This window comes from Streptomyces sp. NBC_01216 (assembly GCF_035994945.1).
GTDB lineage: Bacteria > Actinomycetota > Actinomycetes > Streptomycetales > Streptomycetaceae > Streptomyces.
Window position 1 is genome coordinate 1,664,694 of sequence record NZ_CP108677.1, and the last position, 115,343, is coordinate 1,780,036.

Below are 115,343 nucleotides of genomic sequence, written 5' to 3' on the forward strand. Positions count from 1 at the left end.
TCCCCGCTCTCCTCCCCGAAAGAAACTCGGCACGTGACACGCGCCCACGCGCTCACCCTCCCAGCTGAAGGCCCTCGGCTGCCTCCTCCACCATGCCCAGACCCAGCCGGCTCACGCGGAGCGCGAACGGCTCTCCCGCGACCGTGAGCCCTGACAGACGCACCGCGCCCAGGGGAGCCGACCCCAGCGGCTTCAGGGCGATGGTTCCTCCCGGGGCGTCCGGCCGGACGCCGGCGAGTGCCGTCAGCAGCTGGACCGCCGCAGCCGCCGCCACGGCGGCGGGACGGCAGGCGGCCGGGTGCGGCACCGGGACCCCTCCGCCCGTGCGCTGCTCCCCCGCGTACATCTCCGGGAGCCGGTAGCCGAACGACTCGGCAGCGTCGAGCAGCCCGCGCGTGAGGAACTGTGCTCCCCTCTCGTGCCCCGCCGCGGCGAGCCCGGCGACGGCGACCGCCGTCTCGTGGACCCGCACAGCACCGGCGCGGTGCCCGAAGGGGTTGTATCCGGGTTCGGCGGCACCGAGGCTCCGCAGGCCCCATCCGGAGTCCAGCGCCGGCGAGCCGAGCAACCGTGCCAGCTGGTCGGTTCCGGCCGCGTCCAGGAGGCCGGGCGCGTACCGGCCTCCGCCCAGGAGGCCGGTGTCGAGGAGATGGGCCGCCCAGCCTCCGAGCAGGTGCCGGGGCGCCCCGTCCGGTGTCCGGGCCACGACGGGCCGGCCACCGGAGGGATCGTCGAGCCAGAACCGCTCACGGAACCGGGCGCGCTGAGTGTGGGCGAAGGCGAGGAGCTCCTCTCCTCCCGGGCGGCCGCAGGCGTCGAGCAGGTCGGCGCCGAGGACGGCTGCCCGGTGGGCGTGGGCCTGCGTCTCGGCCCTCCAGGGGCCGGCGGGGCACGGGTCCGGGACCATGGCGCCCGGCCCGCCGGCGGCACGGAGCCAGCGCAGACAACGTTCGGCGCTGGGGAGCAGCTCCGCGAGGTCCTGCTCCGGAAGGCCCCAGCGCCTCGCCTCCGCCAGCACCGTCGGGAAGGCGAGGGTGGCCTCGATGCCGGTGCAGCGAGGCGGGAGGTGAGGTCCCGCGTCTCTGAGCGGGCCGGGAATGCGCCCCGTATCGGGTCCCGGCCCGTCGAGCTGGGTGCGGGCCAGCGCGCGGAGGGTGCTGACGGCCAGCCGGGTACCGAGAGGCAGGGTCATGCGCGCGGCCCAGAGGGTCTCGGCGCCGGCCGGGCCGCAGCGCCAGGGCACCCCGGCGGCGAGATGGACGTCGGCGGACCGTACGGCATCACGCCGGAGCAGGGCACGCAGATCGTCGAGGGCGACGCGCAGCAGCTCCCCGACCCGTGGGTCGTCGCCCTCGGCCCGCGCCTCGGCGAGGACCTGGCCTCCGGGACGGGACGTGACGGACGTCCCGGTGCCGACGGGCCGTGACGTCCGGGCGCCTCCCCTGACCCGGAGTTCGATGGTGCGACTCTCGCCGGGCGCCAACTCGATCTCCCAGCGCAGCAGTCCGGCCGCGGCCAGCGCGTCCATGGGCGGCGGTGCGGCGGTGACGGCCGCGTACCTTCCGTCGTCGGTGGTCCAGCGCATCCCGGTGCCGTGGACGCTCGCCGCGAGCTCGGTCCCGGGCATGCCCGCCGCCACCGCCCCCAGATCCGCGAGATCCGTCGCCAGGGCCACTTCCACGGGGAAGCGCACCGGGCGGGCCGCCGAGCTGCGCAGGACGATCCGTTCGGTTCCGTCGGCCGTGCGAGAGCGCTCGACGGTGAGACCGGGGTCGGGCCCGGCGTCCGCGGCGGTGCGCAGGACGCCGAGGAACACGGCGCGGTCAGCGGCGGCCGTCCGGCCCTGGAGCGGGAGGGGCTCCCGGCCCGCGATCCGCAGGACGCAACGTGACAGGAGACGTCTTCCGGCGACGTAGACGCCTTCGAGGCCGTGGCCGGTGAGCTGCCCGTGTTCGGCGCAGACGGTGAGCGCGGGCAGGGCGACGCAGAGGAGCGCGTGGTGCACGGCGGGCAGGTCTCCCGCCCGCGGCGCGCCCGCGGCGCCCGGAGCGAGCGGGGGCCCGGGGACGGGGCCGGAGGCCGGGGCGGTGCTGAGGGCCATGGGTGGTGTTCCGCGCTCTCTGTGCGATCCGGACGGCCGGTGGGCCGTCGGCGGCACGGGCCGTACGGCTCCGCCACAGAACTGAACGCCGGCACGGGCGGCCGGGTCACGGGCGTCACCGCCCGCTCCTCGTCCCGCGTTGCCCACCGCGGCGGGTACCGGTACCCCGGAGGGGCCCGGACGGAGTACCCGGACGGCTGCAGGCGTTCGGTCCGGTCTTGTTCGCCGCCCCCGGCCGCGCGGCCCGCCGCGCCGCCCGCCGACGTGCCGCCCGGTCCTCCGCGCTGCCGGGAGGCTCGGTCGTGGTGGGGGCTTCGGCCGGTTCCGATGTGTCCGGCTCCTCCCGGGTCCGACGCTCACCGCGCAGGCAGCGCCGGAGCGACTCGGGGTCGAGTCCCTCGTTGCATGCCTGGTGCAGCAGGCGTGCGAAGAGGTACGCGGGGTCGGCTTCGAGCGCGAGGCCGAGGGCGACGCGGGCGGTCGGCTCGTCCCCGGTGGACCAGGCCGCCCAGCCGGCCAGGGCCAGTGGCGCGGCGGCGTGCTCCTCGAACGGGGTGACGCAGCGGCGGGCCAACGCGCGCCACAGACGGAGCGCGGCGGCGCCCTCACGGCCCTCCATCCATTCCGCGGCCCGGTCCCGGGTGTCCCGGTCCTGGAGGCCGAGGATCAGGGCGGCCGCCTCGTCGGCGGTCAGCAGCCGGTCGTCCACCGCGTCGGCCTGTGCTGTTCCTGTCCGGCCCCGGACCGCTTGGGACGCCGAGTCTCGCGGTGCCGGTGCTTCCGTGGCCGGGTCGCTCGCAGGTGGGGCGTCGAAGCGCCGCATCACCTCCGCGGCCAGCGTCAGTGTCGCTTCCCTGACCTCCAGCCGGCCCTGTCCGGCGGGATCGTCGAGGATCTTGGGCACGAGCACGGTGGCGGCGGCGTCCAAGGCCGTGCGCTGCCGTGCGCCGTCCGGTGCGTCGCACGGCCGGAACCTCGCCCGCATCTCCCGCAGGGTGCCGCGTACCTGGATCCCGGCGTAGGCGGCGGCCGCCGCCATCACCGAGGTGCCGGTGAGCGCGAGGGGAGTTCCGTCCTCGGGGCAGCAGCGCGGGTCGGGACAGCAGTAGGAGAAGTACAGGCCGTCGGAGATGCACAGGGCCTCGTAGACCGGGATGTCGAGGGCACCGCACACGGTGCGGAGGCGCTGCGCGAAGGGGCGCAGGCGTTCCGTCACCCGACGGCCCGTCTCGCCGGGAGCGGGGTCCTGGCAGAGGAAGACGACGATGCCGTCCGGCCGGGCGCCGCCGCTGAGGGCGCTTCCCTCGACCAGGCTCACGGCGAGGTGCTCCGCCGTGGCGGGCCATTCCTCCGGCGAGTCCGGGATGCCCAGCCTGACCCGGCCGCCGAAACGGCCCTGCTCGCCGTGGAGCGCGACGAGCACCACGGAGTCGCTGGGGTGGAATCCCAGCATGAAGGGCAGGGCGTCGGCCAGTTCGGCGGGTCCGCGCAGGGTGATCTGATGCGTTTGGGGCGTTACACGGGAATCATGCCGGTTCGTGTTCATGGTCACGACGGTCTCGCGGACACCTCCGCGTGCGAAACCCCTGTGGATAACTCCCGCGCCGGTTGTCCACAGATTCGCGGCCCGTTCGCCGAATGTCCGAGGCATCGGGTTGCATGGAGACATGACCCACGCAGAACGACCCGAAGACCGCGCCACCCTCCGCGCCACCGCCGATGCCGTACTCGCCCGCCTCGTCGGCGACGCCACGGGCAAGGCGAGACTGCGGGAGGACCAGTGGCGCGCCATCGAGGCGCTCGTCGCGGAGAAGCGGCGGGCGCTGGTCGTTCAGCGGACCGGGTGGGGCAAGTCCGCCGTGTACTTCGTGGCGACCTCGCTGCTGCGCGAGAGGGGCAGCGGTCCGACGGTGATCGTGTCCCCGCTGCTCGCGTTGATGCGCAACCAGGTGGAGGCGGCGGCCCGGGCGGGCATCCGCGCCCGCACCATCAACTCGTCCAACACGGAGGAGTGGGAGACGGTCCAGCAGGAGGTGTCCGCGGGCGAGGTGGACGTACTGCTGGTCAGCCCCGAGCGGCTCAACAATCCGGACTTCCGCGACCAGGTGCTCCCCCGGCTCGCCGCCGCCACGGGCCTGCTGGTGGTGGACGAGGCGCACTGCATCTCCGACTGGGGTCACGACTTCCGGCCGGACTACCGGCGTCTGCGCACGATGCTGGCCGAGCTCCCGGCCGGGGTGCCGGTGCTCGCCACCACGGCGACGGCCAACGCCCGGGTGACCGCGGACGTGGCCGAGCAGCTCGGGACGGGTGCCGGGTCGGACGCGCTGGTGCTGCGCGGTCCGCTGGACCGGGAGAGCCTCAGCCTCGGCGTCGTGCGTCTGCCGGACGCCGCCCACCGGCTCGCCTGGCTGGCGGACCACCTCGGGGAGCTCCCTGGGTCCGGCATCGTCTACACCCTGACGGTCGCTGCGGCCGAGGAGGTGACGGCCTATCTGCGGCAGTGCGGGCACACCGTGTCGTCGTACACGGGACGCACCGAGAACGCCGAACGCCAGCAGGCCGAGGAGGACCTGCTGGCGAACCGGGTGAAGGCGCTGGTGGCGACCTCCGCCCTGGGGATGGGCTTCGACAAGCCGGACCTCGGCTTCGTCGTCCACCTCGGCTCGCCCTCCTCGCCCATCGCGTACTACCAGCAGGTGGGCCGCGCCGGCCGTGGCGTGGAGCACGCCGAGGTGCTGCTGCTGCCGGGCAAGGAGGACGAGGCGATCTGGCAGTACTTCGCCTCGGTCGCCTTCCCGCCGGAGGAGCAGGTGCGCCGCACCCTGGACGTGCTGGCCCACGCGGACCGACCGCTGTCCCTGCCCGCCCTCGAGCCTCTGGTCGAACTGCGCCGCACGCGGCTGGAGACGATGCTCAAGGTGCTGGACGTGGACGGTGCGGTGCACCGGGTGAAGGGCGGCTGGACGAGTACGGGCCGGCCCTGGAGCTATGACACGGAACGCTACGCGTGGGTGGCCCGTCAGCGTTCGGCCGAACAGCAGGCCATGCGGGAGTACGCGGCGACCACCGGTTGCCGGATGGAGTTCCTACGGCGTCGGCTCGACGACGAGGCGGCGGCCCCGTGCGGCCGCTGCGACAACTGCGCGGGGTCCCGCTTCGACCCCAAGGTGACCGACACCGCGCTCGACGCCGCCAAGGGCGAGCTCGGACGCCCCGGGGTGGACGTGGAGCCCCGCAAGATGTGGCCGACCGGACTCGCCGCGGTCGGCGTCGATCTGAAGGGCCGTATCCCCGCGACCGAACAGTCCTACGGCGGAAGGGCGCTGGGAAGACTTTCGGACATCGGCTGGGGTAACCGGCTGCGTCCGATGCTGTCGGAACAGTCGGCGGACGGCCCGGTTCCGGACGATGTCGTGCAGGCGGTGGTCCATGTGCTCGCCGACTGGGCCAGAGGTCCGGGGGGTTGGGCCTCCGGGGAGCCGGACGCACCGGCACGGCCGGCCGGAGTGGTCACGGTCGCCTCGCGCAGCAGACCACGGCTCGTGGGCTCGCTCGGCAGCCGGATCGCCGAGGTCGGGCGGATGCCACTGCTCGGTTCGGTGGAGTACGCGCCGGAGGCGGAGGAGTTGCGGATCTCCCGGACGAACAGCGCCCAGCGGGTGGTCGGACTCCACCGGGCGCTCACGGTCCCGCCGGAGCTGGCGGAGCGGCTGGCCTCCGCGGACGGTCCCGTCCTGCTCGTCGACGACCTGTCGGACAGCGGTTGGACACTGGCTGTGACGGCTCGTCTGCTGCGCCGGGCAGGGGCGGATGGCGTGTTCCCGATGGTGCTCGCCGTCCAGGGGTGAAACAGGGAGTGAACAATGGGCAACTGGGCAGGGATATGAGAGTCATACCGGCGTATTCCAGTCAGCGGCCTCAATTGCTCGTTGCCGCCCGTGCACAGGCCGAGCAAGAATTGGGCATCGCCCCGCACGGCCCGTACGCGGTCCCGAAGGACCGTGCCGTGGTGCGCCCTCATTCGACCCTGCCCGCCCTGCGGGCGCGTTTCCGAAGGGAGGACCGTGACCTTCGGATTCGCTCCGTCCGCAGCCACCTCGATCAGTTCGTCGTCCGGGTCCGCCAGCCACCTCGCTCGGATGCTGGAACCGGCCGAGTGGACCGCGGCAGGAATCCCGCTACTGCGCAATCCGCGTGAGGTCGTCAGCGGTCTGCACAGCCGCCACCGACCGACGCCCTCGACCGCGATCGTCGCCGTCCTCGACCCCGAGGAACGCCTCACGGCCAGCGCGTCGTTCGTCCGTCGCGCCGTGCCGGCGGACGGCTGGGAGTTCCGCAACGCGCTCCTCGCCCATCTGCGCCGGGTCATCCCGCACGACCTCCGCAGGCGCTCCCCGGTACGGACCGCGGTCCTGCTCTACTGCCGCGATGGTGACGAGCGCTGGACCCAGGAGGACGGCGCCTGGATGTGGGGACTGCGTGACGCGTGCACCCTCCACGGACTGCGCTGCGGTGCGTACATCACGCTGACCCGCGGCGGCTGGCAGGTCCTGGGCGAGGGCCGGGGCGGTCGGCAGCCAGGCGCCGACTCCCGTCCCGTCCCTCTCGGAGAGGCGACCTCCGAGCTGGGTGCGCTCACCCCGCGGACGGCCGGTGGCGCCGCCGAACCTCTGCGCCGCGCCGCGGCACGCTGAGACCTTTCACGCAGCGGACCGGTCGGCACGGCCCGGCCGCCCTCCAGGGGCGGCCGGGTCAGGACCGCGTACGGCGTGGCGGCTCAGACACGCACGTCGAGCACGGCGTTGATGCGCTGCGGGTCGCCGCAGACGATGAGCAGCGAGGTGGCGCGTCCCGCCGCGAGGGGCAGGAAACCGGCGGTGGCCTCGTCGGCTCCGCCGTTGACGGCCACGACCACCACGGGCCGGGCGGCCACCTGTCCCACCGCGGCGGCGTCCGCGAAGAAGACGTCGTCGTGGGCGTCCTGCTGCGCCCAGTAGGCGGCTTCTCCGAAGGACAGCTCATGTGCTGCCCAGGGGTGTTGCTCGCCGGTGGTGAGCAGCAGGATCTCGCCCGGTGCGCGACCGGACTCCAGGAGGAGGTCCACGGCCTCTTCGGCCGCGTCGAGCGCACCTTCGAAGGAAGCGGGGATCAGCTGGATCTGCGGGCCGGACGGCTGCTCGGAACGTTTCTCCGGGCCGGACGGTGTCGACTGGCCGGCACCGGGGTGCTGGCGCTGTACCGGCGGACCGGGCCTGGCCGGTCCGGGGACGGGACGTCCGGGCCGCGGTGCGGTCGCGGAACGCGGTCCGGGTACGGGACGGGGACTCGGCACGGGGCGACCGGCGGCCGTAGCGGCGCGGGGACCCTGGGCACTCTCGTGAATCTGAGGCTCCTCGGGGATGAGAGGCATGGGTGGATGTCTATCAAACGCCGGTGCGATGCGATCCGGCGGGTTGGTGCAAATCGTGCGACCCGGCTGCCGAGGCGGACTCCGCCGGGTGGTTCAGAAATCGAAGCCGAGTTGGCCCCCGTATTCCCTTGCGACCGCCTCGGCGGAGACACGGACCTTCTTGAGGTGCCGCCACCGGGGCAGTGCGTCGAGGTACGACCAGGAGAGGCGGTGATACCGGGTGGGTCCCCGCTCCTCCAGAGCCGCCTTGTGCACCGGCGAAGGGTAGCCCGCGTTGGCCCCGAAGGCGTAGGCGGAGCATTCCGCCTCGGCCTCCAGTCCGGCCATCAACGCGTCGCGCCGCACCTTGGCGAGGACGGACGCCGCGGCGACGGCGACACAGGACTGATCGCCCTTGATCACCGTACGGACCTTCCAGGGGCTTCCCAGGTAGTCGTGCTTGCCGTCGAGGATCACCGCGTCCGGACGCACCGGCAGGCCCTCCAGCGCGCGCACCGCGGCCAGCCGCAGCGCCGCGGTCATGCCGAGCGCGTCGATCTCCTCGGGCGAGGCGTCCCCGAGTGCGTAGGCGGTGACCCACTTCTCGAGCTCCTCGGCCAGGGCGGTACGACGTCTGGGCGTGATCAGTTTGGAGTCCGTGAGCCCCGCGGGGGGCCGACGCAGTCCGGTGACGGCCGCGCACACCGTGACGGGTCCGGCCCACGCGCCGCGACCGACCTCGTCGACCCCGGCGACGATCCTGGCGCCGGTGGTGGCTCGGAGCGACCGCTCGACGGTGTGGGTGGGTGGTTCGTACGGCATGGCGCCAGCAAGGGTACGCCGAGGGGCCCCGCCAGCGATACCCGGATTCCCCCTCCGATGCCGGGCGAACCCCTCACGAGCGCCGTACGCGGCCCGCGCGGGTGGCCGCCGTGCTCACCAGCGGCACCGCGGCATCGTCGATCACGGCAACGATCTCGATCTCCACCCTTCGCTGCCGCACATTCTCGAACGGTGCGTCATCAGCGCCGAAATGACGTCGAGTACAGCCGAGTCCACAGGTCACCGGTGCGACGGCCCCACACTCGGCCGCTCCAGAGACACCGCTCCACAACGCTCCGGAAGCACCGGACGGAGGGCTCGGTCACTCCGCTGAAGCCCAGCTCCTGAAGCAGTCGGCGGCCAGTCGGCAGCCTCGCTGTCGCATTCGTGAACGACCACGCGGGGCGAAGCACAGCCCGGAGCCCTTCGCGTCCCGAACCCGTCTGCACAGCTCGCAGAGGTCGTCGCGCAGCGGACGGGCGGTGGGCCGGCCTGGCCCTCCTGGTAGCGGCCCGGGGTACGGCGATGGCACGGCGAACCACCGGACCGCGGACCCGCTCCTCTCATCACGAGGAGTGGGAGCGGGGAAGTCCGCCGGGTGGCCACCTGGCGGACGCGGCCCCCTCCGGGTCCTCGACGGAGCGGGGGCGCGGGCCCCCGGCGAGGAGGCCCGTCAGGAAGCGCCGAACGGGTCGTCCTGCCCAGAGGGCAGGAAGTCCTCCCGTGGGACCGCTCCGACGCAGGTGCCGGGATTCGGGTCGATCCCTCGAGCGGCCAGGATCGCGCGGGCCCTGGCCTCCGACCGGCTCGTGGCGTACCGATGGCCGTCGTCCTCACGGAGCCGGGCCTCGATCTCCTTGAGGGCGCAGGAGCGCTGCGGCTCGGGCAACTCGTCCAAGGCGGGGACCGCGTCGGCCGAGAGCCCCTGGAGGTACCGTAGATCGATCTTGCCAAGACGGTCGTAGCGTTCCACGTTGCGCTCGGCGACCAGCGCGTCCGGCGAGACCAGCCCGAAGACCAGGACGGCCAGCGCGGCGCTGACAGCCAGGGCGCGTGACAGGAGACGTGCCCCGAACACTCCCGCGACCATGATCAGCAGGAGCACCAGGCCCAGCCACATCTCCATCGCGGCGACCGACACGCGCAGCCGGGTCAGGCCGTACGCGTCGACGTAGAGGTCCATCCTGCGCAGGGCGGACGCGACGACGACGAGGGTCGGCACACAGAACGTTCCGAGCACGGCACGGACGAGGCTGACGTCACGCCTGCCGGAGTGGGGCGCCCAGCGCAGGGCGAAGGCGATCACGACGAGGGTGAGCAGAGTAGCCGTGAGGAGCTGCCAGAAGCCCTGCCGCGCGTACTGGGCGTAGGTCAGCCCGGTTTCGCTGAGGACCTTGTCGTACCCGCCGAAGAGCGCGGCGAGCTGGACCGCGTTGAAGGCCGCGAAGAGCAGGTTCATGACGAGCAGAGGAAGGGCCCATTCCAGCCTCCCACGTGCCCGTCCGGGCGCGATGACCGTGCGGTCCCAGCGCAGCGGGGCGGCGGCGGTACGGGCGACCGCGACGGCGCCGCCGATGCCGAGCAGGAAGAACGACAGCCTCCAGGGTGCCTGGACCGGCGAGGCGTCCGGGATCATGGAGCCGAGCAGGTCCGCGAAGGCCGCGTCGGCTCCGGCGAACAGGGCGCCGAAGACGACCAGCAGGACGAGCGCCACACCGGTCGTCCGCAGAACCGGTCCCCATCGGCCGCGGGAGGCCCCGGCCCGGTCCCGCACGCCGCGCCAGACCCAGGACGTTCCGGCACCGAGGGAGTCGACCAGACCGACGGGCCCGAACAGGATGCTCGGCCAGCCCCCGCCTCCGTGAAGGGCGAACGAGGTCAGGACGAGAGCGGAGACGAGGGCGAGGAAGGTCGGCCGGCCGGCGTCGTTCAGGGCGGGTACGGCGAGGAGCGCCAGTCCGCCGACGGCCCAGACGAGCGTCCAGGGGCGAAGCCGGCGTCCCGACGCACGCGCGGCGAACGAGGCGGCGAGGATCGCGGGCACGGCCACGATCAGCACGTTCGGTCCGGGGCCCTCGTCGAGGAGCAGCGCGCTGAGGAGGCCGGTGGCCAGGACGCCCCAGAGGGTCGAGGCCGTCACCGGGGAAGGATCGGCGGGGCGCAGGGCTGCGAACCGGCCGAGACTCGGAGGTGGAGGCGTCCGCGGCGGCTGCGCAACCGCCCCTCCGGGGCCGTGCGCTACGGGTCCACCGGAAGGGGTGGCACCCGCCCGCTGGCGCGGAGGCCCGGCCTGTCCGACGGACGTGGCCACCGGGACCGTACCGGGTGCCGGACCCGCGCCGGTCTCCGACGCCTTGGCGGACCTGGCGCCGGTTTCCCGACCCGCCCCCGACGTGGGGGCCGGAACGTCCGCCGGCCCCGGCCCGTGCTCCCGCGCATGGCCCTGTTCCGGTACCGGTGTGGTCCCGGCAGGACCGCGGTCCTCCGGCGGCGGTGGTGCTGCGGACGGTGTGTCGGACACGGGGCCCCCTCCCGGCCCGGTCCCGGCAGGACCATGGCGACGGAAGGCTGCGGTCCGGGCGTCTCGTCGGCGCGCCTCTCATGATCAGCGCTACGAAGTGGCCGACTCCAAACGCCGGTCCGGCTCCCTGGCCGGGGCCGGACGGCGCTGTGGCGGGACCGTGACACTGCGCCCCGATCGAACACGGCACTCGCGAGTCGAGTCGTCCCGAAAGGCCCGGACGGTTCAGGAAGAGGTACCGGCCAAAAGCCAGTCCGGGAGGGCCTCGGTCTGTTCCGACCAGGTGGCGGGAGGTGCGCCGATGCCCGCGGCGGCGGCGACCACACCGCCCGCGATCGCACACGTGGTGTCCACGTCGCCGCCCACCTGCACGGTCGTCCAGAAGACCCGCTCGAAGTCGTCGAGCCCGCGCGCGGCCGACCACAGTGCGAACGGCACGGTGTCGTGCGCGCTCGTGCGCCGGCCGCTGCCCAGGACGGCGGCCACCGTGCCCGCGTCCCCGTAGTCGAGCATGTCACGCGCGCGGCGCAGGCCCGCGCCGACGGCGCTGCGGGGCACCAGGGCGATCACTCCGTCGAGCAGCTCCGTGGGGCTCGGCGGACCGGCCGGGTTCGCGGCCAGCGCCGCCGCGGCGGCCACGGCCATGGCCCCGACGACGGCCTCGCGGTGCTGATGGGTGGTGTAGGCGGAGATCTCGGCCTGGTGCGTCGCCTGCTCCGGGTCGTCCGCGTACCAGGCGCCGAGCGGGGCGATACGCATGGCCGCGCCGTTGCCCCACGAGCCCTGGCCGTTGAACAGGGCCGCGGCCAGCTCGCGCCAGTCGCCGCCCTCCCGGATGAGGCGGAGCATCCGGTTCACCGCGGGGCCGTAGCCCCGGTCGAAGTCGTGTCGCTCGGCGAACGACTGAGCGAGCGCGTCCTGGTCGATCCGGTCGTGCCGTGCCAGCACGGCCAGGACGGAACAGGCCATCTCGGTGTCGTCGGTCCACTGCCAGGGACCGCCCGGCAGCTCGCGTCGTTTGAGCAGCGGATAGTTGACGGGGACGAAGAACTGGGAGCCCAGGGCGTCCCCCACGGCCAGTCCACGGAGGCTGGCGAGGGCGCGGTCGAAGCGCCGGTCGGGAGAGGAGTCAGCGGTCATCGCCCTGCCACTCTATCCGGTGTGGCCGTACGGTTCCGGGGCACGCCAGCGTTCGAACTGCCGGTCAAGCCGATATCGGCCGTCCTCGCCGAGCAGCAGTGTCCTCGTCTCGCCGTTGCCCGGATTGGACAGGGACTCGAAGTCGGCCACCGTCCAGTGGAACCACCGCATGCAGAACAGCCGCATCGTCAGCCCGTGCGTGACCAGCAGCACGTTCGGCGGGTGGTCGGGGGCCTCGAAGCTCCGGTAGAGGCTCTCCAGGAACGCGCCGACCCGGTCGTACACGTCGGCGCCCGACTCGCCCTGGGCGAAGCGGTAGAAGAAGTGCCCGTAAGCGTCCCGGTACGCCTTCTGGAGCCTGACGTCGTCCCGGTCCTGCCAGTTTCCCCAGTCCTGCTCCCGCAGCCTCGGTTCCTCCCTCACCCGCACGTGCTCCGGGTCGAGGCGGAAGGCGCGGAAGGTGTCATGGGTGCGGCGGTACGGCGAGACGTAGGCGCTGACGCCCTCCCCGCCGAAGAGGTCCCGCAGCCGCCGTCCCGTCTCCTCCGCCTGCCGCCATCCGGTCTCGGTCAGTCTGAGCGCGTGGTCGGGCTCCCGTTCGTACACCGTGTCATCGGCGTTGCCTTCCGATTCTCCGTGCCGAACGAGAACGATGCGCCGCGGTCGTGCCATGCGTCGACCCTAGGCTGCGCGGTGCCGATCCGCCCGGATCGGAGCGCCGCGGGTGTGGACGTGCCCTGGGCGCGAACGCGCGCGGCTCGCCCGGGCCTGCCACGCGGGGGCGCGGCCGGCCGGGGCCGACGTTCCCCGCCGCCCGCGCACACCACGCGCACCGTCCCCCGCCCGCACCTCCCACCGGCTCGGAACCACACGCGCCGCCCGCCGTCACGCCCCGTAGCCCGGTACCACCCCCGAGCCCCGTGGGCCGTCGCGCACCGTCCCGCCGAGAGCCGGTCGTCCGCCCCGGCGGTTTCCGGCATGGGCGCACCGTCCCGGAGGGTCACACCGTCCAGGACGGTTCGAGCTGCACCACGTCCCCGCTCAACGACGCCACGTCGGCGTCCGTCTGGGCCCGGAGCCCCAGCCTCTCGATGCGCTCCACCCGGTACTTGCCGTGCTCGGCGGCGGACCGCCACATCGACAGCACCAGGAACTCATGGCCCGGGGCCTCACCGAACACCCCGCGTAGCATCCCGGGAGACCCGGCCATCGCCGGGTTCCACACCTTCTCCTGCATCAGCGCGAAGTGCTCGGCGCGCTCCTCGTGGACCCGGCAGTGCGCGACCCGTGCCACGTCGGCGTCAGTGAACCTCGGTTCGAAGCCGGTCTTCACGTCGAAGCGGTAGTCGAAGAGCCTGGCCTGGGCGTTCTTGAAGGTGCCCGCCTGCGACGCGGCGAGCCGGTCGTGCGACCGCGCCATGAAGGAGTCGTAGAAGGCACGACTCTCCCAGAAGGCGAACACATGGGCGACTCCGGGCCGCGCGCGGCTCCACCCGCCGCCCTGTCCCCGGAATCCCGGCTCACCCAGCAGCCCCGCCCATTTCCGCTGTCCCCGCTCGAACCCCCGACGGTCCACCACGGTGCAGCGAATCCACTTGACCAGCACCGCGCCATCGTACGGGGCCGGGGCGGGCCGCCGTCAGACTACGGCGGAGTGCACGCGGACGAGACCGGCCGCCTCTTCGGCGTCCACCTCGATGCCGAAGACGTCGGAGAGCGTCCGCACCAACTCCGCCGGGCCCACCTTCCGTTCGTCACCGGACCCGTCCGTCCGCACCACGGTGAGCAGATTCCGGACCAGTGACCGGCGGACTCCCGTTCCGGGACGCTGCGCCACCACCTTGCCGACGAACGGCGACCGCGGGTGACCGGAGCTGTAGTGGTTCATCACGGTGAAGTCAGGAGGATAGAGGGTCTGCGGCGCGAAGGCGTAGAGATCCGTCCAGCCTTCGGGGCGCAGCGCGCGCAGCACGTGGATGCCCTCGTCCTCGACGCCGATCGCGAAGGTCCACCCGCCCTGTTCGGCCCTGGCGCCGTCGCGCAGCGGGATCGGTTCGAGCAGACCCTGCTGTCCGAATCCGGTGTCCACGAGCCACGGCTCGCCGTCCACCGTCACGACCAGGATCGCGTGGGTCACGGGCAGCAGCGCGATGCCTCGCGTGCGGTTGCGGGCGCCCCGTCCGGTGACCGGGAATCCGATCCGTTCCAGGACGGCGGCGAAGAGGGAGTTCTGCTCGTAGCAGTAGCCGCCCCGGCGGCGGTCGACGAGCTTGGCCTGCAGGCTCCTCACATCGAGCGGTACCTCCCGCCCGAGGGCCACATCGAGGTTCTCGAAGGGGATCGCCGCCACGTGGGCCCGGTGCAGCGCGCGCAACACGTCGGCCGTCGGGCCGAGGTCCCCTTCGTAGTCGATCCGCTCCAGATAGGCGTCGAGGTCCAGCTCGTCACCGCTCCACATATGGTCCCCCCTCAAGTCCGTTCGATCAGCACCTTATTCGTCGTGACCGTGCTGCACACCAACCGGCCTTTCGACCTGCGGGGGCGGGCAGCGAGCTGTTCGTCCATCCCTTGGTGTCGCTCTACTTCGCCTTCGAGCTCCAGGGCCTCGCCCGGCGTTGCCTGTATCCCGACCCTGTCGAGGGCACCCGCCCGGGGCGGCGGGTCGGCGGCGCCGTCGCGGAGGTCCGGGACGAGGTCGCACGACAGCGTCCGCCGCGGCGACACCCGCACTGAGCACGCATGGCACCATGAGCAAGCTGCCCAGGACCAAGGGCAGTTGACTGGACGGCGGCACACGCGTCGCACACGAGAGAGGGGATTCACGGTGAGCGGTCTCAACAAGGGGGTCGGCAAGGTCGAGGTGACGCTCAAGTGGGACCCCAGCCCGATCGGCGCTCCGCCGCATGACCTGGACCTCGTCGCCGGGGTCTACACGGCGGATGACCCGCACGGAGCGCCGGACTACCTGGTCCACTTCGACAGCCGTTCGCCCGACGGCACGATCACCCTGACGCGGGACAGCCGTACGGGACAGGGCTTCGGCTACGACGAGGCGATGGTCCTGGAGCTGGAGCGGCTCGCACCTCGCTACGTGCGCGTGGTGGTGGGGGTGGCCATACAGCAGGGCGACGGGCGCCTGACGTTCGGGGAGGTGGCCCATACCGGGGTCCGGGTACGCGAGGGGTACACGGAACTGGCGGCACACGGCTTCGACGACGTGCCCGGCGCGACGGCGGCCACCGTCATGGAGTTCACCCGCAACGGGGCGGACGGCTGGTCGTACCGTTCGATCCGGCGCGGCTTCGACGCGGACCCGCGGACCTTCGCGACGGTGATGGGCTCCCGCCCCGCCTGAGCACGAAGCCGGGAGGGGCCGCCGGGTTCGGCGGCCCCTCCCTTTCGACGAGCACGCTTCGGGTTCGGCTACGTCGGGTGTCGCGTCCGACGCAATTCCGCCCGGTATCAGCTGCAGCCGCTGGTGGAGCCGCAGCCCTCGCAGATATAGCAGGAGCCCGCGCGCTGCATCTTCGTGCCGCAGGAGAAGCAGAGCGGCGCGTCCGCGCTGATGCCCAGCTGCATCTCGACGAGTTCCGCCGAGGTGTGCGCCTGCTTCGCCGCCGGGATCTCGGCGACCTGGGAGACGGCCTTCAGGGGCTCCGTCTGGCGGGGGGCGGACTGGGCCAGACCCTCGACATCCAGGTCGACGTCCTCGACGCTCTGCTCGTACGAGCCCGTCTCCAGGTGACGCTGACGCTCCTCGGCGGAGTGGATGCCGAGCGCGGAGCGGGTCTCGAAGGGGAGGAAGTCCAGCGCCAGGCGGCGGAAGATGTAGTCGACGATCGACTGCGCCATCCGCACGTCCGGGTCGTCCGTCATGCCGGCCGGCTCGAAGCGCATGTTGGTGAACTTCGAGACGTAGGTCTCCAGCGGGACGCCGTACTGGAGGCCCACCGAGACGGCGATGGAGAAGGCGTCCATCATGCCCGCGAGGGTCGAGCCCTGCTTCGACATCTTCAGGAAGACCTCGCCGAGACCGTCGTCCGGGTAGGAGTTGGCGGTCATGTAGCCCTCGGCGCCGCCGACCGTGAAGGAGGTGGTGATCCCCGGGCGGCCCTTGGGCAGGCGCTTGCGGACCGGGCGGTACTCCACGACCTTCTCGACGGCCTCGCGGATCGTCGCCTCGGTCTTCGCGGTGACCTCGGTCTTCTCCTCCTCCTTCTTCTTGGCGGAGAGAGGCTGGCCGACCTTGCAGTTGTCGCGGTAGATCGCGAGCGCCTTGACGCCCATCTTCCACGCCTCGAAGTAGACCTCCTCGACGTCCTCGACCGTGGCCGACTCCGGCAGGTTCACGGTCTTGGAGAGGGCGCCGGAGATCCAGGGCTGGATCGCGGCCATCATGCGCACGTGGCCCATCGCGGAGATGGAACGCTCGCCCATGGCGCAGTCGAAGACCTCGTAGTGCTCGGTCTTCAGGCCCGGGGCGTCGATCACGTTGCCGTGCTCGGCGATGTGGGCGACGATCGCCTCGATCTGCTCCTCCTGGTAGCCCAGGCGGCGCAGGGCCTGCGGGACGGTGCCGTTGACGATCTGCATCGAGCCGCCGCCGACCAGCTTCTTGAACTTGACCAGGGCCAGGTCGGGCTCGAGGCCGGTGGTGTCGCAGGACATCGCCAGACCGATGGTGCCGGTCGGGGCGATGACCGACGCCTGGGCGTTGCGGAAGCCGTTCTTCGCGCCGAGACGGATCACGTCCTGCCATGCCTCCGTGGCGGCGGCCCAGACCGGCGAGTCGAGGTCGTCCATGCGGACGGCCACGGTGTTGGCGTCGGCGTGCTGCTTCATGACGCGCTGGTGCGGCTCGGCGTTGCGGGCGTAGCCGTCGTACGGGCCGACGACCGCGGCGAGCTCGGCGGAACGCCGGTAGGAGGTTCCGGTCATCAGCGAGGTGATGGCGCCGGCGAGCGCACGGCCGCCGTCGGAGTCGTACGCGTGGCCCGTCGCCATCAGCAGGGCGCCGAGGTTGGCGTAGCCGATGCCGAGCTGGCGGAAGGCGCGGGTGTTCTCACCGATCTTCTGGGTGGGGAAGTCGGCGAAGCAGATGGAGATGTCCATCGCGGTGATGACGAGCTCGACGACCTTGGAGAAGCGCTCGGACTCGAACGACTGGCTGCCCTTGCCGTCGTCCTTGAGGAACTTCATCAGGTTCAGCGACGCGAGGTTGCAGGACGTGTTGTCCAGGTGCATGTACTCGCTGCAGGGGTTCGAGCCGTTGATCCGGCCGGACTCCGGGCAGGTGTGCCAGCGGTTGATCGTGTCGTCGTACTGGATGCCCGGGTCCGCGCAGGCCCAGGCGGCCTCGGCCATCTTGCGGAACAGCGACCTGGCCTCGACCTCCTCGATGACCTCGCCGGTCATGCGGGAGGTGAGGCCGAACTTCCCGGCGGACTCGACGGCCTTCATGAAGGTGTCGTTCACACGGACGGAGTTGTTGGCGTTCTGGTACTGGACGGACGTGATGTCGTCGCCGCCCAGGTCCATGTCGAAGCCCGCGTCGCGCAGGGCGCGGATCTTCTCCTCCTCCTTGACCTTGGTCTCGATGAAGTCCTCGATGTCGGGGTGGTCGACGTCGAGGATGACCATCTTGGCCGCCCGGCGGGTCGCGCCGCCCGACTTGATCGTCCCGGCGGAGGCGTCGGCACCGCGCATGAAGGAGACCGGGCCGGAGGCGTTGCCGCCGGAGGAGAGAAGCTCCTTGGAGGAGCGGATCCGGGAGAGGTTCAGACCGGCGCCGGAGCCGCCCTTGAAGATCATGCCCTCTTCCTTGTACCAGTCGAGGATCGACTCCATGGAGTCGTCGACGGACAGGATGAAGCAGGCGGAGACCTGCTGGGGCTGCGGCGTGCCGACGTTGAACCACACCGGGGAGTTGAAGCTGAAGATCTGGTGCAGGAGGGCGTAGGCCAGCTCGTGCTCGAAGATCTCGGCGTCGGCGGGCGAGGCGAAGTAGCCGTGCTCCTCGCCGGCCTTGGTGTACGTCTTCACGATCCGGTCGATCAGCTGCTTCAGGCCGGTCTCGCGCTGCGGGGTGCCGACGGCCCCGCGGAAGTACTTGCTGGTGACGATGTTGACCGCGTTCACCGACCAGAAGTCGGGGAACTCGACGCCACGCTGCTCGAAGTTGACCGAGCCGTCGCGCCAGTTGGTCATGACGACGTCACGACGCTCCCAGACCACCTCGTCGTACGGATGCACTCCGGGGGTGGTGTGGATGCGCTCGATGCGCAGGCCCTTGGCCGTCTTGGTCCCCTTGGCGCGGGAACCTCGTGCCGGACCGCTCGCCGTCTCTGTCATGCCGCCTCCCATATACGGGCAAAACACCCTTTGGCGCCCCGTTACTCCCGGGGCACCATCTTCTGTACTGCTGTTGGTACTGCTGCCACGAACGCCGCACAGGTCGCCCGGGGCACGTCTTGGGGTGGCCGCGGGGCGGCCGGTCCGCCGGGGCGCGTGCGGGCCCCGGCGCCGCCGGTCAGTCGGCGGCAGCGGCGGGAACGGGGACCGCGGGGGTCGCACCGCTCCCGCGGTTGTCGGCGGGAGGCCGCTCGCGGAGTTCCGCGATGGCGGCCTCGAAGTCTTCGAGGCTGTCGAACGCCTTGTACACGGACGCGAAGCGCAGGTAGGCGACGAGGTCGAGTTCCTGCAGCGGACCGAGGATGGCCAGGCCCACGTCGTGAGTGGTCAGCTCGGCGCTCCCGGTGGCGCGCACCGCCTCCTCGACCCGCTGGCCGAGCTGGGCGAGGGCGTCCTCGGTGACCGGCCTCCCCTGGCACGCCTTGCGGACGCCGGAGATGACCTTGGTACGACTGAAGGGTTCCGTCACGCCGGACCGCTTGACGACCATCAGGGACGCGGTCTCCACCGTCGTGAAACGGCGGGAGCAGTCGGGGCACTGACGACGGCGGCGGATCGACGTCCCGTCGTCGGTGGTGCGACTGTCGACGACACGGCTGTCGGGGTGCCTGCAGAAGGGGCAGTGCATGGTGTTCCGACCCTCCCTCACTGCACGACCGAATAGCCTCGCCAGGTCCGTCAAGACCCTTCGAAGCGACCACCAGCATAGGCGATGCGAACAGCGCCGGCCGACCGGGTACCACTAGTCCTGGGTGGTGGATGCAATCCAACCACTAGATCTTGGGTCAGGCCGCATTCTCGGCACCTCGCGCGTGTCGCCGCCCGCACCGCACGGAGCGGGGTGCGGGCGACCGGCCACGAGGGCACGGGAAGGGCGCGGCTCCGCCGATCCGACCCCCTCCGCTGCCACACTGACAGGACACCCTGGACCGACACCTCCGAGCCGCGGCCGGTACGTTCGCCCCCCATCCCGGCACCGCCCCCGAGGCCCACCCATACACCCACTCGGTCGCACAGGTAGGGCAATCTGCGATTTTTCACTCGAACGTGTGTTTGGCGCAACCTTTCGAAAGCCACTACCGTTGTGCCAGCGAGGGAGACCATTCGAGAGGGGCCGCCGACGTGACCACCACCGCAGACAGTGCCACCATCACTGCCCAGGACCGCTCCCAGGGCCGACTCGAGCCGGTGCATGCCATGAACGAGACAGTCATGAACACGGACGGGGAGCCCGGCCGACCCGCGCGCTCACTGCCCGGCCGACCTCCGGGCATCAGGGCGGACAGCTCCGGTCTCACCGACCGGCAACGCCGGGTCATCGAGGTCATCCGGGACTCGGTCCAGCGGCGCGGCTACCCGCCGTCGATGCGTGAGATCGGCCAGGCGGTGGGCCTCTCCAGCACCTCCTCGGTCGCCCACCAGCTGATGGCCCTGGAGCGCAAGGGGTTCCTGCGTCGCGACCCGCATCGCCCCCGGGCGTACGAGGTCCGGGGCTCGGACCAGCCCAGCAACCAGCCGGCGGACACCACGGGCAAGCCCGCGGCCTCCTACGTACCCCTGGTGGGCCGGATCGCCGCAGGCGGCCCGATCCTCGCGGAGGAGTCCGTCGAGGACGTCTTCCCGCTGCCCCGGCAGCTGGTCGGCGACGGCGAGCTGTTCGTGCTGAAGGTGGTCGGCGACTCGATGATCGAGGCCGCGATCTGCGACGGCGACTGGGTCACCGTGCGCCGTCAGCCCGTGGCGGAGAACGGGGACATCGTGGCGGCCATGCTCGACGGCGAAGCCACGGTGAAGCGTTTCAAGCGCGAGGACGGCCATGTCTGGCTGCTCCCCCACAACGCCGCCTACCAGCCGATCCCCGGCGACGAGGCCACCATCCTCGGCAAGGTCGTGGCGGTCCTCCGACGGGTGTGACTTCACCTCGTCGACCCTGACGGCCCCGGGACCCACTGCGCCGGTCCCGGGGCCCCGCCGTCTCTACGGAAGGGCCCCGGAAGGGCATCGACCGCGCGGGCTACACCCCGGCCGCCGTGGAGGCGGCGTCGATGGCCGCCAGGGACTTGCGCACCTGGTTACGGTCCGTGGTGTACCAGAAGTCGGGCAGCGAAGCCTTCAGATAGCTGCCGTAGCGGGCCGTGGCCAGGCGCGGATCGAGCACCGCGACCACCCCGCGGTCCCCCGTCGCCCGCACGAGCCGTCCCGCTCCCTGTGCCATCAGGAGGGCAGCGTGCGTCGCGGCGACAGCCATGAAGCCGTTGCCTCCGGCGTCCTCGACCGCCTTCTGGCGTGCGCTCATCAACGGGTCGTCCGGACGCGGGAAGGGAATCTTGTCCATCACGACCAGCTGGCAGCTGGCGCCCGGAACATCCACGCCCTGCCAGAGCGACAGCGTGCCGAAGAGACAGGTCCGCGAGTCGGCCGAGAAGTTCTTGATCAGCTCGCCCAGCGTGTCCTCGCCCTGGAGCAGGATCGGGTACTCCGGGATGCGGGAGCGCAGCTCCTCGGCGGCCAGCTGAGCCGCGCGCATGGACGAGAACAGACCCAGCGTGCGACCGCCGGCCGCCTGCATCAGCTCGGTCAGCTCGTCCAGCATGTCGGCGCGGTCGCCGTCGCGGGCGGGCCGGGACAGGTGCTTCGCGACATAGAGGATGCCCTGCTTCGGATAGTCGAACGGCGAGCCGACGTCGATGCCCTTCCAGACCGGCAGGTCGTCGCCCACGGTGCCCTCCGGGGCGAGCCCCAGCGAGGCACCCACGCCGTTGAAGTCGCCCCCGAGCTTGAGAGTGGCGGAGGTCAGCACGACGGACCGGTCGGCGAAGAGCTTCTCCCGCAGCAGCCCGGAGACGGAGAGCGGGGCCACCCTCACCGAGGCGCCGAAGCGGTCGTGGCGCTCGTACCAGACGACGTCGTACTCCGAGCCGTTGCTGATGCGCTCGGCGACGCCGTGGACCGACTCGACCGAGGCCATGGCCTGCTTACGGACGGCGTCCTCGTCCTGGACGGAGCGGTCCCGGGTCGAGCCGAGCGCGGAGATGACCTGACGGGCCGCGTCACGCAGCGCCATCAGGGCGTACCCCAGGTCCTCCGGGACCTCCTCCAGGCGGCCCGGCAGGGCCAGCTCCATCACCCGCTCGAAGCCCTCGGCGGCCGTCTGCAGCTGGTCCGCGACCTTCTCGTCGACGAGCTTCGCCGCACGACGCACGGCCCGGTTGACCTGGCCCGGGGTGAGCTCGCCGGTGGCGACACCGGTGGCCCGCGAGACCAGCTCGTGGGCCTCGTCGACGATCAGGACCTCGTGCGAGGGCAGCACGGGGGCACCCTCGATCGCGTCGATGGCGAGCAGCGCGTGGTTGGTGACGACGACGTCGGCCAGTTTGGCCCGCTCCCGGGCCGCCTCGGCGAAGCACTCCGCACCGTAGGCGCACTTGGTCGCGCCGAGGCACTCGCGGGAGGAGACGGAGACCTGGGCCCAGGCACGGTCCGAGACACCCGGTGTCAGATCGTCCCGGTCCCCCGTCTCCGTGTCGTCCGACCAGTCCCGCAGCCGCAGCAGGTCCTGCCCGAGCTTGCTCGTCGGGGCGGCGGCCTCGAACGGGTCGAAGAGGCCGTCCTCCTCGTCCTGGGGGACACCCTCGTGCAGGCGGTGCCGGCAGAGGTAGTTCGACCGGCCCTTGAGCATGGCGAACTCCGGACGGCGGCGCAGCTGTGGATGGAGGGCGTTGACGGTCCGCGGGAGGTCGCGCTCCACCAGCTGCCGCTGGAGCGCCAGGGTGGCCGTGGCCACCACGACGCGCTCTCCGTGGGCCAGCGCCGGGACCAGATAGCCGAGGGACTTTCCGGTGCCGGTGCCCGCCTGGACCAGAAGGTGCGCGTTGTCGTCGATGGCCTCGGCGACGGCTTCGGCCATGGTGACCTGGCCGGGGCGCTCCATGCCTCCGACGGCGGACACGGCGGCATGGAGGAGCTCGGGGAGGGATGGCTTCGTCATAGCGCGTCCAGCCTACGGGGCGGCACCGACAGCCGGATCACGCGAGCGCTCATGCCAGGGGGTTCGGGACGGTGCCGTGGACGGCCGCGTGGGGGCGCTCGGCCCGGTCACGGTAGCCGTCCAGGTGCAGTCGGTTGCGGTTGAGGCAGAGACGCTCGATCCGCGGGGTGAGTAGATCGAACAGCTCGAACCGTTCCTTCAGCTCGGGGAACCGGGCCTGGTACCGCAGGATCTCGGCACGGACCATGGCCCAGAAGTCCGTTTCGGAGACGTCGAGTTGCTCCTCGCACAGGGGCGCGAGGTAGCGGAGGACACCGACGAAGAGCCCCGAATGGATGAACTGGGTGAGGAAGTCCGGCGGCTCCGTGAGCAGCACGGCGCGGACGTCGTCCGGCATCGCGTCGTGTTCGGGGAGGGGATGGGCGCTGATGTTCACGTCGTCGACGAAGTCCTTGATCGCCAGGCGTACCGGCACGTCCCGTTCGTCGTGGACGACGATGGCGTTCTCGCCGTGGGGGGAGAAGACGGTGCCGTACCGGTAGAGGAAGTGCAGCAGCGGCGGCAGCAGCGCGGCGAAGAGGTGGCGGAGCCAGACGGCGGGGGCGAGCCGGGAGCGGTGGACGAGTTCGGCGACGAACGCCCGGCCGTGGGGATCGGTGTGCAGCAGCGAGGCGAGTGTGCGGGCGCGCTCGCCTGGCGGCAGCCTCAGCGGCTCGCGCCAGATCGCGCCGAGGAGTTCCTTGTACTGGTACGGGACCTCGGGCAGACGGTCGTAGAGGGGGTGCGCGACGGTCACGGAGGCGACCTCGCCGAGGAGGATCACCGCGCATTCGTCCCGCAGGAAGGGGTCGCCGTCGCGCAGGCCGTGGACCCAGGCGGTGACGGCGGGGGCGGCCAGTGTCCGTTCGGTGGGGAGGCCGCGCCAGACGAGGGTGTTGAGCACGGACAGCGGCAGCTTGACCGTGTGGCGGTCGGGCCGGGAGGTGTTGAGGAAGGTGCGGATGGACTGCTGCGGCAGACGCAGGTCGTCGTCGACCGGAAGCGGGACGATGGCCCCGGCGGCGACGGCGGGGGCGTAGAGCGGGAGCAGGACCTCGTCCCACTGCCAGGGATGGACGGGCAGCAGGAGGTAGCCGTCGGGGTCGAGGCCCCGGTCCCGGAGCACGGTCCGGAAGGTCTCCCGGATCCCCGGGTCGAGTTCGCCCGCGTAGAGCAGCTCCGGCGTGTGGAGGCCGGGTACCCCGCGGAAGGCGGCCAGGTCGGTGCTGACCGCGATCCACGGCAGGCGGGTGGCGCGACGGGCCTCGGGGGCCCAGCGGGAGGCGTCGGTCGCGGAGAAGCCGATCCGCCCCTTGTTGAGGACGAGCCAGGGGTGGCCGGTCTGGTGGCCTTCGAGTTCGGCGTATCCGAGGTCGGCGAGCCGCTCGGCGGTCAGCGCGTCGTGGGCGAGGCGGGTGTCGGCGACGAGGGTCGTGGTGAGCTCGCGGATCAGGTGGCCGAGAGTGGGGCCGTCGAGGCCGAGCAGGCGTCGGGCCCGGACCAGGAAGTCGAGCGGATCGGTCAGCGGCCGCCCGTCGAGGGTGGTCGAGCCGGGTGGGACGCGCCAGCTGCCGTAGGCGCCCCGGGTGGCGGTGAAGCCGAGTACCGACCCGTCGTCCAGGCGCAGGAGGTACCGTCCGGGTCCGCCGGGGGGCTCGGTGCCGTGACCGGGGACGTCGGCGGGTACCGGCCGGACGATCTCCTCGTAGGCGAACTCGGCGACGGTCTTGGCGAGCAGCCGGGAGGCCGCCGAGGTCCAGGCGGCCCGGTCGAGGCCGGGCGGCGCGAGCAGGGCGGAGTCACGGGGGGCAGCGGAGTCATGGGTGGCAGGGGACGACGGCACGGGGACTCCTCGGGGTCGAAACCGCTGTGGGTCGGGCGGTGGACGTCGGACGGAGGGTGTTCACAGGACGTGTCGCAGGGCGCGGTCGCGGACCATGAGGGCGGCCCGCTTGTCGGGGAGGGAGACTTCCGCGGAGAGGCGGAATCCGGCACTCAGGAAGGCGGAGACGGACGGGGTGTTGCGCAGGTCGGGTTCGGCGACGACCCGGGTGCACCGGGGCCGGTGGTCGAGGACGAGGTCGGCGACCGCGCGCAGCAGGGCGGTGCCGACGCCGCGGCCTCGGTCGGCGACGCCGCCGAGGAGGAGGTGGACACCGGTGTCGTGGGGACGTGCCGGGTAGTGGCGGGCGAGCGGGTCGAGGTCGGCGCGGTAGATCTCGAAGTAGCTCATGGGCACGGAGTCGAGCACCCCGAGACAGGGGACGCTGCGGCCGTCGCCGTCGAGCTGGGGGCGGAGGTGGGCGGCGGTCACGGCCTCCGGACCCGCAAGCTCCCAGAAGGCGGCGACGGCGGGGTCGTTCATCCAGCGGGCGACGAGTGCCAGGTCCCGTTCGGGGAGCACCGGGACGAGCCGGAAGGCACCGAAGGGGGTGGCGGCCGGCGCCCAGCCGGCGACGCCGTCGAGGAGGTCGCCGGTCGGGCCCGCGGTGGGGTCGCCGGCCGTGAGCAGGGCGACGAGTTCGTCGGGAAGGCGCAGGTCCAGGGTGTCGTCCCCGGCGGGGTCGGGCGGCCCGCCGGGGGTGGCCGGGGGCCGGGCGGCGGTGTCCGCCTGGGTGCTCGCATCGGCGGGAGGCACGGTGGTGGTCCCCTCTCGGCGGTCGGGTCGGTGGGAGCGGGCGCGCGCGTTCAGGAGCGGAGGGGGTTGGTGATGGTGACGTAGACGGACTGGGTGTCGACGGGGCCGACAAGCTCGTCGAGGCCGTGTACGCGGGTCAGGAGGTTGGCCTTGCAGCGCAGCGTCGCGGCTTCGAGCAGGCGGTGCGGGAGAGGGGAGCCGAGAGCGGTGGCGGAGCCGAGGAACTGCCGGAAGCCGGCGAGCAGGATGCGCTCGTCGGCGAGGCCCTGGGCGCCGAAGGCGCCGATCAGGCCCAGGACGTTGTTGATGCCCAGGTAGTAGGCGAAGCGCTCGTCGGTGACCCGGTCGGAGACGAAGGTGTCGCTGACGCCCCCGATGCCGGGGAGACGCTTCTCCAGCTCTTCGCGGCGGGACTCCCGGAAGTAGTAGCCCTGGTTGTCCCGGTACCGGCCTCCGATGGGCCAGCCCTCCGGGGAGAGGAGCACCAGGGTGTTCTGCTGGTGGGCCTCCAGGGCGACGCCGGCGGTGCCGTCGAGCCAGAGGACGGGACGGACGACCTGGTCGAGATAGCGGAGGAACCACTCGGCGGAGACGGCCGCGGTGGGCCGGCCGGTGCGGGCGGCGAGCCGGGTGACGAGGTCGGCGAGGCGGGAACGCATCCGGGTCGCGCCGGGCCAGGGGCGCGGGGCCGTGAGGGCCGCGACGCAGACGGCGTCGTCCGCGGCGCCGAAGGGGTTGTGACGGATCATGACGTCGAGTCCTGGGACCGGGGCGCCGTCCTGGGTGTCGACCGCGAGCCAGGCGGGGTCTCGGACGATGTCGAAGCCTGGGTGGGCCGCCTGCCACTGGTCGACGAGGCCGGTGCGGAGCAGCCGGTGCACCTCCACGCCACGGTGGAGTTCCTTGCGGAGGTTCTCGCGGCGGGAGTTGGTGATGCGGACGCCGAGGGAGAGCTTGAGCATGGCGCGGGAGCCCGGCCGGTGCACGGTACGGACCGAGGAGGTGGGGTGCCAGGGGGCTCCGTGGGCCCCCAGGTCGTGGAGGAGTCCGGCGTCGAGGAGGGAGGCGACGGCCGGGCGGTGGAGCAGTTCACGGGCCTGCCAGGGGTGGAGGGGCAGGGGCACGGTGCCCGGGGGGATCGCGAGGCCCTCGGCGAGGCCGGTGGAGAGTTGTTCGGCGGAGACGGGACGCCCCTGTTCGGTCCAGGCGGAGTCGGTGACCAGGACGGCGCGGTCGACGGCGGCCCAGTGCAGGGGGAAGGAGCCGTGGAGCTCGGGCGAGTAGCGGTGGGTCTCCGTCTCGGAGAGCCCCTCGCGGCTCTTCGGGGTGGGGTGGAGGGGATGTCCGAGGAGCAGGGACTGTTCGGCGGTGAGGAAGAGGTCGGACTCGGGGCCGGGGTTCGGCCGGCGGCGCCGTGCGGTGATGAACTCGGCCGTGCGGAGAACGGAGTCGGCGACGCGGCCCACGAGTTCGGTTCCCTCGGAGCGTCCGGTCTCGCGGCCGAGGAGGGCGGCGACCGTGACGGCGTCGACCGGCGGGGCGGTGGCGGGGAGACCTTCGAGCGCGGGGGCGCCGAAGCGGTGCCATCCGGTGAGCGACCAGTGGATGACGGGGACCTGGAGGGCGGTGCCACTGGCGTCGAGGGGGACGCGCAGGGTGGCGGAGGCGGGGGCGGGCAGGTTCCTCTCGCGTACCCAGCAGCGCAGCAGGTTCTCGGTGGCGGCGAGGTCGGCGGCGCGGCGCGGGTCGGGGTCGTCGAGGTGGTCCTCGGGCGCCCCGGAGGAGGGGGCGGCGTGACCCGCGGGGGCCGCCGGACCGGGTGTGGGCAGGGGGTCGTACGGGCCGGTGTGCTGACGGGGGACGACGGCCTGTTCGACGGCGAGGGGCCCGTGCGGGGCGTCGGTGCCGGATGCTTCGGGTGCGGGGGTCGCGTTCACGGGGATTTCCTTGTGAGGGTGTCCGGGTTCGGTCCGGGATCAGTGGGACGGTCCGGTGTCGTTCCGGTGGTGCGCGGCCCGAGGGCGTACGGGCCGGAGCGGGGCGGGACAGGCCGGGCGGTGGGCGCGCTCGGCGGCGGCCAGGGCGTCGGCGAAGCGGTCGAGTACCGCTTCGGCCTGCTCGTCGGTGAGGGTGAGCGGCGGGAGGAGTCGTACGACGGCGGAGTGGCGTCCGCCCAGCTCGACGATGAGTCCGCGGTCGAGGCACTGCTGCCGGAGGGACGCGGCGAGCACGGGGTCGGCCGGCGGGGTGGGGGCGTGGGGGGCCTCGCCCGAGGGGTCCACCAGCTCGACCCCGATCATCAGTCCCCGGCCGCGCACGTCACCGACGGACGGGTGGGCGGCGGACAGTCCCCGGAGGCGGCCGAGCATGCGTGTGCCGAGGGCGGCGGCGCGGTCGGCGAGGCGGTTCTCCCGGACGTACGCGAGGGTGGCGGCTCCGGCGGCCATGGCGAGCTGGTTGCCGCGGAAGGTCCCGGCGTGGGCTCCGGGTTCCCAGACGTCGAGCTCGGCCCGGTAGACGATGACGGCCAGCGGGAGGGACCCGCCGATGGCCTTGGAGAGGACCATGACGTCGGGGACCACGCCGCTGTGGTCGACACCCCAGAAGGCGCCGGTGCGGCCGACGCCCGTCTGGACCTCGTCGGCGATGAGCGGGATGGCACGGGCCGCGGTGATCTGCCGCATGCGGCGCATCCAGTCGTCGGGCGCGGGAATGACACCGCCCTCCCCCTGCACCGGTTCGAGGATCATCCCGGCGGGAGTGGGCACTCCGCTCTTGGGGTCGTCGAGGAGGCTCTCGGTCCAGCGGGCGGCGAGTTCGGCCCCGCGGTCCCCGCCGACCCCGAACGGGCAGCGGTAGTCGCGCGGATAGGGCAGCCGGGCCACCCGGACGTCGGCGGCTCCTCCCGAGGCGTCGAGGGCCCCGGACGTCATCCCGTGGTAGGCGCCGGTGAAGGCGAGCAGGCCGCCGCGGCCGGTGGCGGTGCGCACGAGGGTGAGGGCGGCCTCGACCGCGTCGGTGCCCGCGGGGCCGCAGAACTGGACACGCGCGTCCCGCGCGAGTTCGGCCGGCAGCGTGGCGAACAGCTCGGTGGTGAAGCGGTCCTTGACCGGCGTGGCGAGGTCCAGGACGTGGAGCGGAGCTCCGGAGTCGAGGACCTTCTTGACGGCTTCCAGGACCACCGGGTGGTTGTGTCCCAGGGCCAGCGTCCCCGCGCCGGAGAGGCAGTCGAGGTAGCGGCGGCCGTCGGCGCCCTCGATGGTCAGTCCCCGTGCCCGGACGGGGACGATCGGCAGGGATCGCGCGTAGGTGCGCGCCGCCGACTCGCGGAGTGCCTGGCGGCGCAGGATGCCCTCGTGCGCGCTCCCCCCGAGTGGAACCCACCCCTCCTCGTCCGCCCCGGTGTCCCCCGCTGTCACCGGAACTGGTTCGGTCACGGCCACGGCTCGCTGTCCTCCCGCTGTAACGGTTGCGTTGCACATCGGCACGCCGCTCGACCCCGTGTGCGACGGCCTTGAACGCTGCTCATGTGTCCCCCGTACGTACCAACGACGGAGGGCGCCGGGGATCACGGGCGATCCGAAGATCCTTCGAGTGGCCTGCGTCACTCGGCCCCGGGGTCCCCGCCCGCACGGGAACCGACGACCTGGCGCATACCGTCCCCACGGGCACCGGCATAGTGGGGGCCGCACTTCGGGCGCCGGTCACGGCGCCTCCACCGTTCACCCATGCACAAGTTGACGTAGTTCCAGGGGGATCACGAGATGCGATCGATTCGTCCGCTGCTGGCCGCGGCAGCCGCCGTAACGGCGTTGACGCTGACGACGACGGCCTGCGGCCCGACCGAGGACAGCGCCGGGGACAAGCCGAGCGCGCCCGCGGTCCCGTCCGCCGGCGACGGGATCACGATTCCGGACGATCTGAAGGACCGGCTCAAGGAGCACGGGATCGATCTGGACAAGTGGCGGAACGGCGACTGGAAGAACTGGAACCGCGAACAGTGGCTGCGCGAGGCGAAGGACTTCGTCAACCCGATCATCGAGGACCTCTGGGACCCGGACCGGATGCGGGACGCCGAGCGTCCCGACGAGCCGGTGGAGGAGGCGGACATCTCGGGTGACGCGGGTGTCACCGACCGGACCCCGGCGCCGGTGCGGGCGAAGGGTGTGCGGGCTCCCTACCACTCCGCCGTCCCGGAGGCCGGGAAGGTCTTCTTCGACGGTCCGAAGGGGTCGATGGTCTGCTCGGCCACGGTCGTGAAGGACCCGGCCCACCCGGGACGTTCCAACATGGTCTGGACGGCGGGCCATTGCGTGCACGCCGGCAAGAAGGGCGGCTGGTACCGCAACATCGCCTTCGTCCCCTCGTACAACGACAGCGGGAAGCCGACCCCGGAGCTCGAGAACGCCACGCGGGACCAGGTCGCGCCGTACGGCGTCTGGTGGGGCGACTGGGTGCAGACCTCCGACCAGTGGATCGCGGAGGGCGCGTCGACCGGTGGCCAGGGAGCTCCGTACGACTTCGCGGTGATCCACGTGACACCCGAGAAGGGCGGCTCGGGCAAGTCGCTGGAGGAGACGGTCGGTTCGGCGCTCCCGGTGGAGTTCGACGCCCCGGCGATCCCGAAGATCGCGAGTCTGACGGCGACCGGCTACCCGGCGGGTGCGCCGTTCGACGGGCAGAGGATGTACCAGTGCCAGGACGCGCCGGGCCGTCTTTCGGTGAAGGCCGCACAGCCCACGATGTACCGCATCGGCTGCACCATGACGGGCGGTTCGTCCGGCGGCGGCTGGGTGGCCGCGGGCCGGGACGGCAAGCCGGCGCTGGTGTCCAACACCTCCATCGGCCCGGTGACGGCCGGCTGGCTGGCGGGTCCGCGGCTCGGCCCCGAGGCCAGGGGTGTGTACGACGCGGTCAGCGAGAAGTACGCGGGGCGGTAGTCCGCGTCCCGGTGTGGTGGCGGGTCCGCGGGTCCCGCCACCACACCGGCCGGCATCCGGCGCGCGCATGACACTCCGACGCGTTCGGGGGCGCGAAGGACATCCCTGGAGGGAGAACGGCCCATGCGTTCCGTACGACTTCTGCCGGCGGTAGCCGGCCTCGCCCTGGCGCTCACGCTGGCCCTGGCGGGCTGTGGCCCGGCCGGAACCTCCGCGGGCGGCCTGCCGGCCGCCGGGGCGACCGCCTCCGGCCCCGGCACCGACGGCGGAGCCGCACGCCCCGGCGACCTCGCGGACCGGCTGAGAAAGCGCGGCGCCGAGCTCGACGGGTGGCAGGACGGCGACTGGAGGAACTGGGACCGCGGCCGGTGGCTGCGCGAAGCGGAGGACTTCGTCAACCCGGTGATCGAGGGGCTGTGGGACCCGGACCGCATGCGGTCGGCGCGCAGCCCGGACCTGGGGATGGCCGCCGACGGTGCCGCGGGCAGCGACCCGGTGCCGCGGCCGGTGCCGGCCCAGCCTGAGCAGACGCCGTACCACCGCAACGCGGCGCCGGTCGGCAAGCTCTTCTTCGACTCACCCCAGGGCCACATGGTCTGCTCGGGCACGGTCGTGCGGGACCCGCGCCGGCCCGGCCGGTCCGACCTGGTGTGGACAGCGGGCCACTGCGTGCACGCCGGCGCGCGAGGAGGCTGGTACCGCAACATCACCTTCGTGCCGGCCTACAACGACCTCGGCAGGTCGGCGTCCGGGCTGCGCGACGCCGAGCCGCGCGAGGTGGCGCCCTACGGACAGTTCTGGGCCGACTGGTCCGTGACCTCGGGCGAGTGGATCGAGCGCGGTGGTACGAACACGTCCTGGCCCTACGACTACGCCGTGCTGCACGTGAAGCCCGCGCGGGACGGGAGGTCGCTGGAGGAGACCGTGGGCGCCGCCCTGGCGGTCGACTTCTCGGCGCCGACGGCCGCGGAGGCCGGTACGACGGGCGCCTGGGGCTACCCCGCGGCCTCGCCGTACGACGGCCTGATCATGCACAAGTGCCTGGACCGGCCGACCCGGCTGACCGCGGCCCCGGCCACGCCGCCCATGTACCGCATCGGCTGCACGATGACCGGCGGCGCCTCCGGAGGCGGCTGGTTCCGGGTGCTGCCGGACGGCAGCACCGCACTGGTGTCGAACACCTCGATCGGTCCGGCCGGCGGAAGCGGCTGGCTCGCGGGCCCCTTGCTCGGCCGGGGCGCCCAGGCGGTGCGTGACGTGGTCAGCGAGAGGTTCGCCCGCTGAGCGGGGCGGGCACACGCGGGGCCCGCCCCCGCCGTCCGGTCCTGGGCTCCGGCGACGGGGGCGGGCCTGGTGCGTGCCCGCGGGACCGCTCCGACGGCCGTCAGTGCGCGGCCGGGACGAACGGCGTCAGGAACGCCGCCAGCTCCTCGTGCACCCGCGCCTTGACCAGGGTGCCCTCCGGCGTGTGCTCCTCGGAGAGCATCTCGCCCTCCGCGTGCACCCGCGAGACGAGCCCGCCCTCGGTGTAGGGCACGAGCGCCTCGATCTCGACCCGGGGCCGCGGGAGTTCGGCGTCGATGAGCGCGCGCAGCTCCTCGATGCCCTCGCCCGTGCGGGCGGAGACCGCGATGGCGTGCCGCTCGGCGCGCATGAGCCGCTGGAGGACCAGCGGATCGGCCGCGTCCGCCTTGTTGACGACCACGACCTCCGGCACGTTCACCGCGCCGACGTCGCGGAACACCTCGCGGACGGCGGCGAGCTGCTCCTCCGGGACCGGGTGTGAGCCGTCCACCACGTGCAGGATCAGGTCGGAGTCGCCGACCTCCTCCATGGTGGAGCGGAACGCCTCGACCAGGTGGTGCGGCAGGTGGCGAACGAACCCGACGGTGTCGGCCAGGGTGTAGACCCGGCCGGTGGGCGTCTCGGCCCGGCGGACGGTCGGGTCGAGGGTGGCGAACAGCGCGTTCTCCACCAGCACGCCCGCCCCGGTCAGCCGGTTGAGCAGCGAGGACTTGCCGGCGTTGGTGTATCCGGCGATGGCGACCGAGGGAACCTTGTGACGGCGTCGCTCCTGCCGCTTGATGTCGCGGCCGGTCTTCATCTCCGCGATCTCCCGGCGCATCTTCGCCATCTTCTCGCGGATCCGGCGCCGGTCGGTCTCGATCTTGGTCTCACCCGGACCGCGCGTGGCCATGCCACCGCCGCCGCCACCGCCCATCTGACGGGAGAGCGACTGGCCCCAGCCGCGCAGCCGCGGCAGCATGTACTGCATCTGCGCCAGGGCGACCTGTGCCTTGCCCTCGCGCGACTTGGCGTGCTGGGCGAAGATGTCGAGGATCAGGGCGGTCCGGTCGACCACCTTGACCTTGACGACGTCTTCGAGGGCGATGAGCTGACCGGGGCCGAGTTCGCCGTCGCAGACGACGGTGTCGGCACCGGACTCGAGCACGATGTCCCGCAGCTCCCGGGCCTTGCCCGAGCCGATGAAGGTGGCCGGGTCCGGCTTGTCACGGCGCTGGATGACGCCGTCGAGGACCAGGGCTCCCGCCGTCTCGGCGAGGGCGGCGAGCTCCGCGAGGGAGTTCTCCGCGTCCTGGACGGTCCCCGAGGTCCATACGCCGACCAGCACCACACGCTCCAGGCGCAGCTGCCGGTACTCGACCTCGGTGACGTCCTCGAGTTCGGTGGAGAGACCCGCCACGCGCCGCAGCGCCGCGCGCTCGGAGCGGTCGAACTGATCGCCGTCCCGCTCTCCGTCGATCTCGTGGCTCCAGGCGACGTCCTCTTCCATCAGGGCGTCGGCCCGGAGGCTCTCGGTGCGGCTCGTCTCGGCGAAGCTCTGCTCGTCCTGGGAAGGGGAGGAAGAGGAGGTCATTGGATCCTTAACGTCGATGGAAGGTCGTTACGTCGATCACAACGCGTGACGGTCCCGGAAGATTCCCCGGTCCGGGCGCGTCGGCGACCCGATGATGGTGACACGCGCGGTGGGCGGCCGTCACCCCGGTTTGACGGCGGCGGCGGCCTCCGGGGCGCGGCTGCTCCAGTCCGGGTGGCCGGGCATCGCGGGGGTCTTCCCCGCGTACAGCCAGCCTTCGAAGAAGGCGCCGAGGTCGCGCCCCGCGATCTCGGAGGCCAGCGCCGTGAAGTCGGCGGTCGTGGCGGTCCCGTCCCGGTGCCGGGTCACCCAGCGCCGCTCCAGCCGCTGGAAGGCATCCTTCCCGATCTCCTGGCGCAGGGCGTAGAGGACGAGCGCGCTCCCGTCGTAGACCACCGGCCGGAAGAGACTGATCTTCTTCCCGGGGGCGGGCGGCACGGGGGCCGCGGGCGGTCCGCCGGCGGCGCGCCACCGGTCGGAGGCCGCGTAGGCGGCCTTCATGCGGCGCTCCAGTGGCTGCCTCGCCGTCTCCTCCGCGTAGAGCGCCTCGTACCAGCTGGCATGTCCTTCGTTGAGCCACAGGTCGGACCAGGTCCGCGGGGTGACGCTGTCGCCGAACCAGTGGTGGGCGAGTTCGTGGACCATGACCGACTCGACGTACCACCGGGGGAAGCCGGGCTCCGTGAAGAGCCTCCGTTCGAAGAGGGACAGGGTCTGGGTCTCGAGTTCGAAGCCGGTGTCCGCGTCGGCGACGAGCACTCCGTAGGTCTCGAAGGGGTACGGGCCGACCTGGCGTTCCATCCATTCCAGGTGGTCGGGCGTCCGCTTCAGCCAGGGCTCCAGGAGTTCCCGGTCGGCGGTCGGCACCACGTCGCGTACGGGCAGTCCGTGCGGACCGGCCCGGTGGACGACACTGCTGCGGCCGATGGAGACCTGGGCGAGCTCGGTGGCCATGGGATGGGCCGTGCGGTAGGTCCAGGTGGTGGTGGCGCCGTGCTCGGTCCGGCCCGCCGGCAGCCCGTTGGCGACGGCCGTCAGGTCGCTGGGGGCGGTGATCCGGAAGGTGAAGTACGCCTTGTCCGCCGGGTGGTCGTTGGACGGGAAGACACGGTGGGCGGCGTCGGCCTGGTTGGCCATGGCGAGGCCGTCCGCGGTGCGGATCCAGCCGGCGTTGTCGGCGGGCCCGACGGGGTCGCTGGTGTGCGAGACGGAGATCGTCAGCGCGTCGCCGGCTCCGGCCGGCCGGGCCGGGGTGATCACCAGGTCCTCCCCGCTGCCGGTGAAGCCGGCGGGTTCGCCGTCGACGGTGACGGAGGAGACCGTGCCGTGGGCGAAGTCCAGGTTGACGCGTTCCAGGTCCGCCGTGGCGAGGGCCTCGATGCGGGTGACGCCCCGCAGTGGTTCGTTGTTCGATCCCGGATAGGTGAGGTCGATGTCGTAGGCGAGAACGTCGTAGCCCGGGTTCCCGAGGTGCGGGAAGAGCGGGTCGCCGATGCCGAGGGGCGGCGGCGCGGGGAGGGCCGCGGCGAGCAGTCCGGCCGAGACGGCGAGGACGGCGGCGGAACGCGGCCACCGCGCGCGCGGGGGGCGAAGTCGGAGTGTGAGCGGCATGGGCTACGGCTACCAGGACGTCCGGTGCCGCCCCGGACGGCGCGCGCGCGGGCCACCCGAAGGAGTCAGCCCGCCGGGTGACGCCACTCCTCCGCGTCCCGTCAACGGCCGGGCCGTGTCGCACCGGGTGGACGGCGGGGTGGGGGTCGCGCGGCCGTCGCGGTTCAGTCCGCCTGGGAGGCGGGGTGCCGGGCCCGGGCCACGTCGTACACGCCGGGCACGTCGCGCATGGCTCGCATCAAGGTGGGAAGCCCCGCGGCGTCGGGGAGTTGGAGAGTGTAGGTGTGCCGGACCCGCTGCTCGCTGGGGGGTTCGACGGTCGCGGCGACCACGGCGACGCCCGCGCAGGCGATGGCCTCGGTGAGGTCGGCGAGCAGTCCGGGCCGTCCGAAGGACTCGGCGACGAGAGTGACCCGGCATTCGGCGGTGTCGCCCCAGTGGACGGTGACGGGTTCCCTGCCCAGGCTTCGCATCGCCCCGGCGGAGGCGCAGCCGGTGCGGTGGACGGTGACGGTGCCCCCGCGGACCAGGAAGCCGGTGATCTCGTCGGGGGGTACGGGGGTGCAGCAGCCCGCGGGGCGCACCGTGGTGGCGGGGGCGCCGGGAAGGTCGGCCAGCAGGCGGGTGCCGGAGCGCCGGTCGGCGGTGACGGGGGCCGGGGGCCGGGGCGCGGCGGCGGGGGTCCTGGCGTCCTCCGGATGCGCCTGGAACCAGGCGGTGATCGCGATCCGGGCCGCCGGGGTCCGGGCGTGTTCCAGCCACTGCGGGGAGGGACCGGAGGCGGTGTCCTGGGCCAGCAGCAGCTGGACGGTGTCCCCGTCGGCGAGCACGGTGCCGAGGGTGGCCAGACGGCCGTTGACGCGGGCGCCGAGGCAGGCGTGGGCGGCCTCGCCGTACTGGGCGTAGGCGGCGTCGACGCAACTGGCCCCGGCGGGCAGACCGAGGGTGCGGCCGTCGGGGCGGAAGACGGTGATCTCCCGGTCCTCGGCGAGGTCGGCGCGCAGGGAGGTCCAGAAGGTGTCGGGGTCCGGCGTGGCCTCCTGCCAGTCCAGCAGCCGGGAGAGCCAGCCGGGGCGGGTGGGGTCGGCACGCTCCCCGTCCTCGGTGGCCTCGGTGGCCTCGGTGGCGGGCTCGCCGGACGGCGGGGGCGTGTAGGGGTTGCCGAGGGCGACGACGCCGGCTTCGGCGACCGTGTGCATCCGGTGCGTGCGGATCAGGACTTCGGCGACCGCGCCGTCGGGAGCCGCGACGGCGGTGTGCAGCGACTGGTACAGGTTGAACTTGGGGGCCGCGATGAAGTCCTTGAACTCGGAGATCACCGGGGTGAAGCAGGTGTGGAGCTCGCCGAGGACGCCGTAGCAGTCGGCGTCCTCGTGTACCAGGACGAGGAGCCGTCCGAAGTCGCTGCCGCGCAGTTCTCCGCGCTTGAGCCGGACGCGGTGGACGGAGACGAAGTGGCGGGGCCGGATGAGGACCTCGGCGTCGATGTCCGCTTCGCGCAGGACGGCCGAGACGCTCTCCGCGACGGCCGCGAGCGCGTCGCCCGCGCTGGTGTTCTCCGCGATGAGGGCGCGGGTCCTCTCGTACTCCTCGGGGTGGAGGATGGCGAAGACGAGGTCCTCGAGTTCGGTCTTGAGCGCCTGGACGCCGAGGCGTTCGGCGAGCGGGATGAGGACGTCGCGGGTCACCTTGGCGATGCGGACCTGCTTCTCGGGGCGCATCACGCCGAGGGTGCGCATGTTGTGCAGCCGGTCGGCGAGTTTGATCGACATGACGCGGACGTCGTTGCCGGTGGAGACGAGCATCTTGCGGAAGGTCTCGGGCTCGGCGGCTGCCCCGTAGTCGACCTTCTCCAGTTTCGTCACGCCGTCGACGAGGTAGGCGACCTCGTGGCCGAACTGGTCGCGGACCTGATCGAGCGTCACGTCCGTGTCCTCGACGGTGTCGTGGAGCAGCGCGGCGGTCAAGGTGGTGGTCTCGGCGCCGAGTTCGGCGAGGATGAGGGTGACCGCCAGCGGGTGGGTGATGTAGGGCTCGCCGCTCTTGCGGAACTGGCCGCGGTGGGAGAGTTCGGCGAGGACGTAGGCCCGGCGCAACACGGCCAGGTCGGCCTCGGGGTGGTGGGTGCGGTGCGCTTCGGCGACGTGCCCGATGGCGTCGGGCAGCCGGTCCCGCGCGGTGGAACCGAGCAGAGCGGCGCGGCCCAGCCTGCGGAGGTCGATCCTCGGGCGGGCGCGCCTGCGGCTGGGCGCTTCGGGGCCGTCGGCCTCCGCCGCGCTCACGGGGTTGGCGGCCTCTGCACTCATGGGGGCACCTCCGGCAACGTCGACCGGCGGTGGGCGGGCAAGGCGTGCCTGTCGGGCCGGTACTCGATGCTACCGAGCCCACCACGCGCGGAAGTCCCGCTCTCGCCCAGCGTGAAACGGATCACCCATTCGAGCGACGAATGAGTCGTTGACTGTTTCGAATTCGGCCGATCGACGCCCGGTGGACCGCCGGGACGGAGGGGCCGGTGGCGGGCCCGTGCCACCCGCCGGGCCCGGAGTGGGAGGGCTCGGGCGACCGGATCACCGGGGAGCCGGACGGCTCACGCGGCGCGCGGGGCCGCCACTCGGCACGGCGCGGGAGAACCGGACGGCGCGCGGGCGCCGGGAACAGCGCGCGGCACGAAGGCGGAGACCGGACGCGGGGGTCAGGGGGTCGTGTCGCCGACGAGCCAGGACGGGTCGATCGCGCCCTCGGCGACGATGACGGCCGGTCCGGTCATCTCGATCCCGCCGTCGGGGTGCTCGGTGATGACCAGGGTGCCGCCGAGGACGTCGACGGTGTACGTGACGGGCGTCCCGCTGCGCGCGGGGTCCACGCCGTCCCGTCGCGCGGTGGCCACGGCGACGGCGCAGGCGCCCGTACCGCAGGAGCGCGTCTCCGCGGCGCCGCGCTCGTGGACGCGCATGGCCACGTGACGGGGCCCGCGGTCGGCGACGAACTCGATGTTCACGCCGTCCGGGTAGACCGCACCCGGGCTGAAGGCGGGTGCGTCGTTCAGGGTGCCTGCGTGGCCGAGGTCCTCGACGAAGGCGACGGCATGCGGATTGCCCATGTTCACGTTGCGGGCGGGCCAGCTGCGGCCGTCGACGGTGACGGTGACGCCGTTCTCGGGCAGCAGCGCGCGGCCCATGGAGACCGTGACCGAGCCGTCCTTGGCCAGGTGGACCTTCTTGACCCCGCCCCGGGTGGCGACGGCGACCTCGCCGGCGGTGACGTGCCCGGCGTGCTCCAGGTAGCGGGCGAAGACACGGACGCCGTTGCCGCACATCTCGGCGACGGACCCGTCGGCGTTGCGGTAGTCCATGAACCACTCGGCTTCGTCGGCCATCGCGCGCGCCTCCGGGTGGGCGGCGCTGCGGACCACGTGCAGTAGCCCGTCGCCACCGATGCCGGCCCGCCGGTCGCACAGCCGGGCGACGACCGCGGCGGGCAGCTCGACGGTGTTGTCGGCGTCGGGGACGATCACGAAGTCGTTCTCGGTCCCGTGGCCTTTGAGGAAGGCGAGGGGCGCGTTCGGCGTGCTGGTCACGGGATCAACTCTACGGGTCGGGGGCCGCCGCGGAGGCCGGGGGTCCGGCCTCCGCGGCGGGCGGACCGGGACGGCGGCGGGGCGCGGGGCTCCCGCGGACGGGGACGGCCGGGAGGTGGTGCCGGGCGAGGGGGAGAGCGCCGAGGTCAGCGCAGTCGGGCCACGCGCCAGACCGCGAGGGCCACCAGGAGCGCGCTGACGCAGACGTACAGGGCGAACACGCGCCAGTTCGGGCGGTCGCCCGAGCCCCGGGCCGGGAGGCCGGGCCAGGTGTGGCCGACCCGGCGGGCCGCCATCATGCCCCAGCCCGCCGCGCAGGAGCTGATCAGGAGACCGAGCATGGCGACGACGGCACCGCCGTCACCCGAACCGAAGGCGAGCGGGAAGGCGAACATCAGGGAGCCGACGGCGGCGAGCCCCACGATGGGGGCGAGCTGCCAGATCCTCAGCCGACGCTGGGGGCGCAGCTCCACCTCGACCTCGCCGGGGTCGACCTCGATGGCCGAGCCCTGGGCGTCGTCGGGGCCGTCCGGCGTCAGACCGGGCGCCTCGCCCGTGACCTCGCCCCGGACGGCGCCCTGCTGTTCTGTGTCGCGAGGGCCGGCCTCCATCGCCACGCGCCCTCCCACTCGGACTCCACACTTGGTCGATCGATGCTCGATGATGGCACGCTCCCACCCCCGGAACTGACGGGCATGACGTCCCGATGCCATCACGTGATCAGGCTGTAACCGCTCGTTCGACCAACGCCAGCGCCGCCCCCGGGAGTTCCCGGCCGTGCTCGACGGCTCCACTGAGCCACTTCACCCGCGGGTCGCGCCGGAACCACGAGTCCTGACGGCGCGCGAAGCGCTTGGTGGCGCGAACGGTCTCGGAGCGCGCCTCGGCCTCCGTGCACTCCCCCGCGAGCGCCGCGAGCACCTGCTGGTACCCGAGCGCGCGGGCCGCCGTGCGCCCCTCGCGCAAGCCTCGTGTCTCCAGTGCGCGCACCTCGTCGACGAGGCCGGCCTCCCACATCCGGTCGACGCGGGTGGTGATCCGTTCGTCGAGCTCGGGGCGCGCCACGTCCACCCCGATCTGCACCGTGTCGTAGACCGGGTCCGGCCCGGGAAGGTTGGCGGTGAAGGGCCTGCCGGTGATCTCGATGACCTCAAGGGCCCGGACGACCCGCCGGCCGTTGCTGGGCAGGATCGCGCGCGCCGCTTCGGGGTCGGCCGTGGCCAGCCGGGCGTGCAGGGCTCCGGAGCCGCGCTCCTCCAGCTCGGCTTCCAGTCGCGCCCGTACGACCGGGTCGGTGCCGGGGAACTCCAGGGCGTCGATGGCGCCCCGCACGTACAGGCCCGATCCGCCGACCAGGACGGGGGTGCGGCCGGCAGCGAGCAGCCGGTCGATCTCGGCCCTCGCCAGACGCTGGTACTCGGCGACGCTGGCGGCCTCCGTGACGTCCCAGATGTCCAGGAGGTGGTGCGGAACGCCGCCGCGTTCCTCGATCGTCAGCTTCGCGGTACCGATGTCCATCCCCCGGTAGAGCTGCATCGAGTCGGCGTTGACGACCTCGCCGTCGAGCTGTCGGGCGAGGAAGACACCCAGATCGGACTTTCCGGCCGCTGTGGGACCGACGACGGCGATGACCCGCGGAGCGGGAGCTGCACTTCTCACCGCCCCAGTCTCGCAAACCTCGGGACGGGTCCCCGAACGAGCGACGTGACGGCCCCGTTCCTGAGGTCGTTGCCTGTTGCGAGGTTCCGCCCGCCGGTGTCACGGACCGGCTGCACCGGGTGGCGCGCCGGAGCGCCCCGGACGCCGCGGGGCTTCTCCCGCGCGAGTAGACTATGGAGTGAAAATGGGCGTTTTCGCATTGTTTCGCCGCAAGAACAAGGAAGCTGCCGAGGCGTCAACGACCGGAACGTCGGTCGTCACCCTGACGGAGGAAGGGGCGGAGGAGGCCGGGAAGCGGGACGACGCCGCGGTCCGCACGGGCACTTCCGAGGCTCCCGGGTCCGGGCCGTCGGAGGAGGAGACGGAGGCGGGGACGCCGGCTGGGGGCGGTGGCCCGGAGGGCCCCGCGGCCGTCGGAGCCGGGCCGGGCGACGAGGAGGTCATGGGTGGCCTGGGCGCGGAGAGGGCCGACGCCGTGGAGATTCCGAAGCAGCAGTCCGCCGAGAAGGCCGCGGACAACGAGGCGGGTGAAGGCGCCCTGAAGTAGCGAAGCGGCTCCGATCGCACGACACCGCGAACGGACTCACCGGAGGGAAGGTGGCCCATGGGTCTCCTGGATTCACTGAAGGCCAGGCTCGCCCCTGCCAAGGACAAGGTCTCCGACCTCGCGCAGCAACACGGGGACAAGATCGACCACGGACTGGGCAAGGCGGCGAAGCTGGTCGACGAGAAGACCAAGGGCAAGTACAGCGACAAGATCGAATCGGGTACCGGCAAGGCCAGGGACGCCCTGGACCGGATCGCCCACAAGCAGGACGGCACCGAGGGCGAGGACCCGCAGCCGCCGGCCGCCTGATGCCCGGCGTGTCCTGACCACCCGCCGGACGGCGGACGGCCGCGCGGCGCACAGCTCCGCGGGCCGTCCGCCGTCCGGCGTTCCGGGCCCGCTCACGCCCCGTCCTCGCCGCCTACGACCAGGCGGCGACGAAGTAGCCGACGCCGTAGGGGGCGTCCTCGTACAGCAGGCGGCCGTCCAGTCCGGCCCCCTCCGCGGCCCCCGCGAGGACCTGCCAGGGGGCACGGCCGGCGGCCTTCAGCTCCCGCGCGAGGTGTGCGTCGAGGGCGAGCAGTCCGGCCACGTCCGCGGCGCCGAGCGCCCGGGCCGCCTCGGCGTCGAAGCCCGCGGCCCGGTCGTCCAGATAGCCGGGGGCCTTGAGGGTGCGGCAGGCGCTGCCGTCCCCCATGACGAGCAGGGCGACCCGCTGCGCGGCGGCTGCCCGTTCGCGGCCGGCCGCCGTACAGCGGGCCGGCTCCGCGTGCTCGGCGACCCCGAGGCCCTCGACGGGGGCGTCCGCCCAGCCGGCACGCTCCAGCAGCCAGGCGGCGACGGCGAGCGAGGCGGGCAGCGGCCGGTTCCCGGGCCCGTCGCCGAGCCGTACGGAGAGGTCGACGCCGAAGCCGCCGAAGGAGCCCTCGGAACCCGCCGGAAAGACGCCGCGGGCGCCCTCCGGGGCCGGGCCGACGACGTGGAGACGATCGGGCCGGGACGCGGCCAGCAGCCCCAGGGCGTCGGCGCAGGCCGTGCGGGCCGCGTCGAGCTCGGGCGCGGCCCCCATGGCGATGTCGGGCACGAGCAGCGGCGGGCAGGGGCATACGGCGGCGGCGACAAGCATGATCCGCAGCCTACTGCCGCCTGGTCCGCCGGGAGAGCGCGGCGCCGTGGGGCACACCGGGGACGGCGGGAGGCGGGACGACGGCACGCGTCCGGGCGGCGCGTGGCGCTCCGCACCGCCCCGCGTCCACTCGGGTCCGGGTCAGTGGCTTCCGCAGCCCGGCGCCGCCGCCTCCGGAAGAGGTTCCGGCACGCCGATCTTCGGGAGGCCGAGCAGGACACCGGCCGGCTTCGCGGCGGCCTCCCGTGTCCGCTTCTCCCAGGCGTCGCCGGAGCGGGTGCGGCGCACCGACGTCGTCCGGCCCTCGGCGAGCAGGTGGTGTGGGGCCGCGTAGGTGATCTCGACGGTCACCACGTCGCCGGGGCGGACCTCCGACTCGGGCTTGGTGAAGTGGACGAGGCGGTTGTCGGGGGCCCGGCCGGACAGGCGATGGGTGGCCCCGTCCTTGCGGCCCTCGCCCTCGGCGACCATGACCTCCAGCGTGCGGCCGACCTGCTTCTTGTTCTCCTCCCAGGAGATCTCCTCCTGGAGGGCGACGAGGCGCATGTAGCGCTCCTGTACGACCTCCTTGGGGATCTGTCCCTCCATCTCGGCCGCGGGGGTTCCGGGACGCTTGGAGTACTGGAAGGTGAAGGCGTTGGCGAACCGCGCCTCGCGGACGGTGTGCATCGTCTGTTCGAAGTCCTCCTCGGTCTCGCCGGGGAAGCCCACGATGATGTCGGTGGAGATGGCCGCGTGCGGGATGGCCGCGCGCACCTTCTCGATGATCCCGAGGAAACGCTCCTGCCGGTAGGAGCGGCGCATCGCCCGCAGGACGGCGTCGGAACCGGACTGCAGCGGCATGTGCAACTGCGGCATGACGTTGCGGGTCTCGGCCATGGCCGCGATCACGTCGTCGGTGAAGTCGCGGGGGTGCGGGGAGGTGAAGCGGACGCGCTCCAGGCCCTCGATCTCGCCACAGGCCCGCAGCAGCTTGGAGAACGCCTCTCGGTCGCCCAGGTCCGAGCCGTAGGCGTTGACGTTCTGGCCGAGCAGGGTGATCTCGGAGACGCCCTCGGCGACCAGGGCCTCGATCTCGGCGAGGATGTCGCCGGGGCGGCGGTCCTCCTCCTTGCCGCGCAGCGCCGGGACGATGCAGAAGGTGCAGGTGTTGTTGCAGCCGACGGAGATGGACACCCAGGCCGCGTAGGCGGACTCGCGCCGCGTGGGGAGCGTGGAGGGGAACGCCTCCAGCGACTCGGCGATCTCGATCTGCGCCTCTTCCTGGACGCGGGCCCGCTCCAGGAGGACCGGCAGCTTTCCGATGTTGTGCGTGCCGAAGACGACGTCGACCCAGGGGGCCTTCTTGACGATCGTCTCGCGGTCCTTCTGGGCGAGACAGCCGCCGACGGCGATCTGCATGCCGGGGCGGGTGGTCTTCATCGGGGCGAGCCTGCCGAGGTTGCCGTAGAGCTTGTTGTCGGCGTTCTCGCGCACCGCGCAGGTGTTGAAGACGACGACGTCGGCGTCCCCGTCGGAGCCCTCGGGGGCCCGGACGTAGCCGGCGTCCTCCAGCAGACCGGAGAGCCGCTCGGAGTCGTGGACGTTCATCTGACACCCGTAGGTGCGGATCTCGTAACTCTTGGTTCCTGGAACGTTCACTGCCGGGCTCCGGTCGCTGCTGTGGGTCATGGGACAAGGGTAGGGGCTTCCGGGAGGCGGCGGTCCCGGGGTACGACGGCCGCGGCGAGCGCCTCAGAGCCCGTCGGGTGGCCCCTGACCGGGCGAAAGGTCACCCGACAGGCTCTCGCGCCAGGTCGGACAGCAAGAGCTCCAGCTCCCTCTCCTCCTCGACGCGTACGCCGAGTTCCTCGACGGCCGCCGCGAGCGCGGGTTCCCACGGGGTCTCCGTCGGGGTGCCGACGAGTGGTGACGGAGGGAGTGCGGCGTTGCGGGTTGCGGCCGCGCGGTAGTCCGCGGCCGTGTAGCGCCAGGGCCGCCACGGGACGCGGCGGTGGAGGACTCCGGCGATCCGGAGCCCGCCCCAGTCGAAGTCGCCGTGGTAGTGCAGGGTCGCTCCGTGTTCGTGCAGTGCGTGGAGCAGCGTGACGGCGGCGGCGGAGGGTTGGCCCTGGAGACAGACCAGGGGCGGGCAGGCGGGGCCGAGGGTGTCGGCGGCCGCCGCGAGGACGGTCGGGTTCTCGCAGATCCACACGGCCGCGGAGGTGACGGATGGTGGCCTGCGAGTGAGCTGGCGAAGGGTGAGCACGAACGGTTCGCCTTCCGCGGCCATCCGGTCCAGGGCCGGGGTGCCGCGCAGGTTCAGGGTCAGGACGGTCGAGGACAGCTCGTCCCGGAGCAGTCCGGCCGAGGCCCACGCCTCGCGCCGCCACGCGGCACCCTGGCCGTCGGGGAAGCCGGTCAGGGCCCGGACCCCGGACAGGGTGAGCGTGGCGAGGGGGGCTCCGTCGTCCAGGGCATGGGCTGAGCCGAGGACCTGGGCGGCGAAAGCCGGCAGCGAGACGGCAGGATCGGCGGGAAGGGAGCGCAGAGCGGCGCACACCCCGGCCAGCAGGGTGCGCGTGGTCTCGGGGGTGCGGCCGAGGCGCCGCGCCAGGCCGTCGGCGCGTACCCGGGCGGCCCAGTCCGCCAGCGGATTGAGCTCGGTGGCCAGCTCTCCGAGAGGGGCGTGTGCCCACTCCCACGCGGACTCCTCCTCGTGCCGGGACCGGGCGAGCGGAGTGACGGGGCCGGTGAGCGCTTCGACGGCGGCGGCCAGGCCGCCGGGGCTGGCGCCCGAGCGGCGCAGTACGGCGTCGACCGCGTCGAGCCGTACCGTCAGGGACCCGCCGCCGCCGGGGGGTCGGGCGAGAAGTCGTTCGGCCGCCGCCCGCTGGGCCGGGGTGGGTTCGCCCAGAGACACGGACCCGGTCAGGGGCCGCCCGGCCACCAGTCGTCGTCGTGCTCGCTCGACGAGCCAAAAAAGGTCCGGTGTGCCGAGCAGCCGCGCGAGCCGCGGGCTGTCGACCGCTTGGACACCGGGTTCGGGCCCGTGGGTCAGTTCCACAGCGGCTCGGGCTCCACCTGGCCGGTCGTGTCCTGGGGCGCGTGGCGAACGGGGTCCTCGCGGCGCCGCCGTCGCGTGCCGTCCCACTCCCAGCGGGTGACGAGAACCGCGGCCACCTCGTCGATCCTGGAGAGCTGGGCGATGGCGATGCCGGGCACCTGCGGGTAGCAGGCCCACTCCCGTTCGCTGGTCATGACCACATCGAGGTCGAAGGCGCTCAGCAGGCCGAGGCACTTGGCGCGGGAGTCGTCGTCCACGCCGGCGAACGCCTCGTCGAGGGTGACCAGGCGAGGCGCGTGCGGGCTGCCCGCGCTGGCGTAGTGCGAGGAGGCGGCGGCGAACAGGGGCACGGAGACCGCGAGGACGCGCTCGCCGCCGGAGGCGGGGCCGGTCGCGGGCACCCAGCGCCCATGCTGGTGGCGCTCCACGCCGAACTCGTGCCAGGAGCGGTAGTCGAGCGCGGCCGTGAGGTGCTCGAGCCGGCTGCCGGCGCCGTCGTCGGACTGCTGGCGGGCGATCTGCGCCTGGAGGAACTCGCCGACCGCCGCGCGGTCCTCCGGAGTCCAGGCGTCCGCGGACTGGCGCAGCCGCTCGCGGGCCCGGGCCAGTCCGGACGGGGCCTTGCGCGAGGCCCGCCACACCAGCCGGAGCCTCATGCCGGTGGAGGTGGGACGGTTCTCCAGTTCGGCGTTCATGTCCCGCACCTGTCGTTCGGCGGCGCCGATGAGTTCCTGAAGGGTGCCGGCGACCTCGGTGATCAGGTGGGTTTCGAGGATCTCGCGTTCGTGCGCGGACAGGATGCGGGTGAGCTCGCCGACCTCCGCGGCCAGCGCGTCGGCCAGTTCGGGCACGGCACGCTCGCGTCCCTGGTAGACGATGTCGACGACCACGCCGTCATCGACCATGCGGGCGGACGCGCTGTGCCCGTGCCGGGACAAGGTGTCCTGCAGGGTCTTGAGTTCCTCGCTGAGCCGACGCTGGACGCGTTCCCAGGCGGCGTCCGTGTCGTCGACGGCGGACAGGCCGGAGTCGATGGCTCGGGCGAAGGCGATGGCCGGGGTCGCGGCCCAGGGGCCGTCGTCCGAGGCGGGGAGGGTGAGTTCGGGCAGCGCGACCGCGACCAGGCCGGTGGCCGTGAACCGCTGGAGCGCGGCGATGGCTTCCGCACGTGTGCCGACGGCCTCGGCGAGGTCCTTCTCCAGCTGCTCGATCCGCCCCTCGGCCCGGCTCGCCTCCCGGTCCGCCTGGGCATGACGCTGCCGGGCGTTCTTCTGGCCGGTCTCACAGATCCGCTGTGCTTCGGCGGTCTCGGCGAGACGCCGCTGGAGTTCGGCGACGGCGGCGCCGACGGTGGAGCGCAGGGTCCGGTGCCGCTCGTCGGCCGCCGCCGCCTCACGCGCCGCCTCTTCGGCGCGCTGGGCGAGGTCGACGACCCGCTGCTCCGCCCCGGCCGCCTCCGCGCGTTCGTCCGCCACCTGCCGAGCGGCCTGGTCTTGTTCGAGCAGCGCGGGCCACAGGGCGGCCAGCGCGGTGACGAGGGAGCCGAGGGCCCGGCGCACGGCGGCGAGTCCGGCCCGTTCGGCGGGCAGCCCCAGGTCGGCCGCGGCCTCGGCGAGTTCGGCTGCGGCCCGCTCGGCGAGCCCCGATGCCTCGGCGACCTCGGCGGCGCGCCCTTCGTGCCGGGCACGGTTCTTGCGGACGGTCTCGACGGCGGCGCTCACGAGCGCGTGCGTCCGGGTGAGCGACGACTCGTCGGGGACGTCGGCGAACTCGGCGTCGAGCGTGCGCCGGCGGGCCGCGATCGTTTCGGAGCGAGTGGCGAGTGTCTCCGACTCCTCTCGCAGGGCGGCGAGTTCGATGCCGAGCTCGGCGACACGGGCCCGGCGCGCCGCCTCCCGCGCCCCCTCACCGATGTACGTGGCGGCGGGCTTGGCCCACGCACCGGTGAGCGCGCCGGCCCGGAAGCGCCCGTCGGGTGTCACCCATGTCGCGGCCTCTCCGCCGCCGTCGAGGCCGATGGCGGCGAGCAGTCGGGTCACCGTCGCCTCGTCCACGGCGGCGGCCCGCCGATCGCCGTGGTCCACGGCCGGGCGCAGCGCGTCCGTCAGCGAGGAGCCGCTCACCGGTCCGTTGGACGGGGAACACAGGACGTCGTGCCCGTCCACCGCGAGCGCGGAGCCGTCGGGCAGCACCCACGCGTCGAGGAGGCCGGATGCCTCGAGCGCCGCTTCGAGCCCGGCACGGTCCGTCTCGGGCAGTTCCTCACGGAAGTCGACCAGGCGCCAGAACGGGGCGCCCGGCCATGTTTCGCGCAGGCCGGGGGTGCGTGTCGCCGGAGGCCGGGGCTCGCGTCCGGTGCCGGTTTCCAGCGCGGCGAGCTCCCGGCGGGCTTCGTCGGTGCGCGCCGCCAGCTCCGTGGTCCGGCGGGCGGCTTCGGCCGCCTGGTCGGCGAGGTCGGCCGAGCGGGCGGTGTGCGCCCGGGTGGCGTGCACCCGGGCCGGATAGGGGCCGTCGAGGTGACGGGTCCACTCCTGGAGTTCGTCCAGGAGGCCGGTCTCGTCGGCGAAGGCCAGCTCCTTCCAGGCGCGGGCGCGCTCGCGCACGTCGTCCAGGAGGGCCCGGCCTGCCCGCGCCGCGTTCTCCTCCGCCTCGGCGTGCGTCTCGGCGGCCAGCGCGAGGTCGGTCTCCGCCTCGTCGAGACGGCCCGACGCCCGACGGTGCGCGTCGGCGGCCCGCTCGGACGCTTCGAGGCGGCCCTCGATGTGGTCGAGCGCCCGCTGGGCGCGGTCCGTGGCCTCCTCGACGGCGCGGCGCGATCCGGGCTCGGGCACCAGGGTGTTCGGCGGCAGGGCGACGTGCGCGGCGGCTGCCTGCTCCCGCGCGTGGGCGTGGGTCTCCTCGACCCGGCCCCGGGCGGCACGCAGCCGGTCGTCCGCGGTGCCGAGCCGCCCGAGCGCCTTGGTGTGGAGGGCGTCCGCCTGCTCCCGGTCCTCCCGAGCCCGGTCCACCGCCTGCGCCGTTCGCGTCACGGCCTGGGCGGCGTGTTCCAGCTCCCGGGCGTCGCGCATCTCGGGTGCCTCGCGCAGCGCCTTCTCCTGGGCCCGCAGACGGCCACCGGTCTCGGCCAGCGAGCTGATCTCCTCTTCGGCCGCCGCCCGTTTCTCCTCGGCGCGGGACCGGCGCTCCTGGTCCTCGGCCAGGTCCCGTTGCACGCGCTCGTAGCGGGAGTGCTCGGCGCGCGGAAGCCGGGCACGACGGCGCGTGGCGATCCGGGCGTACCGCCGGTAGTGCTCCAGGAAGGCGGAGGCGGCCCGCTCGGCGGCGGACGCGGCGGCCAGCTCGTCCTTCTCCTCGTCCAGGGACCGGAACGCCTCGGCGACGTCGGCGATGACGGCCTGGTCCATGGGCGGCAGCGCCTCGGTCAGGGCGCGGGAGAGGGCGGCTTCGTTGGGCCGTTTGGACAACTGGGGCTGGCGCAGCTGGATGAGCAGGTCGACCAGGGCGGCGTACCGCTGCTCGCCGAGGCCGAAGAGTGCTTCGTCGACCGCTCTGCGGTAGACCTTGGCCTGGTCGTACACCATGCCGTGCCCGGCGACGGCCTCGGCGAGCCGGTCCCGGGACAGGGCCGTGCCGGTGGCGTCGAGCAGCCGGAAGGTCTCCTGCGTGCCTTCGGTGGACCCGTGGTCGACACGCTGGCGGGTGACGGCGTACCAGTGGCGGGCGATACCCCGCCCGCTCACCGCCTTGAGCCCGCACAGCAGCGTACGGAAGTGCCGCTCGCCGGTCGTGTCGTCCAGCCTGCCGAACTCGATCCAGGTGTAGCCGAGGCGTTCGGAGTGCGGGTGCTCGCCCCCGAGGAGCAGGTTCCACTCCATCCGCTTGCCCGGGTCACCGTCGGGTTCGACGCGGCGCGGGCTGAGGTCGCCGTCGAGCAGGAACGGCAGGGTCAGGGCGAGCACCTTGGACTTGCCGGTGCCGTTGTTGCCGCGCAGCAGCAGACGTCCGTCCCGGAAGTGGAACTCCTCCACGTCGTAGTGGAACAGATCGACGAGCCCGACGCGCAGGGGCTGCCAACGGGAACGCCGCGGTTCGGGAAGGCGGGTCACGAGGTGGCCTTTCGCTGCGGAGGCATGGGGGCGGAGCCGGTTTCGCGGATGACGGCCTCGCCGACCGCGTAGCGGGCGAGGGCTGGACGGGACGCGATCCCCTGGGCCTTGCGGGACGCCAGGCCCAGGGCCGTGAGCCGGGAGACGGCCTGGTCGGCGAGGTCGGCCTCCATACCCGGCTCCCGGGCGGACTTCGCCCAGAAGCCGCCGTGCTCGGCGGCCAGTTCACGGACCCGGAGTGCGAGGGTGTCGAGGGTCACCGGGCCGGCTGCCGAAGCCAGGTACTCGGCGAGCAGCAGGGTGATGTGGCCGTGGGTGCCCTGCTCGGGCATGCGGAGGTCGGTGAGGTCGTCGTCGGGGTCGACCATGGCGATGCCCTCGGCCCGTACTTCGGCGACGAGCCCGGTCAGCTCGGTGATCCGGGCGGTGAGGAAGCCTCGTTGCCGGGTGAGGTAGCCGAGTTCGGCGTCCGTGAGCTCGTCGTAGTACACCACCGGGTCGTCGAGCAGCCGACGGGTCAGTGAGCGGCGCAGGGCACGGAAACGCAGTTCGTCGCTGTCCAGCGCGGTCTCGGCGACGAGTTCGGAGAGGCGGTCGTCGAGGGAGGCGGCCTGGATGGTGGAGGGGCCGCGGCGGGAGGCCAGGAGGCCGGCCAGCACGCGGCGTTCGACGTCGTAGAGGACGTCTCCCGCCCCGCTGACGAACGCCTCCTCCTCACCTGCCACCCGGCGCAGTACGCCGAGGTCGAGCAGGAGCCGTACGACGGCGGCGAGGTCGAGGCGTTCGTCGCGACGCTCCAGGGCGAACTCGATTCCCGTCGAGGCGAGTCGGGGATCGGCGGCGTCGAGGACGATCTGGTCGGCGAGGCGTCCGAGGGCGATCTGGGCCTCACCGCGTTCGAGGGCGGCGAGCGCGAGGCAGAGCAGCACGTAGCGGCGCCGGGTGAAGGGGGCGCCACCGCGACCCACGTCGCGCGCCGGGTGTGTGGGGTCGGAGAGTACGCCGGGAACCTTGCGCAGTCGTGCCGTCTCGGCGTCCGTCTGGAGCGACCAGCCGGTGTTGCGGTCGAACCACGCGCGGAGTTCGGGCGCGTGCCGGCGGACGAGGCGGAACGCGTCCGCGTGTCGGCCGCGAGCGAGGAGCAGAGGGTGTCTGAGCAGGGCGCGCGCCGCCTTGCGCAGGTCGGCGGCGTGCTGGCCGTCCAGTACCTCGGCGAGGGGGGTGGTCATCGGCCGGAGGCTCCGTCCGTCAGGGCGTCGTCGTCGGTCAGGTCGACGATCTCGATGAGGTGGTCCGGGCCGGTGAAGACTCCGCCGAGCGTACGGACCTCCGCCGGGGTGCCGTCGGCGAGCGCGGTGAGCCGGATCTCCAGGGAGCCGTCGCCGCTGGTGGCCACGGTGTGCCGCATCCCTGGGCGCCATGTGGCCAGCGCGTCACCGAGCAGGTGGAGGAACAGGCGGAAGGAGGTCGGTTCGAGCTCGCCGAGCTCGGACAGGCGCGTGACACCGTGGGTGACGAGCCGGACGCGAGCGGCGGCCGTCTCCGCGGCCTCCTTGGCGGCTGCCTCGGCCAGAGCGCGCCGCCTCGCCTCGCGGTCCTCGACCTTGCGGGGCTTGCCGCGCCGCTCGTAGCTCCCGGTGCGGCGCAGTTGAGGGCTGATCCTCAACGGCTCCGCGCCCGCCCAGGGTGTGGCGGCCGGGACGTGCTTCGCGGCCCGCGCTGCGAGGGTGTCGGCGTCGACGGTGAGGTGCCGGGCCGGGTAGAGGCCGAAGGCCGTCCGCCACAGCCGGTGCCGGGCGTCGTCGTCGGGCGCCTCGGCGAACCAGCGGGCCAGGGTCCGGAAGTCCGCCGACCGGTCGGAGCGCCCGGCCCGGCGCTCGTGCAACGCCCGTACGACCGCCAGAAGCTGCGGAATCGCGCCCAGGGCGCGGCCTCGCAGGAGCCGGGCCTGCGACTCGCGCCCGTCCCTGCTGACGAACCACGCGCCGAGCCCCTCCCAGCGCGCGGCCCATCGCTCGTACACCTCCCGCTCGGCGTCGGCGGACTCCTCCGGTGAGGCGTCGGCGGCCTCACGTCGGGCGGCGGCCCTCAGCAGCGGATCCAGCCGGCCGCCGTCCTCCAGGTCCAGGATCAGCCGGGCGATCCGGCCGCCGAGCGTGATCAGGTCCTGGATGAACCGTTCCAGATACTGGATGAGCCGGTCCTTGTACGCGAGGAAGACCTCCTCCTCGACGTCGTGCAGGTCGATGGTCCGCTGGAGCGACCCCATGAAGGCGCGCGCGTTGTCGGCGAGCGCGGCGAAACGGCTGGCCAGCGTGTCGAGGGCCAGGTGTGCCTTGGCCGGGTCGGGCTCCTCCTCCGCGGCCAGGACGAGGAGGGCGCGCAGCTGGGTGACGATGTCGTGCAGCGCGACGGCCTGCAGCGCGCCACGCCGCCCGAGCGCCTCGTCGTAGGCGGACAGCGCCGCCTCGGCGGCCTCTCCTTCGCGCGTGAGCTGGTAGATGAACCGCTTCCGGTAGAAGTCCTCGACTGCCGTGACCCGTGCGGTGTCCGGATCGGCGCGCAGGTTGCCCCAGCCGACGAGCCTGTCGAGCGCGGCGGCGACCGCCTCCGGTTCGGCGGGGCGGATGTCCGCCGGCAGGGCGGCCTGCACCTCCTCGGGGCGCAGATGGACCGCGAACCGTTCCTTGGCGACGAGGAACGCACGCATCACCTGCCGGTAGAGCGGGGTGTTCGGCACAGTGAGGTGGGCGAAGGGGCCGAATCGGTCCGGCTCGGCAGCCGGACCGGGCGAGGTGGTAGCGGTCATCGCCGCCCATTGTCCCCCACCCGGGGCAGTGACCGGCGGGGACGAACGCACCTGTCCGATTCCCGCGTGAGTGACCGGATCAGTACGGTTCGGGTCGCCCGTCTCCGCCGGGCCGCCGCGCGGTGAGCCCGGCCTCCCGCCGACGACAGCCCACCCGGACTCCGGGGGTCCGCGGCCCGGGGTGGCGTGCCGTGTTCCGGCGTTCGTGGGCCCGGTCGTCCCGGGGCGGCCGGCGGGAACGGCGGCGGCGTCAAGCGCCCGCGGTGGCCGTCGCCGGTCTGTCGGCGCCGTCGCGGAGCAGCCCGGTGAGGCGCTCCAGCGTGACGTCGTCGCCGAACCCGCCCGCCTTGATCAGTGTGGGGACCGGTCGCGGACCGAGCAGGACGCCTCGGGCGATCCCGGGCTCGGGCTCGTCGAACAACTCGATACCGGTGGCGCCGAGGGCTTCGAGGACCGTGACCGCGGTCTCGCCGCCGGTCACCAGCAGCCCGTCGCCCAGCCCCTCCGCCGTCAGCCCGGCCGCGACGGAGGCCAGGTCGCGGGTGAGCGCCTGGGCGTCTCCGGCGTCGCGCCGCGCGTCGGGGGTGTGGACGACCAGGACCGGCGCGTCCGCCCGGCGCAGGGCGTCGACGGCGGCGCCGGGGCCGCGGGCCGGGGCGACCTCGGCCGCGGCCACGTCCCCACGGGTACGGAGCCGGTCGAGCTGACGGCGGGTCGCGGGGTGGGCGCTCCCGACGACCACCAGGGGGCGCCGGACGGCGGGCAGGACCGGGGACGGGGTGGAGGCGTGCGGGGGGCGAGGGTGGCGGCGGGCCAGCGCGGCGGCGAGACCGGGGGAACCGACCCAGAGCACCTCCCGCGGCCGGTCCACCGCGTGGACCAGCCGGTCCAGGTCGTCGTCCGTGGCCGCCGGGTACACGAAGATCCCTCCCCCGCTCAACGGTTCCGCCCATCGGGCGCCCTGCTCCGGGGCCAGTACCTCGGCCTCCGGAAGCAGCCGTGCGAGGTCCGAGGTCACGACCGGATGCGCGGGGTCACGGGCGAACTCGCTCTCGTGCACCGGGACCCCCCGTACGTACTGGACACCGCCGACCGTGATCCGGCCCTCGGCCGGGAAGGCGGGCGCGATGACGACGGTGTGCCGCCCCGATCCCGCGCGGGCGGCACGGATCTCCGCCGCGACGTGTCCCCGGAGCGTGGAGTCGACCGTCTTGATCAGTAGTTCGGCCTCGCGGTACGCGCGGGCGGCACGTTCCGTCCTGGCCGCGGCGCGGGCCTCGCCGAGGAGGCGGCTGCCGAGGTCGGCGGCGATCACACCGCCGCCGAGGCGGGGGGCGGACGCGGTGTCGTCGCCGGGTCCGCGCAGCAGTACGCCGGCCCGGTGCCCGGCCCGGCGGAACGGCGCCGCGCCGTCGCCGGCGCTGGTGAGGTCGTCCGCGAGCACGACGATGTCCGTCACGGCGTCGGTCGGGTCGTCCCTCATGCGTGCGCCTCTCTGATGGGCCGGCCTCCTGACGAGCCGGCCTGTGATCGCCTCCCACCCTGGCGTCCGCACCCGCTCCCGGACAAACGGTGCCGTCCCGCCGCGCGTGTACGGGGTACCGATCCGGCCCACCGCCGACGCCGTGGCGCCTTTTCCCTCCGTTCCCTCGGTACGGGCGGGGGCCGTCCGCACGTGGCCCCCCGACCGGAGGCCCCGCGCCGGGTGGACGCGGCGGGAGGCGCGGGCCGGCCCGGCCGTCGGTCCGGGCCTGGCCATCCCGGGGACTGAGCTGGCAGGATCGCGCCATGTTCGCCTCGCTCTCCCGTCCCGCCCGCCGCCGCGCCCTCCAGGTCTCGGGGGCGCTCCTGGTGGTGTGCGGAGTGCTGTTCTGGTGGCTGGTTCCTTTCGGCACCTCGGCACCGAGCGGAAACATCACGTTCAGCACGGGCGTGCGGTCAGGCGTCTACCAGCGCTACGCGGCACTGCTCCAGCAGGCGCTCGCCCGGGATCTGCCGGACGTCTCGATAGCCCTGGAGGACAGCGAGGGGTCCCAGCAGAACCTGGCACGGGTGTCCTCGGGTGAGGCGGACGTCACGGTGGCCACGGCGGACGCGGTGGCGCAGTACCTGAGGGACCGGAAGCCGGGGTTCGAGCGCTTGCGCGGCTGTGCCCGGCTCTACGACGACTACGTGCATCTGGTGGTCCCCAAGGGCTCCGCCGTGCAGTCGGTGTCCGATCTGCGCGGGCTGCGGGTCGGGGTCGGGCAGCAGGGGTCCGGGGTGCGGCTGATCGCGGAGCGGGTCCTCGCCGCGGGCGGTCTGCTCGACCGCGACATCAAGCCGGTCTTCGCGGGCCTCGACACGATGCCGGACCTGCTGGCAGAGGACCGGCTGGACGCCTTCTTCTGGTCCGGCGGTCTGCCCACCCAGGCCGTGCAGGCGCTGTCGGAGCGTCTTCCCGTGCGGCTCGTCTCGCTGGACGAGTCAGTGATGGACAACCTGCACGATGTGGGCGAGTCGAACCGGCACTACCGTTCCGCGCTGATCCCGGCCGACGCCTACAGCAAGGCACAGGACGGGCAGTCGGTGGAGACGCTGGCCGTGGCGAACCTCCTCGTGACCACGGACGACGCCGATCCGGCCCTGGTCGAGGGCTTCACCCGTACGGTGATCGGCAGCCGGGACTGGATCGGCAGCCAGGTGCACCCGGCCCAGCTGGTGGACCTGCGCACGGCGATCTACACGGACCCGCTGCCGCTCCATGAGGGCGCCCGGCGCTACTACCGGTCCGTGAAGCCGTGACGCTCCGGAGAGCGCGCGCCACCGAGGCCCCGAAGGGTTCCCTCCGGCGGGTGCCTCAGCTCTCCTGGGGCACGGTCCTCGGCACGGTGACCGTCACGCGCAGCCCGTGCGGCTCGTTCGGCGCGAAGCCGATCGCCCCGCCGCCCGCCGCCAGCAGGGTCCGGCAGATGGAGAGGCCGAGGCCGGAACCGCTGATGTTCTGGTGACGGTTGCTGCGCCAGAAGCGGTCTCCGACCCGGTCGAGCTCGTCCAGGTTGAGGCCCGGTCCGCCGTCCGCGACTACGACCGTGCACGTCTCGCCGCCGAGTTCGACCGTGACGTCGACCTCGTCGCCGGCCGGGGTGAACTTGAGCGCGTTGTCGATCACCGCGTCGAGAACGCTGGAGAAGGCGACCGGGTCCACCCAGGCGGCGGCGGCCCGGGGCTCGCCGCCGAGCCGTACGCCCTTCTCGCTCGCGAGCGGGCGCCATGCCTCGATCCGCTCGGACAGCATGGCGCCGATGTCGGTGAGCCGGAGGTCGGCGGCGGCGTGTTCGGCGAGCGCCAGGTCCAGCAGGTCGTCGAGGACCTGCGCGAACCTCTTGCCCTCGGTGCGTACGGAGGCGATCTCCTCGTTGCCCTCGGGGAGTTCGAGCGCGAGGAGTTCGATGCGCAGCAGGAGCGCGGAGAGCGGATTGCGCAACTGGTGGGAGGCGTCGGCGACGAACGCTCGCTGTTGCTCCAGAACGTCCTCGACGTGGTCGGCCATCTCGTTGAAGGAGTGGGCCAGGCGGCGTAGTTCGGGCGGTCCGCCGGCCGCGGCGACGCGTGACTTCATACGGCCGGTGGCGATGTCGTGGGTGACGGCGTCCAGAACGCGCACCGGGCGCAGCACCCAGCCGGTGAGCCGGAAGGCGGCGCCGAAGGCGACCAGCATCGCGGCGGACTCGCCCGCCGCGATGATCAGCCAGCCGCGCAGGATCCGCGAACGCAGTTGTCCGGTGGGCGAGTCGGTGACCACGACGGCGACGACGTCGCCGTCCCGTACCACCGGTGAGGCGATCACGAGACGGGCGTCGTCCTGCCACGGCCAGACCTGTGGCGGGTCGTGGCTGCGGCGGCCGAGCAGCGCCTCCTGGAAGGCGCGGCGCCCCTCCCCCTCGTAGGGGACGACCCAGTCCTCGGGCGCGGCGACCATGGACCGGTTGTTGCGGTAGAAGATGCCGGTGCGGATGCCGTATACGTCGTGGTAGCTGACCAGTTCGCCGCCGAGGGTGGTCCGGCGCTCGTCGATTCCGGGGTCGCGATCACCGACGAACTGGGCGAGCGCGGCGAAACGCGCCGCGTCGTCGAGCCGGTCGACGACGACGCGCTGCTGCTCGGAGGCGGCGAGGCTGGCGGCGAGCGGGAAGCCGAGGGCGAGGAGGACGCCGGCCATCAGGACGATGAGCAGCGGAAGCAGTCGGGTGCGCACGAAGGGTCCGGAGGGAGGTCAGGCGGCCGAGGCGACGAGGCGGTAGCCGACGCCCCGTACGGTCTCGATCAGCGCGGGCGTCCGCAGCTTGGAACGCAGCGAGGCGACGTGCACCTCCAGGGTGCGGCCGGTCCCCTCCCAACTGGTGCGCCAGACCTCGCTGATGATCTGCTCACGGCGAAAGACGACACCGGGCCGCTGGGCGAGCAGCGCCAGCAGGTCGAACTCCTTGCGCGTCAGCTGGACGGGGGCGCCGTCGACGCTGACGCGCCGGGTGGCGAGCTCGACGGTGACGGCGCCGAGCCGCAGAGGGACCTCTTCCGCGGCGGCGGTGGCCTCCTCGCCGTTCGTGGTGCGCCGGCTGACGGCGTGGATGCGGGCGAGCAGTTCACCGGTGTCGTAGGGCTTGACGACGTAGTCGTCGGCACCGAGGTTGAGCCCGTGTATGCGGGAGCGCACGTCGGCGCGCGCGGTCACCATGATCACCGGGGTGGCGGTGAGCTGCCGTATGCGTCCGCAGACCTGGTATCCGTCCTGGTCGGGCAGGCCCAGGTCGAGGAGGACCACTCCGTAGGAGGGACGGTCGCCGTGCGCGGCGGGCAGGACGGCCTGGAGCGCTTCCTCGCCGCTGCGGGCGTGGGTGACCGTGAACCCGTGCCTCGCCAGTACGGCGGACAGGGCCGCGGCGACATGATCGTCGTCCTCGACGAGCAGCAGTCTCATGACCCTCCTCCGTGACTGGGTGATCCGGTGATCCCCGGATGGCTGCCTGTGTACCAGCGGGGTACCAGGGCATGAACGCCGATCGGTGGTGTCGCAGTCAAGAGCGCCCCCGGCGCGCGCCGGTTTCCGTTACGGACCCGGTACTCCGAGGGCCGCCCGCTTCACCCAGTGTGTCCGTTCGCAGCCGGATCGTTATGCTCAATTTCCGCTCAGATGTGATGACGCTCGTCGTGACCCGTGCCTAGTGTCCTCCCCAACCGAGGAGGACGGAGCTAGAAGCCGATGAGCGGAGTGTCAGTGACCAAGGGCTCGGAAGACGCCATACCGGCGGCGGGCGACCTGGTCGTGCTGTCCGACGTGAACAAGCACTTCGGCGCGCTGCATGTGCTCCAGGACATCGACCTGACCATCGCCCGTGGCGAGGTCGTCGTCGTCATCGGGCCCTCGGGGTCCGGGAAGTCCACGTTGTGCCGCACCATCAACCGTCTGGAGACGATCGACTCCGGCACCATCACCATCGACGACCGCCCGCTGCCCCAGGAGGGCAGGGAACTGGCACGGCTGCGCGCCGATGTCGGCATGGTCTTCCAGTCCTTCAACCTCTTCGCGCACAAGACCGTGCTGGAGAACGTCATGCTGGGCCAGGTCAAGGTCCGCAGGACGGAGAAGAAGGCCGCCGAGGCCCGGGCGCGCACCCTGCTCGACCGGGTGGGTGTCGGCACCCAGGCGGACAAGTACCCCGCGCAGCTCTCGGGTGGACAGCAGCAACGCGTCGCCATCGCGAGGGCGTTGGCGATGGAGCCGAAGGTCATGCTCTTCGACGAGCCGACCTCGGCACTCGACCCCGAGATGATCAACGAGGTCCTCGAGGTCATGCAGCAGTTGGCGCGCGACGGGATGACGATGGTCGTGGTCACCCACGAGATGGGCTTCGCCCGCTCCGCAGCCAACCGGGTGGTGTTCATGGCCGACGGCAGGATCGTCGAACAGGCCACGCCCGACGAGTTCTTCAGCAACCCGCGCAGCGACCGGGCCAAGGACTTCCTGTCGAAGATCCTGCACCACTGACGGTGCCGTCCCGCACCTTTTCCCCGCCGATCGACAACCCACGACTCAAGGGATGTTCCGCATGAAGCTCCGCAAGACCGCGGCCGTGGCCGTCGCCGTACTCGCACTGACCGCGACCGCGTGCGGCGGCAAGGAGGGTTCCGCCGGCGACAAGCCCGCCGTGAACCCCGGCGACAAGAGCGCGCCCCAGCTCCCCACGTACACCGTCGCCACCGATGTGACCCTGGAGTCGTCGGTCTTCAAGGAGGCGCAGAAGCGCGGCAAGCTGATCATCGGTTCCAAGGCCGACCAGCCCTACCTCGGTTTCGAGGACCAGGCGACCAAGGAGCGGTCGGGCTTCGACATCGAGATCGCCAAGATGATCGCTGCCGAGCTCGGGTTCAGCGCGGACAAGATCGAGTGGAAGACCGTCGACTCCAAGCTCCGCGAGACGGCGATCTCCACCGGCCAGGTGGACTACTACGTCGGTACGTACACGATCAACGACAAGCGCAAGGCGCTCGTCGGCTTCGCCGGTCCGTACTACAAGGCCGGTGCCGACCTCCTGGTCCGCAAGGACGAGACCGCCATCACGGGCCCCGACACCCTCAAGGGCAAGAAGGTCTGCTCCATCACGGGCTCCACCCCGCTCCAGGAGATCAAGAAGCCGGAGTACGGCGCCGAGACCGTCGAGCTCGGCAAGTACTCGGACTGCGTGCAGCAACTCGTCACCAAGCAGGTCGACGCCGTCACCACCGACGACTCGATCCTCAAGGGCTACGCCGCCGCCAACGCCGGCAAGCTGAAGGTCGTCGGCAAGCCGTTCACCGACGAGCCGTACGGCATCGGTATGAACAAGGACGACAAGGCTCTGCGCGACAAGATCAACGACATCCTTGACGCGCGTGTCAAGGACGGCACGTACAAGAAGATCTACGAGGCCACCCTGGGCCTCTCGGGCTCGGCGTACACCGAGCCGCCGATGATCGACCGCTACTGATCCCGGGTGAGCCGAGCGCCCCGTGCCATGGCGCGGGGCGCCGCTCGACCTGCCCGCACGCCTTGCCCGTAAGCCTTGGCACGCCTCGCTCGTAGGCCGCCGACCGCCGACGCGGAGACCTCATGAACGTACTGCTCGACCATTTCCCAGAGTTCCGCGACGGCTTCATAGGAACCGTGTCGATCACCGCCGTCAGCTCGGTCATCGCGCTGCTCCTCGGCGTCGTCGTCGCCGGATTCCGGGTCTCGCCCGTGCCGCCGCTGCGCTGGTTCGGCACCCTCTGGGTGACGATGCTGCGCAACACGCCCCTGACGCTGCTCTTCCTCATCTCGTTCTTCGTGGTTCCGGAGATCCTCTTCCCCGGGATGAGCCCGTTCGTGCTCGCCTCGCTCGCGCTCGGCTTCTACACCTCGGCGTTCGTCTGCGAGGCCGTCCGGTCCGGCATCAGCACCGTGCCGCTCGGGCAGGCGGAGGCCGCCCGTTCGCTGGGCATGACCTTCTCGCAGACACTGCGGATGATCGTCCTGCCGCAGGCGACGCGGACCGTCCTGCCGCCGCTGAGCTCGATCTTCATCGCGCTCACCAAGAACTCGGCCATCGCCGGCGCCTTCAGCGTCACCGAACTCTTCGGCTGGCAGACGCTGATGAGCGAGGAGGGGTACGCCATCGCCCCGATCTTCGTCTGGGTGGCCGCCGCGTACCTGGTCATCACCTTCACCATCAGCGGGATCTTCCGTCTCCTTGAGCGCCGTATGGAGGTCGCCCGATGAGTGCCAGCGTTCTCTACGACTCGCCCGGTCCCAAGGCCCGGGTCCGCAACCGCGGCCTCGCCGTGCTGGGCACCGTCGCCATCGTCGCGCTGATCACCGTCAGCGTCGTCCGGCTGAACGAGAAGGGGCACCTCGCCCCCGAGATGTGGGACATCTTCAACTACGCGGGCATCCGGCAGAACATCGCCGACGCGGTGCTCGCCACCCTGAAGGCATTCGGCCTCGCCGCGGTCGGCTCGCTCGTCCTCGGCGTACTGCTGGCCGTGGCCCGGCTCTCCGACCACGCTCCGGTCCGCCTGCTGGCCACCGGCTTCATCGAGGTCTTCCGCTCCATCCCGCTGCTGATCACGATCTACGCCGTGTGGGTCGGATTCCTGACCGACTACTCGATGTGGGCACTGGCCCTGGGCCTGTCCATCTACAACGGCTGCGTCCAGGCCGAGGTGCTGCGCGCCGGCGTGAACGCGGTACCCAAGGGGCAGCGGGAGGCGGCGTACGCCCTGGGGATGAGCAAGACCCAGGTGATGACGACCGTCCTGATGCCGCAGGCGATCCGGGCGATGCTGCCGACGATCATCAGCCAGTTGGTGGTCACCCTCAAGGACACCTCGCTCGGCTTCGTGATCCTCTACCCCGAGCTGCTCCAGACGGCCCGCCTGATCGCGTCCAACACCCAGGTCAACGGCCAGTACCCGTACGTCTCCACCATCGTGGTCATCGGCACCATCTACATCGCGATGTGCCTGGCCCTCTCCTCGCTCGCCACCTGGATCGAGAAGCGGGGCCGCCGGGCGAAGACCGGGATCGCCGTCGCCGAGGCCGGGCCCACGACGCTCACCCCGGGCGGCGAGCAGGCCCTGCCGGTGCCGGGAGCGCCCGACGACGGCACGGCCGACGGGCCCGGCGGCAAGAAGATCTGACACCATGTGACATCATCCGGGGGCAGTGGCGGTCGCCGCTGCCCCTGTCACTTGACGCACGCACCCGCAGTGGGTTGCATACGTTCTGTGACCATGCACCGGGCTCGCGCCACACTTCGCTGTTGCCGCATGACCGAACGGCCTTCAGGAGCCACGCCGTGGACCCGGTGATCATTGTCGGCGCGGGGCCCGTGGGCCTCGCGCTCGCCCTTGCCCTGGCCGCCCAAGGCGTGCCCAGCGTCGTGCTCGACGAAGGCTCCGGCAAGGAGGAACCCCGCCCGGCCCGGTCCGTGGTGCTGCGCGAGGACATGGCGGCCTGGGCGGAACGCCTCGGCTGCGCCACCCTGCGTGACGAAGGGGTCCGCTGGGTCGGCTGGCGCTCACTGCGCCGCAAGCAGCAGACGAGGCGCCTCGAGCTGAGCCAGGTTCCGCACGGGGACGACGAGACGAGCCCGTCCGCCCCGCTGCACATCCCGCAGCACGCCCTCGCCCGCGGTCTGCGCGCCGCGATCGCCGGCCAGGGGCTCGTCCAGCTCGTCACGGAGGCCCGGCTCGACACGATCGAACAGGACGCGGACGGGATCACCGCACACACCCGGGGCCCCGGAGCGACCTGGTGGCGTGGCAGCCACCTCGTCGGCTGCGACGGCGCCCGCTCCACCGTGCGCAAGTTGCTCGGCGTCCGCTTCCCGGGACGCACGGCGGTGGAGCGACACGCGGTCGCCGCGGTGCGCACCGAACTCCCTTGGCCAGGGCAGGCCCTGTTGCACCGTCAGCCCCCGTGGCGGGGAAGCGACGAGATCGCGGCCCGTCCACTGCCCGACGGCGTCTGGCGGATCGACTGGCTGCTGCCGCCGCGCGGCGAGCTCGTCACCCCCGACGCGCTCGTCAGCCGCATCCGCGACACCCTGGCCGGCTGGTGCGAGGGCACGACACCTCCGTACGAACTGATCGACACCGGCGTCCACACGCTGCACCACCGGCTCGCCCGGCGCTGGCGGGTGGGCCGCGTCTTCCTGGCGGGCGACGCCGCGCACCTGCTCGGCGCGGTCGGCACCCAGGGGCTCGACGAGGGGCTGAGGGACGCGGACAACCTGGCCTGGAAACTCGCGTACGCCTGGCACCACGGGGGCTCCGAGACCCTGCTCGACAGCTACCAGAGCGAGCGGAGGACCGCCGTCGCCTCCCGGCTGCGGGCCGCCGACCAGTCGCTGCCCGTCCTGCGCGGCGGGGGCGGTCTGCGCACGTACATCCCCGGCGGCACCCGTGGCCACGACACCCTGCTCACCGAAGGCCACCTGGGGCGCGGGCCGTTGGGCGCACCCCCGGAGTACCCGCACTCCCCCCTCGCCGCCACGGACCCCGGCGTTCGGACACCTGTGGCCACCCGGCCGGGCGCGCCGGTCCGGGACGTCCCCGTCACGGCACCGGACGGCGCGACGGTACGGCTCCGGGACCGCCTCGGACGGGGCTTGTTCCTGGTGGTGCTGGTCGCGCCCGGAACCGGAGTGTGGGACCGACGGCACTGGAAGAGCGCGGGCCTGATGCCCCGGCTCGTCGAGACGGTGCGTGCGTTGCCGGCGCGGGCGGAGGTCCTGGTGACCGAGGCATACCCGGGCGCGGCGGCGCACGCGGTACTGCTGGTGCGTCCGGACGGTCACCTGGTCGCCGCCTTCTCCGGGGTCCGGCCCGAGGAGCTGTACGCGGCGACGGACGCTTCCCGGGGCGGCTCGACGCCCCGGGAAGCGGGGAAGGCCCCGGGTGACACGGCACCGCCGAAGAGCGAGGAGGTGCCGAGGCCGGCGTCCGAACCGGCCCCCTCCTCGACGGCCAACGGCACCGGGTGAGGGGCGAGGTGGTCCCCGGCAACGGGTGAGGGGCGGCCGGAGACGGCGGGCGGAGCCTCAGAGCCTGTCGGTCGAAGGCCACCCGACAGGCTCTCAGCCGCGCCGGCTGAGGTACGCCTCCAGCTCGGCGGCCCCGGCCAGCATCGCCCGCCCGCGGGCGGAGAGCCGCCCCCGCCAGTCCCGTAGTGCGGCCTCCAGCGGCGCCAGCCCTCCGGCGGTCCGCACCTGGTCGACCAGGGGGGCGATCTGCTCCAGCAGATGGCCGCCTCGCCTCAGCTGGTGGATCAGCCGGGCGTCCCGCACGTCGGCCTCACCGTAGACGCGGTACCCGGTCGACGGATCGCGGCGGGGGCGGAGCAGCCCGGCGCGTTCCCATGCCCGCAGCGTCGCGGGCCGGACGCCGAGTCTTCCCGCCAGCGGCCCGATAAACGTGTCACCGGCCCCGGACCCCGCGCCCGCTCCCTTTCCCGCCGGGACATCCGCGCCTGATACGCCCGGTGCGGCGTCCGGGAGCGGCGGCTCCAGGTCGCGAAGGGCGTTCTCGACGGCCCGGAGCGTCCGGCGGTCGTCGAGGAGCTGGGCGTGGCCGGCGTCGATGAGCCGAAACGCCTCGTCGACCGCTCCCTCGTTGACCGCCCGCATGATCGACGTGGCGGCCGGGTGGCCGTGGCCGGGGAGCAGGGCGACGAACGCGCGCAGGGCCGCGGCGTGCAGCGGCGTGTAGGTGCGGTAGCCGTGGGGCGTGCGACCGGCGGCCGGAAGGACGCCGGCCTCCTCGTAGTTCCTGACCGCCTGCGTGGACAACCCGTGCTCACGCGCCAGATCGACCGGCCTCAGCCGCTCATCGCTTTGAAGGTTTCGCCCCATCATCCCGTCCACACCAAGAGAGATTCCGGAAAAGTCTCCACCGAAAGTTCAACGATAGCGTGGAAGGCATGGATATCGACATCACGGGCACCACCCATGCCCTCGGGGTGGACGCCGTCAGGGGACTGCTCCCCTCCCTGCCTCGGCTGCTCGCCCTGGGCGAGCCCACCCACGGCGAGGACGCGCTGCTCGACCTGCGCAACGGCCTCTTCCGGCAGCTCGTCGAGGAGGAGGGCTACCGCACGATCGCGATCGAGAGCGACTGCCTGAGGGCCCTGGTCGTGGACGCGCACGTCACCTCGGGCACGGGCACCCTCGACGAGGTCATGGAACGAGGAATCAGCCACGGGTGGGGCGCGTCCGCGGCCAACCGCGAGCTGGTGCAGTGGATGCGCGCCCACAACGACGGCCGGCCCTCCGCCGAGCGGCTCCGATTCGCCGGCATCGACGGCCCCCTGGAGATCACCGGCGCCGAGAGCCCCCGGCAGGCACTCGTCGCCCTGCACGCCTATCTCTCGGCCTGGGTGGACGACCCGGGCCTGCTCCCGTGTACCGCGGAGCGGCTCGAGGCCCTGCTCGGCCCCGACGACCGGTGGACCGATCCCGGTGCGATGAGGGACCCGGTCCGGTCCGTGGGCCGTTCCGCCGAGGCCGGGCGGCTGAGGCTCCTCGCGGACGACCTGGTGGCGCTGCTCGACGAGCGGACGCCCCATCTGATCGCCGCGACCTCGCGGGACGCCTGGGACCGTGCCCGCCTGTACGGGCGGACCGCCGCCGGTCTGCTGCGATATCACCACTGGATGGCCGACACCTCACCGGCCCGCATGACCCGGCTGGTGGCCGTACGGGACCGGATGATGGCCCACAATCTCCTCGCCGTCGCCGCTCGGGGCCCCGCGCTGGTACACGCCCACAACTCACATCTCCAGCGGCGGAAGAGCACGGTACGGATGGGCGGGGCGCCGCTGGAGTGGTGGGGCGCCGGTGCGCTGGTGAGTGCCCGGCTCGGTACGGAGTACGGCTTCGTGTCCACGGCCCTCGGGACGATCCGGCACCAGGGAGTCGGCGCACCGCCGCCGGACAGCGTCGAAGGGCTTCTGTACGCGCTCCCGGAGGACCGCTGTGTCGTCGATGCCTCGCGGCTGGCCGACGCCCTGGGCGACACGCTGCCCGCTCCGCGTGTCTCCCCCTGGTTCGGCTACGCCCCTCTCGACCCGGCCCACCTGGCGGACAGCGACGCCATGGTGTTCGTCAAGGACGTCGCCCGGAGCTGACGGGGTGACCGGCGGTGTTCGCCGAGGCTCGGGTGTGGCTCCGGCGGTCGCAGCGGGGTGGCAACGGCCTTCTCTCCATGCCTCCTCCCCATGCCTTCTGACCGGGGCCGTCTCTTCGGGCCATCCGCTCGAAGCCGGGGAGAGGCGGTCGGTTCCGTCGAGCCGTCAGAAGGGCTCGTCCAGTCCCTCGGTGTCCTCGCCCTCCTCCTCCAGCGCCTGCCGGACGACCCGCAGGGCCAGGCCCTCGGGATATCCCTTGCGCGCGAGCATGCCCGCGAGGCGCCGCAGCCGACGGTCGCGCTCCAGGCCGCGGGTGGCACGGAGCTTGCGGTCGACGAGCTCGCGGGCCGTGGTCTCCTCCTGCGCGGAATCGAGCTGTCCCACGGCCTGCTGGATCAACGAGGGGTCCACGCCCTTCGTCCGCAGTTCACGGGCGAGCGCACGCCGGGCGAGGCCACGGCCGTGGTGCCGCGATTCCACCCAGGCGCCCGCGAAGGCGGCGTCGTCGATCAGCCCCACGTCCTCGAAACGGGAGAGGACCTCCTCGGCGACCTCGTCGGGGATCTCCCGCTTGCGCAGGGCGTCGGCGAGCTGTTTGCGGGTGCGGGGGGTTCCGGTGAGCAGGCGCAGACAGATCGCCCGCGCCCGCTCAGCCGGATCTTGGGGCGACAGCTCCTTCTCGGCCCTCGACGAGTCGGGGCTGTCGCCCGGCCATTCGGTACGCCGGGTCACCGTGTCAGCTCTTGGCCGCCGGAGCCTTGGCCGCCTTGGTGGCCTTGGCCGCCGGAGCGGATACGGGCTTGGCCGCCTCCTCCGTGGCCGCCGCCGCTCCCGCGGCGTCCGCGCCCGCCTCGGCCGTCTCCGGCCGGACTCCGACGCCCAGCTTCTCCTTGATCTTCTTCTCGATCTCGTTGGCGAGGTCCGGGTTGTCCTTCAGGAAGTTGCGGGCGTTCTCCTTGCCCTGTCCCAGCTGATCGCCCTCGTACGTGTACCAGGCGCCGGCCTTGCGGACGAAGCCGTGCTCGACTCCCATGTCGATCAGTCCGCCCTCGCGGCTGATGCCCTGGCCGTAGAGGATGTCGAACTCGGCCTGCTTGAAGGGCGGCGCGACCTTGTTCTTGACGACCTTGACGCGGGTGCGGTTGCCGACCGCGTCCGTGCCGTCCTTGAGGGTTTCGATGCGGCGAATGTCCAGGCGCACCGAGGCGTAGAACTTCAGCGCGCGGCCACCCGTCGTGGTCTCCGGCGAGCCGAACATGACGCCGATCTTCTCGCGGAGCTGGTTGATGAAGATCGCGGTGGTCTTGGACTGGTTGAGCGCGCTGGTGATCTTCCGCAGGGCCTGACTCATCAGACGGGCCTGGAGACCCACGTGCGAGTCGCCCATCTCGCCCTCGATCTCCGCACGCGGGACGAGCGCGGCGACGGAGTCGATGACGATGAGGTCGAGCGCGCCGGAGCGGACCAGCATGTCGACGATCTCGAGGGCCTGCTCGCCGTTGTCCGGCTGGGAGAGGATCAGGTTGTCGATGTCGACGCCGAGCTTCTTGGCGTACTCGGGGTCGAGGGCGTGCTCGGCGTCCACGAAGGCGACCTGGCCGCCGGCCTTCTGGGCGTTGGCGACGGCGTGCAGGGTCAGGGTCGTCTTACCGGAGGACTCCGGTCCGTAGATCTCCACGACGCGTCCGCGGGGCAGACCACCGACGCCGAGGGCGACGTCCAGGGCGGTCGAGCCGGTGGAGATCACCTCGATCGGCTCCTGGGTCCGGTCGCCCATGCGCATCACGGCACCCTTGCCGAATTGCCGTTCAATCTGTGCGAGCGCGGCGTCGAGCGCCTTCTCGCGGTCGGTTCCTGCCATGGGTTCCACCCGGTTTGCTTGAGTCGATCGCTTCATGTGAAAGACGCTAACCCCTGCCACTGACAATGGGCCGCGGCGTCTCTCCGACCTGTGGACAACTCGGCCACAACCCCGTGATTCCGAGGGCCGGACTTCCATAAGAATGGATGTTCGATTTTAGTGTCAAGCGCACCACGCCGACCCCGGACGAGGCACGGTGACCGAGCGTTCCGCCCGGCCACCGAACGTCGTGGCCGGGCGCGGCGAGCGCGGCCGGGGAGCGGGGACGTGGTTCGCCGCCGCTCGGCCCCGGCGGTTCCCTGGACCGCCGCCGGTCAGATGCCGTCTCTCGGAGAGCCGAGGCGCCGTGACCGTTCCGCCGGCTCTCCGGCGGCGGACTGCGGCGACCGCGTCGCGGGAGCGGGCTCCGGGGCGCCCCGGGGGTCCGCGGGGCCGACGTCGTCCACGGAGCCGGGGGACCCCGTCTGGCCCTGCTCCCTCTTGTTCTGGAGCGCCTTCTGCAGCCGGGCCACGACCGCCTCCCCGTAGCGCCGGTGACCATGGACGCGGGGATCGTCCGTCACCGCGTACCGCTTCACGTAGGCGCCGAGGAACGCCTGCAGGGTGGCCACGGCCGGGATCGCGATCAGCGCCCCGACCGCCCCGAGCAGCGCCGTGCCCGCGATCACCGAACCGAAGGCCACCGCGGGATGGATGTCCACGGTCCTGGACGTCAGCTTCGGCTGGAGCATGTAGTTCTCGAACTGCTGGTAGACCACGACGAAGACCAGCACCCACAGCGCGTACCAGGGGTTCACGGTGAACGCGATGAGCATCGGGAGCGCACCCGCCAGATAGGTGCCGATGGTGGGGATGAACTGCGAGACCAGCCCGACCCACACCGCGAGCGCGGGCGCGTACGGCACGCCCAGGACCTCCAGGAGCACGAAGTGGGCGATGCCGGAGATCAGGGCCATCAGACCACGCGAGTAGAGGTAGCCGCCCGTCTTGTCGACGGCGATCTCCCAGGCGCGCAGTACCTCCGTCTGACGGGCCGGCGGCAGGACCGAGCACAGCGCGCGGCGCAGCCGGGGCCCGTCGGCCGCGAAGTAGAACGAGAAAAGGAAGATCGTCAGCAGCTTGAACAGGCCGCCGAGGACGGTGGCGGAGACGTCCAGGACGCCGGTCGCGCTGTTCTGGACGTACTTCCGCAGCCAGTCGGAGCGCAACAGGCTGTCCTGGACCTCGACGCGGGAGAGCTCCGTGTGGAAGGTCTGGTTGATCCAGTTGATCAGGGAGTCGAGGTACTGGGGGAAGTTCTCGACCATGTCGACGATCTGGCCCGCGAGCATCGAGCCGAGCAGCACGACGAACCCGACACCCACGACGATCACGGTGAGGAAGACGAGGAAGGTGGCCGGGCCGCGGCGCATGCCGCGCGCGGCCATACGCCCCACCGCCGGCTCCATCGCGAGGGCGAGGAAGAAGGCGAGCAGGACGTTGACGAGCAGCCCGACGAGCTGGTGGAAGGCCCAGCTGCCCAGTTGGAAGCAGGCGACGAGCGTCAGGGCGAGCACCAGGGCACGGGGCAGCCAGCGGGGCATCCGTTCCCCCCTGACGCCCCCGGCCTCACCGGGGACGACGGCGGAATCGGGCGCGTGCCCGGAGACCTCGGGGACCTCGGGGACCTCGGGGACCTCGGGGACCTCGGCGGGGGTGTCGGGCTCGGGGGCCACGGCGGTCGCGGCCGGGCCGGGGGCGGCGGTCGCCGTGACGGCAGCGGCCGTGGAGGTCGCCCCGCGGGCCGTCCGCCCGCCCGTCGCCTCGGTCCGGCCGCTCCCCGTCACGCGCGGGGGCATCGGCTCACGGGTGCTGTCGTCGTTCTCGTCGGTCGGTGCCACCCCGCCAGTCTCCCGCACCGCGCGAGGGTTCCGTTCCGCCCCGCCGCCCGTCGGCGGACCCGGGGCGCCGACACCGCGCGGGCGGGTCTCAGCGTTTCTCCGCGGGGACGCCGACGGCCGAGCAGACCGCCCGCCACACGTCCTTCGCCTCCCATCCGGCGTCCAGGGCCTCGTGGACCGTCCGGCCGCCCAGTTCGGACATCACGTGGTCCCGTGCGAAGGACTCGGCGTAGGACCCACCGAAGTGGTCCGCCATCCGCTCCCAGAAAATCGTCAACCGCATGCCCCCAGTATCGCGCTCCCAAGAGTGCAGCCCGGCCCGTACCCCTTGTCATACGCTCTGGGCGGCCTACGGTCGGAGCATGGCTGGAACTCCTCTCGCGGCCCCACTCCCGGCTCCGCCCACGACCCCCCTCGCACGCGCCGAGCACTTCGTCTGGCTCACGGCCCGTGTCCTCGAACAACGCAGGTTCGCCTATCACTTCCTGCGTGGTGACGCGGAACCGGTCGAGACGGCCCTGGCCGCTTACCTGAACGAGGACGGCGGCTACGGGCACGCCCTCGAACCGGATCTGCGCGGCCCGGTCAGCCAGCCCTTGCACACCGGCGCCGCCCTGCGGGTCCTGGACGCCATCGGGCGCTGCGGCGGGATGCGCGTGGAACGGATCTGCCGCTATCTCACCGAGGTCTCCACGCACGAGGGCGCGCTGCCCGCGGTGACTCCCTCCCAGCGCGGCTACCCGTCCGCGCCCTTCGTCCCCGTCGTCGACGACCCGCCCGGCTCGCTGCTGGCCACCGGGCCGGTGGTCGGTCTGCTCCACCGCAACCAGGTCTGGCACGCCTGGCTGTTCCGTGCCACGGAGTTCTGCTGGGCCGCGGTCGAGGCGCTGGAGACCTCGCACCCGTACGAGGTCCAGGCCGCGGTCGCCTTCCTGGACGGCGTCCCGGACCGCTCGCGCGCCCAGGTGCTGGGCGACCGGCTGGGCCGGATGGTCCGTGAGCAGAAGCTCGCGGTGCTGGACCCGGACCGGCTCGACGACTTCCCGGTGTCCCCCGGGTACGCGCCCGGCGAGCACCATTTCCCCTACGACTACGCCCGGGTACCGGACTCACTGGCGCGCCGCTGGTTCACGGACGAGGAGATGGGACGCTCGCTCGACCGTCTCGCCGCGGCGCAGCGGGAGGACGGCGGCTGGCCGGTCGCATGGCGGCAGTGGGCTCCGGGCACCTCCCTGGAGGCGCGGCCGATCGTCACGATCGAGGCGCTGCGGACCCTGCGCGCGCACGGGCGTCGGATCGGCTGACCCGTACCCGCCGACGGCCGTGAGCGGGGAGAGCCGTGGCGCGCGCCCGTCCCGGTCAGCCGCCGAGAGCGCGGACGCCCGCCGTCACCAGCACCGCCGCGGCCACCACGAGCAGGAAGGGCGCGCGCAGGACCAGTGCCACGGCCGCCGCCGCGAGTCCGGCGGCTCGGGCGTCCAGGGCCGGCAGGCCGCCGGCGCTGAAGGTCTGCTGGGCGGTGAGCGCGGCCAGCAGGGCGACGGGCAACAGGCCCGCGAGTCGCTGGACCAGGGGCCGTTCCAGGGTGCCCGCGGGGACCAACAGTCCGAGGAGCTTGACCAGGTAGCACCCGACAGCGGTGAGGCCGATCGCGATCCAGACGTTCATCGGGCGTCCTCCTTGTACTCGCCTGCCCCGCCGGCGCCACTGCTCCCACCGGCCTCGTCGGCCGCGCGGGCGGCGGCCCGGCGCCCCTGGACCCAGAGCACGGCGGGCGCGGCGAGTGCCGCCGCGAGGACCGGGACCCCCGCCGGCAGCACCGGCGACAGCCCGAGACCGAGGAGGACCGCGAGACCCGCGGTGGCGCGTTCGGTGGCGGTGCGGAGCATGGGCGCCAGCAGGGCGAGGAAGGTGGCCGGGCCGGCCGCGTCCAGCCCCCAGTCGCTGGTGTCGCCGATGGCCTCGGCACCCAGCGCACCGAGCAGGGTGGTCAGGTTCCACAGCACGTACAGGGTGAGTCCGGTGACGGTGAAACCGATCCGCGCGGCGCGCCGGCCGGGCTGTGCCAGCGCCACCGCCGTCGTCTCGTCGATCACCCAGTGCGCGGCGAAGGGCCTGACCGCGCGAGGCAGCGCGAGCAACTGGGACAGGCGAAGCCCGTAGAAGGCGTTGCGGGTTCCCAGGAAGAAGGCACCGGCCGCCGCCGTGAACGGATTGCCCCCCGACGCCAGCGCCCCGATCAGCGCGAACTGCGAGGCACCGGTGAAGACGAGGAGGCTGAGCGCGCAGGTCTGCAGCAGGCTCAGGCCGGACCCCGCCGAGGTCACCCCGAAGGCGAAGCCGGAGAGCCCGACGGCGACCCCGACGCCCAGGGCGTCGCGCACGACCGCCGAGTCCGCCTTGGCCGGGACTCCGGGTACCGCTCTCTCCGCCGCCGTGTCGGCGGCGGGCCGTATGACCGGAGGTGCTGTCTGTTCTGCCACTCCGGGAACGCTACCGGCCCCGGTCCCCGGTGGTCTTGTACGTTCTTGCGCGCTGGTAGGCGCCCGGCGGGACGCCGACACTGCGGACGAAGTGCCGGTTGAGGTGCGGCTGGTCGGTGAACCCGACGGCCACGGCCGCCTCGGCGGGGGGCGTCCCCGCGTCCAGGAGCCTCCGCGCGCGCCGGACCCGCGCGTCGGTCAGCCAGGTGTGGGGCGGCATCCCGTAGGCGTCCCGGAAGGCCCGCAGCAGCGCGAAGGGGCTGGTGCCGAGATGGTCGGCGAGGCGCTCCAGGGTCGGTGGGTCGGTCATCCGCGCCTCGAGGAGGGCGCGGGCGCGCTCCGCGTTGCGGGCTCCGGCCGAGCGCGGCGCCGGCGGGGAGCCGATCCGGCCGCCGTGACTGCGCAGCATCCGCGCCGTGACCAGCCGCAGCAGGCTGTCGGCGGCGAGCGCGTTGCCCTCCTCGGCCGCCCGGTGCACGCCGAGGACGAGCCGCGCGGCCTGCGGATCGTCCACGACGGGCTCGGTGAAGCCGACGGAACCGCGCAGGGCGAGGGTGTCGGCGGCGATGGACCGGATCAGTCCGGCGTCGGGGTAGATCGTGCGGTACGTCCATCCCTCGGGTACGCCCGCGTGTCCGGTGTGCGAGGTGTCCGGGTTGACGAGGGCGATCTGGCCGGGCCCCGCGTGGACGAGTTCGTCCCGGTGGTGGAATGCCTCGACCCCCGCGGTGATCGCGGCGAAGACGAAGGTCTCGTGGGTGTGCCGGGCGAAGGTCTTCCGGACGTAGCGGGCGTGCAGCAGATCGACCCCGGGCAGCTCGGGATACTGCCAGTACCGTGCCCGCTCGCCGCTCGCCATGTCCCCATTCTCCGCCCGCCCGCCGGGCCGGGGCCGGTCCGGGCGATTGTCAGTGGCGAGGTGCACGATGGGGGACATGGTCACGCCCGCGCTCGATTCCTTCTCCCCCGCGACCCGCGGCTGGTTCACCGGGGCCTTCACCGCGCCCACGGCGGCGCAGGAGGGCGCCTGGCGGGCGATCGGTGAGGGCTCGGACGTACTCGTCGTGGCCCCGACCGGTTCCGGGAAGACCCTCGCCGCGTTCCTGGCCTCCCTGGACCGGCTCGCCTCGACGCCGCCGCCCGCCGAACCGAGGAAGCGCTGCCGGGTGCTCTACGTCTCGCCTCTCAAGGCCCTCGCGGTGGACGTCGAGCGCAATCTACGCTCCCCGCTGACGGGCATCCGCCAGGAGTCCGTCCGGCTCGGGCGGCCCGAGCCCGACATCCGGGTCGGCATCCGTTCCGGGGACACCCCGCCCGCCGAGCGCCGGGCTCTGGCCACCCGGCCGCCGGACATTCTGATCACCACCCCCGAGTCCCTGTTCCTGATGCTGACCTCAGCCGCGCGCGAGGCGCTGTCCGGCATCGAGACGGTGATCCTGGACGAGGTCCACGCGGTCGCCGGGACGAAGCGCGGCGCGCACCTCGCCCTGTCCCTGGAGCGGCTCGACGAACTGCTGCCGCGCCCCGCCCGCCGGATCGGCCTGTCGGCGACGGTCCGTCCGGTGGACGAGGTGGCGCGCTACCTCTCCCCGCGGCGCCGGGTGGAGATCGTCCAGCCGCCCTCGGGGAAGGAGTTCGACCTGTCGGTGGTGGTCCCGGTCGAGGACATGGGCGAGCTGAGCGGCTCACCGGCGACCGAGGGCCGGGAAGGCGGCGACCGGCCGTCGATCTGGCCCCAGGTCGAGGAACGCATCGCCGACCTCGTCCAGGCGCACCGCTCCACGATCGTGTTCGCGAACTCTCGCCGTCTCGCCGAGCGCCTGTGCAACCGCCTCAACGAGATCGCGTACGAGCGGGCCACCGGTGAAGTGATGCCCGAGGGCTCGCCGCCCGCCGAGATCATGGCCCAGTCCGGGGCAGCTCTGGGCGCCCCCTCGCTGCTCGCCCGCGCGCACCACGGCTCGGTGTCCAAAGAGCAGCGTTCCCAGGTCGAGGAGGACCTCAAGGCGGGCCGCCTGCCGGCCGTGGTCGCCACCTCCAGCCTGGAGCTGGGCATCGACATGGGCGCGGTGGACCTGGTCGTCCAGGTGGAGTCGCCGCCCTCCGTCGCCTCCGGGCTCCAGCGGGTGGGCCGCGCAGGACACCAGGTAGGCGCCGTGTCCACGGGCGTGGTCTTCCCCAAGTACCGCGGCGACCTGGTGCAGGCGGCCGTGGTCACCGAACGGATGCGGGCCGGTGCCATCGAGTCGATGCGTGTTCCGGCCAATCCGCTGGACGTGCTCGCGCAACAGCTCGTCGCGATGGTCGCCCTGGACAGCTGGCAGGTGGACGACCTGCTGGCCACCGTGCGGCGGGCGGCGCCCTTCGCCTCGCTGCCCGAGTCGGCGTTCACCGCCGTGCTGGACATGCTCGCCGGCCGCTACCCCTCGGACGCCTTCGCCGAGCTGCGCCCACGGGTCGTCTGGGACCGGGTCACCGGGACGGTCACCGGCCGTCCCGGGGCGCAGCGGCTCGCCGTCACCTCCGGCGGCACGATCCCCGACCGGGGCCTGTTCGGTGTCTTCCTGGTGGGCGCGGACCCGAAGAAGGGCGGCGGCCGGGTCGGGGAGCTCGACGAGGAGATGGTGTACGAGTCGCGGGTCGGCGACGTCTTCACGCTGGGCACGACCAGCTGGCGCATCGAGGACATCACCCGGGACCGGGTCCTGGTCTCGCCCGCCCCCGGGGTGCCGGGACGGCTGCCGTTCTGGAAGGGCGACCAGCTGGGGAGACCGCTGGAACTGGGCCGTGCGGTGGGCGCGTTCCTTCGGGAGGTCGGCTCGCTCGCTCCGGAGGACGCGCGCTCGCGGCTGGCCGCCGCGGGCCTGGACGCCTGGGCCTGTGACAACGTCCTGGCCTACGTGGACGAGCAGCGGCGGGCGTGCGGTCACGTGCCGGACGACCGGACGATCCTGGTCGAGCGCTTCCGGGACGAGCTCGGCGACTGGCGGATCGTCATCCACTCACCCTTCGGAGCGCAGGTGCACGCGCCGTGGGCGCTGGCGCTCGGGGCCCGGCTCGCCGAGCGGTACGGCATGGACGCCCAGGTCATGCACGCGGACGACGGCATCGTGCTGCGGCTGCCGGACGCTGATCTGATGGGCCTGGACCTCCTCGACGACGACCCGGCGGGCCCGGACCGGCACCCGGACACGTCGTTCGACAGCGAGCAGGCTCCGATCGGCGCGGCGGACGCTCTCTTCGACAAGGAGGAGATCGGGCCGCTCGTCACCGACCAGGTCGGCGGTTCGGCGCTCTTCGCGTCACGCTTCCGCGAGTGCGCGGCGCGCGCCCTGCTGCTGCCCAAGCGCAACCCGGGCAAGCGGACCCCGCTCTGGCAGCAGCGCCAGCGTGCGGCGCAACTGCTCCAGGTGGCGAGCGAGTTCGGGTCGTTCCCGATCGTCCTCGAGGCGGTCCGCGAGTGCCTCCAGGACGTCTTCGACGTTCCCGGACTCACCGAGCTGATGGGGGACATCGAGTCCCGCCGGGTCCGGCTCGTCGAGGTGACCACCCCCGAGCCGTCCCCGTTCGCCCGCTCCCTGCTCTTCGGGTACGTCGCCCAGTTCCTCTACGAGGGCGATTCGCCGCTCGCCGAACGGCGGGCCGCCGCGCTCTCCCTGGACTCGCGTCTCCTGGCCGAGCTGCTCGGCCAGGCGGAGCTGCGCGAGCTGCTCGACGGCGACGTCCTCGCGGAGCTGGAGCGTGAGCTGCGGTGGCTCACCGAGGATCGCCGGATCAAGGACGTGGAGGGCGTGGCGGACCTGTTGCGCGTCCTCGGTCCGCTGACCGACGCCGAGCTGGCCGCGCGTGGGGCCGAGCCCGGCTGGGGGCAGCAGCTCGAGCGGGCTCGGCGGGCCATCCGGGTCCGGGTCGCGGGGGCGGAGCACTGGGCGGCGATCGAGGACGCGGGACGGCTGCGGGACGCGCTGGGGACGGCGCTGCCCGTGGGTGTACCCGAGGCGTTCACCGAGCCGGTCAAGGACCCGCTGGGTGATCTGCTCGCCCGGCACGCGCGTACGCACGGGCCGTTCACCTCCGCCACGGCCGCCGCCCGCTTCGGCCTGGGCGCGGCCGTGACGGATGGTGCGCTGCAGCGCCTCGCCGCGGCCGGGAAGGTGGTCCAGGGCGAGTTCCACCCCTCCGGGATCGGCCAGGAGTGGTGCGACGCGGGTGTCCTGCGCAGACTGCGGCGCCGGTCCCTGGCCGCGCTCCGGCACGAACTGGAGCCGGTGGCGCCCGCCGCGCTCGCCACCTTCCTGCCCCAGTGGCAGCACGTCGGCGGCCACGGTCTGCGCGGCATCGACGGACTGGCGCGCGCGGTCGAGCAGTTGCAGGGTGCTCCGGTACCTGCCTCCGCGCTGGAGAAGCTGATCCTGCCGTCCCGGGTCGGGGGGTACTCCCCCGGGCTGCTCGACGAGCTGACGACGACCGGCGAGGTCCTGTGGGCGGGGGCCGGCGCGCTGCCCGGCAAGGACGGCTGGCTCTCCCTCTACCTGGCCGACGCGGCGCCGTTGCTCCTTCCGCCGCCGCACCCGCTGGAGCTCACGGCACTGCACGAATCGGTGCTCACGGCGCTGACCGGCGGCTACGGGCTGTTCTTCCGCCAGATCGCCGACCAGGTGCGCGCCACGACGCACCCGGACGCGACCGATTCCGGGCTCGCCGACGCCGTCTGGGACCTGGCCTGGTCGGGGCGGCTCACCAACGACACCCTGGCGCCGCTCCGTTCGCTGCTCGGCTCGGGCCGCACGGCGGGGTCCACCGCTCACCGTGCCAAGCGCACCGTGCCGCGCGGCCGTTACGGATCGCTCGGGGCCGCGGCCCGTCCCGCCTCGCGGACCGGGCCGCCCACGGTCAGTGGCCGCTGGTCCCTGCTGCCGGCGCGGGAGCCGGAGCCGACCCACCGGGCCCACGCGCTCGCCCGGACACTGCTGGACCGTCACGGCGTGGTCACCCGGGGCGCGGTGGCCGCCGAGGGCGTCGAGGGCGGATTCTCGGCGACGTACCGAATCCTGTCGGCCTTCGAGGACAGCGGGCAGGCTCGCCGCGGCTACGTGGTGGAGGGGCTGGGAGCGGCGCAGTTCGCCATGGACGGCGCCGTCGACCGGCTGCGGGCCGCGGCGACGGCACGCGACCGAGGCGCCGAGGCGGGCGCCGGGCCGCGCGCGGTGGTGCTGGCCGCGGCGGACCCGGCCAACGCGTACGGGGCGGCGCTGCCCTGGCCGGAGCCGCCGACCGGGGCAGGCCACAAGCCGGGCCGCAAAGCGGGCTCCCTGGTGGTACTGGTGGACGGTGAGCCGGCGCTCTATCTGGAACGGGGCGGGAGGACGGTCCTGTCCTGGCCCACCGATCCCGACGCGCCGGCACTGCACGCGGCCGCCGAAGCACTGGCCGGTGCGGCCCTGGCCGGCACGCTGGGCACGATCACGGTGGAGAGGATCAACGGCGGCGCGGCACTCACCTCGCCGCTCGCCGGCGCCCTGGAGGCCGCCGGGTTCCATGCCACTCCGCGGGGACTCCGCCTGCGTCCCTGAACGGCCGGGCCGGTCGGACAGCGGGGGCCGCGCGCCTGTGGGCGACGCGGTCGCGGCCCCGGGGACGGGCCGTGCGCTCCTCTGGTCGAGAGCGGTCCGGTGGGCGTGGTCGAGCCGCTGACGGCAGACTTTCCGGTGCAGAACACCGCCGCTGCGCGGCTCCGGGGCGAGGACACGTTTCCCCGGCCGAAGCCAGGGATACCCGCGCAAGATCAAGGATGGAGCCATGCCCGAAGGAGACACCGTGTGGCGGACAGCGCGCCTCCTGGACTCCGCGCTGGCCGGGCGCGTGCTCACCCGGTGCGATCTGCGGGTGCCGCGATGCGCCACCGCCGATCTCGCCGGACGGACGGTCCTCGACGTCACCCCGCACGGCAAGCACCTGCTCACCCGTGTCGAAGGCGGTCTGACCCTGCACTCCCATCTGCGGATGGAGGGGGCGTGGCGGGTGTACGCCACAGGTGAACGCCCGCGCGGGGGACCGTCTCATCAGATCCGGGCGATCCTCGGCAACACGGAGCGGACGGCAGTCGGATACCGCCTCCCGGTCCTCGAGCTGCTGCGCACCGTGGACGAGGCTGAGGTGGTGGGCCACCTCGGCCCGGACCTCCTCGGTCCGGACTGGGACCCTCGGGAAGCCGTCCGCAGGCTCCGCGTCGCCCCGGAACGCCCCCTGGGCGAGGCCCTCCTCGATCAGCGGAATCTGGCCGGGATCGGCAACGTCTACAAGGCGGAGCTGGCCTTCCTGGCCGGTGTGACGCCATGGCTGCCCTTCGGCGAGCTCCCTCCGGGCGTGCCGGAACGTCTGGTGGCGACCGCGCACCGCCTGCTGGAGGCGAACAAGGACCGTCCCGACCGCAGGACCACGACGGCCGCCGGCCGGGAGCGGCTCCATGTCTACGGCCGCGCCCACCGTCCCTGTCCGCGCTGCGGGACCCCGGTGCGCGGGACCGGACCGCGGGACGTGTCGGACCGGGTCGACTACTGGTGCCCGGGCTGCCAGAAGGGCCCGACCCCATTCCATGACTGATGTTCCGTCGGATTCGGTCGTATGGTCCCGGCCGCGCGGCAGTCGACGGAGGCGGCCATGGCGCGGAACTCCCCCCTGAGCCGGGTCGGTGAACCGGAGGACGCCGCCCACGCGGTCCTCCACCTCGCCTCCGACGCCTCGTCGTTCACGACGGGTCAGATCCTCCGTCCGAACGGCGGGGTCGCGATGCCGTGGTGAACCGCGCGCCCGACGTGGCCCCCTCACTCCGCTCACCCCGGCCGCCCGCGGCGGCGGACGCCGTCACGTGCACCGGCAGCAGACTCAGCCCCCAGCCACCGGCCGCGACCGCTCCCTCGACCAGTCCGGACTGAGCCGGAACCAGCGCCAGTCGCAGCACCGCCCACCACCACAGCCCGCCGGCCAGCAGTGCGCCCGCCACCCGGACGTGCGTCACCGCGGGAACCCGTAGCCGTACCATGGCCGCCTCCTGCGGTCGACGCTAGACCGGCCCCGTCACCCGGCGGGAGGGCGCACGGGAGGCAGACCCGGCGCACGGACCGCACGGCGGGGGCACCGCGACCTCCGCCCGTGCGGTCCTCGACGCGGTGTTCGTGTCCGTGAGCGGCGTGAGCGCGGTCGCGGAGAGCCGAACGGTGTCACGGCCGTCGCGGGGCGGCTCACCAGGGTGGGGGCAGCCCTCAGGCGCTCTCCGCCTGGAACATCCAGGCGTGCTTCTCGAGGTCGGCCGTGAGGCCGATCAGGATGTCCTGGGTGACCGGGTCCGGCGCGTCCGTGGCCTCGATCCGCTCGCGCATCCGCGCGATGACGGCTCCGAGGGCGTCCACCAGGATCTTCACGGCCTCGGCGTCCTTGATCCAGCCCGCGGGAACGTCGCCGATGGCGCTGCCCGAGGCCACGGAGGCGGCTCGGCCGTCCGGGTTGACCCCGACCGCCGAGGCGCGCTCGGCCACCACGTCGGAGTGCTGGCGCGCGGTGGCGACGACCTCGTCGAGCTGGAGGTGGACGGAGCGGAAACGTGGTCCGACCACGTTCCAGTGCACCTGCTTGGCGACGAGCGAGAGATCGACCAGATCGACGAGTGCTCCCTGCAGAGCGTTGCCGACCGTCTTCAGCTCGGTCTCGGACAGCGAACTCTTCACGACGGACATGCGTGTCCTCCCACTGGTTGACCGTTTTCTCACCATGACACGCCTCACCCGGAGCGGGCATCTCAAACGCCTCCGCCGCACACACCCGAAAGGGGTCCGGGAACGACGGAAGCCCCGGTCGGCGCCCTGCTGGGCACCGGCCGGGGCTTTCGCCCACTTCGGTTCAGGCGGCGACGACGTCCACCGCTTCCGCGGGCGCCTTGATGGTCACCCGCTCGGTGGGCACGCCTGACACCGACGTCACCGACACCGAATTGAGCATGGGGCGTACCGGTGCGGGCACCGGTTCGCTCGCCGCCGCAGACTGGGCCAGTTCGGCCAGCGACAGTTCGTCGCTCACTTCGCGCATGAGCTCGGACATCCGTACGTCAAGCGCGTCGCAGATCGCGGAGAGCAGCTCGGAGGAAGCCTCCTTCTGCCCCCGCTCCACCTCGGAGAGATAGCCGAGCGATACTCGGGCGGACGAGGAGACTTCGCGCAGAGTACGGCCCTGGCGCTGGCGCTGCCGACGCAGCACGTCACCCAACAGGCGACGGAGCAGAATCATCGGTGGCTCCCTCCTCGGACCGCGTAGCCGCATCCTTCACGCACCACCGTACCGCCTCGCGCGGCGGCCGTGCGGGGAGCGATGTCGTGTTCACTCAGGGCTGCAAACATCAATTCCCCCCGTGGTGTTCCGTATCCTGTGCCCGCGCATTCGCCGAGAGTTCGTCGTGGAGCAGGGTCAGCGCACCCCTCACGCTCTCTCTACGGATTTCCGCGCGGTCGCCGTTCAACCGCAATGCGACCACTTTCCCGGCGCCGGCCGGACCCTCGACCGCCACGAACACCGTGCCGACGGGCCGGCCGTCCTGGGGCCCGGGTCCGGCGACTCCGGTCGTCGAGACGCCCCAGTCGGCGCCGAGACGGTGGCGCACACCCGTCGCCATCTGCGAGGCGACCTCGGGGTCAACCGCCCCGCGCTCGGCCAGAAGGGTCCCGTCCACGCCCAGCAGAGCCCGCTTGAGGGCCGTGGCGTACGCCGTGACGGACCCGAGGAAACTCCGCGAGGCTCCAGGCACGGAGGTGAGTTCCGCGGCCACCAGACCGCCCGTGAGGGACTCCGCGACGGCCAGCGTGTGACCGCGTTCCGCGAGCAGCTCCAGTACCCGGGCGGCGTCCGTCATCGGGCCGGCCCCGCCGCGGTCCGCGTCTCGGCGGTCCGGGCCGCGCGCTCCTCGGCCAGGCCACGGCGCCTGAGCACCACCGCCTGACGCACGTAGTCCAGACCGGTGACGACCGTCAGCACCACGGCCACCGCCATCACCCAGAAGCGCAGGGTGGCGAGTGGACCGGTCAGCACGAGGACGTACATCCCGACCGCCGTGCCCTGCGCCAGCGTCTTCAGCTTCCCGCCGCGGCTGGCCGGAATGACCCCGTGCCGGATCACCCAGAACCGCATCAGGGTGATGCCCAGCTCCCGTGCCAGGATCACGACCGTGACCCACCAGGGCAGGTCTCCCAGCGAGGAGAGGCAGATCAGTCCGGCCGCCATGATCGCCTTGTCGGCGATCGGGTCGGCGATCTTCCCGAAGTCCGTGACCAGGTCGTACGCCCGTGCCAGATGGCCGTCGAAGACGTCCGTGATCATGGCGACGGCGAACGCGGCCCACGCCCAGGCACGCCAGACCGGATCGTGCCCGCCGTCCTGGAGCAGCAGCACCACGAAGCCGGGTACGAGCACCAGCCGCATCATGGTGAGGATGTTGGCGATGTTCCAGAGGCTGGCCTGGTTCACGGCCGCGGCGCCCAGCTTGCCACCGGGCGCCGGCCTGCCGGTCCCGCCCGTCGCGGATGCCGGGACTCCGGTCATCTGCCCGCCTCCTCGAAAAGACACTCGGCCACCAGGTCGACGCCTTCCGTGTCCACGACCTTCGCCCTGACCATACGGCCGGGGGTGAGCCCGCGGAGCATGGCCGCGTCCCCGGTGATGATCACCTGGCCGTCCGTCTCGGGCGCCTGGTGCGCGGCGCGGCCGATCGCTCCGCCGTCCTCCTCAAGGGAGTCCGCCGACTCGACCAGTACCTCCAGGGTCTCTCCGATCCGCTCCTCCGCGCGCTGGGCCGTGAGCTCCTCGGCGAGCCGGGAGAGATGGGCGAGGCGCTCGTCCACCACTTCCTGGTCGAGCTTGTGCTCGTACGAGGCGGCCTCGGTGCCGTCCTCGTCGGAGTAGCCGAAGACGCCGACGGCGTCGAGGCGGGCGTGCGTGACGAAGCGTTCCAGCTCGGCGAAGTCGGCCTCGGTCTCCCCGGGGAAGCCGACGATGAAGTTCGAGCGGGCACCGGCGGTCGGGGCCTTGGAGCGGATGGTCTCCAGCAGTTCCAGGAAGCGGTCGGTGTCGCCGAAGCGGCGCATGGCCCGCAGGACGTCCGGGGCGCTGTGCTGGAAGGACAGGTCGAAGTAGGGGGCGACCTTCTCGGTCGAGGTCAGCACGTCGATCAGGCCAGGCCGCATCTCGGCGGGCTGGAGGTAGCTGACCCGGACCCGCTCGATCCCGTCGACGGCGGCCAGCTCGGGCAGCAGGGTCTCCAGCAGACGGATGTCGCCGAGGTCCTTGCCGTAGGAGGTGTTGTTCTCGGAGACCAGCATGACCTCCTTCACCCCCTGCTCGGCGAGCCAGCGCGTCTCGCCGAGCACGTCCGAGGGGCGGCGTGAGACGAAGGAGCCGCGGAAGGACGGGATGGCGCAGAAGGAGCAGCGCCGGTCGCAGCCGGAAGCGAGCTTCACCGAGGCGACGGGGCTGGAGTCCAGGCGGCGGCGCAGCGGGGCGCGCGGGCCGGAGGCCGGCGCCAGGCCGTCGGGGAGGTCGGTCGGGACGTTCTGCGGGGCCTCGACGGCGCCGTGGCCGGGCAGGGCCACGTCGGCGGCGGCCTGTTGCCGCTCGACGGGGGACAGCGGCAGCAGCTTGCGCCGGTCGCGAGGGGTGTGAGCCTCGACACTGCCTCCGCCGAGGATGGTCCTGAGGCGGTCGGAGATGTCGGCGTAGTCGTCGAAGCCGAGCACGCCGTCGGCCTCGGGAAGGGCTTCGGCCAGTTCCTTGCCGTAGCGCTCGGCCATGCAGCCGACGGCCACGACGGCCTGGGTCTTGCCGTGATCCTTCAGATCATTCGCTTCGAGGAGGGCGTCGACGGAGTCCTTCTTGGCGGCTTCGACGAACCCACAGGTGTTGACGACGGCGACGTCCGCGTCCGAGGCGTCCTCGACGAGCTCCCAGCCGTCCGCTGCCAAGCGGCCTGCGAGCTCCTCCGAGTCCACCTCGTTACGGGCGCAGCCAAGAGTGACAAGGGCGACGGTACGGCGTTCGGGCATGGACTCAAGACTACTTCGTCCCGGCCGTGTCCCCGCCGCGCAGGGTTCACCCGCGCGACGCGTGCCTCTCGTGTCACCCGGCCTCGGGGTCTCCCTTGGTGTACGAGAGCCGCTCGACCTGCCCGGACTCGAAGGAGTCCTCGACCTTCCTGCCGTTCACGAACAGCTCGATCGGTCCGGCGTTGCCGAGGATCAGGTCGATGCGCTCGTCGTCCTGGAAGGTCTTGGACTCACCCGGCAGGAGCAGCCCGTCGAAGAGCAGCTTGCCGTCGTGGGCCTTGGCCGAGATCCAGCTCTTGTCGTCGGTGGCGGTGAGCTTGACCGTGACCTTGTCCTTCGGGACCGCCGCGATGGCGCTCTCGGAGGGCACCGGCTTGGGGTCGGCCGGCTTGGTCGGGGTCGGCTTGGGGCTGGTGGTCTTCTTCTCCGGGGCGGGGCCCTCCGCGACCGCGCCGGTGGTCCGACCGTCGTTCCCGCTGAACATCGTGAAGCCCGCGAAGCCGACGACGGCGACGATCGCGGCGACCATGGCGGCGGTCCAGTTGGGGCGGCGGGGTTCGGGGCGGATGCGTTCCGCCTCGAAGAGCGGCGCGGCGGGCGTGGGCGCGGGCCGGCCGCCGTGCTCGGCGTCGTACTGCTGGATCAGGGCCGCGGGATCGAGTCCGACGGCACGGGCGAGCGTGCGGATGTGGCCGCGGGCGTAGACGTCGCCGCCGCAGCGCGAGAAGTCGTCTTCCTCGATCGCGTGCACGATCGGGATCCTGACCCGCGTGGAAGCACTGACCTCGTCGACGGTGAGACCTGCGGCGATCCGGGCCTGCTGGAGAGCGCGACCGATCGAATCCCGGTCTTCTGCCGGGAAGTTCCGGTCGTCTTCGGGGGAGTTGCCGATGGACACGAGAGCGCCTTTCGAGCGTGTAACCACCTGCTGGAGGTTCAGTCTATGGGTGGTGCGAAAGGGTGGGGCAACCGGGCGGGCACATTTGTACGCCATGAGGCTGGGACATCGTCCCGTCCCTTCCTCCAACTTGACGTATGCCCAGGGGAAACGGTTGCCCGCCGTTCCCTTACGAGTGAGTCTCGGCCAGGTCTCGAAACGGCCCGGCCCCCGGCGCCGGCCGGGGCGGGCACGGGCGGGCGTTCCGGCCACCCGTGCGGCCCCGGGGCCCGGGCCCCGGGTGCGCTACTCCCCCGGCCCGGCCGCCTCCCCGCGGATGACGGCCAGCACCCCGTCGAGCTCGTCCGCCTTGACCAGCACGTCCCGTGCCTTGGAGCCCTCGCTGGGCCCCACGATGTTGCGCGACTCCATCAGGTCCATCAGGCGCCCGGCCTTGGCGAAGCCGACGCGCAGCTTGCGCTGGAGCATCGAGGTGGAGCCGAACTGGGTCGAGACCACGAGTTCGGCCGCCTGACAGAGCAGGTCGAGGTCGTCGCCGATGTCCTCGTCGATCTCCTTCTTCTGCTTGGTGCCGGCGGTGACGTCGTCCCGGAAGACCGGGGCCATCTGGTCCTTGCAGTGCTGGACCACGGCCGCGACCTCGGCCTCGGTCACGAAGGCGCCCTGCATACGGGTCGGCTTGTTCGCTCCCATGGGGAGGAACAAACCGTCGCCCTTCCCGATGAGCTTCTCCGCGCCGGGCTGGTCGAGGATGACCCGGCTGTCGGCGAGCGAGGAGGTCGCGAAGGCGAGCCGGGAGGGCACGTTGGCCTTGATGAGACCGGTGACGACGTCGACCGAGGGCCGCTGGGTGGCGAGCACCAGATGGATGCCGGCGGCGCGGGCGAGCTGGGTGATCCGTACGATCGCGTCCTCGACGTCGCGGGGCGCGACCATCATCAGGTCGGCCAGCTCGTCCACGATGACCAGCAGGTACGGGTAGGGCTGCAGCTCGCGCTCGCTGCCCTCGGGCAGCTTGACCTTGCCGGCCCGGATGGCCTCGTTGAAGTCGTCGATGTGCCGGAAGCCGAAGGCCGCCAGGTCGTCGTAGCGCAGGTCCATCTCGCGCACGACCCACTGGAGGGCCTCGGCCGCCCGCTTGGGATTGGTGATGATCGGCGTGATCAGGTGCGGGATGCCCTCGTAGGCGGTGAGCTCGACGCGCTTGGGGTCGACCAGCACCATCCGGACGTCCTCGGGCGTCGCTCTTATCATGACCGACGTGATCAGGCAGTTGATGCAGGAGGACTTTCCGGAGCCCGTGGCGCCGGCGACCAGGATGTGCGGCATCTTCGCCAGGTTGGCCATCACATAGCCGCCCTCGACGTCCTTGCCGAGCGCGACCAGCATCGGATGGTCGTCGCCCGCCGCGTCGGCGAGGCGCAGCACGTCGCCCAGGTTGACCATCTCGCGGTCGCTGTTGGGGATCTCGATGCCGACCGCGGACTTCCCGGGGATCGGCGAGATGATCCGGACGTCCGGGCTGGCCACGGCGTAGGCGATGTTCTTGGTCAGCGCCGTGATCTTCTCGACCTTCACGGCGGGGCCGAGTTCGACCTCGTACCGGGTGACCGTCGGGCCGCGGGTGAAACCGGTGACGGCAGCGTCCACCTTGAACTCGTTGAAGACCTTGGACAGCGAGTCGACGACGGCGTCGTTGGCCGCGCTGCGGGTCTTGCCCGGGCCGCCGCGCTGGAGCAGGTCGAGCGTGGGCAGTCCGTAGGTGATGTCGCCGGAGAGCTGGAGCTGCTCGGCGCGTGCCGGCAGTTCGGTCGGTTCCGGCGCGGGCTTGGTCAGGTCCGGCACGGCCCCGGTGGCGCGGCCGGGACGCGCGCCGCGGGCGGTCGGCACCGGGGCGGCGGACTGCTTCTCCGCCGTCTCCTGGGCGGCGGAGACCGCGGCGGCGCGGTCGGCGGAGACGTCCCGGGTCAGGTCGGCGACCAGCGGCGAGGGAGGCATGCCGTTGAGGACGGCGCCGTCGAGGGCAGCCGCGGCGGCGGCGGCGACGTCCACGGCGTCCATCGGCCGGTCGAGGCGGGCCTGGCCTGCGGAGCCGCGCGGGCGCCTGCGACGGGTGAGCGCCTCTTCCTCGGCCTGGTCGGCGTCGTACACCCGCGACGCGGCCGACGGGCCGCCGCGCCGGGGTCGTGCGGGCCGGTCTCCCGCGCGCCACGCTCCGCCGTCCTCCTCGTCGGCCTCCGCGCCGTCGGTCTCGGGGTCGTACGGCGGTTCGACGAGGCCGAGCCTGGCGCCGAGCGCGCGCAGCCGCTGCGGAATGGCGTTGACGGGGGTCGCGGTGACGACGAGCAGGCCGAAGACGGTGAGCAGGACCAGCATCGGTACGGCGAGGACCTCACCCATCATGAAGACGAGCGGCTTGGAGGCGGCCCAGCCGATGAGCCCACCGGCGTCCTGCATCGCCTGGGTGCCGTCGCCCCGCCCCGGCGATCCGCAGGCGATGTGGACCTGTCCGAGGACACCGATGACCAGGGCGGACAGACCGATCACGATCCGGCCGTTGGCCTCGGGCTTCTCCGGATAGAGGATCAGTCGGACGGCGATCGAGCCGAGCAGCAGCGGTACCAGCAGGTCCAGCCGGCCGAAGGCCCCGGTGACCAGCATCTCGACGAGGTCGCCGACCGGTCCGCGCAGATGCGACCAGGTGCCCGCGGCGACGACCAGCGCGATTCCGAGGAGCAGCAGCGCCGAGCCGTCCTTGCGGTGGGCCGGGTCGAGTCCCTTGGCCCCTCGCCCTATGCCCCGGAAGACCGCGCCCACCCCGTGCGCGAGACCGAGCCAGAGGCCGCGCGCGAGCCGGTAGACACCACCGGTGGGCGACGGAGCGGGCTTGGGCGCCGCCTTCTTGGCGGGCGCGCGTTTCGCGGGCGCGGCCTTCTTGGCCGCGGTCTTCTTCGCGGGAGCCTTCGCGGGGGAACGGGAGGGTGCCGCTTTGCCGGTGGCGCCGGTCGTACGGCCGGCGCGCGGCTTCGCGGTGCCCGCCGTGCCCTGGGAACCCTTGCCGGACGTACGTGAGGCCATGATGCTGAGGTTACCGGTGTGAGCGGCCTCGGACACGTGCGCGTCCGGCCTCACCCGTTCGTGTCGCCGTTGCCCTCGCACGGACCTGACGCCCGCTCACGGCGGGCGTCGGCCACGCGACGGAAGGTCAGTTCTGCGAGGGCAGGGTGGGCGCGGCGCCCGCGCCCGGCTCCAGTGCGTCGAGGGCCCGCCGCAGCCCGGTGAGCTTGCGCTCCAGATGCGCGGCGGTGGCGACGGCCGCCGCGTCGGAGGAGTCGTCGTCGAGCTGTTTGGACAGCGCCTCGGCCTGCTCCTCCACCGCGGCGAGCCGGGCGGAGAGTTCGGCGAGGAGACCGGCGGACTCCTTCGCCTGACCGCTGCCGCCCTCCAGTTGGAGGCGGAGCAGCGCGGCCTGCTCGCGCAGCTGACAGTTCTTCATGTAGAGCTCGACGAAGACCGACACCTTCGCGCGCAGCACCCAGGGATCGAAGGGCTTGGAGATGTAGTCCACCGCGCCCGCGGCGTAGCCGCGGAAGGTGTGGTGGGGTCCGTGGTTGATCGCGGTGAGGAAGATGATCGGGATGTCCCGGGTCCGCTCCCGCCGCTTGATGTGGGCGGCCGTCTCGAACCCGTCCATTCCCGGCATCTGGACGTCCAGCAGGATGACCGCGAAATCGTCGGTCAGCAGCGCCTTGAGCGCTTCCTCCCCGGACGATGCCCGCACCAGCGTCTGATCGAGCGCGGAGAGAATGGCCTCCAGCGCCAGCAGATTCTCCGGCCGGTCATCGACCAGGAGGATCTTGGCCTTCTGCACCATGCCCCGTCCTCCTCGCCCCGGCAACGGCTCGCCCCGGCTCATCGAGCCGGGGGTGGCGCCGGGTGCCGCCCCAGAAGACGACTCCCTTGCGCCGTCCGTCCTTGTGCCGGTCATGGTAGCCGCACCCCGCCCGTCGCCACACCCTGTCACCGAGATGTCACTGTGCACGTAGCGGAAACGCGGCAGGAGCCCGAAAGGTTCCCCGGATCGGGCCCCCTCACACGTTCTCCACGTCCGTCGGCCGACGGACTCACCCCTCGCCTCCGCGCATCCACGACTCCATCACGGACAGCAGGTGGTCGGGGTCGACCGGCTTGGTGACGTAGTCCGAGGCGCCGGTCTCGATCGCCTTCTCCCGGTCGCCCTTCATCGCCTTGGCCGTGAGCGCGATGATCGGCAGCCCCGCGAACTGGGGCATCCGGCGGATCGCGGTGGTCGTCGCGTACCCGTCCATCTCCGGCATCATGATGTCCATCAGCACGACCGCCACGTCGTCGTGCTGTTCCAGCACCTCGATGCCCTCGCGGCCGTTCTCCGCGTACAGCACGGCGAGGCCGTGCTGCTCGAGGACGCTGGTGAGCGCGAAGACGTTGCGGATGTCGTCGTCGACGATGAGCACCTTCTCGCCGGCGAAGGCGTAGACGCGACGCGGCATGCCCTCCGGCCGGTCCTCCTCCGCGGCACCCGGCTGATCGCCCTGCCCCGTCCGTCCTGCCTGCGGCCGTGCCGTTTCGGCCCCGGCCCTGGCCGCCTTGCGCCGGTGCCGGAAGAGCGCTCCGGCGCCCGAGCGCTCCGCGACGGGAGGGGCGGAGGAGAAGTGCGGGCCGGCGTCCGCGGCACCGCCCGGACCCTCGAAGCCCTGCTGCGGCTCCATGGGCTCGGGCTCTCCCTGCCCATAGCCGTTCGCCGGGAGTTCGCTCGGGTTCAGCGGCAGGTACAGCGTGAACGTCGAGCCGCGGCCGGGCTCGCTCGCCGCGTAGATCTCGCCGCCCAGCAGGCGCGCGATCTCCCGGCTGATGGACAGGCCCAGGCCCGTGCCGCCGTACTTGCGGCTGGTGGTGCCGTCCGCCTGCTTGAACGCCTCGAAGATGACCCGCATCTTGCCGGCCGCGATCCCGATACCCGTGTCGGTCACCGAGAAGGCGATCAGGTCCGCCGCCGGGTCGCGCAGCGAACCGGCCTCCAGGAGCTGCTCGCGGATCGCCTGCGGCACATCGGTCCCGGCCGGCCTGATCACCAGCTCCACCGCGCCGCTGTCGGTGAACTTCACCGCGTTGGACAGCAGGTTGCGCAGCACCTGCAGCAGGCGCTGCTCGTCGGTGTGCAGCGTGGCGGGCAGTTCGGGCGAGACCCGCACGGAGAAGTCGAGTCCCTTCTCCGCCGTCAGCGGCCGGAAGGTCGCCTCGACGTAGTCGACCAGCTGCACCAGCGCGATGCGGGTCGGGGAGACGTCCATCTTGCCCGCCTCGACCTTGGACAGGTCGAGGATGTCGTTGATCAGCTGGAGCAGGTCGGAGCCCGCGCCGTGGATGGTCTCGGCGAACTCCACCTGCTTGGGCGAGAGGTTGGACTCCGCGTTGTCGGCGAGCAGCTTGGCCAGGATCAGCAGCGAGTTGAGCGGGGTGCGCAGCTCATGCGACATGTTGGCCAGGAACTCGGACTTGTAGCGCATGGAGACGGCCAGCTGTTCGGCACGCTCCTCCAGGACCTGCCGGGCCTCCTCGATCTCGGTGTTCTTCACCTCGATGTCCCGGTTCTGCTGGGCGAGGAGCTCGGCCTTCTCCTCCAGTTCGGCGTTGGAGCCCTGGAGCTCCTTCTGCCGGTGCTCCAGCTCGGCGGAACGCTCGCGCAGCTGCTCGGTCAGCTCCTGCGACTGCTTGAGCAGCACCTCGGTCTTGGTGTTGACGCTGATCGTGTTGACGGTCGTCGCGATCAGCTCGGCGAGCTGGTTGAGGAAGTCGCGCTGGATCTGGGTGAAGGGCTGGAAGGACGCCAGCTCGATCACACCGAGGACCTTCCCCTCGAAGAGCACCGGGAGGACGATCACATGCGCCGGAGCGGCCTCGCCGAGCCCGGAGGAGATCTTGAGATAGCCGGGCGGCACGTTGACCTGGATGGTCCGTTTCTCCTCGGCGGCCGTACCGATCAGCGTCTCGCCGGGCCGGAAGGAGGTGGGCATGGAACCGGCGGAGTACCCGTAGCTGCCGCGCATCCGCAGCTCGTACGAGCCTTCGCCCTGCCCGCCGGGCTCCGCGCCGCCCGTCGGCAGCGCCACGAAGAAGGCGCCGTGCTGGGCCGAGACGACCGGGGTCAGTTCGCTCATGATGAGCGAGGCCACGTCGTCGAGGTCCCGCCGGCCCTGCATCAGGCCGGAGATGCGGGCGAGGTTGCCCTTCAGCCAGTCCTGCTCCTCGTTGGCGAGGGTGGTGTCGCGCAGGTTGGCGATCATGGTGTTGATGTTGTCCTGAAGAGCCTGGATCTCGCCCGCCGCGTCCACGCCGTCGATCTTCAGGTTGAGATCTCCCCGGGTCACCGCGGTGGCGACGGCCGCGATGGCACGCACCTGGCGGGTGAGGTTCCCGGCCATCTCGTTCACGGACTCGGTCAGGTCGCGCCAGGTGCCGTCCACGTCGCGGACCCGGGCCTGGCCACCGAGGATGCCCTCGGTACCCACCTCGCGGGCGACGCGGGTCACCTCCTCGGCGAACGAGGACAGCTGGTCGACCATCGTGTTGATGGTGTTCTTCAGCTCCTGGATCTCGCCACGGGCGTCGATGTCGATCTTCTTGGTCAGGTCGCCCTTGGCGATGGCGGTGGTGACCGCGGCGATCTGGCGCACCTGACCGGTCAGGTTCGACGCCATCGAGTTCACCGACTCGGTCAGGTCCTTCCAGGTGCCCGAGACGCCCGGGACCCTGGCCTGGCCGCCCAGCTCACCCTCGGTACCCACCTCGCGGGCCACCCGGGTCACCTCGTCCGCGAACGAGGAGAGCGTCGTCACCATGGTGTTGACGGTGTCGGCGAGCTCGGCGACCTCGCCGCGCGCCTCGACCGTCACCTTCTTCGTCAGATCACCGTTGGCGACCGCCGACGAGACGCGGGAGATGTTCCGCACCTGACTCGTCAGGTTGTTCGCCATCAGGTTGACGTTGTCGCTCAGGTCCTTCCAGATGCCGGTGACACCGCGCACCCGGGCCTGGCCGCCGAGGATGCCCTCGGTACCCACCTCGCGGGCCACCCGGGTCACCTCGTCCGCGAAGTTGGACAGCTGGTCCACCATCGTGTTGACGGTCGTCACCAGCTCCAGGATCTCGCCCTTGGCGTCGACGGTGATCTTCTTCGACAGATCACCCTTGGCGACGGCGGTGGTGACCTCGGCGATGTTGCGCACCTGCGAGGTCAGGTTGTTCGCCATGAAGTTCACGGACTGGGTCAGGTCCTTCCAGGTGCCGGAGACGCCCTGCACCTCGGCCTGCCCGCCCAGGATGCCCTCGGTACCCACCTCGCGGGCCACACGGGTCACCTGCTCCGCGAAGCTGGAGAGCTGGTCCACCATCGTGTTGAGGGTGTTCTTCAGCTCGAGGATCTCACCCCGCGCGTCCACGTCGATCTTCTGCGACAGGTCACCACGCGCGACCGCGGTGGCGACCTGCGCGATGTTGCGGACCTGTGCGGTGAGGTTGCCGGCCATGCCGTTCACCGAGTCCGTCAGATCGCGCCACACCCCGGCGACGCCGGGAACCTGGGCCTGACCACCGAGCCGTCCGTCGGTGCCCACCTCGCGGGCCACCCGGGTCACCTGCTCCGCGAAGGCGGAGAGCTGGTCGACCATCGTGTTGATGGTGTTCTTCAGCTCGAGGATCTCACCCCGCGCGTCCACGTCGATCTTCTGCGACAGGTCACCACGCGCCACGGCGGTGGTCACCTGGGCGATCTGCCGCACCTGGGACGTCAGGTTGCCGGCCATGAAGTTGACGGAGTCGGTGAGCTCCTTCCACGTACCGGAGACACCGTCGACGCGGGCCTGGCCGCCCAGACGCCCCTCGGTGCCCACGTCCCTGGCCATCCGCGTCACCTGGTCGGCGAAGGAGGACAGCTGCGACACCATCGTGTTGACGGTGTTCTTCAGTTCCAGCATCTCGCCCGCGACGTCGACGGTGACCTTCTGCGACAGGTCGCCGTTCGCCACCGCCGTCGTCACCTGCGCGATGTCCCGCACCTGGCCGGTGAGGTTGCGGAACGCCGTGTTCACCGAGTCGGTGAGTTCCTTCCACTTCCCCGCCGCCCCGGGCACCTCGGCCTGGCCTCCGAGCAGGCCCTCCACGCCGACCTCACGCGCGACCCGGGTCACCTCGGAGCCGAAGGCCGACAGCTGGTCCACCATCGTGTTGACGGTGTTCTTCAGTTCCAGCATCTCGCCCGCGACATCGACGGTGACCTTCTGCGACAGGTCGCCGTTCGCCACCGCCGTCGTCACCTGCGCGATGTCACGCACCTGCGTCGTGATGTTCCGGAAGACGGTGTTGACCGAATCGGTGAGGTCCTTCCAGGTGCCGGCCGCGCCCGGTACCTGAGCCTGTCCGCCGAGCAGACCCTGCGCGCCGACCTCGCCGGACACGCGCGTCACCTCGTCGGCGAAGGTCCGCAGCGTCTCGGTCATCTGGTTGATGGTGTCGGCGAGCTGGGCGATCTCGCCCCGCGCGCTCACCGTCACCTTCTGCGACAGGTCGCCGTTGGCGACCGCCGTGGTCACCTCGGCGATCCCCCTCACCTGGTTGGTGAGATTTCCGGCCATCGTGTTGACGGAATCGGTGAGGTCCTTCCATACGCCCGCGACCCCGGCCACCTCGGCCTGGCCGCCCAGCTCACCCTCGGTACCCACCTCGCGGGCCACCCGGGTCACCTCGGACGAGAAGGAGGACAGCTGGTCCACCATCGTGTTGACGGTGTTCTTGAGCTCCAGCATCTCGCCGTCGACGTGTGCGGTGACCTTCTGCGACAGATCGCCGTTCGCCACGGCCGTCGTGACGAGAGCAATGTCACGCACCTGGGCCGTCAGCCGGTACGCCATCGTGTTGACCGAATCCGTGAGGTCCTTCCACGAACCGGACATTCCGCGCACCTGGGCCTGGCCGCCCAGCTTGCCCGCCGTACCCACCTCGAGGGCGACGCGCGTCACCTCGTCCGTGAACGCGGACAGCTGGTCCACCAGGTTGTTCACGGTCCGCGCGACCTTCAGGAACTCCCCGCGCAGCGGCCTCGCCGCTCCGTCGGGGCCGTCCGACCGCAGGTCCATCCGCTGGTCGAGGTCGCCCTCGGCGACCGCCGAAAGCACCCGTCCGACCTCGGACACCGGCCGCGTCATATCGTCGACCAGCGCGTTCGCGGCCTCGATGGCCGCGGCCCAGGTGCCTTCGCTGGCCCCCGCCTCCAGGCGTTCCGACAGCTTTCCCTCGCGGCCCACCATCCGCCGTACCCGGGACAGTTCACCGGTCAGGTGCATCTGCCGGTCCGCGACCTCGTTGAACACGGCGGAGATCTCCGCCATCACTCCGTCGCCCGAGACGGTCAGCCGTTTGCGGAAGTTCCCGTCCCGCATCGACACGAGGGCGGTCAGCAGCCGCTCCATCGTCGCCGCGTCCACCTGCACCGTCCCCGTGCTCCGGGACCGTCCGCCTCTCGCACGCGTGCCGCCGCCGCTTCCGCCGCCGCGCCGCGCCGCCGTGCCAGACTCCACCGTGTCCCTCCCGAAGGGGTTGACCGTACTGCTCGGGCCTTACCGCTCGCGCTGTCGCTACAAGCCTTCCCAGTGTTTCACCGCTGCCGAACCAGGCCATAACAGTTCGGCAGCTTCGCATAACGTCCCCGCAGCCGGGTGACGGAAACAGCGATGACCGGCACCCGCCCGGACAGCGAAGGTAAGTAACCTGGCATCCGGCTGTCCAACCGCTCCCATCCGCCCGGCGGGGGGCGGGGTGGCGATCTACACCACCGGGCAGCGGGAGGGGCAGACCGACCATGGCACAGCCGGGCGTCGAGACGCGTACGAGGAGTTCTGTGATCACCGCGCGGGCGGCTGCCAGCTTCGACCCTGTCGGGCGGTCCGTCGCGACCGCCCGCGCCTTCGTCCGCGACACCCTCCAGGGTTGGGGGTACAGCGAGGTCGTCGACGACGCCGTCGTGCTCACCAGTGAGCTGGTGACGAACGCCATCGTGCACGCCGGCACCTCCGCGGACGTCCTGTGCCTGCGTACCGAGGACGGCGTGCGCGTCGAGGTGGCCGACCGCTACCCCGAGCGCGAGATCCCCGTCCAGGGCGGGCGCGCCCTCGTCCATCCGGACCGCGAGAACGGCCGGGGGCTGTTCCTGTGCGCGGCGCTGGCCGGCCGCTGGGGGGTGGAGTACACCCCGACCCAGAAGCGCGTCTGGTTCCAGCTCGATCTGCCCGACCGTCCCATCGGCACCCGTTCCGCGGGCCCGGTGCTGCCCGACGCGCTGCTCCCCGTCGCCGACAGCCGCATCCGCGTCGCCGTCGCGCAGATCGACCGGAGCGGCGCCATCACCGCCTGGAACGAGGACGCCGAGGAGCTCTTCGGGTACGGCGCCGAGCAGGTCACCGGCAAGCCGCTGGGCGACCTCGCCGCCTGGCCGCACACTCCGGGCATCGGGACCGGTCTCGCCGAGGCCCTGCGCCTGTCCCGCTGGGAGGGCAGCTACGGCATCCGCTGCGCCGACGGCCGGGTGATCCCCGTCTACGCCTCGCATCTGCGGGTCCGCGACGCGCAGGGCGAGCCGTCCACGGTCTGTCTCCTCGTCCGCGAGTACGAGCGGGCGGTCCTCCAGACTCCGCAGCGGCCCTCGACGTCCGACGGCGGCGCGGAGAGCCGCTCCTCGGACCCGTTCGAGGTGTTCATCGGCTCCCCGGCCCCCGACGACCTGGACGGTCTGCTCCAGCGCACGGTGGAACGCGCCCGGGACATGCTCGACGGCGACTCCGCGTTCCTCCTGCTCGCCACCGACGACGAGACGGAGCTGGAGGTGCGGGCCTCCACCGGTCTTCCCTTCGCCCGTCAGCGCTTCGCCCGCGTGCCGGTCGAGACGGGTGCCAGCCGCTATGGCTCCGCCCGGATGCCCGCCGTCCACGAGGACCTGGCGGCCGTGCCGGGTGCGGTCCCGCTGCTGGAGGGCACCGGGATGCGCTCGGTGGTGACGGTGCCGCTCAAGGTCGAGGGGCGTCTGACCGGCTCGCTGGGCGTCGCCGCGGAGAGCGCGCACCGCTACTCCAACGAGGGGGCGCTGCGCCTGCAGTTCGCCGCCGACCGGATCGCCCTCGCCGTCGAGTCGGCACGCCTCGGCGAACTCGAGCGTCTCCGCCGGGGCTCGCTCAGCTTCCTCGTGGAGGCTTCCGACCTGCTCGCCGGCACGCTGGACCGCGACCAGACCCTGGCGCTGATGGCCCAGATGACGGTTCCGACGCTGGCCACCTGGTGCGCGGTGTACACGATCGCCGACCAGGCGTCCGATCCGTACCTCTCCTACGTCCTGCACGAGGACGAGGACCGGATCGACGGGCTCAAGGCCCTGCTCTCCTCGATCGCACCGCCCGATCCGGTGCCCACGCCCGGCGCCCGCGTGTGGGCCGCTCCCGGTGAGGCGGCACACCGTGCCGCGGTGAACACGTCGATGCGGGAGTTGGGCGGCACCGGCGGCAGGCTCTCCGCCGGGATCGACACGACACTGGCCACCGCCGCCGCCGTGGGCGGCGAGACCGTGGTGCTGCCGCTCGTGGCCCGTAACCGGGTGATCGGCATGCTCACACTCGGCAAGCCGTCCGACGACCACTTCCGTCAGGAGATCCTGGAGCTCGCCGAGGATCTGTCCCGGCGGGCGGCTCTCGCGCTGGACAACGCCCGCCTCTACTCCGAGCGTGTCGCCATCAGCCAGTCCCTGCAGCGCAGCCTGCTGCCTCCGGGCCTGCCCGACGTCCCGGGTGTCGAGGTCGACGTCATCTACCGCGCGGCCGGCGAGGGCAACGAGGTAGGCGGCGACTTCTACGACCTCTTCCCGATCCGGGACAACGCGTACGGCTTCGCCATCGGCGACGTCTGCGGCACGGGCCCGGAGGCGGCGGCCGTCACGGGCCTGGCCCGGCACGCGCTGCGTCTGCTGGCCCGTGAGGGCTTCGGCGGTCCGGCGGTCCTGGAGCGTCTGAACGCGGCCATCCTCGACGAGGGTGCCCGCAGCCGCTTCCTCACCCTGCTCTACGGGGAGCTGTGGCCGCAGGAGGACGGTTCGGCTGTCCTGAAGGTGGTGTGCGCCGGTCACCCGCTGCCGTTGCGCCTGCGCCAGGACGGGACGGTCGTCCCGGCGGCCGATCCGCAGCCGCTGCTGGGCGTCCTGGAGGATCTGGAGCTGTACGAGCAGACCGTCACGCTCGACCCGGGCGACGTCCTGCTGTGCGTCACCGACGGTGTGACGGAACGCCGAGAGGGCACTCGGATGCTGGGGGACGACGGTCTGGCGGAGGTCCTCAAGACCTGTACGGGTCTGACGGCCGGGGCGGTCGCCGCCCGTATCCTGCGCGCGGTCGAACGCTTCGCCCAGGAGCCGGCGTCCGACGACATGGCCATTCTGGCGATGCGGATCCCGGAACCCGAGCACCGGTGAAAAGCGAGAAGGCCCCCCGCCTGTGGGCGGGGGGCCTTCTTTGTCCGAGCCCCCATGCGGAATCGAACCGCAGACCTTCTCCTTACCATGGAGACGCTCTACCGACTGAGCTATAGGGGCCTGTCGTTCGCGGGGTTTCCCCTGCGGCGACGAAAAGAATCATACCCCGAACCGAGCGGATCTCCGAATCCGCTTCGGTGCCCCCTCGGGGCTGCTTTCCCGCAAGGGTCCAGCCGTGCTCACGGGCCGGTCGGCCGGCCCTCCGGGAGGGTCGATGCCCCTCGTGGGGTGCGGTGTTGGCCACCGAGGAGCACGCGTCGCGCGTGACGGGAACGGCGGGCGTCCGCTGCTCCGTCGCTCCGGCGGGGCGGGCGGTGGAGCCGCTTCACTCGTCCGAGCCGGGGGAACGAGGTTAACGGGAGGGCGGAGTGACGGAGCGTACGGCGAGGCGTCCGGCGAGAGTGTCATCGACGGGGCGTCAGCTTCCGGTGCGGCAAGCCGATTGGGGCACGAGCCACGGGAGCGTCGGTCTCCCACTGCCTCCTGAACGCGAAAATGCCTCAGTCCCCGGGACACGAGGTCCGGGGACTGAGGCTAAAAATTGTTCGGCGGCGTCCTACTCTCCCACAGGGTCCCCCCTGCAGTACCATCGGCGCTGAAAGGCTTAGCTTCCGGGTTCGGAATGTAACCGGGCGTTTCCCTAACGCTATGACCACCGAAACACTATGAAGAAAACAAACTCCAGCCAGCAAAAAGGCGAGTTCGTTACTTCAGAACTAACACAGTGGACGCGAGCAACTGAGGACAAGCCCTCGGCCTATTAGTACCGGTCAGCTCCACCCATTACTGGGCTTCCACATCCGGCCTATCAACCCAGTCGTCTACTGGGAGCCTTACCCTCTCAAGGAGGCGGGAATACTCATCTCGAAGCAGGCTTCCCGCTTAGATGCTTTCAGCGGTTATCCCTCCCGAACGTAGCCAACCAGCCATGCCCTTGGCAGGACAACTGGCACACCAGAGGTTCGTCCGTCCCGGTCCTCTCGTACTAGGGACAGCCCTTCTCAATATTCCTACGCGCACAGCGGATAGGGACCGAACTGTCTCACGACGTTCTAAACCCAGCTCGCGTACCGCTTTAATGGGCGAACAGCCCAACCCTTGGGACCGACTCCAGCCCCAGGATGCGACGAGCCGACATCGAGGTGCCAAACCATCCCGTCGATATGGACTCTTGGGGAAGATCAGCCTGTTATCCCCGGGGTACCTTTTATCCGTTGAGCGACGGCGCTTCCACAAGCCACCGCCGGATCACTAGTCCCGACTTTCGTCCCTGCTCGACCCGTCGGTCTCACAGTCAAGCTCCCTTGTGCACTTACACTCAACACCTGATTGCCAACCAGGCTGAGGGAACCTTTGGGCGCCTCCGTTACTCTTTGGGAGGCAACCGCCCCAGTTAAACTACCCATCAGACACTGTCCCTGATCCGGATCACGGACCGAGGTTAGACATCCAGCACGACCAGAGTGGTATTTCAACGGCGACTCCACCATGACTGGCGTCACAGCTTCAAAGTCTCCCACCTATCCTACACAAGCCGAACCGAACACCAATATCAAACTGTAGTAAAGGTCCCGGGGTCTTTCCGTCCTGCTGCGCGAAACGAGCATCTTTACTCGTAGTGCAATTTCACCGGGCCTATGGTTGAGACAGTCGAGAAGTCGTTACGCCATTCGTGCAGGTCGGAACTTACCCGACAAGGAATTTCGCTACCTTAGGATGGTTATAGTTACCACCGCCGTTTACTGGCGCTTAAGTTCTCAGCTTCGCAACCCCGAAAGATCACTAACCGGTCCCCTTAACGTTCCAGCACCGGGCAGGCGTCAGTCCGTATACATCGCCTTACGGCTTCGCACGGACCTGTGTTTTTAGTAAACAGTCGCTTCTCGCTGGTCTCTGCGGCCACACCCAGCTCAGAGTGCAAGACTCATCACCAGACATGGCCCCCCTTCTCCCGAAGTTACGGGGGCATTTTGCCGAGTTCCTTAACCATAGTTCACCCGAACGCCTCGGTATTCTCTACCTGACCACCTGAGTCGGTTTAGGGTACGGGCCGCCATGAAACTCGCTAGAGGCTTTTCTCGACAGCATAGGATCATCCACTTCACCACAATCGGCTCGGCATCAGGTCTCAGCCTTAACGTGCGACGGATTTACCTATCACACGGCCTACACCCTTACCCCGGGACAACCACCGCCCGGGCTGGACTACCTTCCTGCGTCACCCCATCGCTTACCTACTACCACCTTGGATCAGCGGCTCCACCACTTCCCTTCACCCGAAGGATCCAGGACGGCTTCACGGCCTTAGCATCAATGGGCTCGATACTGGGCGTTTCAAAGCGGGTACCGGAATATCAACCGGTTGTCCATCGACTACGCCTGTCGGCCTCGCCTTAGGTCCCGACTTACCCTGGGCAGATCAGCTTGACCCAGGAACCCTTAGTCAATCGGCGCACACGTTTCTCACGTGTGTATCGCTACTCATGCCTGCATTCTCACTCGTGAACCGTCCACAACTCGCTTCCGCGGCTGCTTCACCCGGCACACGACGCTCCCCTACCCATCACAGTCCCCGTTGGGGGTACATACTGCAATGACACGACTTCGGCGGTACGCTTGAGCCCCGCTACATTGTCGGCGCGGAATCACTTGACCAGTGAGCTATTACGCACTCTTTCAAGGGTGGCTGCTTCTAAGCCAACCTCCTGGTTGTCTCTGCGACTCCACATCCTTTCCCACTTAGCGTACGCTTAGGGGCCTTAGTCGATGCTCTGGGCTGTTTCCCTCTCGACCATGGAGCTTATCCCCCACAGTCTCACTGCCGCGCTCTCACTTACCGGCATTCGGAGTTTGGCTAAGGTCAGTAACCCGGTAGGGCCCATCGCCTATCCAGTGCTCTACCTCCGGCAAGAAACACACGACGCTGCACCTAAATGCATTTCGGGGAGAACCAGCTATCACGGAGTTTGATTGGCCTTTCACCCCTAACCACAGGTCATCCCCCAGGTTTTCAACCCTGGTGGGTTCGGTCCTCCACGAAGTCTTACCTCCGCTTCAACCTGCCCATGGCTAGATCACTCCGCTTCGGGTCTTGAGCGTGCTACTCAAACGCCCTATTCGGACTCGCTTTCGCTACGGCTTCCCCACACGGGTTAACCTCGCAACACACCGCAAACTCGCAGGCTCATTCTTCAAAAGGCACGCAGTCACGACATACAAGCAAGCTTGCATGCGACGCTCCCACGGCTTGTAGGCACACGGTTTCAGGTACTATTTCACTCCGCTCCCGCGGTACTTTTCACCATTCCCTCACGGTACTATCCGCTATCGGTCACCAGGGAATATTTAGGCTTAGCGGGTGGTCCCGCCAGATTCACACGGGATTTCTCGGGCCCCGTGCTACTTGGGTGTCTCTCAAACGAGCCGTCAATGTTTCAGCTACGGGGGTCTTACCCTCTACGCCGGACCTTTCGCATGTCCTTCGCCTACATCAACGGTTTCTGACTCGCCTCACAGCCGGCAGACTGTGAAAGAGAGATCCCACAACCCCGCATGCGCAACCCCTGCCGGGTATCACACGCATACGGTTTGGCCTCATCCGGTTTCGCTCGCCACTACTCCCGGAATCACGGTTGTTTTCTCTTCCTGAGGGTACTGAGATGTTTCACTTCCCCTCGTTCCCTCCACATGCCCTATGTGTTCAGGCATGGGTGACAGCCCATGACGACTGCCGGGTTTCCCCATTCGGAAACCCCCGGATCAAAGCCTGGTTGACGGCTCCCCGGGGACTATCGTGGCCTCCCACGTCCTTCATCGGTTCCTGGTACCAAGGCATCCACCGTGCGCCCTTAAAAACTTGGCCACAGATGCTCGCGTCCACTGTGTAGTTCTCAAGCAACGACCAGCCACCCATCACCCCGTCGACAAGCAACAGGTTCACTGGGGCCGGCATCACGAAGGCAACGACCTCACGGCCGCACCCTCAGACACCCAACAACGTGCCAAGCGCGAGCCTCCCGAACAAGATCCACGTTCCACGCCGAAGCAGTACTAGTGGTCCCACAGGACTCTCACGCCAACTAATCAACGTTCCACCCTTGAGCAACCAGCACCGGACACTCGCCGGTGTACTGGCCCCTTGACCAGGCAAGCCTGGTAAGAAGTGCTCCTTAGAAAGGAGGTGATCCAGCCGCACCTTCCGGTACGGCTACCTTGTTACGACTTCGTCCCAATCGCCAGTCCCACCTTCGACAGCTCCCTCCCACAAGGGGTTGGGCCACCGGCTTCGGGTGTTACCGACTTTCGTGACGTGACGGGCGGTGTGTACAAGGCCCGGGAACGTATTCACCGCAGCAATGCTGATCTGCGATTACTAGCAACTCCGACTTCATGGGGTCGAGTTGCAGACCCCAATCCGAACTGAGACCGGCTTTTTGAGATTCGCTCCGCCTCACGGCATCGCAGCTCTTTGTACCGGCCATTGTAGCACGTGTGCAGCCCAAGACATAAGGGGCATGATGACTTGACGTCGTCCCCACCTTCCTCCGAGTTGACCCCGGCGGTCTCCTGTGAGTCCCCATCACCCCGAAGGGCATGCTGGCAACACAGGACAAGGGTTGCGCTCGTTGCGGGACTTAACCCAACATCTCACGACACGAGCTGACGACAGCCATGCACCACCTGTATACCGACCACAAGGGGGGCACTATCTCTAATGCTTTCCGGTATATGTCAAGCCTTGGTAAGGTTCTTCGCGTTGCGTCGAATTAAGCCACATGCTCCGCTGCTTGTGCGGGCCCCCGTCAATTCCTTTGAGTTTTAGCCTTGCGGCCGTACTCCCCAGGCGGGGAACTTAATGCGTTAGCTGCGGCACCGACGACGTGGAATGTCGCCAACACCTAGTTCCCAACGTTTACGGCGTGGACTACCAGGGTATCTAATCCTGTTCGCTCCCCACGCTTTCGCTCCTCAGCGTCAGTAATGGCCCAGAGATCCGCCTTCGCCACCGGTGTTCCTCCTGATATCTGCGCATTTCACCGCTACACCAGGAATTCCGATCTCCCCTACCACACTCTAGCCTGCCCGTATCGAATGCAGACCCGGGGTTAAGCCCCGGGCTTTCACACCCGACGTGACAAGCCGCCTACGAGCTCTTTACGCCCAATAATTCCGGACAACGCTTGCGCCCTACGTATTACCGCGGCTGCTGGCACGTAGTTAGCCGGCGCTTCTTCTGCAGGTACCGTCACTTTCGCTTCTTCCCTGCTGAAAGAGGTTTACAACCCGAAGGCCGTCATCCCTCACGCGGCGTCGCTGCATCAGGCTTTCGCCCATTGTGCAATATTCCCCACTGCTGCCTCCCGTAGGAGTCTGGGCCGTGTCTCAGTCCCAGTGTGGCCGGTCGCCCTCTCAGGCCGGCTACCCGTCGTCGCCTTGGTAGGCCATTACCCCACCAACAAGCTGATAGGCCGCGGGCTCATCCTTCACCGCCGGAGCTTTCAACCAACCCCCATGCGGAAGCCGGTATTATCCGGTATTAGACCCCGTTTCCAGGGCTTGTCCCAGAGTGAAGGGCAGATTGCCCACGTGTTACTCACCCGTTCGCCACTAATCCACCCCGAAGGGCTTCATCGTTCGACTTGCATGTGTTAAGCACGCCGCCAGCGTTCGTCCTGAGCCAGGATCAAACTCTCCGTGAATGTTTACCCGACCAATGCCCGATGAAGGGCCGCGGGTGCACACATCACGAGAGCGGAACGACCAGTCGGAATAGGACCGGTCGTTCACAGCGTCCTCGCTGTGTATGTCGCCTGCCCACCACAAGGGCCGACAGGACTTTCAAAGGAACCACGACCATCCGAAGATGGACGGGGTATCAACTAATCTGGCGTTGATTTTTGGCACGCTGTTGAGTTCTCAAGGAACGGACGCTTCCTTCGTACTCACCCTCTCGGGCTTTCCTCCGGGCATTTTCCCTTCGGTCTTTCGTGTTTCCAGCTTAGCAGACCCGATTCCTCGTTTCTGCCACCCGCTGGAGCGGGTTGCCTTCCGGGAATTCGCTCTCGCGCTTTCCTTTCCGGCGGATCCGACTTTATCAGAAGTTTCCGAGTCGAATTCCCCGTCTTTCCCGACGAGCCGTTCCGGCACACAGTAGTGCCGAGCTCTCGTTCAGGCGGAGCCGTCAACGTACTGGAGCGGAGCACCCCGATGCAAATCGGGGGCTCCGCTCCGGGTCCGGGTCCCTGGGGACGTCGGAGGATCAGACCTCGACGACCACCGGAAGGATCATCGGACGCCGACGGTACGTGTCCGAGACCCACTTGCCGATGACGCGGCGGATCAGCTGCTGGAGCTGGTGCGGCTCGACCACACCGTCCTGGGCAGACTTGTTCAGGGCCTGCTCGACCTTGGGGACCACGGCGTCGAACGCCGAGTCCTCGATGCCGGAGCCCCTGGCGTGGATGTGGGGACCGCCCACGATCTTGCCGGACGAGGAGTCGATCACCACGAAGGCCGAGATGATGCCCTCGTCGCCCAGGATGCGGCGGTCCTTGAGGTGGACCTCCGTGACGTCGCCGACGGAGAGCCCGTCGACGTACACGTAGCCGGCCTGGACCTTGCCGACGATCCGGGCCTTGCCGTCGACCAGGTCGACGACCACGCCGTCCTCGGCGATGACGATGTGGTCCTTCGGGACACCCGTCATCGCGCCCAGCTCGGCGTTGGCGCGCAGGTGGCGCCATTCGCCGTGGACCGGCATCAGGTTCTTCGGCTTGCAGATGTTGTAGAAGTACAGCAGCTCGCCGGCCGAGGCGTGGCCCGAGACGTGGACCTTGGCGTTGCCCTTGTGGATGACGTTCGCGCCCCATCGGGTCAGGCCGTTGATGACGCGGTAGACCGCGTTCTCGTTGCCCGGGATCAGCGAGGACGCCAGGATGACGGTGTCACCCTGCACGATCCGGATCTGGTGGTCGCGGTTGGCCATCCGGGACAGCGCGGCCATCGGCTCGCCCTGGGATCCCGTGCAGACGAGCACGACCTCGTCGTCCGGCAGGTCGTCGAGCGTCTTGACGTCGACGACGAGACCCGCCGGGACCCGCAGGTAGCCCAGGTCCCGGGCGATACCCATGTTGCGGACCATCGAGCGGCCGACGAAGGCCACCCGGCGTCCGTACTCGTGGGCGGCGTCCAGGATCTGCTGGATGCGGTGCACATGGCTGGCGAAGCTCGCCACGATGATGCGCTTCTGGGCGTTCGCGAAGACGTTCCGCAGGACGTTGGAGATGTCCTTCTCCGGTGGGACGAACCCAGGGACCTCGGCGTTCGTCGAGTCGCTCAGCAGAAGGTCGATGCCCTCCTCGCTGAGCCGCGCGAACGCGTGGAGGTCGGTGAGCCGACCGTCCATCGGGAGCTGGTCCATCTTGAAGTCGCCCGTGTGGACCGCCATGCCCGCCGGCGTACGGATGGCCACGGCCAGCGCGTCGGGGATGGAGTGGTTGACCGCGATGAACTCGCAGTCGAAGGGCCCGAGCCGCTCGCGGTGCCCCTCGGACACCTCGAGGGTGTACGGGCGGATGCGGTGCTCCTGGAGCTTCGCCTCGATCAGGGCGAGGGTCAGCTTGGAGCCGATCAACGGGATGTCCGGCTTCAGCCGGAGCAGGTAGGGGACGGCGCCGATGTGGTCCTCGTGCCCGTGCGTGAGCACGATGCCCTCGACCTCGTCGAGGCGGTCCCTGATGGTGGTGAAGTCGGGCAGGATCAGGTCGATACCCGGCTGCTCCTCCTCGGGGAAGAGGACGCCGCAGTCGACGATGAGCAGGCGGCCCTCGTACTCGAAGACCGTCATGTTGCGGCCGATCTCACCGAGCCCGCCCAGCGGGGTGACCCGCAGGCCGCCCTTGGGGAGCTTCGGCGGGGCGCCGAGTTCAGGATGCGGATGACTCAAAAGACTCTCCTCACCACACGCGCCACGTACCGCTTCGGCACGTGGCGCGCATGACATTCGTGCACTTGCTGTTGTCTGTCGGTCGATCTCGTCGGACGTGGGGACGTCCGCAGATCGTTTATGTACTTGTGAAGTCTGTTGTCAGAGCTCTACCCCGCCGGCGGCGAGATCGAGCTTGAGCTGGGCGGTTTCCTCGGGGGAAAGCTCCACGAGCGGCAGCCGCAGCGGGCCGGCCGGGAGTCCCTGGAGGGCGAGGGCGGCCTTGGTCGTGATGACGCCCTGGGTGCGGAACATACCGGTGAAGACCGGCAGCAGCTTCTGGTGGATCTCCGTGGCCTTGTGCACGTCGCCGTTGAGATGGGCGTCGAGCAGGGCGCGCAGCTCGGGGCTGACGACATGGCCGACAACGGAGACGAAGCCGCAGGCGCCCACGGAGAGCAGCGGCAGGTTGAGCATGTCGTCGCCGGAGTACCAGGCCAGGCCGGACCGGGCGATGGCCCAGCTGGCGCGGCCGAGGTCTCCCTTGGCGTCCTTGTTCGCGACGATCCGGGGGTGCTCGGCCAGACGGACGATCGTCCCGGTGTCGATCGGGACACCGCTGCGGCCGGGAATGTCGTACAGCATCACCGGTAGACCGGTGGCGTCGGCGATGGCCGAGAAGTGCCGGTACAGGCCCTCCTGAGGGGGCTTGTTGTAGTACGGCGTGACCGCGAGCAGGCCGTGGGCGCCGTCACGCTCGGCGGTGCGGGCGAGCTCGATGGAGTGACGGGTGTCGTTGGTGCCGACGCCGGCGACCACGTGGGCACGGTCTCCGACCGCCTCCAGTACCGCGCGTACCAGCTCAGATTTCTCCGCGTCACTGGTGGTCGGGGACTCACCGGTGGTGCCGTTGACGACGAGGCCGTCGTTGCCTGCGTCCACCAGGTGAGCGGCCAGCCGCTGGGCGCCGTCGAGGTCGAGAGCGCCGTCCGCCGTGAAGGGCGTGACCATGGCGGTGAGGACCCGCCCGAAGGGGGTCTGCGGAGTGGAGATCGGAGCCATGGGTAACACGCTACTCGCTGCTCAGCGCCCGGTGTCCCCTCGGGGGGACATGAGAAGAGGAACCCGGCACTGCCTGCTCGGGGGTTCAAGCAGTGCCGGGTCCGTTTGATCAGCCTAGATGAACTTCGTGAAACGTCGCAATACGGACACTTCGCCGGAGGTGTCGTATGTATGTGCCTTATGGGGCCACGCGGCCGTTCTTGTTGAAGGCGTCGTAGGTCAGCGGCATCAGCCCGGCCCAGTGCTGTTCCATCTTCTCGCCGACCATCTCGATCTCCCGCTGCGGGAAGGACGGCACCCTGGCCAGCTCGTGCTGGGTACGCAGGCCGAGGAAGTGCATCAACGAGCGGGCGTTGCAGGTGGCGTACATCGAGGAGAAGAGACCGACGGGAAGGACCGCGCGGGCCACCTCGCGCGCCACGCCGGCGGCGAGCATCTCCTGGTACGCCTCGTACGCCCGGACGTAGGAATCCTCCATCGTGCGGCCGACCAGCTCCTGCTGAGCCTCGGTGCCCTCGACGAAGACGTACTTGCCCGGCCGGCCCTCCTGGACCAGCTTCCGGGAGGCGTCCGGTACGTAGAAGACCGGCTCAAGCTCCCTGTAGCGACCGGACTCCTCGTTGTACGACCAGCCGACGCGGTGGCGCATGAACTCGCGGAACACGAAGATCGGGGCGCTGATGAAGAAGGTCATCGAGTTGTGCTCGAAGGGGCTGCCGTGCCGGTCCCGCATCAGGTAGTTGATGAGCCCCCGGGAGCGCTCGGGGTCCTTCTGGAGCTCGTCGAGAGACTGCTCGCCCGCCGTGGAGACGCGGGCCGCCCACAGCACGTCGGAGTCCGCGGCGCTGTGCTTCACCAGCTCGACGGTGACGTCACTGCGGAACGTGGGCTTGAGGTCTTCGGCGGGGGTGTCGGTCACCGACAGGTCCTTCCAGTGGTCTCGCTCGGGCGGCGCCCACTTTACGGGGACCCGCCGACACGGCACCGGTCACACCCGGCCGAGACGCCCTCTTGGGATGATTTCGGGAAAACGGGCACCGAACGTCGGCTTCTCGCGTCTCTCCCTGTGACACCAGCCGCACCACGGACCGGATACAGGAGCGATCACGATGTCCCACCCCCAGCCTCCGCTGGGCGGCACTCCCACGCGGGAGTCCGTCCCGTTCGCCTTCGTCGCCGAGGCCGACCGCTTCCGCAGTAACGTCACTCCACCGCCCAGGGAGCGCCTTGCCGTCACCGAGCTCGTGGGCCGTACGCTGGTCGGGCTGACGGTCGTGGCCGGACTCGTCGGGTCGTTGCTCTTCGGTGTACCGGCGCTGCAGTCGGGTGCGGCGGAGGGCCATCGGCAGCAGTCCGAGGCGTCCGACGGCCGTTGATCCGTAGGCCACCCTGGGGTGGCCCGGTCGAGACCACCTGGGTAGCCTCACCGGGCACAGCCCCTTCGAGCGTGCTTGTGAGTGAGGAACAGTCGTGCCCCTGCCCTTCCTGACGGCAGACCGCGCCTTCGACGCGACCGACGATGTAGCGCTGCCCTTCGACGACCACGACCAGTGGCGCCGCCCCTACCGGCCGGGCCCCTGGCGGGTCGGCGCGGCGGCGCTCTCGCTGCTGCTCGCGTCGTTCGTGCTGCTCGCCGCGGTCGTCATCGCCGCGGCCGGCGCGGTGTCCGGCGCGTTCGTCACCTTCGGGCTGGCCGCCCTGATCATCGCCGCCGCGCTGCGGGCCCTGCGGGTGGGCACCTGGGTGAGCCGCCACGGTGTGCGGCGCGTCGGGTTCCTCACCACCACCACGGTCGGCTGGCCGCACGCGACGGCCGTACGCACGGCGCAGCAGCCGGTGCGCTGGCTGGGCCTCCCCCGCACGGTGCAGGGCCAGGCCCTGCTGCTGGAGCGGCGCGGTGGTGAGCAGATCGCACTGCTCACCGACCACAACGCCGACTTCCTCTCCCGTACCGAGGCTTTCGACCGCGCGGCCGACACCGTGGAGGCGTGGAGCGCCGAGTACGGCACCCCCGCGACCCGCTGACCCGCCGGACGGGAATCGCGGCGGGAGCCACCGCGCCCGGCGGGCGTAGCCCCGCCCGCCGCGGCCGTCGCCGTACGCCCTCCGGGGGTGCGGGGGACGGGGCTCAGGCCCCGGCCGCCCCGGCCACCGCACCGTCCTCGTGGACCTGGTGGAGGGTGATCGCCCGCTGCATGGCCTTGCGGGCCCGCGGGGTGTCGCGGGCGTCGTGGTAGGCGACCGCGAGGCGGAACCAGCAGCGCCAGTCGTCAGGGGTGTCCTCGGTCTCGGCACGCCGTCTCGCGAAGACCTCGTCGGCCGAGTCCCGGTCGATCCGCCCGCCGGGCGAGCGTCGCAGCTCGTCCACGGGCAGGCCGCCCTCGGCCTCCAGCTGCCGGGCCAGCCGCTGGGCCCGGCGGGCGAAGCGGGTGTTCTGCCAGAGGAACCAGCCGCCGACGCAGGGCAGCAGGAACGCTATGGCTCCCATGCCCATGGCCGCCGGTTCGCCGGTGAGCAGGAGCAGGACCCCCTCCATCGCCACCACACCGAACACGAGCACCAGCACGGTGGCGAGGAAGAAGTACGTGATCTTTCCGCCCACGGCCGTCAGCCCAGGTCCAGGAAGTGCTCCAGGCCGAACGTGAGGCCGGGGGCGTCGACGACACGTCGGGCACCCAGCAGGATGCCCGGCATGAAGCTGGAGTGGTGCAGCGAGTCGTGGCGGAAGGTCAGGGTCTCGCCCTCGCCGCCGAGCAGCACCTCCTGGTGGGCCAGCAGGCCCCGGAGCCGCACGGCGTGCACGTGCACACCGTCCACGTTCGCGCCGCGCGCGCCCTCCAGGGCGGTCCTGGTCGCGTCGGGCTGCTCGCCGAGACCGGCCTCGGCCCGCGCGGCGGCGATCAGCTGAGCGGTGCGGGTGGCCGTCCCGCTGGGGGCGTCCACCTTGTTCGGGTGGTGCAGTTCGACGACCTCGGCCGACTCGAAGTACGGGGCCGCGAGCTGGGCGAACCTCATGGTCAGGACCGCACCGAGGGAGAAGTTCGGGGCGATCAGGACACCGGTCCGCGGCGAGCCCTCGAGCCAGGAGCGCAGCTGCGCGAGGCGGTCCTCGGTCCAGCCGGTGGTGCCGACGACCGCGTGGATGCCGTGGCGTACGCAGAAGTCGAGGTTGCCCATCACCGAGGCGGGCGTGGTCAGCTCGACGGCGACCTGGGCACCCGCCCCGACGAGCGTCTCCAGCTTGTCCCCGCGGCCGAGGGCCGCGACGAGTTCCATGTCCCCGGCGGCTTCGACGGCCCGTACCGCCTCGGATCCGATACGGCCCTGGGCCCCGAGGACCGCGACGCGCAGCTTGCTCATTGGTCTGAACTCTCTCTAGGAGACGGATTCGTGCAGGCGGTCCGCCTGCTTGTCCTTCACTGGCCCTATGACGGACAGCGAGGGCCGCTGTCCGAGCACCTCGCGGGCGACCTCGCGGACCTCGTCCGGGGTCACCGCGGCGATCCGGGCGAGCATGTCGTCGACCGACATCTGTGTGCCCCAGCACAGTTCGCTCTTGCCGATGCGGTTCATCAGCGCTCCGGTGTCCTCCAGCCCGAGGACCGTGGAACCGGAGAGCTGCCCGATGGCACGGGAGATCTCGTCGGCGGTCAGTCCTTCGGAGGCCACCTTGTCGAGCTCGTCCCGGCAGATCGCGAGAACATCGTGGATCTGGTTGGGGCGGCAGCCCGCGTACACGCCGAAGAGGCCGCAGTCGGCGAATCCGGAGGTGTACGAGTACACGCTGTAGGCCAGACCGCGTTTCTCCCGGACCTCCTGGAAGAGCCGCGAGGACATGCCGCCGCCGAGGGCGGTGTTCAGCACGCCGAGCGCCCAGCGGCGCTCGTCGGTGCGGGCCAGGCCCGGCATGCCGAGCACGACATGGGCCTGCTCGGTCCTGCGGCCGAGGACGTCGACACGGCCCGCGGCACGGATGGTGCGCCGGCCGTCGCGGGGGGCGACGGGGCGGGCGTCGGGGCGGCCGAGCGCGCCGGCCTTCTCGAAGGCCCGACGGACCTGGCGCACCACGGTGGCGTGGTCGATGTTGCCCGCCGCCGCGACGACCAGGTGGGTGGGGTCGTAGTGCTTCTTGTAGAAGCGGGCGATCCGGCCGCGGTCGAGGGCGTTGACGGTGTCGACGGTGCCGAGGACCGGTCGGCCCAGCGGGGTGTCGCCGAACATGGTCTGCGCGAACAGGTCGTGCACCACGTCGCCCGGGTCGTCCTCGGTCATCGCGATCTCCTCGAGGATGACACCGCGCTCCGCGTCGACGTCGCTCTCCAGGATCAGGGAGCCGGTGAGCATGTCACAGACGACGTCGATCGCCAGAGGCAGATCGGTGTCGAGGACCCGCGCGTAGTAGCAGGTGTACTCCTTCGCGGTGAAGGCGTTCATCTCGCCGCCGACCGCGTCGAGCGCGGCGGAGATGTCGAGGGCGCTGCGCCGCCCGGTGCCCTTGAAGAGGAGGTGCTCCAGGTAGTGGGTGGCGCCGTTGAGCGTGGGCGTCTCGTCGCGGGAGCCCACGTGTGCCCAGATGCCGAAGGTGGCGGAGCGCACGGAGGGCAGTGTCTCGGTGACGATCCGCAGGCCGCCGGGGAGGGTCGTGCGACGGACCGTGCCGATGCCGTCCTTGCCCGGGAGAAGCGTTTGGGTACGGGCGACGGCCCGCCCCTCCGAGGAGGGGCGGGCCGTCGTCACGGAACTACGGGACGTCACTGGTCGGCGTCGTCCTTCTTGTCGGTGCCCTCGGCGGCACCCTCTTCGTCGGCGACCACGGGGATCAGCGAGAGCTTGCCGCGCTGGTCGATCTCGGCGATCTCCACCTGGACCTTGGAGCCGACCGCGAGCACGTCCTCGACGTTCTCCACGCGCTTGCCACCGGCGAGCTTGCGGATCTGCGAGATGTGCAGCAGGCCGTCCTTGCCCGGGAGCAGCGAGACGAACGCACCGAAGGTGGTGGTCTTGACGACCGTACCCAGGTAGCGCTCGCCGACCTCCGGCATGGTCGGGTTGGCGATGCCGTTGATCGTGGCGCGGGCGGCCTCGGCCTGCGAGCCCTGGGCGGCACCGATGTAGATGGTGCCGTCGTCCTCGATCGTGATGTCGGCGCCGGTGTCCTCCTGGATCTGGTTGATCATCTTGCCCTTGGGGCCGATGACCTCGCCGATCTTGTCCACCGGAATCTTGACGGTGATGATGCGCGGCGCGTTCGGGGACATCTCGTCCGGAACGTCGATGGCCTCGTTCATCACGTCGAGGATGTGCAGACGCGCGTCACGGGCCTGCTTCAGCGCGGCGGCCAGGACCGAGGCGGGAATGCCGTCGAGCTTGGTGTCGAGCTGAAGCGCGGTGACGAAGGTCTTCGTGCCGGCGACCTTGAAGTCCATGTCGCCGAACGCGTCCTCGGCGCCGAGGATGTCGGTCAGGGCGACGTAGTGGGTCTTGCCGTCGACCTCCTCGGAGATCAGGCCCATGGCGATGCCGGCGACGGGCGCCTTCAGCGGCACACCGGCGTTCAGCAGCGACATGGTGGAGGCGCAGACCGAGCCCATGGACGTCGAGCCGTTGGAGCCGAGGGCCTCGGACACCTGGCGGATCGCGTAGGGGAACTCCTCGCGCGTCGGCAGCACCGGCACGATGGCGCGCTCGGCGAGCGCTCCGTGGCCGATCTCGCGGCGCTTGGGCGAACCCACGCGGCCGGTCTCGCCGACGGAGTACGGCGGGAAGTTGTAGTTGTGCATGTAGCGCTTGCGGGTCACCGGGGAGAGGGTGTCCAGCTGCTGCTCCATCCGGAGCATGTTGAGGGTGGTGACGCCCAGGATCTGGGTCTCGCCACGCTCGAAGAGCGCCGAGCCGTGCACGCGCGGGATGGCCTCGACCTCGGCGGCGAGGGTACGGATGTCCGTGATCCCGCGGCCGTCGATGCGGACCTTGTCCTTGATGATCCGCTCGCGGACCAGCTTCTTGGTCAGCGCGCGGTAGGCGCCGGAGATCTCCTTCTCGCGGCCCTCGAAGGCCGGGAGGAGCTTCTCGGCGGCGAGCTCCTTGATGCGGTCGAGCTCGGTCTCGCGCTCCTGCTTGCCGGCGATGGTGAGCGCCTGGGCGAGCTCGCTCTTGACCGCGGCGGACAGCGCCTCCAGGACGTCGTCCTGGTAGTCGAGGAAGACCGGGAACTCGCCGGTCGGCTTGGCGGCCTTGGCGGCGAGGTCCGACTGGGCCTTGCACAGGGCCTTGATGAAGGGCTTCGCGGCCTCGAGACCGGCGGCGACGACCTCTTCGGTCGGCGCCTCCGCGCCGCCCTTGACGAGCTCGATCGTCTTCTCGGTGGCCTCGGCCTCGACCATCATGATCGCGACGTCGCCGTCCTCCAGGACGCGGCCGGCGACCACCATGTCGAAGACGGCGTCCTCGAGCTCGGTGTGCGTCGGGAAGGCGACCCACTGGCCCTTGATCAGCGCGACACGGGTGCCGCCGATCGGGCCGGAGAAGGGCAGGCCGGCCAGCTGCGTGGAGCAGGAGGCGGCGTTGATCGCGATCACGTCGTAGAGGTGATCGGGGTTGAGCGCCATGATCGTCTCGACGATCTGGATCTCGTTGCGCAGGCCCTTGGCGAAGGACGGGCGCAGCGGCCGGTCGATCAGGCGGCAGGTGAGGATCGCGTCCTCGGAGGGGCGGCCCTCCCGGCGGAAGAAGGAGCCGGGGATCTTGCCGGCCGCGTACATCCGCTCCTCGACGTCCACCGTCAGGGGGAAGAAGTCGAGCTGGTCCTTGGGGCGCTTGGACGCGGTGGTGGCCGAGAGGACCATCGTGTCGTCGTCCAGGTACGCGACGGCGGAGCCGGCGGCCTGCTTGGCCAGACGGCCCGTCTCGAAGCGGATCGTGCGGGTGCCGAAGGTGCCGTTGTCGATGACGGCCTCGGCGTAGTGGGTCTCGTTCTCCACTAGCGGTTTCTCCTACGTGTTCGTCTTTTCGTCCATCGGCCCGTGTGGCCGGGGACGGTCATATGAGGAGAAGCCCGCCTGGGGTGCGGGCCGGTCTTCGATCGAAGCACCCGGGATGGGAGTCCGGGCGCCACTACCGAGGACCGGCGGCGGGCCGGCGGCTTCTCGCTCGCGCCTATGGCGTTGTCCCACCAGACTAAGTGGCGGTCGGCACATTGCGCACGTACGGCAAAGGGAGCGGCCCCCTATTCGTGGGAACCGCTCCCTTCACGACGTCTTACTTGGCACCGCCGGCCGCGCCACGGCGGATGCCCAGGCGGTCGACCAGCGCACGGAAGCGCTGGATGTCCTTCTTGGCCAGGTACTGCAGCAGGCGGCGGCGCTGGCCCACCAGGATCAGCAGACCACGACGGGAGTGGTGGTCGTGCTTGTGCTGCTTGAGGTGCTCGGTCAGGTCCGAGATACGACGGGAGAGCATCGCGACCTGGACCTCGGGGGAGCCGGTGTCGCCCTCCTTGGTGCCGAACTCGGCCATGATCTGCTTCTTCGTAGCGGCGTCGAGAGACACTCGGTACTCCTCTTGTGTGTTCGTGCGCCCTCGAGTGCCCCTGGTCTTGGTCTCAGGGGGACTTCCGTGACTCGGAGGCGAAGGTTCGATGAGCGCAGCTTCCAGAGGGAACCCTGAATCCGTGGTTCCGGTGGATTTGGGATGGTTCCGGGAGCGCGTACACAAACGACCGTCACACAGCGTACCAGCTCGTGGGACCGTCGTTACTTGCTGGTGAGTGAGCGGGCCGCGGCGAAGACGTCGAGGACCGCCAGGCAGAGCGGGACGAGGGAGAGCAGGACGAAACCCTCGGTGAGGTCGAGCAGCCGGCCCCAGAAGGGCGAGAGCCCCTTCCTGGGGATGATCAGGCCGACCGCGGTGACCAGCGCGGCGCCGGCGGCCACGGCCGCGGTGAGCCAGATCGTGCGGATGTCCAGGCCGCCGCGGTCCCCGTACATCAGGAGGTCCTTCACGAGGTCCACCGGCGGGTTCAGGGAGAGTCCGAGGATCAGCAGGGCGATGGCGACGATGCCGGCGACCAGGACGCAGACGACCTGGGAGGTGTAGCGGAAGAGCCGGGCGCGCAGCAGCATCGCGAGACCCGCGGCGAGTGCCAGCAGCTGGCCCCAGACCTGGCCGGCGAAGCCGAGCACGGCGGCGGAGCCCACGACGACGGCCGCGCAGCCGCCGACCAGGCCGAGGAGCATCTCGTGGCCGCGGCGGGCCTGGAGGGCGACGCGCTCGCCGTCGACCGGCTGGGCCTCGTCGGGCAGCGGCTGGCCGGGCTCGGCGTGGAACTCCTCGTCGGCGGCGCTGCGCGGGGCGGCGTATCCGATGGGGAGGCGGGCGAAACGGGCCGAGAGGCCGGGCAGGAAGGCGACCAGGCCGATGGCCACCGGGGCGCAGACCGCTGCGGTCTCGGTGGCGGACGACTCGGCGAGGATCGCGAGGAAGGTGGCGAGGGTGCCGACGGTGGCCAGGAAGGTCGCGGCGACGAACGGCGCGTCCCCGCTGGGCGTGAGGACGACCAGGGTGACGGCGGCGACCAGGACGGCCACACAGCCGAGCAGGAACTGAAGCCGGCCCGGCCCCTGGCCGGCGTCGGGTCCGACGATGCCGGAGCCGGCGATGAGCAGGAGCGGGAGGGCGCCGAGGCCGAGGGCCACGGCGGTGGCCCGGTCCTGGTAGACCCGTGCGCGCACCCCGGCGAAGGCGGTGAGCAGGACGCCGACGGCGCCGGCGACGACTCCGGGCAGGCCGTGCATGTCGTGGCGCACCGGGTCGGCGTACCAGAGCACGAAGCCCATGAGCACGAGCAGCAGCACTCCGGCGGCCAGTCCGGCGCCGCGCAGCAGGTCGTCGCTCCACAGGTGCCGGTCGCGGGTGACGGCGGAGGCGACGGCGTCGGAGACGTCGTCGAAGACGGCGGGCGGCAGCGACTGGGCGAAGGGGCGCAGCGAGAGGACCTCGCCGTCGAGGACCTGCTGGGCGGCGAGCGTGCGCGCCCCGTCCAGGACCGAGCCGTCGCGCCGGACGAGGTGGTACCCGGTCGGGGTGCCGGCGGCCTGGGTCTGTCCGGTGAGCCGCAGGATCTCCGGGTAGACGTCGGCGACCGCGATGTCCTCGGGGAGCGCGACGTCGATACGACTGTCCGGCGCCACGACGGTGACGCGGCAGAAGCCGGTCGCTGCGGTCGTACTCACGTGTCTGGACCCCCTGATTCGCGGTTGCGCACAAGTGCGGCGCCACCCTACCGGGCACAACCCCCCATGGCTGCAAGTAGGATCGCCCTCTCGCGGGGGAGGCCGTCGTTGATGGGGGCGCCGGTACGGAAACCCCCCTCGAGAGACCCGCCCGCGACAAGGGATTGATGCTCCGGTGAGCCAGCTCGTCGTCAAACGCCCGCCGAGGTCCCTTCCTCCGGAAGTGCCCAGTGAGGAACTGGTGCTGGAGCCCCCGCCGGAACTCCCGCGGGGGCAGCAGGAAGGCATGCTGATGCAGCTCCTGCCGATGCTCGGCATGGGTTCCTCGGTGGTGTTCTTCTTCATGCCGGGCGCGCATCCGTTCATGCGGATCATGGGCGTCCTGATGCTGGTCTCGACGGTCAGCATGGCCATCGCCCAGCTCGTGCGATTCCGCAAGGGTACGCAGGGGCAAATTGCCGATGTGCGGCGCGACTACCTCAAATACCTCGCGCAGACCCGGCGTACGGTCCGGCGCACCGCGCGGCGGCAGCGCGAAGCCCAGTTGTACTTGCACCCCTCTCCGGAGCAGTTGTGGTCGGTGGTGGCGGAGGGGTCGCGGGTCTGGGAACGCCGGGTGGGCGACCACGACTTCGGGCAGGTGCGCGTCGGTCTGGGCACCCAGCAGCTGGCCACGCCGCTGGTGGCGCCGGACACGGCTCCGGTGGACGAGCTGGAGCCCCTGTGCGCGGGCGCGATGCAGCAGTTCCTGGCCGTGCACGGCTCGTTGGACGGGCTGCCGATGGCGGTCTCGATGCGCGCCTTCTACCACGTGACGGTGTCCGGTGAGCCGGAGGCGGCGCAGGCCGCCGCGCGCGGTCTGGTCGCCCAGCTGGTGACGCTGCACTCCCCCGACGACCTGATGGTCGCCGTCGTGGCGGCGCGGAACGCGCAGGAGCGCTGGGACTGGACGAAGTGGCTGCCGCACACGCAGGTCGCCGGGCAGGTCGACGGGGCGGGCACGAAGCGCCTGTTCGGCGACGATCTCGCCGAGCTGGAGCAGTTGGTCCGTTCGCGTCTCGACGGGCGTCCGCGGTTCAGCCGCGACAACCAGCCGGTGCTGGACCAGCCGCATATGGTGGTCGTCCTCGACGGCGGGATGGTGCCCCCCGACTCCCTGCTGGCGGCGCCCGAGGGCCTGCAGGGCGTGACCATCATCGAGGTGGTCCCGGGCGAACTGGACGAGCCGCGCGGTGGACTGTCCGTGGTGGTACGGCCGGGGCGGCTGCGCCTGGAGTCGGGCGGCGGCTACGCGTACGAAGGGCTGCCGGACGGGATCTCGTTGCCGGCCGCCGAGGCGCTGGCCCGGCAGCTCGCGCCGCTGCGGATGGGTGGCGGGGACGACGACGAACCGCTGCTCGCCAACCTGGACTTCACGGATCTGCTGAACCTCGGGGACGCCGACTCCGTGGACGTCGCGCGGACCTGGCGGCCCCGTTCGGTGGCCGAGCGGCTGCGGGTGCCGATCGGTGTCGGCGAGGACGGCCAGCCGGTCATGCTGGACCTGAAGGAGGCCGCGCAGGAGGGCATGGGTCCGCACGGGCTGTGCGTGGGCGCGACCGGTTCGGGCAAGTCGGAGCTGCTGCGCACCCTGGTACTGGGTCTGGCGGTGACGCACTCCTCGGAGACGCTGAACTTCGTGCTCGCCGACTTCAAGGGCGGCGCGACCTTCGCGGGCATGTCCCAGATGCCGCACGTCGCCGCGGTCATCACCAACCTCTCCGACGACCTGACACTGGTCGACCGCATGGGCGACGCGATCCGTGGTGAGCTCCAGCGCCGTCAGGAGCTGCTGCGCTCGGCCGGCAACTACGCCAACATCCACGACTACGAGAAGGCGCGGGCGGCGGGTGCCCCGCTGGAGCCGCTGGCCTCGCTGGTCCTGGTGATCGACGAGTTCTCGGAACTCCTCACCGCCAAGCCCGACTTCATCGACATGTTCATCCAGATCGGCCGCATCGGCCGGTCCCTGGGGGTCCATCTGCTGCTCGCCTCGCAGCGGCTGGAGGAGGGCAAGCTCCGCGGCCTGGACACGTACCTCTCGTACCGGATCGGTCTGCGGACCTTCTCGGCGGCCGAGTCCCGTACGGCGATCGGTGTGCCGGACGCGTACCACCTGCCGTCGGTGCCGGGTTCGGGCTATCTGAAGTTCGGCACCGACGAGATGACCCGGTTCAAGGCGGCGTACGTCTCCGGTAGCTACCGGACGGGCGGGCCGCGCCTCGAGGCCGGGCAGCTGCCGGTCGAG

At 71.4% G+C, this 115,343-nt stretch carries 81 protein-coding genes, 1 tRNA gene, 3 rRNA genes and 2 pseudogenes (1 of these 87 only partly in view); 25 read left to right on the forward strand and 62 right to left on the reverse strand.

From position 1 onward, the window contains the following. Window positions 1-52: 52 nt before the first annotated feature. The gene (locus tag OG393_RS06980) at window positions 53-2,101 is read right to left on the reverse strand and encodes a glycogen debranching N-terminal domain-containing protein (protein WP_327373757.1); all 2,049 of its coding nucleotides are present in this window, start codon (window positions 2,099-2,101) and stop codon (window positions 53-55) included. Between the two features lie 115 nt (window positions 2,102-2,216). Next, a complete protein-coding gene (locus tag OG393_RS06985) occupies window positions 2,217-3,647 on the reverse strand; it encodes a DUF4192 domain-containing protein (protein ID WP_327373758.1) in 1,431 nt (476 codons plus the stop codon). A gap of 121 nt (window positions 3,648-3,768) precedes the next feature. On the opposite strand from OG393_RS06985, the gene OG393_RS06990 reads away from it, so the two are divergent. Together OG393_RS06990 and OG393_RS06995 are read left to right on the forward strand one after the other, a co-directional pair. Continuing rightward, window positions 3,769-5,952, forward strand: a complete 2,184-nt coding sequence (locus OG393_RS06990; RefSeq protein ID WP_327373760.1) for a RecQ family ATP-dependent DNA helicase — start codon at window positions 3,769-3,771, stop codon at window positions 5,950-5,952. Between the two features lie 216 nt (window positions 5,953-6,168). After that, complete coding sequence (locus tag OG393_RS06995; RefSeq protein WP_327373761.1) at window positions 6,169-6,798, forward strand: hypothetical protein; 630 nt, start codon at window positions 6,169-6,171, stop codon at window positions 6,796-6,798. A gap of 83 nt (window positions 6,799-6,881) precedes the next feature. On the opposite strand, the gene OG393_RS07000 is transcribed toward OG393_RS06995, so the two are convergent. The 7 genes from OG393_RS07000 to OG393_RS07030 form a co-directional block, all read right to left on the reverse strand. Next, window positions 6,882-7,514: a hypothetical protein gene (locus tag OG393_RS07000; RefSeq protein ID WP_327373762.1), complete on the reverse strand. Its 633-nt coding sequence runs from the start codon at window positions 7,512-7,514 to the stop codon at window positions 6,882-6,884. 93 nt (window positions 7,515-7,607) lie between these two features. Then, window positions 7,608-8,315, reverse strand: coding sequence for a ribonuclease HII (locus OG393_RS07005; RefSeq protein ID WP_327373763.1), 708 nt, complete (start codon window positions 8,313-8,315; stop codon window positions 7,608-7,610). 673 nt (window positions 8,316-8,988) lie between these two features. Continuing rightward, window positions 8,989-10,836 (reverse strand): DUF4153 domain-containing protein, encoded by a 1,848-nt coding sequence (locus OG393_RS07010; RefSeq protein ID WP_327373765.1) that lies wholly within the window; start codon window positions 10,834-10,836, stop codon window positions 8,989-8,991. Window positions 10,837-11,061: 225 nt separating this feature from the next. Next, window positions 11,062-11,976 carry an ADP-ribosylglycohydrolase family protein gene (locus OG393_RS07015; RefSeq protein ID WP_327373766.1) on the reverse strand — a complete coding sequence of 305 codons (915 nt, stop codon included), beginning with the start codon at window positions 11,974-11,976 and terminating at the stop codon, window positions 11,062-11,064. Between the two features lie 12 nt (window positions 11,977-11,988). Next, entirely contained in the window at window positions 11,989-12,648 is a 660-nt protein-coding gene (locus tag OG393_RS07020; protein WP_327373767.1) for a histidine phosphatase family protein, read from the reverse strand. 328 nt (window positions 12,649-12,976) lie between these two features. Then, entirely contained in the window at window positions 12,977-13,582 is a 606-nt protein-coding gene (locus OG393_RS07025; protein WP_327373768.1) for a YdbC family protein, read from the reverse strand. Between the two features lie 33 nt (window positions 13,583-13,615). Continuing rightward, window positions 13,616-14,449 carry an arylamine N-acetyltransferase family protein gene (locus OG393_RS07030; protein ID WP_327373769.1) on the reverse strand — a complete coding sequence of 278 codons (834 nt, stop codon included), beginning with the start codon at window positions 14,447-14,449 and terminating at the stop codon, window positions 13,616-13,618. A 98-nt stretch (window positions 14,450-14,547) separates the two neighbouring features. Here OG393_RS07030 and OG393_RS07035 point away from each other — a divergent pair, with 98 nt between their 5' ends. Next, a complete protein-coding gene (locus OG393_RS07035) occupies window positions 14,548-14,709 on the forward strand; it encodes a hypothetical protein (RefSeq protein WP_327373770.1) in 162 nt (53 codons plus the stop codon). Between the two features lie 91 nt (window positions 14,710-14,800). Further along, entirely contained in the window at window positions 14,801-15,331 is a 531-nt protein-coding gene (locus tag OG393_RS07040; RefSeq protein ID WP_327373771.1) for a TerD family protein, read from the forward strand. 107 nt (window positions 15,332-15,438) lie between these two features. Here OG393_RS07040 and OG393_RS07045 read toward each other — a convergent pair whose 3' ends face one another. Together OG393_RS07045 and nrdR are read right to left on the reverse strand one after the other, a co-directional pair. Continuing rightward, window positions 15,439-18,327 carry a vitamin B12-dependent ribonucleotide reductase gene (locus OG393_RS07045; RefSeq protein ID WP_327373772.1) on the reverse strand — a complete coding sequence of 963 codons (2,889 nt, stop codon included), beginning with the start codon at window positions 18,325-18,327 and terminating at the stop codon, window positions 15,439-15,441. Between the two features lie 178 nt (window positions 18,328-18,505). After that, a complete protein-coding gene (gene nrdR, locus OG393_RS07050; RefSeq protein ID WP_327373773.1) occupies window positions 18,506-19,015 on the reverse strand; it encodes a transcriptional regulator NrdR in 510 nt (169 codons plus the stop codon). A 494-nt stretch (window positions 19,016-19,509) separates the two neighbouring features. Here nrdR and lexA point away from each other — a divergent pair, with 494 nt between their 5' ends. Continuing rightward, on the forward strand, window positions 19,510-20,301 hold the full coding sequence (lexA, locus tag OG393_RS07055) for a transcriptional repressor LexA (protein ID WP_327373774.1): 792 nt from the start codon (window positions 19,510-19,512) through the stop codon (window positions 20,299-20,301). Between the two features lie 100 nt (window positions 20,302-20,401). Here lexA and OG393_RS07060 read toward each other — a convergent pair whose 3' ends face one another. Genes OG393_RS07060 through OG393_RS07080 form a run of 5 tightly spaced genes read right to left on the reverse strand, consistent with a single transcriptional unit; the run spans window position 20,402 to window position 28,495 of the window. Continuing rightward, on the reverse strand, window positions 20,402-22,375 hold the full coding sequence (locus tag OG393_RS07060) for an ATP-dependent DNA helicase (RefSeq protein WP_327373775.1): 1,974 nt from the start codon (window positions 22,373-22,375) through the stop codon (window positions 20,402-20,404). A gap of 49 nt (window positions 22,376-22,424) precedes the next feature. Further along, on the reverse strand, window positions 22,425-24,257 hold the full coding sequence (locus tag OG393_RS07065) for an IucA/IucC family protein (protein WP_327373776.1): 1,833 nt from the start codon (window positions 24,255-24,257) through the stop codon (window positions 22,425-22,427). 60 nt (window positions 24,258-24,317) lie between these two features. Next, entirely contained in the window at window positions 24,318-25,052 is a 735-nt protein-coding gene (locus OG393_RS07070) for a GNAT family N-acetyltransferase (protein ID WP_327373777.1), read from the reverse strand. 50 nt (window positions 25,053-25,102) lie between these two features. After that, window positions 25,103-26,989 carry an IucA/IucC family protein gene (locus OG393_RS07075; RefSeq protein ID WP_327373778.1) on the reverse strand — a complete coding sequence of 629 codons (1,887 nt, stop codon included), beginning with the start codon at window positions 26,987-26,989 and terminating at the stop codon, window positions 25,103-25,105. 39 nt (window positions 26,990-27,028) lie between these two features. After that, complete coding sequence (locus tag OG393_RS07080; protein WP_442817270.1) at window positions 27,029-28,495, reverse strand: diaminobutyrate--2-oxoglutarate transaminase family protein; 1,467 nt, start codon at window positions 28,493-28,495, stop codon at window positions 27,029-27,031. 321 nt (window positions 28,496-28,816) lie between these two features. Between OG393_RS07080 and OG393_RS07085 the strand changes: the two genes are divergently transcribed. Beyond that, window positions 28,817-29,992 carry a trypsin-like serine peptidase gene (locus OG393_RS07085; RefSeq protein ID WP_327373779.1) on the forward strand — a complete coding sequence of 392 codons (1,176 nt, stop codon included), beginning with the start codon at window positions 28,817-28,819 and terminating at the stop codon, window positions 29,990-29,992. 123 nt (window positions 29,993-30,115) lie between these two features. Next, complete coding sequence (locus OG393_RS07090; RefSeq protein ID WP_327373780.1) at window positions 30,116-31,276, forward strand: trypsin-like serine peptidase; 1,161 nt, start codon at window positions 30,116-30,118, stop codon at window positions 31,274-31,276. 100 nt (window positions 31,277-31,376) lie between these two features. Here the strand turns inward: OG393_RS07090 and hflX are convergent, their stop codons facing one another. The 6 genes from hflX to miaA form a co-directional block, all read right to left on the reverse strand. Beyond that, window positions 31,377-32,870, reverse strand: coding sequence for a GTPase HflX (gene hflX, locus OG393_RS07095; RefSeq protein WP_327373781.1), 1,494 nt, complete (start codon window positions 32,868-32,870; stop codon window positions 31,377-31,379). A gap of 120 nt (window positions 32,871-32,990) precedes the next feature. After that, window positions 32,991-34,481 carry a M1 family metallopeptidase gene (locus OG393_RS07100; protein WP_327373782.1) on the reverse strand — a complete coding sequence of 497 codons (1,491 nt, stop codon included), beginning with the start codon at window positions 34,479-34,481 and terminating at the stop codon, window positions 32,991-32,993. A 164-nt stretch (window positions 34,482-34,645) separates the two neighbouring features. After that, window positions 34,646-36,787 (reverse strand): RelA/SpoT family protein, encoded by a 2,142-nt coding sequence (locus OG393_RS07105; RefSeq protein ID WP_327373783.1) that lies wholly within the window; start codon window positions 36,785-36,787, stop codon window positions 34,646-34,648. A 386-nt stretch (window positions 36,788-37,173) separates the two neighbouring features. Further along, window positions 37,174-38,058, reverse strand: coding sequence for a diaminopimelate epimerase (gene dapF / locus OG393_RS07110; protein ID WP_327373784.1), 885 nt, complete (start codon window positions 38,056-38,058; stop codon window positions 37,174-37,176). Window positions 38,059-38,204: 146 nt separating this feature from the next. Next, window positions 38,205-38,669, reverse strand: coding sequence for a hypothetical protein (locus tag OG393_RS07115; RefSeq protein WP_327378336.1), 465 nt, complete (start codon window positions 38,667-38,669; stop codon window positions 38,205-38,207). Window positions 38,670-38,778: 109 nt separating this feature from the next. Next, window positions 38,779-39,717: a tRNA (adenosine(37)-N6)-dimethylallyltransferase MiaA gene (gene miaA / locus OG393_RS07120; protein ID WP_327373785.1), complete on the reverse strand. Its 939-nt coding sequence runs from the start codon at window positions 39,715-39,717 to the stop codon at window positions 38,779-38,781. Window positions 39,718-39,901: 184 nt separating this feature from the next. On the opposite strand from miaA, the gene OG393_RS07125 reads away from it, so the two are divergent. Then, window positions 39,902-40,264: a hypothetical protein gene (locus OG393_RS07125; protein WP_327373786.1), complete on the forward strand. Its 363-nt coding sequence runs from the start codon at window positions 39,902-39,904 to the stop codon at window positions 40,262-40,264. A 57-nt stretch (window positions 40,265-40,321) separates the two neighbouring features. Next, window positions 40,322-40,573, forward strand: a complete 252-nt coding sequence (locus OG393_RS07130; RefSeq protein WP_327373787.1) for an antitoxin — start codon at window positions 40,322-40,324, stop codon at window positions 40,571-40,573. A 112-nt stretch (window positions 40,574-40,685) separates the two neighbouring features. Here OG393_RS07130 and OG393_RS07135 read toward each other — a convergent pair whose 3' ends face one another. The 7 genes from OG393_RS07135 to OG393_RS07165 form a co-directional block, all read right to left on the reverse strand. Next, a complete protein-coding gene (locus OG393_RS07135) occupies window positions 40,686-41,390 on the reverse strand; it encodes a class III extradiol dioxygenase subunit B-like domain-containing protein (protein ID WP_327373788.1) in 705 nt (234 codons plus the stop codon). 141 nt (window positions 41,391-41,531) lie between these two features. Beyond that, window positions 41,532-43,061 carry a tRNA (N6-isopentenyl adenosine(37)-C2)-methylthiotransferase MiaB gene (gene miaB / locus OG393_RS07140; protein ID WP_327373789.1) on the reverse strand — a complete coding sequence of 510 codons (1,530 nt, stop codon included), beginning with the start codon at window positions 43,059-43,061 and terminating at the stop codon, window positions 41,532-41,534. 100 nt (window positions 43,062-43,161) lie between these two features. Then, window positions 43,162-44,436, reverse strand: a complete 1,275-nt coding sequence (locus OG393_RS07145; RefSeq protein ID WP_327373790.1) for a TIGR02679 family protein — start codon at window positions 44,434-44,436, stop codon at window positions 43,162-43,164. Then, window positions 44,427-48,542: a TIGR02680 family protein gene (locus OG393_RS07150; protein ID WP_327373791.1), complete on the reverse strand. Its 4,116-nt coding sequence runs from the start codon at window positions 48,540-48,542 to the stop codon at window positions 44,427-44,429. The genes OG393_RS07145 and OG393_RS07150 overlap by 10 nt, the downstream gene beginning before the upstream one ends. Then, window positions 48,539-49,771, reverse strand: a complete 1,233-nt coding sequence (locus tag OG393_RS07155) for a TIGR02678 family protein (protein ID WP_327373792.1) — start codon at window positions 49,769-49,771, stop codon at window positions 48,539-48,541. The genes OG393_RS07150 and OG393_RS07155 overlap by 4 nt, the downstream gene beginning before the upstream one ends. Continuing rightward, the gene (locus OG393_RS07160) at window positions 49,768-51,351 is read right to left on the reverse strand and encodes a TIGR02677 family protein (protein WP_327373793.1); all 1,584 of its coding nucleotides are present in this window, start codon (window positions 51,349-51,351) and stop codon (window positions 49,768-49,770) included. The genes OG393_RS07155 and OG393_RS07160 overlap by 4 nt, the downstream gene beginning before the upstream one ends. Window positions 51,352-51,601: 250 nt before the next feature. Further along, the gene (locus tag OG393_RS07165; protein ID WP_327373794.1) at window positions 51,602-52,834 is read right to left on the reverse strand and encodes a four-carbon acid sugar kinase family protein; all 1,233 of its coding nucleotides are present in this window, start codon (window positions 52,832-52,834) and stop codon (window positions 51,602-51,604) included. Between the two features lie 305 nt (window positions 52,835-53,139). On the opposite strand from OG393_RS07165, the gene OG393_RS07170 reads away from it, so the two are divergent. Next, window positions 53,140-54,135, forward strand: coding sequence for a TAXI family TRAP transporter solute-binding subunit (locus OG393_RS07170; RefSeq protein WP_327373795.1), 996 nt, complete (start codon window positions 53,140-53,142; stop codon window positions 54,133-54,135). A 55-nt stretch (window positions 54,136-54,190) separates the two neighbouring features. Here the strand turns inward: OG393_RS07170 and OG393_RS07175 are convergent, their stop codons facing one another. Continuing rightward, the gene (locus OG393_RS07175) at window positions 54,191-55,588 is read right to left on the reverse strand and encodes a sensor histidine kinase (protein WP_327373796.1); all 1,398 of its coding nucleotides are present in this window, start codon (window positions 55,586-55,588) and stop codon (window positions 54,191-54,193) included. Between the two features lie 18 nt (window positions 55,589-55,606). Further along, the gene (locus OG393_RS07180; protein ID WP_327373797.1) at window positions 55,607-56,311 is read right to left on the reverse strand and encodes a response regulator transcription factor; all 705 of its coding nucleotides are present in this window, start codon (window positions 56,309-56,311) and stop codon (window positions 55,607-55,609) included. 282 nt (window positions 56,312-56,593) lie between these two features. Between OG393_RS07180 and OG393_RS07185 the strand changes: the two genes are divergently transcribed. The 5 genes from OG393_RS07185 (at window position 56,594) to OG393_RS07205 (ending at window position 61,895) form a co-directional block, all read left to right on the forward strand. Beyond that, window positions 56,594-57,379 carry an amino acid ABC transporter ATP-binding protein gene (locus OG393_RS07185; protein ID WP_327373798.1) on the forward strand — a complete coding sequence of 262 codons (786 nt, stop codon included), beginning with the start codon at window positions 56,594-56,596 and terminating at the stop codon, window positions 57,377-57,379. Between the two features lie 61 nt (window positions 57,380-57,440). Beyond that, the gene (locus tag OG393_RS07190) at window positions 57,441-58,358 is read left to right on the forward strand and encodes a glutamate ABC transporter substrate-binding protein (RefSeq protein ID WP_327373799.1); all 918 of its coding nucleotides are present in this window, start codon (window positions 57,441-57,443) and stop codon (window positions 58,356-58,358) included. Window positions 58,359-58,480: 122 nt separating this feature from the next. After that, complete coding sequence (locus tag OG393_RS07195) at window positions 58,481-59,128, forward strand: amino acid ABC transporter permease (protein ID WP_327373800.1); 648 nt, start codon at window positions 58,481-58,483, stop codon at window positions 59,126-59,128. Further along, window positions 59,125-60,048 carry an amino acid ABC transporter permease gene (locus OG393_RS07200; protein WP_327373801.1) on the forward strand — a complete coding sequence of 308 codons (924 nt, stop codon included), beginning with the start codon at window positions 59,125-59,127 and terminating at the stop codon, window positions 60,046-60,048. Before OG393_RS07195 ends, OG393_RS07200 begins: the two co-directional genes overlap by 4 nt. 158 nt (window positions 60,049-60,206) lie before the next feature. Further along, window positions 60,207-61,895: an FAD-dependent monooxygenase gene (locus OG393_RS07205; protein ID WP_327373802.1), complete on the forward strand. Its 1,689-nt coding sequence runs from the start codon at window positions 60,207-60,209 to the stop codon at window positions 61,893-61,895. 93 nt (window positions 61,896-61,988) lie between these two features. Here the strand turns inward: OG393_RS07205 and OG393_RS07210 are convergent, their stop codons facing one another. Continuing rightward, the gene (locus tag OG393_RS07210) at window positions 61,989-62,762 is read right to left on the reverse strand and encodes a TioE family transcriptional regulator (protein ID WP_327378337.1); all 774 of its coding nucleotides are present in this window, start codon (window positions 62,760-62,762) and stop codon (window positions 61,989-61,991) included. 68 nt (window positions 62,763-62,830) lie between these two features. On the opposite strand from OG393_RS07210, the gene OG393_RS07215 reads away from it, so the two are divergent. Then, on the forward strand, window positions 62,831-64,036 hold the full coding sequence (locus OG393_RS07215) for an erythromycin esterase family protein (protein ID WP_327373803.1): 1,206 nt from the start codon (window positions 62,831-62,833) through the stop codon (window positions 64,034-64,036). Window positions 64,037-64,201: 165 nt separating this feature from the next. On the opposite strand, the pseudogene recX reads toward OG393_RS07215, so the two are convergent. From recX to OG393_RS07235, 4 genes and pseudogenes are all read right to left on the reverse strand, one after another. Continuing rightward, a pseudogene (recX, locus tag OG393_RS07220) lies at window positions 64,202-64,888 on the reverse strand (recombination regulator RecX); the annotation flags it as partial. Further along, on the reverse strand, window positions 64,773-65,897 hold the full coding sequence (gene recA, locus OG393_RS07225) for a recombinase RecA (protein ID WP_327373804.1): 1,125 nt from the start codon (window positions 65,895-65,897) through the stop codon (window positions 64,773-64,775). The pseudogene recX and the gene recA, both read right to left, overlap by 116 nt. Window positions 65,898-66,211: 314 nt before the next feature. After that, the gene (locus OG393_RS07230) at window positions 66,212-67,480 is read right to left on the reverse strand and encodes an AI-2E family transporter (RefSeq protein WP_327378338.1); all 1,269 of its coding nucleotides are present in this window, start codon (window positions 67,478-67,480) and stop codon (window positions 66,212-66,214) included. A gap of 385 nt (window positions 67,481-67,865) precedes the next feature. Beyond that, a complete protein-coding gene (locus OG393_RS07235) occupies window positions 67,866-68,060 on the reverse strand; it encodes a DUF3046 domain-containing protein (protein WP_327373805.1) in 195 nt (64 codons plus the stop codon). Between the two features lie 79 nt (window positions 68,061-68,139). Here OG393_RS07235 and OG393_RS07240 point away from each other — a divergent pair, with 79 nt between their 5' ends. Then, window positions 68,140-69,081: a hypothetical protein gene (locus OG393_RS07240; protein ID WP_327373806.1), complete on the forward strand. Its 942-nt coding sequence runs from the start codon at window positions 68,140-68,142 to the stop codon at window positions 69,079-69,081. Window positions 69,082-69,136: 55 nt separating this feature from the next. Here OG393_RS07240 and OG393_RS07245 read toward each other — a convergent pair whose 3' ends face one another. The 3 genes from OG393_RS07245 to OG393_RS07255 are packed head-to-tail and all read right to left on the reverse strand — an operon-like array spanning window position 69,137 to window position 71,119. Then, window positions 69,137-69,445, reverse strand: coding sequence for an AzlD domain-containing protein (locus tag OG393_RS07245; protein WP_327373807.1), 309 nt, complete (start codon window positions 69,443-69,445; stop codon window positions 69,137-69,139). Then, complete coding sequence (locus tag OG393_RS07250; protein WP_442817271.1) at window positions 69,442-70,260, reverse strand: AzlC family ABC transporter permease; 819 nt, start codon at window positions 70,258-70,260, stop codon at window positions 69,442-69,444. The genes OG393_RS07245 and OG393_RS07250 overlap by 4 nt, the downstream gene beginning before the upstream one ends. 10 nt (window positions 70,261-70,270) lie before the next feature. Then, window positions 70,271-71,119: an AraC family transcriptional regulator gene (locus OG393_RS07255; protein ID WP_327373808.1), complete on the reverse strand. Its 849-nt coding sequence runs from the start codon at window positions 71,117-71,119 to the stop codon at window positions 70,271-70,273. A gap of 76 nt (window positions 71,120-71,195) precedes the next feature. Here OG393_RS07255 and OG393_RS07260 point away from each other — a divergent pair, with 76 nt between their 5' ends. The 3 genes and pseudogenes from OG393_RS07260 to OG393_RS07270 all read left to right on the forward strand — a co-directional run. Further along, window positions 71,196-75,833: an ATP-dependent helicase gene (locus OG393_RS07260; RefSeq protein WP_327373809.1), complete on the forward strand. Its 4,638-nt coding sequence runs from the start codon at window positions 71,196-71,198 to the stop codon at window positions 75,831-75,833. A gap of 226 nt (window positions 75,834-76,059) precedes the next feature. After that, a complete protein-coding gene (locus OG393_RS07265; protein WP_327373810.1) occupies window positions 76,060-76,863 on the forward strand; it encodes an Fpg/Nei family DNA glycosylase in 804 nt (267 codons plus the stop codon). Between the two features lie 33 nt (window positions 76,864-76,896). Continuing rightward, window positions 76,897-77,061: pseudogene (locus OG393_RS07270) on the forward strand (SDR family oxidoreductase); the annotation flags it as partial. On the opposite strand, the gene OG393_RS07275 reads toward OG393_RS07270, so the two are convergent. The 10 genes from OG393_RS07275 to OG393_RS07320 all read right to left on the reverse strand — a co-directional run bounded on the left by OG393_RS07275 (window position 77,009) and on the right by OG393_RS07320 (window position 91,850). Next, complete coding sequence (locus tag OG393_RS07275) at window positions 77,009-77,302, reverse strand: hypothetical protein (protein WP_327373811.1); 294 nt, start codon at window positions 77,300-77,302, stop codon at window positions 77,009-77,011. The pseudogene OG393_RS07270 and the gene OG393_RS07275 overlap by 53 nt on opposite strands. A 220-nt stretch (window positions 77,303-77,522) precedes the next feature. Continuing rightward, on the reverse strand, window positions 77,523-77,993 hold the full coding sequence (locus tag OG393_RS07280; protein ID WP_327373812.1) for a Dps family protein: 471 nt from the start codon (window positions 77,991-77,993) through the stop codon (window positions 77,523-77,525). 163 nt (window positions 77,994-78,156) lie between these two features. Further along, window positions 78,157-78,540 carry a helix-turn-helix domain-containing protein gene (locus tag OG393_RS07285; protein WP_327373813.1) on the reverse strand — a complete coding sequence of 128 codons (384 nt, stop codon included), beginning with the start codon at window positions 78,538-78,540 and terminating at the stop codon, window positions 78,157-78,159. 109 nt (window positions 78,541-78,649) lie between these two features. Further along, window positions 78,650-79,159, reverse strand: a complete 510-nt coding sequence (locus OG393_RS07290; RefSeq protein ID WP_327373814.1) for a CinA family protein — start codon at window positions 79,157-79,159, stop codon at window positions 78,650-78,652. After that, window positions 79,156-79,845 carry a CDP-diacylglycerol--glycerol-3-phosphate 3-phosphatidyltransferase gene (pgsA, locus tag OG393_RS07295; RefSeq protein WP_327373815.1) on the reverse strand — a complete coding sequence of 230 codons (690 nt, stop codon included), beginning with the start codon at window positions 79,843-79,845 and terminating at the stop codon, window positions 79,156-79,158. The genes OG393_RS07290 and pgsA overlap by 4 nt, the downstream gene beginning before the upstream one ends. Further along, window positions 79,842-81,341, reverse strand: coding sequence for a 30S ribosomal protein S12 methylthiotransferase RimO (rimO, locus tag OG393_RS07300; protein ID WP_327373816.1), 1,500 nt, complete (start codon window positions 81,339-81,341; stop codon window positions 79,842-79,844). Before rimO ends, pgsA begins: the two co-directional genes overlap by 4 nt. Before the next feature lie 73 nt (window positions 81,342-81,414). Beyond that, on the reverse strand, window positions 81,415-82,239 hold the full coding sequence (locus OG393_RS07305) for a helix-turn-helix domain-containing protein (RefSeq protein WP_327373817.1): 825 nt from the start codon (window positions 82,237-82,239) through the stop codon (window positions 81,415-81,417). Window positions 82,240-82,524: 285 nt separating this feature from the next. Continuing rightward, window positions 82,525-85,317, reverse strand: coding sequence for a DNA translocase FtsK (locus OG393_RS07310; protein ID WP_327373818.1), 2,793 nt, complete (start codon window positions 85,315-85,317; stop codon window positions 82,525-82,527). A 127-nt stretch (window positions 85,318-85,444) separates the two neighbouring features. Further along, window positions 85,445-86,113: a response regulator gene (locus tag OG393_RS07315; RefSeq protein WP_327373819.1), complete on the reverse strand. Its 669-nt coding sequence runs from the start codon at window positions 86,111-86,113 to the stop codon at window positions 85,445-85,447. Between the two features lie 250 nt (window positions 86,114-86,363). Continuing rightward, window positions 86,364-91,850, reverse strand: coding sequence for a HAMP domain-containing protein (locus OG393_RS07320; RefSeq protein WP_442817272.1), 5,487 nt, complete (start codon window positions 91,848-91,850; stop codon window positions 86,364-86,366). 281 nt (window positions 91,851-92,131) lie between these two features. Here OG393_RS07320 and OG393_RS07325 point away from each other — a divergent pair, with 281 nt between their 5' ends. After that, window positions 92,132-94,780 carry a SpoIIE family protein phosphatase gene (locus OG393_RS07325; RefSeq protein WP_327373820.1) on the forward strand — a complete coding sequence of 883 codons (2,649 nt, stop codon included), beginning with the start codon at window positions 92,132-92,134 and terminating at the stop codon, window positions 94,778-94,780. 47 nt (window positions 94,781-94,827) lie between these two features. Here OG393_RS07325 and OG393_RS07330 read toward each other — a convergent pair. The 4 genes from OG393_RS07330 to OG393_RS07345 form a co-directional block, all read right to left on the reverse strand. Continuing rightward, window positions 94,828-94,900: transfer RNA gene (locus tag OG393_RS07330), tRNA-Thr, on the reverse strand. 483 nt (window positions 94,901-95,383) lie between these two features. Beyond that, a 5S ribosomal RNA gene (gene rrf, locus OG393_RS07335) occupies window positions 95,384-95,500 on the reverse strand. A gap of 80 nt (window positions 95,501-95,580) precedes the next feature. Further along, window positions 95,581-98,702: ribosomal RNA gene (locus OG393_RS07340) — 23S ribosomal RNA — on the reverse strand. A gap of 311 nt (window positions 98,703-99,013) precedes the next feature. Next, window positions 99,014-100,539, reverse strand: a 16S ribosomal RNA gene (locus OG393_RS07345). The 16S, 23S and 5S rRNA genes sit together here with 1 tRNA gene alongside, the layout of an rRNA operon. A gap of 164 nt (window positions 100,540-100,703) precedes the next feature. Here OG393_RS07345 and OG393_RS07350 point away from each other — a divergent pair. After that, window positions 100,704-100,994: a hypothetical protein gene (locus tag OG393_RS07350; protein ID WP_327373821.1), complete on the forward strand. Its 291-nt coding sequence runs from the start codon at window positions 100,704-100,706 to the stop codon at window positions 100,992-100,994. A 105-nt stretch (window positions 100,995-101,099) separates the two neighbouring features. On the opposite strand, the gene OG393_RS07355 is transcribed toward OG393_RS07350, so the two are convergent. The 3 genes from OG393_RS07355 to thyX all read right to left on the reverse strand — a co-directional run bounded on the left by OG393_RS07355 (window position 101,100) and on the right by thyX (window position 104,745). After that, complete coding sequence (locus tag OG393_RS07355; RefSeq protein WP_327373822.1) at window positions 101,100-102,785, reverse strand: ribonuclease J; 1,686 nt, start codon at window positions 102,783-102,785, stop codon at window positions 101,100-101,102. A 141-nt stretch (window positions 102,786-102,926) separates the two neighbouring features. Continuing rightward, window positions 102,927-103,826: a 4-hydroxy-tetrahydrodipicolinate synthase gene (gene dapA / locus OG393_RS07360; protein ID WP_327373823.1), complete on the reverse strand. Its 900-nt coding sequence runs from the start codon at window positions 103,824-103,826 to the stop codon at window positions 102,927-102,929. A gap of 178 nt (window positions 103,827-104,004) precedes the next feature. Beyond that, a complete protein-coding gene (thyX, locus tag OG393_RS07365) occupies window positions 104,005-104,745 on the reverse strand; it encodes an FAD-dependent thymidylate synthase (RefSeq protein ID WP_327373824.1) in 741 nt (246 codons plus the stop codon). A 190-nt stretch (window positions 104,746-104,935) separates the two neighbouring features. Here thyX and OG393_RS07370 point away from each other — a divergent pair, with 190 nt between their 5' ends. Both OG393_RS07370 and OG393_RS07375 read left to right on the forward strand, forming a co-directional pair. Beyond that, window positions 104,936-105,202 carry a hypothetical protein gene (locus tag OG393_RS07370; protein ID WP_327373825.1) on the forward strand — a complete coding sequence of 89 codons (267 nt, stop codon included), beginning with the start codon at window positions 104,936-104,938 and terminating at the stop codon, window positions 105,200-105,202. Window positions 105,203-105,296: 94 nt separating this feature from the next. Beyond that, window positions 105,297-105,851 (forward strand): hypothetical protein, encoded by a 555-nt coding sequence (locus tag OG393_RS07375; RefSeq protein ID WP_327373826.1) that lies wholly within the window; start codon window positions 105,297-105,299, stop codon window positions 105,849-105,851. A 103-nt stretch (window positions 105,852-105,954) separates the two neighbouring features. Here the strand turns inward: OG393_RS07375 and OG393_RS07380 are convergent, their stop codons facing one another. From OG393_RS07380 to eccD, 6 genes are all read right to left on the reverse strand, one after another. After that, complete coding sequence (locus OG393_RS07380) at window positions 105,955-106,428, reverse strand: hypothetical protein (protein WP_327373827.1); 474 nt, start codon at window positions 106,426-106,428, stop codon at window positions 105,955-105,957. A gap of 5 nt (window positions 106,429-106,433) precedes the next feature. Next, window positions 106,434-107,186 carry a 4-hydroxy-tetrahydrodipicolinate reductase gene (gene dapB, locus OG393_RS07385; protein WP_327373828.1) on the reverse strand — a complete coding sequence of 251 codons (753 nt, stop codon included), beginning with the start codon at window positions 107,184-107,186 and terminating at the stop codon, window positions 106,434-106,436. A gap of 15 nt (window positions 107,187-107,201) precedes the next feature. After that, window positions 107,202-108,581 (reverse strand): M16 family metallopeptidase, encoded by a 1,380-nt coding sequence (locus OG393_RS07390; RefSeq protein ID WP_327373829.1) that lies wholly within the window; start codon window positions 108,579-108,581, stop codon window positions 107,202-107,204. Beyond that, the gene (locus tag OG393_RS07395; RefSeq protein ID WP_327373830.1) at window positions 108,578-110,806 is read right to left on the reverse strand and encodes a polyribonucleotide nucleotidyltransferase; all 2,229 of its coding nucleotides are present in this window, start codon (window positions 110,804-110,806) and stop codon (window positions 108,578-108,580) included. Before OG393_RS07395 ends, OG393_RS07390 begins: the two co-directional genes overlap by 4 nt. A 277-nt stretch (window positions 110,807-111,083) precedes the next feature. Beyond that, entirely contained in the window at window positions 111,084-111,374 is a 291-nt protein-coding gene (gene rpsO, locus OG393_RS07400; protein WP_158991116.1) for a 30S ribosomal protein S15, read from the reverse strand. 203 nt (window positions 111,375-111,577) lie between these two features. Then, window positions 111,578-113,056 (reverse strand): type VII secretion integral membrane protein EccD, encoded by a 1,479-nt coding sequence (gene eccD / locus OG393_RS07405; protein WP_327373831.1) that lies wholly within the window; start codon window positions 113,054-113,056, stop codon window positions 111,578-111,580. A 175-nt stretch (window positions 113,057-113,231) separates the two neighbouring features. On the opposite strand from eccD, the gene eccCa reads away from it, so the two are divergent. After that, window positions 113,232-115,343, forward strand: the 5' portion of a protein-coding gene (eccCa, locus tag OG393_RS07410) for a type VII secretion protein EccCa (protein ID WP_327373832.1). 1,842 nt of this gene lie beyond the right edge of the window; 2,112 of the gene's 3,954 nt are visible here — the first part of the coding sequence; its start codon is at window positions 113,232-113,234; its stop codon lies beyond the right edge, outside the window.

Coding starts and splice junctions, on each gene's coding strand:
- OG393_RS06980 (WP_327373757.1), bottom strand. CDS start 2,101: ATGGCCCTCAGCACCGCCCCGGCCTCCGGCCCCGTCCCCGGGCCCCCG.
- OG393_RS06985 (WP_327373758.1), bottom strand. CDS start 3,647: ATGAACACGAACCGGCATGATTCCCGTGTAACGCCCCAAACGCATCAG.
- OG393_RS06990 (WP_327373760.1), top strand. CDS start 3,769: ATGACCCACGCAGAACGACCCGAAGACCGCGCCACCCTCCGCGCCACC.
- OG393_RS07000 (WP_327373762.1), bottom strand. CDS start 7,514: ATGCCTCTCATCCCCGAGGAGCCTCAGATTCACGAGAGTGCCCAGGGT.
- OG393_RS07005 (WP_327373763.1), bottom strand. CDS start 8,315: ATGCCGTACGAACCACCCACCCACACCGTCGAGCGGTCGCTCCGAGCC.
- OG393_RS07015 (WP_327373766.1), bottom strand. CDS start 11,976: ATGACCGCTGACTCCTCTCCCGACCGGCGCTTCGACCGCGCCCTCGCC.
- OG393_RS07020 (WP_327373767.1), bottom strand. CDS start 12,648: ATGGCACGACCGCGGCGCATCGTTCTCGTTCGGCACGGAGAATCGGAA.
- OG393_RS07045 (WP_327373772.1), bottom strand. CDS start 18,327: ATGACAGAGACGGCGAGCGGTCCGGCACGAGGTTCCCGCGCCAAGGGG.
- nrdR (WP_327373773.1), bottom strand. CDS start 19,015: ATGCACTGCCCCTTCTGCAGGCACCCCGACAGCCGTGTCGTCGACAGT.
- OG393_RS07060 (WP_327373775.1), bottom strand. CDS start 22,375: ATGACGAAGCCATCCCTCCCCGAGCTCCTCCATGCCGCCGTGTCCGCC.
- OG393_RS07085 (WP_327373779.1), top strand. CDS start 28,817: ATGCGATCGATTCGTCCGCTGCTGGCCGCGGCAGCCGCCGTAACGGCG.
- OG393_RS07090 (WP_327373780.1), top strand. CDS start 30,116: ATGCGTTCCGTACGACTTCTGCCGGCGGTAGCCGGCCTCGCCCTGGCG.
- hflX (WP_327373781.1), bottom strand. CDS start 32,870: ATGACCTCCTCTTCCTCCCCTTCCCAGGACGAGCAGAGCTTCGCCGAG.
- OG393_RS07100 (WP_327373782.1), bottom strand. CDS start 34,481: ATGCCGCTCACACTCCGACTTCGCCCCCCGCGCGCGCGGTGGCCGCGT.
- OG393_RS07105 (WP_327373783.1), bottom strand. CDS start 36,787: ATGAGTGCAGAGGCCGCCAACCCCGTGAGCGCGGCGGAGGCCGACGGC.
- OG393_RS07115 (WP_327378336.1), bottom strand. CDS start 38,669: ATGGAGGCCGGCCCTCGCGACACAGAACAGCAGGGCGCCGTCCGGGGC.
- OG393_RS07125 (WP_327373786.1), top strand. CDS start 39,902: ATGGGCGTTTTCGCATTGTTTCGCCGCAAGAACAAGGAAGCTGCCGAG.
- OG393_RS07130 (WP_327373787.1), top strand. CDS start 40,322: ATGGGTCTCCTGGATTCACTGAAGGCCAGGCTCGCCCCTGCCAAGGAC.
- OG393_RS07135 (WP_327373788.1), bottom strand. CDS start 41,390: ATGCTTGTCGCCGCCGCCGTATGCCCCTGCCCGCCGCTGCTCGTGCCC.
- miaB (WP_327373789.1), bottom strand. CDS start 43,061: ATGACCCACAGCAGCGACCGGAGCCCGGCAGTGAACGTTCCAGGAACC.
- OG393_RS07155 (WP_327373792.1), bottom strand. CDS start 49,771: ATGACCACCCCCCTCGCCGAGGTACTGGACGGCCAGCACGCCGCCGAC.
- OG393_RS07160 (WP_327373793.1), bottom strand. CDS start 51,351: ATGACCGCTACCACCTCGCCCGGTCCGGCTGCCGAGCCGGACCGATTC.
- OG393_RS07165 (WP_327373794.1), bottom strand. CDS start 52,834: ATGAGGGACGACCCGACCGACGCCGTGACGGACATCGTCGTGCTCGCG.
- OG393_RS07170 (WP_327373795.1), top strand. CDS start 53,140: ATGTTCGCCTCGCTCTCCCGTCCCGCCCGCCGCCGCGCCCTCCAGGTC.
- OG393_RS07180 (WP_327373797.1), bottom strand. CDS start 56,311: ATGAGACTGCTGCTCGTCGAGGACGACGATCATGTCGCCGCGGCCCTG.
- OG393_RS07185 (WP_327373798.1), top strand. CDS start 56,594: ATGAGCGGAGTGTCAGTGACCAAGGGCTCGGAAGACGCCATACCGGCG.
- OG393_RS07190 (WP_327373799.1), top strand. CDS start 57,441: ATGAAGCTCCGCAAGACCGCGGCCGTGGCCGTCGCCGTACTCGCACTG.
- OG393_RS07195 (WP_327373800.1), top strand. CDS start 58,481: ATGAACGTACTGCTCGACCATTTCCCAGAGTTCCGCGACGGCTTCATA.
- OG393_RS07200 (WP_327373801.1), top strand. CDS start 59,125: ATGAGTGCCAGCGTTCTCTACGACTCGCCCGGTCCCAAGGCCCGGGTC.
- OG393_RS07210 (WP_327378337.1), bottom strand. CDS start 62,762: ATGGGGCGAAACCTTCAAAGCGATGAGCGGCTGAGGCCGGTCGATCTG.
- OG393_RS07215 (WP_327373803.1), top strand. CDS start 62,831: ATGGATATCGACATCACGGGCACCACCCATGCCCTCGGGGTGGACGCC.
- recA (WP_327373804.1), bottom strand. CDS start 65,897: ATGGCAGGAACCGACCGCGAGAAGGCGCTCGACGCCGCGCTCGCACAG.
- OG393_RS07230 (WP_327378338.1), bottom strand. CDS start 67,480: ATGCCCCGCTGGCTGCCCCGTGCCCTGGTGCTCGCCCTGACGCTCGTC.
- OG393_RS07235 (WP_327373805.1), bottom strand. CDS start 68,060: ATGCGGTTGACGATTTTCTGGGAGCGGATGGCGGACCACTTCGGTGGG.
- OG393_RS07240 (WP_327373806.1), top strand. CDS start 68,140: ATGGCTGGAACTCCTCTCGCGGCCCCACTCCCGGCTCCGCCCACGACC.
- OG393_RS07245 (WP_327373807.1), bottom strand. CDS start 69,445: ATGAACGTCTGGATCGCGATCGGCCTCACCGCTGTCGGGTGCTACCTG.
- OG393_RS07255 (WP_327373808.1), bottom strand. CDS start 71,119: ATGGCGAGCGGCGAGCGGGCACGGTACTGGCAGTATCCCGAGCTGCCC.
- OG393_RS07260 (WP_327373809.1), top strand. CDS start 71,196: ATGGTCACGCCCGCGCTCGATTCCTTCTCCCCCGCGACCCGCGGCTGG.
- OG393_RS07265 (WP_327373810.1), top strand. CDS start 76,060: ATGCCCGAAGGAGACACCGTGTGGCGGACAGCGCGCCTCCTGGACTCC.
- OG393_RS07275 (WP_327373811.1), bottom strand. CDS start 77,302: ATGGTACGGCTACGGGTTCCCGCGGTGACGCACGTCCGGGTGGCGGGC.
- OG393_RS07280 (WP_327373812.1), bottom strand. CDS start 77,993: ATGTCCGTCGTGAAGAGTTCGCTGTCCGAGACCGAGCTGAAGACGGTC.
- OG393_RS07285 (WP_327373813.1), bottom strand. CDS start 78,540: ATGATTCTGCTCCGTCGCCTGTTGGGTGACGTGCTGCGTCGGCAGCGC.
- OG393_RS07290 (WP_327373814.1), bottom strand. CDS start 79,159: ATGACGGACGCCGCCCGGGTACTGGAGCTGCTCGCGGAACGCGGTCAC.
- pgsA (WP_327373815.1), bottom strand. CDS start 79,845: ATGACCGGAGTCCCGGCATCCGCGACGGGCGGGACCGGCAGGCCGGCG.
- rimO (WP_327373816.1), bottom strand. CDS start 81,341: ATGCCCGAACGCCGTACCGTCGCCCTTGTCACTCTTGGCTGCGCCCGT.
- OG393_RS07310 (WP_327373818.1), bottom strand. CDS start 85,317: ATGGCCTCACGTACGTCCGGCAAGGGTTCCCAGGGCACGGCGGGCACC.
- OG393_RS07315 (WP_327373819.1), bottom strand. CDS start 86,113: ATGGTGCAGAAGGCCAAGATCCTCCTGGTCGATGACCGGCCGGAGAAT.
- OG393_RS07325 (WP_327373820.1), top strand. CDS start 92,132: ATGGCACAGCCGGGCGTCGAGACGCGTACGAGGAGTTCTGTGATCACC.
- OG393_RS07350 (WP_327373821.1), top strand. CDS start 100,704: ATGGACGGGGTATCAACTAATCTGGCGTTGATTTTTGGCACGCTGTTG.
- dapA (WP_327373823.1), bottom strand. CDS start 103,826: ATGGCTCCGATCTCCACTCCGCAGACCCCCTTCGGGCGGGTCCTCACC.
- OG393_RS07370 (WP_327373825.1), top strand. CDS start 104,936: ATGTCCCACCCCCAGCCTCCGCTGGGCGGCACTCCCACGCGGGAGTCC.
- dapB (WP_327373828.1), bottom strand. CDS start 107,186: ATGAGCAAGCTGCGCGTCGCGGTCCTCGGGGCCCAGGGCCGTATCGGA.